The organism is Nocardia farcinica, assembly GCF_001182745.1.
Taxonomy (GTDB): domain Bacteria; phylum Actinomycetota; class Actinomycetes; order Mycobacteriales; family Mycobacteriaceae; genus Nocardia; species Nocardia farcinica.
Genome location: NZ_LN868938.1, coordinates 3498700 through 3614042 on the forward strand (window position 1 = coordinate 3498700; position 115343 = coordinate 3614042).

75 protein-coding genes, 1 tRNA gene and 2 pseudogenes (2 of these 78 only partly in view) are annotated in these 115343 nt (G+C 70.9%); 38 read left to right on the forward strand and 40 right to left on the reverse strand.

Annotation, left to right across the window (positions count from 1 at the left end):
- Positions 1 to 11 carry the start of a SidA/IucD/PvdA family monooxygenase gene (locus AMO33_RS16435; RefSeq protein WP_011207292.1) on the reverse strand. 1279 nt of this gene lie to the left of the window's left edge, so the window shows 11 of its 1290 coding nt (coding positions 1-11); its start codon is at positions 9 to 11; its stop codon lies off the left edge, out of view.
- Positions 12 to 176: 165 nt separating this feature from the next.
- Here AMO33_RS16435 and AMO33_RS16440 point away from each other — a divergent pair, with 165 nt between their 5' ends.
- The 6 genes from AMO33_RS16440 to AMO33_RS16465 all read left to right on the forward strand — a co-directional run bounded on the left by AMO33_RS16440 (position 177) and on the right by AMO33_RS16465 (position 5819).
- Complete coding sequence (locus tag AMO33_RS16440) at positions 177 to 647, forward strand: hypothetical protein (protein WP_011207291.1); 471 nt, start codon at positions 177 to 179, stop codon at positions 645 to 647.
- Positions 648 to 771: 124 nt separating this feature from the next.
- A complete protein-coding gene (locus AMO33_RS16445; protein ID WP_011207290.1) occupies positions 772 to 1479 on the forward strand; it encodes a siderophore-interacting protein in 708 nt (235 codons plus the stop codon).
- Positions 1480 to 1551: 72 nt separating this feature from the next.
- Positions 1552 to 2913, forward strand: coding sequence for an alpha/beta hydrolase family protein (locus AMO33_RS16450; RefSeq protein WP_060593145.1), 1362 nt, complete (start codon positions 1552 to 1554; stop codon positions 2911 to 2913).
- A gap of 133 nt (positions 2914 to 3046) precedes the next feature.
- Complete coding sequence (locus AMO33_RS16455; RefSeq protein WP_060593527.1) at positions 3047 to 3667, forward strand: AmiS/UreI family transporter; 621 nt, start codon at positions 3047 to 3049, stop codon at positions 3665 to 3667.
- Between the two features lie 58 nt (positions 3668 to 3725).
- Entirely contained in the window at positions 3726 to 4763 is a 1038-nt protein-coding gene (locus AMO33_RS16460) for an aliphatic amidase (RefSeq protein WP_060593146.1), read from the forward strand.
- A 12-nt stretch (positions 4764 to 4775) separates the two neighbouring features.
- The gene (locus AMO33_RS16465; protein WP_060593147.1) at positions 4776 to 5819 is read left to right on the forward strand and encodes an AAA family ATPase; all 1044 of its coding nucleotides are present in this window, start codon (positions 4776 to 4778) and stop codon (positions 5817 to 5819) included.
- On the opposite strand, the gene AMO33_RS16470 is transcribed toward AMO33_RS16465, so the two are convergent.
- Positions 5809 to 6882, reverse strand: coding sequence for a substrate-binding domain-containing protein (locus tag AMO33_RS16470; protein WP_170916134.1), 1074 nt, complete (start codon positions 6880 to 6882; stop codon positions 5809 to 5811). The two genes, AMO33_RS16465 and AMO33_RS16470, sit on opposite strands and share 11 nt — an antisense overlap.
- A gap of 114 nt (positions 6883 to 6996) precedes the next feature.
- Between AMO33_RS16470 and AMO33_RS16475 the strand changes: the two genes are divergently transcribed.
- Positions 6997 to 7371, forward strand: a complete 375-nt coding sequence (locus AMO33_RS16475; RefSeq protein ID WP_011207284.1) for a MarR family winged helix-turn-helix transcriptional regulator — start codon at positions 6997 to 6999, stop codon at positions 7369 to 7371.
- A 7-nt stretch (positions 7372 to 7378) separates the two neighbouring features.
- On the opposite strand, the gene AMO33_RS16480 is transcribed toward AMO33_RS16475, so the two are convergent.
- Positions 7379 to 9115 carry an ABC transporter ATP-binding protein gene (locus tag AMO33_RS16480; RefSeq protein WP_060593148.1) on the reverse strand — a complete coding sequence of 579 codons (1737 nt, stop codon included), beginning with the start codon at positions 9113 to 9115 and terminating at the stop codon, positions 7379 to 7381.
- Positions 9112 to 10962: an ABC transporter ATP-binding protein gene (locus tag AMO33_RS16485; RefSeq protein WP_060593149.1), complete on the reverse strand. Its 1851-nt coding sequence runs from the start codon at positions 10960 to 10962 to the stop codon at positions 9112 to 9114. Before AMO33_RS16485 ends, AMO33_RS16480 begins: the two co-directional genes overlap by 4 nt.
- Positions 10963 to 11131: 169 nt before the next feature.
- On the opposite strand from AMO33_RS16485, the gene AMO33_RS16490 reads away from it, so the two are divergent.
- Entirely contained in the window at positions 11132 to 11575 is a 444-nt protein-coding gene (locus tag AMO33_RS16490) for a TIGR03667 family PPOX class F420-dependent oxidoreductase (protein WP_060593150.1), read from the forward strand.
- 33 nt (positions 11576 to 11608) lie between these two features.
- Positions 11609 to 12538 (forward strand): RluA family pseudouridine synthase, encoded by a 930-nt coding sequence (locus AMO33_RS16495; RefSeq protein ID WP_060593151.1) that lies wholly within the window; start codon positions 11609 to 11611, stop codon positions 12536 to 12538.
- On the opposite strand, the gene AMO33_RS16500 is transcribed toward AMO33_RS16495, so the two are convergent.
- On the reverse strand, positions 12535 to 12939 hold the full coding sequence (locus tag AMO33_RS16500) for a hypothetical protein (protein ID WP_060593152.1): 405 nt from the start codon (positions 12937 to 12939) through the stop codon (positions 12535 to 12537). The two genes, AMO33_RS16495 and AMO33_RS16500, sit on opposite strands and share 4 nt — an antisense overlap.
- A 230-nt stretch (positions 12940 to 13169) precedes the next feature.
- Between AMO33_RS16500 and AMO33_RS16505 the strand changes: the two genes are divergently transcribed.
- The 5 genes from AMO33_RS16505 to AMO33_RS16525 all read left to right on the forward strand — a co-directional run bounded on the left by AMO33_RS16505 (position 13170) and on the right by AMO33_RS16525 (position 18114).
- Positions 13170 to 13913, forward strand: a complete 744-nt coding sequence (locus tag AMO33_RS16505) for a CPBP family intramembrane glutamic endopeptidase (RefSeq protein WP_229434876.1) — start codon at positions 13170 to 13172, stop codon at positions 13911 to 13913.
- Positions 13914 to 14041: 128 nt separating this feature from the next.
- The gene (locus AMO33_RS16510; protein ID WP_060593153.1) at positions 14042 to 15772 is read left to right on the forward strand and encodes a hypothetical protein; all 1731 of its coding nucleotides are present in this window, start codon (positions 14042 to 14044) and stop codon (positions 15770 to 15772) included.
- Between the two features lie 208 nt (positions 15773 to 15980).
- Positions 15981 to 16205, forward strand: coding sequence for a hypothetical protein (locus AMO33_RS16515; protein WP_060593154.1), 225 nt, complete (start codon positions 15981 to 15983; stop codon positions 16203 to 16205).
- 907 nt (positions 16206 to 17112) lie between these two features.
- Positions 17113 to 17661 carry an NAD-dependent epimerase/dehydratase family protein gene (locus AMO33_RS16520; RefSeq protein ID WP_060593155.1) on the forward strand — a complete coding sequence of 183 codons (549 nt, stop codon included), beginning with the start codon at positions 17113 to 17115 and terminating at the stop codon, positions 17659 to 17661.
- A gap of 213 nt (positions 17662 to 17874) precedes the next feature.
- Positions 17875 to 18114 carry a hypothetical protein gene (locus tag AMO33_RS16525; RefSeq protein ID WP_127516312.1) on the forward strand — a complete coding sequence of 80 codons (240 nt, stop codon included), beginning with the start codon at positions 17875 to 17877 and terminating at the stop codon, positions 18112 to 18114.
- An 84-nt stretch (positions 18115 to 18198) separates the two neighbouring features.
- On the opposite strand, the gene rpsQ is transcribed toward AMO33_RS16525, so the two are convergent.
- From rpsQ to rpsJ, 11 genes are read right to left on the reverse strand one after another with little or no spacing between them, the layout of a single operon-like run.
- Positions 18199 to 18468, reverse strand: a complete 270-nt coding sequence (gene rpsQ, locus AMO33_RS16530; protein ID WP_011207273.1) for a 30S ribosomal protein S17 — start codon at positions 18466 to 18468, stop codon at positions 18199 to 18201.
- A complete protein-coding gene (gene rpmC / locus AMO33_RS16535; protein ID WP_011207272.1) occupies positions 18465 to 18704 on the reverse strand; it encodes a 50S ribosomal protein L29 in 240 nt (79 codons plus the stop codon). Before rpmC ends, rpsQ begins: the two co-directional genes overlap by 4 nt.
- Positions 18704 to 19120 carry a 50S ribosomal protein L16 gene (gene rplP / locus AMO33_RS16540; protein WP_011207271.1) on the reverse strand — a complete coding sequence of 139 codons (417 nt, stop codon included), beginning with the start codon at positions 19118 to 19120 and terminating at the stop codon, positions 18704 to 18706. The genes rpmC and rplP overlap by 1 nt, the downstream gene beginning before the upstream one ends.
- Positions 19121 to 19123: 3 nt before the next feature.
- Positions 19124 to 19927 (reverse strand): 30S ribosomal protein S3, encoded by an 804-nt coding sequence (gene rpsC, locus AMO33_RS16545; RefSeq protein ID WP_011207270.1) that lies wholly within the window; start codon positions 19925 to 19927, stop codon positions 19124 to 19126.
- Positions 19928 to 20329, reverse strand: a complete 402-nt coding sequence (gene rplV, locus AMO33_RS16550; RefSeq protein WP_011207269.1) for a 50S ribosomal protein L22 — start codon at positions 20327 to 20329, stop codon at positions 19928 to 19930.
- Positions 20326 to 20607 (reverse strand): 30S ribosomal protein S19, encoded by a 282-nt coding sequence (rpsS, locus tag AMO33_RS16555; RefSeq protein ID WP_011207268.1) that lies wholly within the window; start codon positions 20605 to 20607, stop codon positions 20326 to 20328. The genes rplV and rpsS overlap by 4 nt, the downstream gene beginning before the upstream one ends.
- A 15-nt stretch (positions 20608 to 20622) precedes the next feature.
- On the reverse strand, positions 20623 to 21459 hold the full coding sequence (rplB, locus tag AMO33_RS16560) for a 50S ribosomal protein L2 (protein WP_060593157.1): 837 nt from the start codon (positions 21457 to 21459) through the stop codon (positions 20623 to 20625).
- 33 nt (positions 21460 to 21492) lie between these two features.
- Positions 21493 to 21798 carry a 50S ribosomal protein L23 gene (gene rplW, locus AMO33_RS16565; protein ID WP_011207266.1) on the reverse strand — a complete coding sequence of 102 codons (306 nt, stop codon included), beginning with the start codon at positions 21796 to 21798 and terminating at the stop codon, positions 21493 to 21495.
- Entirely contained in the window at positions 21795 to 22487 is a 693-nt protein-coding gene (gene rplD, locus AMO33_RS16570; protein ID WP_011207265.1) for a 50S ribosomal protein L4, read from the reverse strand. Before rplD ends, rplW begins: the two co-directional genes overlap by 4 nt.
- The gene (gene rplC, locus AMO33_RS16575) at positions 22484 to 23149 is read right to left on the reverse strand and encodes a 50S ribosomal protein L3 (RefSeq protein WP_011207264.1); all 666 of its coding nucleotides are present in this window, start codon (positions 23147 to 23149) and stop codon (positions 22484 to 22486) included. Before rplC ends, rplD begins: the two co-directional genes overlap by 4 nt.
- 14 nt (positions 23150 to 23163) lie before the next feature.
- Positions 23164 to 23469, reverse strand: coding sequence for a 30S ribosomal protein S10 (gene rpsJ, locus AMO33_RS16580; RefSeq protein WP_003938093.1), 306 nt, complete (start codon positions 23467 to 23469; stop codon positions 23164 to 23166).
- Between the two features lie 516 nt (positions 23470 to 23985).
- On the opposite strand from rpsJ, the gene AMO33_RS16585 reads away from it, so the two are divergent.
- From AMO33_RS16585 to AMO33_RS16595, 3 genes are all read left to right on the forward strand, one after another.
- On the forward strand, positions 23986 to 25026 hold the full coding sequence (locus AMO33_RS16585; RefSeq protein ID WP_060593158.1) for a DUF2804 domain-containing protein: 1041 nt from the start codon (positions 23986 to 23988) through the stop codon (positions 25024 to 25026).
- Between the two features lie 40 nt (positions 25027 to 25066).
- The gene (locus tag AMO33_RS16590) at positions 25067 to 25558 is read left to right on the forward strand and encodes a hotdog fold domain-containing protein (RefSeq protein WP_060593159.1); all 492 of its coding nucleotides are present in this window, start codon (positions 25067 to 25069) and stop codon (positions 25556 to 25558) included.
- A 104-nt stretch (positions 25559 to 25662) separates the two neighbouring features.
- On the forward strand, positions 25663 to 26556 hold the full coding sequence (locus AMO33_RS16595) for a sulfurtransferase (RefSeq protein WP_083717912.1): 894 nt from the start codon (positions 25663 to 25665) through the stop codon (positions 26554 to 26556).
- A 95-nt stretch (positions 26557 to 26651) separates the two neighbouring features.
- On the opposite strand, the gene AMO33_RS16600 is transcribed toward AMO33_RS16595, so the two are convergent.
- The 7 genes from AMO33_RS16600 to AMO33_RS16630 are packed head-to-tail and all read right to left on the reverse strand — an operon-like array spanning position 26652 to position 35714.
- Positions 26652 to 27704: an aldo/keto reductase gene (locus AMO33_RS16600; RefSeq protein ID WP_060593161.1), complete on the reverse strand. Its 1053-nt coding sequence runs from the start codon at positions 27702 to 27704 to the stop codon at positions 26652 to 26654.
- Positions 27704 to 29077 carry an NtaA/DmoA family FMN-dependent monooxygenase gene (locus AMO33_RS16605; protein WP_060593162.1) on the reverse strand — a complete coding sequence of 458 codons (1374 nt, stop codon included), beginning with the start codon at positions 29075 to 29077 and terminating at the stop codon, positions 27704 to 27706. The genes AMO33_RS16600 and AMO33_RS16605 overlap by 1 nt, the downstream gene beginning before the upstream one ends.
- Positions 29078 to 29091: 14 nt before the next feature.
- Positions 29092 to 30546, reverse strand: coding sequence for an NtaA/DmoA family FMN-dependent monooxygenase (locus AMO33_RS16610; protein ID WP_060593163.1), 1455 nt, complete (start codon positions 30544 to 30546; stop codon positions 29092 to 29094).
- A 20-nt stretch (positions 30547 to 30566) separates the two neighbouring features.
- Positions 30567 to 32249 carry a dipeptide ABC transporter ATP-binding protein gene (locus AMO33_RS16615; RefSeq protein WP_240327542.1) on the reverse strand — a complete coding sequence of 561 codons (1683 nt, stop codon included), beginning with the start codon at positions 32247 to 32249 and terminating at the stop codon, positions 30567 to 30569.
- Positions 32236 to 33153, reverse strand: a complete 918-nt coding sequence (locus AMO33_RS16620) for an ABC transporter permease (protein WP_076573639.1) — start codon at positions 33151 to 33153, stop codon at positions 32236 to 32238. Before AMO33_RS16620 ends, AMO33_RS16615 begins: the two co-directional genes overlap by 14 nt.
- Complete coding sequence (locus AMO33_RS16625) at positions 33150 to 34091, reverse strand: ABC transporter permease (protein ID WP_082668690.1); 942 nt, start codon at positions 34089 to 34091, stop codon at positions 33150 to 33152. The genes AMO33_RS16620 and AMO33_RS16625 overlap by 4 nt, the downstream gene beginning before the upstream one ends.
- A 24-nt stretch (positions 34092 to 34115) precedes the next feature.
- Positions 34116 to 35714 carry an ABC transporter substrate-binding protein gene (locus AMO33_RS16630; RefSeq protein ID WP_060593164.1) on the reverse strand — a complete coding sequence of 533 codons (1599 nt, stop codon included), beginning with the start codon at positions 35712 to 35714 and terminating at the stop codon, positions 34116 to 34118.
- A 374-nt stretch (positions 35715 to 36088) separates the two neighbouring features.
- On the opposite strand from AMO33_RS16630, the gene AMO33_RS16635 reads away from it, so the two are divergent.
- Positions 36089 to 37279, forward strand: a complete 1191-nt coding sequence (locus tag AMO33_RS16635) for a lycopene cyclase family protein (RefSeq protein WP_060593165.1) — start codon at positions 36089 to 36091, stop codon at positions 37277 to 37279.
- Between the two features lie 15 nt (positions 37280 to 37294).
- Here AMO33_RS16635 and AMO33_RS16640 read toward each other — a convergent pair whose 3' ends face one another.
- From AMO33_RS16640 to AMO33_RS16650, 3 genes are read right to left on the reverse strand one after another with little or no spacing between them, the layout of a single operon-like run.
- Positions 37295 to 38200: an ABC transporter permease gene (locus AMO33_RS16640; protein ID WP_060593533.1), complete on the reverse strand. Its 906-nt coding sequence runs from the start codon at positions 38198 to 38200 to the stop codon at positions 37295 to 37297.
- On the reverse strand, positions 38197 to 39009 hold the full coding sequence (locus AMO33_RS16645) for an ABC transporter permease (protein ID WP_060593166.1): 813 nt from the start codon (positions 39007 to 39009) through the stop codon (positions 38197 to 38199). Before AMO33_RS16645 ends, AMO33_RS16640 begins: the two co-directional genes overlap by 4 nt.
- Positions 39006 to 40013 (reverse strand): ATP-binding cassette domain-containing protein, encoded by a 1008-nt coding sequence (locus tag AMO33_RS16650; protein WP_098700363.1) that lies wholly within the window; start codon positions 40011 to 40013, stop codon positions 39006 to 39008. The genes AMO33_RS16645 and AMO33_RS16650 overlap by 4 nt, the downstream gene beginning before the upstream one ends.
- Before the next feature lie 394 nt (positions 40014 to 40407).
- Here AMO33_RS16650 and AMO33_RS16655 point away from each other — a divergent pair, with 394 nt between their 5' ends.
- Positions 40408 to 41934, forward strand: a complete 1527-nt coding sequence (locus AMO33_RS16655; RefSeq protein ID WP_082668692.1) for an aldehyde dehydrogenase family protein — start codon at positions 40408 to 40410, stop codon at positions 41932 to 41934.
- On the opposite strand, the gene AMO33_RS16660 is transcribed toward AMO33_RS16655, so the two are convergent.
- Complete coding sequence (locus AMO33_RS16660; protein ID WP_011207256.1) at positions 41935 to 43215, reverse strand: TetR/AcrR family transcriptional regulator; 1281 nt, start codon at positions 43213 to 43215, stop codon at positions 41935 to 41937.
- A gap of 135 nt (positions 43216 to 43350) precedes the next feature.
- Between AMO33_RS16660 and AMO33_RS16665 the strand changes: the two genes are divergently transcribed.
- Together AMO33_RS16665 and AMO33_RS16670 are read left to right on the forward strand one after the other, a co-directional pair.
- Entirely contained in the window at positions 43351 to 44163 is an 813-nt protein-coding gene (locus AMO33_RS16665) for an enoyl-CoA hydratase (protein WP_060593169.1), read from the forward strand.
- Between the two features lie 145 nt (positions 44164 to 44308).
- Positions 44309 to 45295, forward strand: a complete 987-nt coding sequence (locus tag AMO33_RS16670) for an SDR family oxidoreductase (protein WP_060593170.1) — start codon at positions 44309 to 44311, stop codon at positions 45293 to 45295.
- 66 nt (positions 45296 to 45361) lie between these two features.
- On the opposite strand, the gene AMO33_RS16675 is transcribed toward AMO33_RS16670, so the two are convergent.
- The 6 genes and pseudogenes from AMO33_RS16675 to AMO33_RS16700 form a co-directional block, all read right to left on the reverse strand.
- Positions 45362 to 46384 carry an alpha/beta hydrolase gene (locus AMO33_RS16675; protein ID WP_060593171.1) on the reverse strand — a complete coding sequence of 341 codons (1023 nt, stop codon included), beginning with the start codon at positions 46382 to 46384 and terminating at the stop codon, positions 45362 to 45364.
- Positions 46385 to 46583: 199 nt separating this feature from the next.
- A complete protein-coding gene (locus AMO33_RS16680) occupies positions 46584 to 63323 on the reverse strand; it encodes a non-ribosomal peptide synthetase (protein ID WP_060593172.1) in 16740 nt (5579 codons plus the stop codon).
- A 176-nt stretch (positions 63324 to 63499) separates the two neighbouring features.
- A pseudogene (locus tag AMO33_RS16685) lies at positions 63500 to 72571 on the reverse strand (amino acid adenylation domain-containing protein); the annotation flags it as partial.
- A gap of 252 nt (positions 72572 to 72823) precedes the next feature.
- A pseudogene (locus tag AMO33_RS16690) lies at positions 72824 to 78592 on the reverse strand (amino acid adenylation domain-containing protein); the annotation flags it as partial.
- A 221-nt stretch (positions 78593 to 78813) separates the two neighbouring features.
- Positions 78814 to 86142: a non-ribosomal peptide synthetase gene (locus tag AMO33_RS16695; protein ID WP_240327543.1), complete on the reverse strand. Its 7329-nt coding sequence runs from the start codon at positions 86140 to 86142 to the stop codon at positions 78814 to 78816.
- Positions 86143 to 86952: 810 nt separating this feature from the next.
- Positions 86953 to 87822 carry a M23 family metallopeptidase gene (locus AMO33_RS16700; RefSeq protein ID WP_060593175.1) on the reverse strand — a complete coding sequence of 290 codons (870 nt, stop codon included), beginning with the start codon at positions 87820 to 87822 and terminating at the stop codon, positions 86953 to 86955.
- Between the two features lie 221 nt (positions 87823 to 88043).
- Between AMO33_RS16700 and AMO33_RS16705 the strand changes: the two genes are divergently transcribed.
- Both AMO33_RS16705 and AMO33_RS16710 read left to right on the forward strand, forming a co-directional pair.
- Positions 88044 to 89090: a nitronate monooxygenase gene (locus AMO33_RS16705; RefSeq protein WP_240327544.1), complete on the forward strand. Its 1047-nt coding sequence runs from the start codon at positions 88044 to 88046 to the stop codon at positions 89088 to 89090.
- 69 nt (positions 89091 to 89159) lie between these two features.
- A complete protein-coding gene (locus tag AMO33_RS16710; RefSeq protein WP_011207246.1) occupies positions 89160 to 89552 on the forward strand; it encodes an SCO5389 family protein in 393 nt (130 codons plus the stop codon).
- A gap of 60 nt (positions 89553 to 89612) precedes the next feature.
- Here AMO33_RS16710 and AMO33_RS16715 read toward each other — a convergent pair whose 3' ends face one another.
- Positions 89613 to 91085 (reverse strand): flavin-containing monooxygenase, encoded by a 1473-nt coding sequence (locus AMO33_RS16715; RefSeq protein ID WP_060593176.1) that lies wholly within the window; start codon positions 91083 to 91085, stop codon positions 89613 to 89615.
- Positions 91086 to 91386: 301 nt separating this feature from the next.
- Here AMO33_RS16715 and AMO33_RS16720 point away from each other — a divergent pair, with 301 nt between their 5' ends.
- The 3 genes from AMO33_RS16720 (at position 91387) to AMO33_RS31510 (ending at position 94137) form a co-directional block, all read left to right on the forward strand.
- Complete coding sequence (locus tag AMO33_RS16720; RefSeq protein ID WP_060593177.1) at positions 91387 to 93024, forward strand: long-chain fatty acid--CoA ligase; 1638 nt, start codon at positions 91387 to 91389, stop codon at positions 93022 to 93024.
- Positions 93025 to 93123: 99 nt separating this feature from the next.
- Positions 93124 to 93199: transfer RNA gene (locus AMO33_RS16725), tRNA-Arg, on the forward strand.
- 377 nt (positions 93200 to 93576) lie between these two features.
- Positions 93577 to 94137: a TetR/AcrR family transcriptional regulator gene (locus tag AMO33_RS31510; protein WP_060593178.1), complete on the forward strand. Its 561-nt coding sequence runs from the start codon at positions 93577 to 93579 to the stop codon at positions 94135 to 94137.
- A gap of 42 nt (positions 94138 to 94179) precedes the next feature.
- Here AMO33_RS31510 and AMO33_RS16735 read toward each other — a convergent pair whose 3' ends face one another.
- The 3 genes from AMO33_RS16735 to AMO33_RS16750 form a co-directional block, all read right to left on the reverse strand.
- Positions 94180 to 95301 (reverse strand): alpha/beta hydrolase, encoded by a 1122-nt coding sequence (locus AMO33_RS16735; protein WP_060593179.1) that lies wholly within the window; start codon positions 95299 to 95301, stop codon positions 94180 to 94182.
- A gap of 493 nt (positions 95302 to 95794) precedes the next feature.
- Entirely contained in the window at positions 95795 to 97066 is a 1272-nt protein-coding gene (locus AMO33_RS33120; protein WP_425298883.1) for a sensor histidine kinase, read from the reverse strand.
- Between the two features lie 16 nt (positions 97067 to 97082).
- Positions 97083 to 97778, reverse strand: a complete 696-nt coding sequence (locus AMO33_RS16750) for a response regulator transcription factor (protein WP_060593182.1) — start codon at positions 97776 to 97778, stop codon at positions 97083 to 97085.
- A 194-nt stretch (positions 97779 to 97972) separates the two neighbouring features.
- Between AMO33_RS16750 and AMO33_RS16755 the strand changes: the two genes are divergently transcribed.
- The 4 genes from AMO33_RS16755 to AMO33_RS16770 all read left to right on the forward strand — a co-directional run bounded on the left by AMO33_RS16755 (position 97973) and on the right by AMO33_RS16770 (position 103395).
- Positions 97973 to 99337: a hypothetical protein gene (locus tag AMO33_RS16755; RefSeq protein WP_060593183.1), complete on the forward strand. Its 1365-nt coding sequence runs from the start codon at positions 97973 to 97975 to the stop codon at positions 99335 to 99337.
- A 300-nt stretch (positions 99338 to 99637) separates the two neighbouring features.
- Positions 99638 to 100651 (forward strand): hypothetical protein, encoded by a 1014-nt coding sequence (locus AMO33_RS16760; protein ID WP_060593536.1) that lies wholly within the window; start codon positions 99638 to 99640, stop codon positions 100649 to 100651.
- Positions 100635 to 102104 carry a hypothetical protein gene (locus AMO33_RS16765; protein WP_373457318.1) on the forward strand — a complete coding sequence of 490 codons (1470 nt, stop codon included), beginning with the start codon at positions 100635 to 100637 and terminating at the stop codon, positions 102102 to 102104. Before AMO33_RS16760 ends, AMO33_RS16765 begins: the two co-directional genes overlap by 17 nt.
- 85 nt (positions 102105 to 102189) lie before the next feature.
- Entirely contained in the window at positions 102190 to 103395 is a 1206-nt protein-coding gene (locus AMO33_RS16770; protein WP_060593537.1) for a metallophosphoesterase, read from the forward strand.
- Positions 103396 to 103718: 323 nt separating this feature from the next.
- Here the strand turns inward: AMO33_RS16770 and AMO33_RS30400 are convergent, their stop codons facing one another.
- Positions 103719 to 103910 (reverse strand): hypothetical protein, encoded by a 192-nt coding sequence (locus tag AMO33_RS30400; protein WP_174520485.1) that lies wholly within the window; start codon positions 103908 to 103910, stop codon positions 103719 to 103721.
- Positions 103911 to 104014: 104 nt separating this feature from the next.
- On the opposite strand from AMO33_RS30400, the gene AMO33_RS16780 reads away from it, so the two are divergent.
- From AMO33_RS16780 to AMO33_RS16815, 8 genes are all read left to right on the forward strand, one after another.
- Positions 104015 to 105475: an aminotransferase class I/II-fold pyridoxal phosphate-dependent enzyme gene (locus AMO33_RS16780; protein ID WP_060593186.1), complete on the forward strand. Its 1461-nt coding sequence runs from the start codon at positions 104015 to 104017 to the stop codon at positions 105473 to 105475.
- Positions 105476 to 105516: 41 nt separating this feature from the next.
- Positions 105517 to 106503, forward strand: coding sequence for an adenylate/guanylate cyclase domain-containing protein (locus tag AMO33_RS16785; protein ID WP_011207216.1), 987 nt, complete (start codon positions 105517 to 105519; stop codon positions 106501 to 106503).
- A 131-nt stretch (positions 106504 to 106634) separates the two neighbouring features.
- Positions 106635 to 107417 carry an RluA family pseudouridine synthase gene (locus AMO33_RS16790; protein ID WP_060593187.1) on the forward strand — a complete coding sequence of 261 codons (783 nt, stop codon included), beginning with the start codon at positions 106635 to 106637 and terminating at the stop codon, positions 107415 to 107417.
- Positions 107418 to 107510: 93 nt separating this feature from the next.
- Positions 107511 to 108290, forward strand: a complete 780-nt coding sequence (locus tag AMO33_RS16795) for a metallophosphoesterase (protein ID WP_060593188.1) — start codon at positions 107511 to 107513, stop codon at positions 108288 to 108290.
- 42 nt (positions 108291 to 108332) lie between these two features.
- The gene (locus AMO33_RS16800) at positions 108333 to 108998 is read left to right on the forward strand and encodes a hypothetical protein (RefSeq protein WP_060593189.1); all 666 of its coding nucleotides are present in this window, start codon (positions 108333 to 108335) and stop codon (positions 108996 to 108998) included.
- 57 nt (positions 108999 to 109055) lie between these two features.
- On the forward strand, positions 109056 to 111203 hold the full coding sequence (locus AMO33_RS16805; protein WP_060593190.1) for an ABC transporter ATP-binding protein: 2148 nt from the start codon (positions 109056 to 109058) through the stop codon (positions 111201 to 111203).
- A complete protein-coding gene (locus tag AMO33_RS16810) occupies positions 111200 to 111937 on the forward strand; it encodes an energy-coupling factor transporter transmembrane component T family protein (RefSeq protein ID WP_011207212.1) in 738 nt (245 codons plus the stop codon). The genes AMO33_RS16805 and AMO33_RS16810 overlap by 4 nt, the downstream gene beginning before the upstream one ends.
- Positions 111938 to 112397: 460 nt before the next feature.
- The gene (locus AMO33_RS16815) at positions 112398 to 113048 is read left to right on the forward strand and encodes a hypothetical protein (protein ID WP_060593191.1); all 651 of its coding nucleotides are present in this window, start codon (positions 112398 to 112400) and stop codon (positions 113046 to 113048) included.
- Between the two features lie 107 nt (positions 113049 to 113155).
- Here the strand turns inward: AMO33_RS16815 and AMO33_RS16820 are convergent, their stop codons facing one another.
- Complete coding sequence (locus tag AMO33_RS16820; protein ID WP_041559826.1) at positions 113156 to 113335, reverse strand: antitoxin; 180 nt, start codon at positions 113333 to 113335, stop codon at positions 113156 to 113158.
- A 105-nt stretch (positions 113336 to 113440) separates the two neighbouring features.
- Positions 113441 to 115343: the 3' portion of an ATP-dependent DNA ligase gene (locus AMO33_RS16825; protein WP_060593192.1), read on the reverse strand. It continues 521 nt past the right edge of the window; the window shows 1903 of its 2424 coding nt (coding positions 522-2424); its start codon lies beyond the right edge, outside the window — the gene reads right to left on this strand; its stop codon occupies positions 113441 to 113443.

A 115343-nucleotide genomic window follows, 5' to 3' on the forward strand; every position in this document is an offset into this window, starting at 1 on the left:
AGTGTCTCCACTCCGCTCTCCCACTCTCTCGCGAGCGCCGTCCGGCGTCCGTATCCGTCGTCGCGCCCGCTGTCGCGAACCCGCCGGTTCATATTTGCATAGGCTTACCTTATATTGCTTCCCGGGTGCCAGGCATCACCGGAGCACCCGCCCACGAAAGATTGGATGGAACACCCATGCTCAGCACCGCGCACAAGAAGGTCGCCACGCTCGCCGCCGCCGCTCTGATCGGCGCGTTCGGCGCCGCGACCGTGGCCGCCCCGGCCACCGCCGCCCCCGTCACCGCACCCCTGCGGGCCCAGGCCCCGAGCGCAGGCGAGCTGAAGGCCAAGCTGCAGACCGCGATCAACACCGGCGCCGCGCCCTCGGTCCGCGCCGCCGAACTGGAAGCCGGCGAAGCGGGCCTGCCGCTGATGGACCAGGTCGCCGCCGCGATGGCCGCCACCCCGCCCAGCTTCCGCTGGACCATCCTCGGCCCCACCAGCGTCAGCGGTGACACCCTCACCGCCCAGTTGCAGACCGCGGTCGACGGCTTCGACCCCTTCTACTTCGATCTGACCTGGGTGCAGATCGACGGCACCTGGAAGCTGACCCGGGAGTCGCAGTGCACCGTGGCCAGCGTCGCCTTCCTGCCCTGCACCGTCTAGCCGCGCCCGGCTCCGACGACGACATCGGCGAGGACCCCCGGCACACCCGGGGGTCCTCGTCGTTTCCGGATCGGATTTCCCGCGGGTGCGACAAATCAAGTGTCGTTAGGCTAACCTTAGTCGCATGGGTAAGGGATTCAACGGAGTTCTGGTCAAGGCCTGGGGCGGCGACGACTACACACTCACCGTCACCTCCAGCGAATACGTGACCGACAAGTACATCCGCCTCGGCTTCACCGGCGGCGGACTGCTCGCCAACCACCCGGTGCACCCGACCCAGTGGATCAGACTCTGGATCCCCGACGAACACAGCGACAAGCTGCACCATCGCGGCTACACGCTGGTCGACCAGGATCCGGAGGCCGACCGGTTCTTCATCGAATTCGCCCTGCACGGCGGGCCTGCCTGCCGGTGGGCCGAACGCGCGGCCGTCGGCGACACGCTGGACGCCACCGTGCTCGGCTCCAACTTCAGCCTCCCCGAGACCACGCCGAGCGAGTACGTCGTCTTCGGCGACACCGCCTCGCTGCCCGCGATCAACACCCTGCTCGACGCCATCGGCGACACCCCCGCCCGGGTGTGGCTGGAGTGGCAGTACGAGTCGGACCAGAAGCTGCCGCTGCGCAACAAGCCGCACCACCAGGTGACCTGGCTGCAGCGGGTGGACGACGGCAGGCTGCTGCGCGAGGCCGCACAGGAGATGAGCTGCCCGGCCGACGCGTTCGCCTGGGTGGCCTGCGACGGGCACACCACCCGCTCGATCGTCAAGACGCTCAAGCACGCCCACGGTCTGCCGAAGACGGCCATCAAGTACCAGGCGTACTGGAAGTAGGCCCCGCGATCGGCGAGGCTGATCCGGCGTGGGCGGCACCGGGCCGCCCGTGACCGGAATCGAGTGCGGACCATGTCGACCCTCGACGTCATCCTCGTCGTCCTCACCCTGATCTTCGCCGCTCTCGCGGTGGCAGCGCCGCGCATCGGGGTGCGCGCACTGCCCGTCGCGGTGCCGCTGCTGCTCGCGGGCTGGCTGGGCCAGTGGTTGCTCGAGGGCTTCTACTGGCAGTTCCTGCCGGCGCTGCTGCTCGCCGTCGCCGCGGCCGTTCTCGCGGTCCGCCAGGGCATCCGGCCCCGCACCGGGGTGATCGCGGTGTCGGCACGTGTCGTGGTCGGGATCTGGGCGGTGGTGGCGGTCCTCGCCCTCGCGCCCGCCCCGGTGCCCGAATTGCCCACGCCCACCGGTCCATACGCCGTCGGCTCGCAGATCTATCGCTGGGTCGACGAGCAGCGCGCGGAACCGACCGCACCCGGCGAGCGCCGCAATGTCGTTGTGCAGGCCTGGTATCCGGCGGATCAGCGGTCCGGCCGGCGATACGTCTACATCGACGGGTACGACCGGCTGCCCGGCAGCGTGTCCGGCATCCCCGGCGCGCTCATGCGCGGCTACGGACGGATCGACACCCACGCCACGACCGACGTGCCGGTCTCCGGCGCGCGCGAGCGGTGGCCGGTGGTGCTGTTCTCCCCCGGTTACGGTGCACCGCGGGCCTTCTACACCGGCCTGGTCGCCGATCTGGCCAGTCGCGGCTTCGTCGTGCTGGCCGTCGACCATCCCTTCGAGTCGGCGGTGACCGAACTGGCCGACGGCCGCCTCGCCACCACCGTCGCGACCGGCATCGACGACGACCTGACCGACGAGCAGCGCACCAGGGCGGCGGACCTGCGCTACGTCCTCGACCAGCTCGCCGGACCCGACCTCCTCGGCCCACTCGCCGACCGGATCGACACCGGACACATTGCGGCGGTGGGTCATTCGTTCGGCGGCGCGGCCGCGCTGGCGGTCCTGGCCGAGGACCCGCGCGTGGCCGCCGCGGCCAACATCGACGGCACGCTCTACGGCGATCTGCCCGGCCGCACCCTGACCCGCCCGGTCCTGCTGGTGGAGAGCGACCGCGCCGAAACCGGCCATTCCGATCGCTATCTCGACGGCAACGGCGCCCTCCTCGCCCGCCTGGCCGCGCCCGGTCACCGGTACACCGTCACCGGGGCCAACCATTTCGGCTTCACCGACGTCCCCTTCTTCCTCGTCCCGCCCGCGCAGGCGGTCCTCGGCCGGTTCGTCGGTGGCCCGCGCGACCCCGCCGACACCCACCGCACCACCGTCGCCCTGCTCGACGCCTTCCTCCGCGAGCCGCTCGGCGGCCCGGCGGTCGATATCGCCGCGACAGCCGCCGGACTCGACGGGGTCACCGGCGGCCGCGTTCGATAGCACCAGCGCATAACCCGCCGTCGCGCCGGCCGCCTCGACCAGCACCCGGGCCGCCGCCCACCCCTTGACACCGTGATCCGGCTCACGTACTTTCCGATGAAATCATTTCAGATGAAACTGATTGGAGCGCGAGATGGGCGCGGTCGGTCTGCTCTACGTCGGAGCCGTCCTGTTGGTCAACGGACTGATGTTGCTCGAGGTGGTGCCCGCCCGGTCGGCGGCGATCCTGAACCTGTTCGTCGGCGCGCTGCAGTGCGTGCTGCCGACGGCCCTGCTGATCCAGGCCGCGGGTGACCCCGCCGCGGTGCTCGCCGCCTCGGGGCTGTACCTGTTCGGGTTCACCTACCTCTACGTCGGCATCGGTACCTTCCTGGACAGTCCGCCCCAGGGGCTCGGCTGGTTCTCCGGTTTCGTCGCGGTGGCCGCGCTGGTCTACGCCGCGGTGGCGTTCACCCGCACCGACGATCCCGTCTCCGGGGTGATCTGGCTGGCCTGGGCGGTGCTGTGGAGCCTGTTCTTCCTGGTGCTCGCCCTGGGCCGGGAACAGCTGACCCGCGTCACCGGGTGGGCGCTGATCCTGCTCAGCCAGCCGACCTGTTCCCTGCCCGCCTTCCTCATGCTCACCGGCAACTTCCATCCCAGCGCCGGGCTGGCCCTGGTCTGGGCCGCCGGACTGGCCGCCGCGCTCGCGCTGGCCTGGCTGCTCGGCTCCCCCAGCCGCACGCATCGGGCGCCACAGCCCGCCTACCACTGAACCAGTCCGCCTACCACCGAACCCCGCGAAAACCCCACCCCTACAAAGGAGTAGAACCATGCGACACGGCGATATCTCGTCCAGCCCCGACACCGTCGGCGTGGCCGTCGTCAACTACAAGATGCCGCGGCTGCACACCAAGGCCGAGGTGCTCGACAACTGCCGCCGCATCGCCGACATGCTCGTCGGCATGAAATCCGGCCTGCCCGGCATGGATCTGGTGGTGTTCCCCGAGCACTCCACCCAGGGCATCATGTACGACGAGCAGGAGATGTACGACACGGCGGCGACCGTGCCCGGCGAGGAGACCGCGATCTTCTCCGCCGCCTGTCGCGAGGCCGGGGTGTGGGGCGTCTTCTCCATCACCGGCGAACAGCACGAGGACCATCCGCGCAAACCGCCCTACAACACCCTGGTGCTGATCGACGATCACGGCGAGATCGTGCAGAAGTACCGCAAGATCCTGCCGTGGTGCCCGATCGAGGGCTGGTACCCCGGCGACACCACCTACGTCACCGAGGGGCCGAAGGGCCTGAAGATCTCGCTCATCGTCTGCGACGACGGCAACTACCCGGAGATCTGGCGCGACTGCGCGATGAAGGGCGCCGAGCTGATCGTGCGCTGCCAGGGCTACATGTATCCGTCCAAGGATCAGCAGGTGCTGATGGCCAAGGCGATGGCGTGGGCCAACAACTGCTACGTCGCGGTCGCCAACGCGGCCGGATTCGACGGCGTCTACTCGTATTTCGGGCATTCGGCGCTGATCGGCTTCGACGGCCGGACCCTGGGCGAGACCGGCGAGGAGGAATACGGCATCCAGTACGCGCAGCTGTCGATCTCGGCCATCCGCGACGCCCGCGCCCACGACCAGTCCCAGAACCATCTGTTCAAGCTGCTGCACCGCGGCTACTCCGGCGTGCACGCCGCCGGTGACGGCGACCGCGGCGTGGCCGACTGCCCCTTCGAGTTCTACAAGCTGTGGGTGACCGACGCGCAGCAGGCGCGCGAGCGGGTGGAGGCGATCACCCGCGACACCGTCGGCGTGGCCGACTGCCGGGTCGGCTCGCTGCCGGTCGAGCAGACGCTGGAAGCCTGAGGGGCGCCGCGCATGCCGTACCTGACCGACATGTTCCACGACCAGAACGGGTCGCGTCGCCCGGCGCCCGACCCGGCCCCTGCGACGGGATTCGACCGGCAGGCGCTGGCTGCGCGGCTCGGCTCGGCGATTCTCGGCCAACCGGCCGCGGTCGAGGCCGTCGTGCGCGCGGTGACCCTCGCGCACGTCGGCGCGGCCGATCCGCACCGCCCGCGCGCGGCGATCCTGCTGGTCGGCCCCACCGGCGTCGGCAAGACCGAGCTGGTGCGCCAGACCGCGGCCGCACTGCGCTCGGGCCCGGACGACCTGTGCCGCATCGACATGAACGCCCTCGCCCAGGAGCATTACGCGGCCTCGTTCACCGGCGCGCCGCCCGGCTACGCGGGCAGCAAGGAATCACTGACGCTGTTCGACAAGGCGACCATCGAAGGCGACCCGTACACCCCCGGCCTGGTGCTCTTCGACGAGATCGAGAAGGCCGACGCCACCGTGATCCGCGCGTTGCTGCACGTGCTCGACACCGGGGAACTGCGGCTGGCCAACGGCAAGGAGCGGATCTCGTTCCGCAACAGCTTCGTGTTCCTGACCTCGAATCTGGGGTCGGCGCAGGTGGCGCGGCGGTTGCGCGGCGGGCCGTTGCGCCGGTGGCGCGGCACCGACCGCGCGAGCACGCACGCGATCGTCCGGCGGGCGGTGGAGAACTTCTTCGACCCGGAGTTCTTCAACCGCATCGACGAGACCATCGTGCTCGACCCGCTCGACACCGACACCGCCGTGCGGGTGGCCGCGCTCGAGATCGACCGGCTGGCGGCCCGCCTGGCCCGCCGCGGGGTGCGGTTGCGGTGCGACGCCACCGTCGCACCGGCGCTGGCCGCGTGCGGATTCGACCCGGTGTACGGCGCGCGTGGACTGCGCAGGCACCTGCGGGTGTTCCTGGCCGAGCCGGTCGCCGATGCCATCCTCTGCCACCGGACGCCCGGCAGCGAGGTGACGTTGTGCGCGCGGGTGGTGCAGGGGCGGGTGGTGGTGACCGCGGCCGGGGACGTCAGCGGGTGAACGTGGTCAGGATGTCGAAGTCGTAGCCGTTCGCCACGGCGAGGTGGATCCGCTGCCGGGCCTCCCGGCCGCGGAATTCCACCGTCCCGCGCGGGCCACGGTAGGCCAGCCCGTCGACGGGCCCACCCGCCGCGGCGTCACCGCGCGCGGCCAGCGTGGCGAGCAATTGCGCGCCTTCGTAACAGGATTCGGCGGCGGCGCCGATCACCGGGGCGAACCGGCCGTGCAGCGCGGTGTAGCGGGCGAGCAACTCCATCGAGTCGGCGTCGACCAGCGTGCGGAAGAACCCGGAGGCCACCACCAGTCCACGGGTCGCGGTCTCGCCGCTGGCCAGCAGCATGTTCTCCTCCATGAGCGGACTGAACCGCAACAGGTCCTCGTGCAGTCCGCGGCGGGCGAAGGCGCGATTGAAATCCACCGCGTCCTGCCCGACCAGCAGCATCAGCACCGCGTCGCAGGACGAGCGCGCGATCCGCTCCACCACCTCGCGCATGTTGCCGCCGCCCAGCCGCACGAACGCACCGCCCACCAGGTCCAGGTCGAGCTCCCGGGCGAAGTCCCTGATGTGGTGCAACGAGCGCTGCGGCCAGACGTAGTCGTCGCCGACCACGAACCAGCGGCGGGCGCCCGCGTTGTCGCGCAGCCAGCGCAGCGCGGGTTCGATCTGCTGATACGGCGTCTCCCCGGAGCAGAAGACGCCGGGGCGCGATTCACCGCCCTCGTAGAGCGAGCTGTAGGCGTAGGGCACGCGACCGGAGAGCACCGGGGCCAGCGCGTTGCGGACCGAGGAGATGTGCCAGCCGGTCACCGCGTCGATCCGGTTCGCGGCGACCAGCCGCGCCACCTCGGCGGCGACCGCGGCGGGCTCGGCGCCGCCGTCGACGATCTCGAGTTCGACCGCCCGGCCGCGGACACCGCCCGCCTCGTTGAGATCGCGGACCGCCAGCTCACCGACCGCCTCGCAGGACGGCCCGAACAACCCGGCCGGCCCCTGCAACGGCACCACCATCGCCAGCCGCCACACCGACGAGTCGGCGCGGCGCAGCGCCGGGCCGCCGGTCACGACGGACTCCGGCGAGCGGGGGAACGCGGCGGCGCCGCGAGCTCTGATACCATTTCAGATGAAAGTATCCACGGTGTCCGCGACGCCCGCAACGGTTTCGGAAAGGAGTGCCCGATGGCGCCCGAATCCCTGACCGCTCGCCTGGTCACCGCGTCGCGGCAGCTCACCGCCGCCGTCGAGGCGGTGCTCGCGGCCGAGCAGCTCACCGTGGACGACTGGCTGGTCGTCGAGGCACTCGCCGGTGTCGACGAACTCGCCATGACCGACCTGCGCGCCCGCACCCTCACCTCCGCCCCGACCCTGTCCCGTGTGGTCGACCGGCTCGCCACCCGTGCGCTGCTGTTCCGCGAGGTCGACGCGACCGACCGCCGCCGGGTCCGGCTGCACCTGAGCAAACGGGGCGAGGCCCTGCACCGCCGGGTCCGGCCGCTGGTCGCCGAGGCCGAGCAGGCGTGGTCGGCGGCGCGGCCCGCCGCCGAGCCGGTCTAGCGGCCGCTCACACCGCGGCGGGTTCGAGCCGCCAGCCCGCGGCCCGCGATCGCTCGTTCCAGAACCGCGCGTACCGACCGTCCAGCGCGAGCAGTTCCTCGTGCGTGCCGCGCTCGACGATGCGGCCGCCCTCGAGGAACAGGATCTGATCGGCGTGCGCGATGGTGGCCAGCCGGTGCGCGACCACGATGACGGTGGCCTCGCGGGTCAACTCGTGGATGCCGCGCACGACCGCCGCCTCGCTGTGCGGGTCGAGTGCGCTGGTGGCCTCGTCGAGCAGCACGATCGGCGCGTCCTTGAGCAGCGCGCGGGCGATCGAGACCCGTTGCCGCTCACCGCCGGACAGCGTCGCGCCGCCCTCGCCGACCCGGGTGTCGTAGCCCTCGGGCAGCCGTTCGACGATCTCGTCCACCCGGGCGGCCTCGGCCGCGCGGCGCACCTCCTCGTCGGTGGCGTCGGGTTTGCCGATGCGGATGTTGTCGGCCACCGAGCGGTCGAACAGGTAGACGTTCTGGAACACCAGCGACAGCTGATCCAGCAGGGTCGCCGAGGGCTGGTCGCGCACATCGTGTTCGCCGACGGCCACCCGGCCGGAGTCCACGTCGTAGAAACGCGCGGCCAACCGCAACAGCGTCGTCTTACCCGCGCCGCTGGGCCCGACGATCGCGGTCGTGGTGCCCGCGGGCACGCTGAAGGTGATCTCGGACAGCACCGGCTCACCGGGGCGGTAGCCGAAGGAGACGTTGTCGAAGACCACCGAGGGCGAGCCCGGCGTGACCGGCGCGGTGGCCTCGGGAAGCACCGGTTGGGCGAGCAGGTCGCCGATCCGCTCGGCCGCGGCGGCCGCCGAACGCAACGCGTTGCCCAGCTGCGCGGCCTGGTTCAGCGGCTCGATGAACCGCGAACTCACCGCGATCAGCGCGATCGCGGCCGCCGCCGACACCGCCCCGCCGGTGACCCGGCCGACGGCCACATACACCAGCACCAGGAACACCGCCTGCACGAACAGCGCGAACAGGATCAGTCCCGGCACGCTGGCCGCGATCATCTTCCGCCCGGCCGAGCGCTGCCCGCTCAGCGCCGCGTCCAAGGCCCGGTTGCTCGCGCCGACCGCGCCGAAGGCCCGCAGCACCGGCTGCGCCTGCGCGAATTCCACCACCCGGGAGTCGGCTTCGGCGGCGGCCTCGTGCATGCGCCGGTCGGCGCCGGTGTAGGCGCGGTTGGCCAGGCCGTTCACCGCGTAGAGCACCGGCGCCGCCAGCAGCATCGCCAGCGAGATCCGCCAGTCCACGAACAGCATGCCCACCGCGACCCCCAGCGGCACGATGACCCCGGTGAGCACCTTGGCCAGCAGGTAGGCGATCAGCCCCTGGACCTCGCGCACGTTCTCCACGATCAGCCGCGAGAGCGGCCCGGCGTCGCGGGTCTCGAACCAGCCCAGCGGCAGTGCGTTCAGGTGGTCGCCGATGCGGGTCTGCAGGCCGCGCTGCATGCCGATGCCGATGCGCAGCCCGATCGCGGCGCTCAGGTACCCGAACACCACCACACCGGCCACCGCGGCCAGCATGCCCAGCGCCCACAGCCAGGCGCGGCCGAGGTCGTCACCGAACAGCGCCTCGAGCACCGGCACCAGCAGCAGGTAGGCCAGCGCCTGGCACAGCGCCTGGGCGACGATGGCGGCGAACAGCTTCGGGGTCAGGTGCCGGAATTCGGCCGGGACCAGACCGAGCACGGTGCGGATCATCGAACGCCCTCTTTCGTCTCGACCAGCGCGAGGTCGCCCAGCGCCGCCTCGTTGATCTCCCACAGCCGCTGATACATCCCGCCCGCCGCGCGCAGGCTCTCGTGGTCGCCCTGCTCGACCAGCGTGCCGTTGTCCAGCACCACGATCCGGTCCACGCCGGTGATGGTGTGCAGCCGGTGCGCGATCACCAGCACGGTGCGACCCGCCACGAGCACGGCCAGCGCGTCCTGCACGGCCGCTTCCGATTCGGGGTCGGCGAAGGCGGTGGCCTCGTCCAGCACCAGCACCGGGGTGTCGGCCAGCAGCGCACGGGCGATCGAGAGTCGTTGCGCCTCACCGCCGGACAGGGTGGCGTCCACGCCGATCTCGGAGTCGTAGCCGCGGGGCAGCGCCATGATCCGGTCGTGGATCTGGGCGGCCCGGGCGGCGTGCTCCATCGCCGCCCGGTCGGCGTCCGGGCGGGCCAGACGCAGGTTGTCGGCGATGCTGCCGCGGATCAACCGCACGTCCTGGAAGACGAATCCCACCGTGCGGTAGAGCTCCTCGCTCGGGAAGTCGCGGATGTCGCGCCCGCCGATGGTGATCGACCCGGTGTCGACGTCGTAGAACCGCGGCAGCAGCTTGGCCAGCGTGGACTTGCCGGAGCCACTGGGGCCGACCAGCGCGGTGATGGTGCCCGGCGCGAGTTCCAGATCGATGTCGCGCAGCACCTGGCGGTCGGCCCGGTAGCCGAATCCGACACCGGAGAACCGCACCAGCCCCGCCGGATCGGAACCGGCCGCCGCGCTCGGCGCGCCCTCGGCCAGTTCCGGCTCGCTGCGCAACGCGTGCAGGCGCAACGCCGCCTCACCGCCCGCGCGTAGCGCCTGGGCGCCGTAACCGAGGCCGAGCAGCGAACTGCCGAGCCCGACCCCGATCAGCAGGAACGGCAGCACGTCCAGCGGCTGCACCCAGTCCAGTCCGACCGCGGCCAGGCCCGCGACCACGACGACGAGCATCACGAACACCGGGGTCACCACGATGTCGGAGGCCGACTGCACGCCGATGATCGGCGTCTTCATCCGGTCCACGCTGCGTGCCTGGTGCTCGACGGCGGCCTGGAAATCGCTGTGCGCCTTGCCCGCCCGGCCGAACGCGCGCACCACCTGGATGCCGTCGACGAACTCGATGGTGGCCTGCTTGGTGCGCTGCTCGGACCGGTTGTAGACGACGATCCGGTCGCGGCCGTCGCGGTCGACGATCCGGCCGTAGAGCACCGCGTAGGCCACCAGCGGCAGCAGCAGCACCAATGTCAACCGCCAGTCGACGGTGCACAGGTAGATCAGGGTGACCAGCGGGACGGTGACCGCGCCGACGAACTCCAGCCGCGCGTGCGCGACCAGGTAGTGCAGCGCCTCGACATCGTCCTGCAGGTACTTCTTGACCTCGCTCGAGGTGCGCTCGCCGAACCAGCCCAGCGGCACCCGCGACAGCTTCTCGGCCAGCGCCCGGCGCAACGTCAACTGGAAACCGCCGTCGACCAGGTGCGACCAGGTGAGGGCGACGGCCTGCAGCAAGGCGCGCACCACCAGGACCGCCACCGCCGTCGCCAGCAGCCGCCAGACCCGATCGGTGTCGACCGGCTCGGCCAGCAGTTCCCGGCACACCTCCACGATCAGCAGGAACGGCACCACCAGGCACACCGAGGCCAGGCCCATGAGAATGCTCGCGACCAGCAACGGCGTGCGCACCGGCGCGAGAATCTCCTTGCGCGCCGCCGCTTCCCGTTGTTTCTCGGCTTTGCGCACCTGTTTCGGCGGGGTGTTGCCCGCCTCCCCCGCCGCCAGCGGCGTGGCCTCCACCGTCATGTCCCCGCCTCTCGACTCTGCCGGCCCGCGCCGGATCGGTCCTCATCTTCACACACCGGACCGCAACAGGATAGGTAAGGCTAACTTATTCCACGCGAGCAGCTCCGCGCACGTCGACTCCTGTCGAACCGGCCGGAATCGGACGGGCGGGACCGGTGTTCCTTCCGGTATGACCGCACCCGACCTCACCACCCCGCTCCTGGACACCGGCACCGAGTTCGGCGCGAAGGTCGCCGAACGCCTCGAGCGCGAGCAGGTCGTCTGGCTCACCACCGTGGGTCCGACCGGCACGCCGCAGCCCAATCCCGTCTGGTTCCAATGGCGCGACGGCGAATTCCTGCTGTTCAGCCAGCCCGACACCCCGAAGATCCGCAACATCCGCCGCAACCCGCGGGTCTCGGTGCACTTCAACAGCACCGTCCACGGCGGTGACGTCGTGGTGTTCACCGGCACCGCCCGCATCGCCGAGGACCGGCCGACGGAGCAGGAGATCGCCGCCTTCACCGCCAAGTACACCGAGGGCCTGCGCGACATCCCGATGACCGCCGAGCAGTTCTACGCCGACTACTCGGTGCCGCTGCGCATCGCACCGGACCGGCTGCGCGGCTTCTGACCGGTACGGGCGTACCGGCTAGAGTGGGCGGCGATGAGACGCAGGCAGCAGCCACCGTTGCCGAAACGGCACGGCCTCGATCCCGCCCGGCTGCGGCTGCCGGAAGCGGGCGAGTGGGCGACCATCCGCGATCATCTGGTGCACCGGCTGCCCCGCGTCGCACCCGAGCGCATCGATGAACTGCTGCGGGCGGGCGCGATCGTCGATCTCGACGGTCCGATCGCCCCCGACGCACCGTATGTGCCCGGCGGCGCGGTGTGGTTCCATCGCGATCTGCCCGACGAGGTCGAGGTGCCGTTCGACCTGACCGTCGTGCACCGCGACGAGACCGTGCTGGTGGTCGACAAGCCGCATTTCCTCGCCACGATCCCGCGCGGTCAGCACATCCGCCAGACCGCGCTGGTGCGGTTGCGCGAACAGCTCGGCCTGCCCGATCTGGTGCCCGCGCACCGGCTGGACCGGGTGACGGCCGGGCTGATCCTGTTCGTCGTCGATCCGGCCCGCCGCGGCGCCTACCAGACGATGTTCCACCGGCGCACCGTGCGCAAGCAGTACGAAGCCATCGCGCCCTACGATCCGGAGCTCGCGCTGCCCCGTGTGGTGCGCAGCCGGATCGTGAAGGAGAAACACGTGCTCGCGGCCCGGGAAGTCGAGGGCGAGCCGAACGCCGAGACCCTGGTCGAACTGCTCGAGCACCGCGACGGGCTCGGTCGCTACCGGCTCACCCCACACACCGGCCGCACCCATCAACTGCGCCTGCACATGAACAGCCTCGGCGTGCCGATCCTCGGCGACGACTTCTATCCGGTGCTCACCGACAAGCCGGTCCACGAATTCACCCGGCCCCTGCAACTGCTGGCGGCGGTGCTCGAATTCACCGATCCGGTCACCGGCGAGCCGCGCCGCTTCGAGACCACCCGCTCGTTGCAGGCGTGGACCGACTACCCCGGCTGGGCGGGCTAGGACCCCATCCAGCCCAGCGGCCCGGCGCCGCAGGTGGCGCTGCCGGTGAGCGTCGGCTCCGCGACGTCCACCTTGATCTCGTAGGCCAGCCCCTGCAGGGCGGCCAGCGTGTGGGTGCCCGACCTGCCCGGCTTCCACTGGATGGTCGCCACCCCGTTGACCGGCTTGACCGGACTGCCCGCGATCACCAGGGCGTTGTCGTAGAACCAGACCTCGAACCAGTGGTTCACCTTCGCCGTCAGCTGGTAGACGCAGCCCGCCTGCGGGTTCCGGCTGTTGACCGTCAACTCGTCCACGGTGGCCGCCGCGTGGGGCGCCCCGACCACCACCGCACAGCTCACCACCGCCGCCGCGCCGAGCCCTGCGGTGAGACGACCGAACCGGTCGCGGGTCCTGCTCATCGAATCACTCCTTGTCTACCTCGCACGTGCGGTGCGGATGAGCGGACTGTATCGACCGTCCAGTTCAGCCGGGCCGAAATCGGGAAAATTCTGAAACGCGTTTCATTCACTCGGTGTTGCAGCCCGTACCACCAGCACGTGCGTTCCCCGGCGCGCCGGGTACCCGACCGGTGATGACCTCCCGCACAGCACCCCGAGAACCGGCCGATCCGCTCCGTACACTGGGCCGGGTGCGTGAATCCGACCCCGTGGCCGCGACCGAGCGCGGCCGCCCGCTGCATGCCTACATCGATGTGGCCGTGGTGGTGGTCGTCCTGGCCTGCACCAACCTCATCGCCCACTTCACCACGGCCTGGGCGAACATCGTCGCGGTTCCGGTGGCGGCCGGCATCCTGCTGGCCCTGGTCCGCAGACGCGGACTCGGCTGGGCCGAACTCGGCCTCTCCCCCCGGCACTGGCGCCGCGGCTCGGTCTACGCCCTCGCCGCCGTCGGCGTGGTGCTCGCCGCGGTCGCGATCGGCGCGCTGCTGCCGGTGACCCGCCCGTTCTTCCTCGCCGACCGCTACGCCACCGTCTCCGGCGCCCTCATCGCCTCGATGATCGTCATCCCGCTCCAGACCGTGATCCCCGAGGAACTCGCCTTCCGCGGCGTCCTGCACGGCACCCTGGACCGCGCCTGGGGCGCGCGCGGCGTGTTCGCGGCCGGGTCGCTGCTGTTCGGGCTCTGGCACGTCGCCTCCTCGTTCGGGCTCACCAGCGGCAACCGCGGGCTCAGCGGCATGCTGCCCGGCGGCCCGCTCGGCCAGGTCGTCGGCATCGCGCTGGCCGTGCTGGCGACCGCCGCCGCGGGCACGGTGTTCACCTGGCTGCGCCGGCGCAGCGGCAGCCTGCTCGCGCCGATCGCCCTGCACTGGTCGGTGAACGGGGCGGGTGCGCTCGCCGCCGCGATTGTCTGGCACACCACCCTCGCCTGACCCTTCCGCCGACCTGCCGGTCGTCGTCCTCGCGTTGACCAACCCCCGGCCCCGGTTTAGTCTCGTCGCGTTCACACATACGTTCGAGCAACCGTGCGGCACCGACCCGCGCCCGGGGAAGGTCTTCGATGTCCGAGCACCAGCCCGCCGACGCCGACCGGACCGGCGACGAGATCGCCGCGCTGGCCCGCCGGGTGCAGACCGCGCGCGGCAAACTCCCCCTGCAATACGACTCGGCCCTGGTCGAGGTGCTCTCCGACGCGGAGATCGCCGCCGAACGCGAACTCGCGGAATGGACAAGAGCCCGGCGCCGCGCCCAACGCCGCCGCGCCGTCCGCGCCGAACTGGCCGCCGAGAAGCGCGACCGCAGGGCGGCGGCGCGGATCCGCCGTGCCGAGGAGGCCGACGCCCGCTGGCATCGGCGCGCCCTGGCCGCCCGCAGGCGGGTCGCCAACCAGGACGCCCGCCTGGCCCAGCTCTACCGTCGCGCCGAATGGTCCTCGCGCGCCCTGATCGCCGTCGTCGTGCTCGGCATGGTGTGGGCGGGGGTCAACGTGCAACGCAACCTCGTGCCCAGCGGCGACATGTCCGACCCGCTGTACTGGCTCAGCTACGGCATCGAGGCGATGATCTCCATCCCGATCATCACCATCATGATCGTGGCGACCACCGCCGCCCGCTGGGGCCGCGAACTCCCGCGCGGCAAGGTGGTGTTCTTCGAGGTCGCTCTCCTGGGAACGACGATCGCGCTGAACACCGGACCGCACCTGGCCGCCGGGGATTTCGGGCGGGCCGCCGAATACGCCATCGCCCCCGCGATGGTGGGTGTGGTGATCTGGCTGCACGCGTGGGTGGCGGCGCGGTATGCCCAGCTCATCGACAGTGTGGAGGTGGACGAAGCGCCGGTTTCACAGCCGTTCCCGACCGGGCACGTCGATCCCACCGCGCACCCAGCGGACACCGATATGCCGCGGACCGCGACAGCATCCGTGACCGGCGATCGTCCGGCAGTCGCGCCGCCCACCGACGACGCCCTCCCCGCCGACCTCTACGCCGCCCCGTTGGCCCTGCTGACCGGCGGACTGACCGACACCGACGAACAACCCCGCCCCGCCCGCGTCCGCGCGGCGCGGCCACCCGCCCCCACCGTTCCCGCAACGCCCGCCCCGCGCCGCCGCAAGCCCACCGCCACCGACCGTGCACCACTGCTGTCGACCTGGGTCGACGGACAGACCTTGCGAACGGTCACCACGGCCCCCGCCCCCGTCATCGACAGGCCCGCCGAAGGCGATCCACCAGCGGATTCGCAACCGTCGCCCGCGCGCCGCCGCACGCGCGAATCCGCGGCGCGCCGCCGACCCGCCGAATCCCAGCCGGCCGCCCCTCACACTCCGGACGCTCCGATCCCACCGCCGGAACCGACGCCCCGCCGATACCCCGCGGTTCCCGAACCCGGGACGTCCGCCCAGAACCCGCACCAGCCGCAACCCGCGAACACCGCCCCCGCGCTGCCCCACCGCGCGCACGAACCCGCCGCCCCGCCGGAGCCCTCCCCCGAGCAGCTGGCCTTCATCACCGAGCCCGACCTCGCCCTCACCGAGCCGATCACCCCCGACCCCGACCCCATCGCAGTCGAGGCCGACGACGCCGACGCCCAGATCTGGGCCGTAGCCCGCGCCATCGCCGACCACGACCACTCCCCGCTCCCCGTCGACCAGATCGCCGAAATCCTCACCCTCGCCGACCGCTCCTGGAGCGCGTCCGCCATCGCCACCGAAGTAGGCGCGGACGCCGACGCTGTTCGGAAGGCACTGGACGCCGGTCGGAAGGTAGGCCGGCCCGTGGCACTCGACCTCTGAGGGACGGTCGTCGCGCCGCTCGGGCCGCGATACGGCACGTCCGCCGCGACGGAGAATGAACCCGGCCGTGGTGAACCGTGGGGCGTAGCCACCCTCGGCGGCTGTGGCCACTCCAGGAGTTGCTGTAAACACCGGCCGATCCCCCGTCGATCAGTAGTCACCACCGTGTGGACGGTGACCCAACGACCCGACCGAGGAGATCCAGCCCATGCAGTTCACCACCAAACACGCTCTCGGCGTATCGATCGGCGCCGCAACCGGTTACACCGCCTACGACCTGTTCGCCCGCAGCCACGGCGGTACCTGGCCGAACGACCTCACCGGTTGGCTCACCGTCGCCGTCACCGCCCTGCTGGTGGCCGTCGGCGCGGCCGTGGCCCTGCGCATCGTCGTCGCGATCAGCAACCGGAAATCCGCGAACCCGTCCGAATAGCCGGGTTGACCAGGCGCGGTTCAGTGCGGACTCAATCGAGCGACGCTTCCCCCACGAGCACTCCACGCTCCAGATACCGCGTCGCTCCCGCAACAGCGGCCGCATAAGCATGCCGAACCCGCCGCGCCAACCGATCGATCACCAACTCCCCCACCTCGCCCACCGGCACCCACCGCCACTCATCCAATTCCGCGGAACCCAAACGAATTTCCGCACCCCCGGCTATCTCGGTCTCGATGTCCTCGCCCGCTCACGCGGACGCACCGATCGCATAGAACAGGAGGACACTCCCACCGAACTGACCGCCTGACCACCCGGGATCACGCGGAGACCGTTCTCCTACACCACACATGTGGACTTGACCGGCGTTGGGGTAGCAGACGGTGAGCGGTCAAATGGGAGGCGGGGCCTGGGAAGCTTCCAGCAAGGCGATCAATCTCCTGTGGCTCCGAGGCGCGCTTGATCACGGGTGGTTGTGGACGGGATTACTCATCTCCGGTAGCTCGCAGGTCCGTGCCGGACACCGCTGGTGGTCCATCTTGGAGTTGGCTGTCGGAGGGCACTCCGGCCTGGGAGTCCTCGGCGAACTGTTCCCAGGTCGATGGTTTGCCGGAGTCGATGATCGGGTCCTCCGGATCGCGGTCGTCGTCGTGCTGGTCGGCTGGGTGGGGAGTGTTGTTCACTTGTGCCGTCTCCCGTCGTGTGGAGGGGTCCGTCGGAGTGCTTGTATCACCGGATCGGGTGAGACCGACTACGACGGCGCCTGCCAGGATCAGGGCGCCTGCTGCGAGCGCGCCGGCGAGCAGTGTTTTGCGCAGGCGACCTCCTCATCGGTTGGCGCTTTCAGTGTAGTGCGGGCGTTAGTGCCTCCACGGGCGCGATCTATGGAACAGCCGATCGCCAGCCGATGACCGAGGACCTGCCGGACTCGCCGCCACACCCGTACGCCGCGAGCAAGCTGGCTGCCGAGTTCGCGGTCCAGGCCCAAGCGCGCGCCGGTGCACTGTCGGCGACAATTCTGCGTTTCATGAACATCGCGGGTGGAGATGATCGCGATCCGACCCGCTTGATACCGCGGACAATCGCAGCCGCACAAGGGCGGGGCACCCTCGAGATCAACGGCGACGGCAGTGCGATGCGCGACTACCTGCACGTCAGCGACGCGGCACGCGCAATCCTCGCGTCGGTCGAGGATCCACCGCCGCGCGGTGAAAGCGTGCGTTACGTCGTCGGCAGCGGATGCGGGACCAGCATCGCCGAGGTGGTCGCCGCGGTCGAACGTCGCACCGGCCGCCCGGTCCCGGTGCGCCACGGTCCGACTGCTCCGGAACCACCCGAGCTCGTCAGCGACCCCACGAGGATTATGGCCGAGTTGGGCTGGCGCCCTGCCTGCTCCGATATCGACACGATCGTCAGCGATTCCTGGCGGCACGCTCGAGCGACCACCGAACCATGATTCGAGAATTCACCACGTCGCTCCCGTGACAAATCGTCACACCGCGCCCGGACATCCGTTGGGACGCTGTGCCTATGAGCGCCGAACTCCCACCCACTGACCACACCGTGCCGCCGGCAGGATTGAACGTCGGCGAAGCCCACAGGGTCATGCAGGCACAGATGGAACGAGCAGGACCAGATCGAAATCCGGGTCCTCCAGGAGGTGATCGATGTGACCGAGCGCTACCTCGGACGGCACGAACAGTCCGGCGGACAGGTGCTCACGTCACGCTCCCGGATCTACGCCGCTGTGGTGCATCTCGTCATCACAAGCGCCCGCGAACAGACCTTCCGGGCAACGCTCGACAGCGCCGACATCCTGGACACGTTGCTCGACGGAGCTGAAGACGCCGATGACCACCACGACTTCATGGGCGATGTCCTGCGCCCCTTTCTCCTGAGCGCGATTTAGACGCAGGGCGTGAAATACGGACGAAGGCCCGCTTTCCATTGGAAAGCGGGCCTTCTGGCTTTCGACCTCAGCCGAGGAGTCGACCTACTTGGCCTTCTCCAGGACCTCGACCAGACGCCAGCGCTTGGTGGCCGACAGCGGGCGGGTCTCCATCAGCTGCACGCGGTCGCCGACGCCGGCGATCTCGTTCTCGTCGTGCGCCTTCACCTTCGAGGTGGTGCGGATGATCTTGCCGTAGAGCGGGTGCTTCACCCGGTCCTCGAGCTCCACCACGATGGTCTTGTTCATCTTGTCGGACACGACGTAGCCGATCCGCACCTTGCGGCGGCCACGCTCCACAGTCTTCTCGCTCATGCCGCATCTCCCTTACCAGCGGGTCCGGTGGCCAGACCGAGCTCACGCTCACGCATGACCGTGTAGATGCGCGCAATCTCGTGACGAACGACGCGCAGGCGACGGTTGTTGTCCAGCTGACCCGTCGCCATCTGGAAGCGCAGGTTGAACAGCTCTTCCTTCGACTCACGCAGGCGGGAGACGAGTTCCTCTTCGGTGAGCTCGCGGAGCTCTGCGGCCGGTGTACCGGTTGCCATCAGAACTGCTCCTCCCTGGTCACGATCCTGCACTTCATCGGGAGCTTGTGCATCGCGCGGCGCAGGGCCTCACGAGCGGTCTCCTCGTTGGGGTAACTCATCTCGAACATCACGCGACCGGGCTTGACGTTCGCGACCCACCACTCCGGCGAACCCTTACCGGAACCCATGCGGGTCTCGGCGGGCTTCTTGGTCAGCGGGCGATCCGGGTAGATGTTGATCCAGATCTTGCCGCCACGGCGGATGTGGCGAGTCATCGCGATACGCGCGGACTCGATCTGCCGGTTGGTGACGTAGGCAGGCTCGAGCGCCTGGATGCCGTAGTCACCGAAGGCCACCGACGTGCCGCCCTTGGCCATACCGGTGCGGCTCGGGTGATGCTGCTTGCGGTGCTTGACCTTACGAGGCATCAGCATGCGTCAGCCCTCCTGATTCTCTGCCGGAGCTTCCACCACCGCGGTGGCGGCGCGCCCGGCCTCAGTGCTGGTCGCGGTGGTGCCGGTGGAACCGGACCGACGCGGACGGCTCGGCCGCTCGCGGCGCGGACGATCACGATCGCCGGCCGGAGCGCTCGCGGCGGTCAGCTCACGCTTGCCACCGACGATGTCGCCCTTGTAGATCCAGACCTTCACGCCGATGCGACCGAAGGTGGTCTTGGCCTCGTAGAGGCCGTAGTCGATGTCGGCGCGCAGCGTGTGCAGCGGCACCCGACCCTCACGGTAGAACTCCGAGCGCGACATTTCGGCGCCGCCGAGGCGGCCCGAGCACTGCACCCGGATGCCCTTGACGTTCGGCGAACGCATGGCCGACTGGATGGCCTTGCGCATCGCGCGACGGAACGCCACACGGTTGGACAGCTGCTCGGCCACACCCTGGGCGACGAGCTGGGCATCCGACTCGGGGTTCTTGACCTCGAGGATGTTCAGCTGCACCTGCTTGCCGGTGAGCTTCTCCAGCTCGGCGCGGATGCGGTCGGCCTCGGCGCCGCGACGGCCGATCACGATGCCCGGACGCGCGGTGTGGATGTCCACCCGCACGCGGTCACGGGTGCGCTCGATCTCGACCTTCGAGATGCCCGCGCGCTCCATGCCGGTGGCCAGGAGCTTGCGGATCGCGACGTCTTCCTTCACGTAGTCCGCGTACTGCTTGTCCGCGTACCAACGGGACTTCCAGTCGGTGGTGATACCGAGGCGGAAGCCGTGGGGATTGATCTTCTGTCCCATTTACTTTGCCCCTCCCTTCCGGCGGCCACGAGTGCCACCGGCGGTGGGGACGCTCTCGACCTCGATGGTGATGTGGCTGGTGCGCTTGCGGATCCGGAACGCGCGGCCCTGGGCCCGCGGCTGGAAACGCTTCAGGGTCGCGCCCTCGTCGACGTACGCGGTCGAGATGACCAGCGTGGCCGGATCGAGGCCGAGGTTGTTCTCGGCGTTGGCGGCGGCACTGGCGACGACCTTGGCGACCGGCTCGCTCGCGGCCTGCGGCGCGAACTTCAGGATCGCGAGGGCGTCCTCGACCCGCTTGCCGCGGACCAGGTCCACGACACGACGAGCCTTCATCGGGGTGACGCGCACATGCTTGGCGGTCGCCCGGGCGGTGGGGTTCTGAGTCTCGGTCGTGGTCATCGCCGCTTGCTCTTCCGGTCTTCCTTGACGTGGCTCTTGAACGTCCTGGTCGGCGCGAACTCACCGAGCTTGTGCCCGACCATGTTCTCGGACACGAACACCGGAACGTGCTTGCGGCCGTCGTGGACCGCGAAGGTGTGACCGATGAAATCCGGGGTGATGGTCGAACGACGCGACCAGGTCTTGATGACCTGCTTCGTGCCCTTCTCGTTCTGCACGTCCACCTTCGCCTGGAGGTGGTCGTCGACGAACGGGCCCTTCTTGAGGCTACGTGGCATTTCTTACCTCCTCCTTCAGCGCTTCTTGCCGGTCTTGCGGCGGCGGACGATGAGCTTGTCGCTCGGACGGTTGGGCTTGCGGGTGCGGCCTTCCGGCTGACCCCACGGCGAGACCGGGTGGCGACCACCGGAGGTCTTGCCCTCACCACCACCGTGCGGGTGGTCGACGGGGTTCATGACGACACCACGCACCGTGGGACGACGGCCCTTCCAGCGCATACGGCCGGCCTTGCCCCAGTTGATGTTCGACTGCTCGGCGTTGCCGACCTCGCCGACGGTGGCGCGGCAGCGCACGTCGACGCGACGGATCTCGCCGGAGGGCATACGCAGGGTGGCGTAGGGGCCTTCCTTGCCGAGCAGCTGGATGCTCATGCCGGCGGCACGGGCCAGCTTGGCGCCGCCGCCCGGACGCAGCTCCACGTTGTGGATGGTGGTACCGGTCGGGATGTTGCGCAGCGGCAGGTTGTTACCCGGCTTGATGTCGGCGGTGGGGCCGGACTCGATCGGGGTGCCCTGCGTGACGCCCTTGGGCGCCAGGATGTAGCGCTTCTCGCCGTCCACGTAGTGCAGCAGCGCGATGTTGGCGGTCCGGTTGGGGTCGTACTCGATGTGCGCGACCTTGGCCGGGATGCCGTCCTTGTCCAGGCGACGGAAGTCGATGATGCGGTAGGCGCGCTTGTGCCCGCCACCACGGTGGCGAGTGGTGATGCGGCCGTGGGCGTTACGACCACCGCTCTTGGTCAGCGGACGCAGCAGCGACTTCTCCGGGGTGGACCGGGTGATCTCGGCGAAGTCCGAGACGCTGGAGCCGCGGCGGCCCGGCGTTGTCGGCTTGTACTTGCGAATTGCCATGAGTTCTTCTCTGCTTTCTGGATTCCCGTCCGCTTACGCGACCGGGCCTCCGAAGATCTCGATGGGCTTGCTGTCGGCCGAGATGGTCACGAGCGCACGCTTGGTGTTCTTGCGCTTGCCGTAACCGAAGCGGGTCCGCTTGCGCTTGCCCTGACGGTTGGCGGTGTTGACGCTGGTGACCTTCACACCGAAGACCTTCTCGACGGCGATCTTGATCTGCGTCTTGTTGGAGTCCGGGTGCACCAGGAAGGTGTAGGTGCCTTCCTCGATCAGTCCGTAGGACTTCTCCGAGATGACCGGCGCCAGCAGGATGTCGCGGGGGTCGGCGATGGTGGTCACTTGCTCTCCTCCTGAGCCGCCTCGGTCGGGCCGTGAACGAAAGCGTTCAGAGCCTCGACGCTGAAGACCACGTCGTCGCTGTTCAGCACGTCGTAGGTGTTCAGCTGATCCGGGGCGATCGGCTGCACGTTCTGCAGGTTCGCCACGCTCTTCCACGCGGTGACGTCCTCGCGACCGACGACGACCAGGAACTTCTTGCGGTCCGACAGCTCGGCCAGGAAGTTCTTGGCGGTCTTGGTCGACGGGGTCTGCCCGGCCACCAGCTCGCTGACCACGTGGATGCGGTCGTTGCGGGCGCGGTCGGACAGCGCACCGTGGAGCGCGGCGCGAATCATCTTCTTGGGGGTGCGCTGGCTGTAGTCGCGCGGCTGCGGGCCGTGCACGGTGCCACCGCCGGTGAACTGCGGCGCGCGGGTCGAGCCCTGACGGGCGCGGCCGGTGCCCTTCTGCCGGTACGGCTTCTTGCCGCCGCCGGAGACCTCACCGCGGGTCTTGGTCGCGTGGGTGCCCTGCCGGGCCGCGGCCAGCTGCGCGGTGACGACCTGGTGCATCAGCGCGATGTTCGCGGTCACGTCGAAGATCTCCGCGGGGAGTTCGACGGTGCCGTTGCTCTTGCCACCGGCCTCCTTGACGGGGAGGACCAGGTTCGCCTTCTTCTCGGTGTCCTTCTGAGTGCTCACCGCGCTCATGCGTGCGCACCACCCTTCACGGCGCTCTTGACGATCACGACGCCGCCCTTGCGACCCGGGATCGCACCCTTGATCAGCAGCAGGCCGTTCTCGGCGTCGACCTTGTGAACCGACAGGTTCTGCGTGGTCACGCGGTCGTTACCCATGCGACCCGCCATGCGCATGCCCTTGAACACGCGACCGGGGGTGGCACAGCCACCGATGGAGCCCGGCCGGCGGTGCACGGCCTGCGCACCGTGCGAGGCGCCCTGACCACGGAAGCCGTGGCGCTTCATGGTGCCGGCGTAGCCCTTGCCCTTGCTGGTGCCGGTGACGTCGACGTAGCTGCCCTCTTCGAACACGTCGGCGTTGATCTCCTGGCCGACCTCGAAGCTCGAGGCGTCGGCGACGCGGATCTCGGCGATGTGACGGCGCGGGGTGACACCGGCCTTGGCGAACTGGCCGGCGACCGGCTTGTTCACCTTGCGGGGGTCGATCGCGCCGAAGGCGACCTGCACGGCGCTGTAGCCGTCGCGCTCCTCGGTGCGGATCTGGGTGACCACGTTCGGGCCGGCCTTGATCACGGTCACCGGGACGACGCGGTTCTTCTCGTCGAAGACCTGGGTCATGCCGAGCTTGGTGCCCAGGATTCCGGCGGCAGGCCGGTTCTTGTTGTCAGTCATATCTCGAGTCCCCGTCACTGAATGTTGACGTCGACGCTGGCCGGCAGGTCGATGCGCATGAGCGCGTCGACCGTCTTCGGCGTCGGGTCGAGGATGTCGATGAGACGCTTGTGCGTGCGCATCTCGAAGTGTTCGCGCGAGTCCTTGTACTTGTGCGGCGAACGGATGACGCAGTACACGTTCTTCTCGGTCGGCAACGGCACCGGGCCGACCACGCGGGCCCCGGTGCGGGTGACCGTCTCCACGATCTTGCGCGCAGACGCGTCGATCGCCTCGTGGTCGTAGGCCTTGAGCCTGATGCGGATCTTTTGTCCCGCCACGCTAAGTGTCCTTTTCTCCGCTTTCCTTCGTGGCCCGGAAACCGTCAGGCATCCGTACCACCCTCATTTGCTACAGCCCGAACACACGAAAGACGCCTCAGGGAGACCACCGACCGGGGCCATGCCCGATCTTCGCCGCTGTTCATCTGTCATGGTTCTCCGGTCCACGCGGTCGGGCGTGTCGCCTTTTCGCTCATTCTTCGGCCCGGATCGAAACTTCATCGCAGGCTTGCAGAACGTGTCCCGGACGTACTCGCGCCGGTCGCCCGGCGGAATACACATCGGTTACTGCTCTCGCCCTGCCGGATAGCGCTCGCGTCCAGCGGAACACACGGTTCCGGCCAGGAAACGACCACGACCCCGGGCAAGGCAACCCGAACAGTATGCATGACCCCCGTCGGCGACTTCAAATCGCCCCCCACGTGGGTCCGCCCACCCCCGGCGAGCCCGCCGGAAGGCCCCGCCCACACTACGGGAGGCGCTGTCCCGGCGGGCAGGCGAGGGCATGATCGGCGGATGAGCGAACGCGAACTGACCGCGCCGGTCGACCTGTGCGACGCGCGCGGACGTCTGAACCCCGAGGCCGTCGGCTGGTCGCGCAGGCCGCTGCACCGCGCCAACCTGTCCGGGGCGTGGGGCAGGAAGAAGAGATGGGACTACTGGGCCGTGACCGCGCCCGACCTCTATCTCGCGATCACCTGCGCCGATCTGGACTACCTCGGCAACGCCTCGGTCTGGCTGTGCGGACCGTCGAAGGGACTGTCGGTCGCGGTGGACCGCATCGTGCCGGCCGCCAGGGGCTTCGCCCTGCCCGACCAGCCGTGCACCGGGCTGATCGCGGTCGAGGCGGGCGGGCTGCGGATCGAGATCGACGAGCGCGCGAGCGGGTCGACCCGGCTGCGGGCCCGCTGCGACCGCACGCCGGAGGGGCCGCTCGACATCGAGGTGGAGGTGGCCGAGCCCGCCGGACACGAGTCGCTCAATGTGGTCATCCCGTGGTCGCCGGGGCGGTTCCAGTTCACCAGCAAGCAGAACACCCGTCCGGCCACCGGGACCGTGCGCCTGGGCGAGCACCGATGGGAACTGGGTGGAGCGGAACCCGGTGCGGGCGAGCTGCCCGCCTACGGCACGCTCGATCTCGGCCGGGGGGTGTGGAAATACCGGAACCGGTGGAACTGGGCCGCCGCCTCGGGCGTGTCGCGCGACGGCAGGACGGTCGGCCTGCAGTTCGGCGGCAAGTGGACCGAGGGCACCGGCTACACCGAGAACGGCCTGTGCGTGGACGGGCGGCTGACCAAGATCGGCGAGGAGCTGCGCTGGGACTACGACTGGGATCACCCGATGCGGCCGTGGCGGGTCCGCGACAGCGCCGGGCTGGTCGATGTGGAACTTGTTCCCGACCACGACCGCCACGCCCGCACCGATGCCGGGCTGATCTCCATGGAGGTCCACCAGTGTTTCGGCCGCTGGTCGGGGACGATCGTCACCGAGGCGGGCGAGCGGGTGGAGTTCGCGGATGTGATCGGCTTCGCCGAGGAGGCCCGCAACCGCTGGTGACCCCTTCCGCACCGAACTTACCGAGCAGTAAGATGCACGGATGACGACCGGCGCCTCGCCCGACCGCACCCCCACCTACCGCAGCTGGGCCAAGCTGCCCGACAACAGGCTCGGCCACGCGCTGTTCTCGCTGGGCATGGTGGCGAAGGTGCCGTACTTCGGCACCGTCCTGCCCACCGTGCGGCGGCTGGAACCGGGACTGTGCGAGGTGGGCGCGCCGTTCTGGTTCGGCGTGCACAACCACTTGAAGACCTTCCACGCCATCGCCGCCTGCAACCTGGCCGAGGTGGCGATGGGGATGCTGTGCGAGGCCACCGTCCCGGCCACCCACCGCTGGATTCCCAAGGCCATGAACGTGCGCTACCTGGCGAAGGCGGGCTCGCGGCTGCGCGCGGTGGCCCTGCTGCCCGAGATCCCCGACTTCACGGCGATCACCGAGGGCGCCGAACTGGTGGTGCCGGTGTCGATCTTCGACCGCGAAGGCACCGAGGTCGTGCACGCCGACATCACCACCTGGGTGACGCCCCGCTGACCCGCGCGGCGAGCTCGAATCCCGCCGAGCGCAACCGTTCTCGCCGTGGCCACCGGTCCGTAGCGTCGGCGGTGTCCACCACCCGGATCTGTTCGAGGATCGCCATGAGCTCTGTGTCCCCGGCGTCGCCCGCCGTCGCCGATTCGCCCCCGCCCGCCCAGGCCGCCCCGCCGGTCGTCACCGCCGACGAGCTGGCCGCCGCGCTCGACGCCGGCGCCGACGTGGTCGTGCTCGAGGTCCGTCGCGAGCGCGGCGACGGCCCGGCGGGGCCTGTTCCCGCCCCCGAGCCGCTCGACGGGCACCTGCCCGGCGCGCACGCGGTGGATTTCGCCGAGTTGATCGGCCCGAAGACCGAGACCTCCGGTAACAGCCCGCTGCCCACCGAGGAGCAGCTGACCGCGCTCGTGCGCCGGTGGGGAGTGCACGACGACAGCACGGTCGTCGTCTACAGCCCCGACCAGCCCTCCACCGCCAGCCGGGTGTGGTGGGTGCTGCGCTGGGCGGGTCTGGCCGACGTCCGCTATCTGGACGGCGGCGCGCACGCCTGGGTCGCGGCGGGGCGGGAGCTGAGCGCCGACCGCCCGGCCACCGGTGGCGGTACCGCGCGGCTGCGGCTCGGCGCGCTGCCGGTGCTCGACGCGGGCACCGCCGCGGGTCTGGCCCGCGCGGGGCACCTGCTCGACGCCAGGGCCGAGCAGGCATACCTCGGCTCGGCCGACGACCCGGCCACCGGCCACATCCCCGGCGCGCACCACCTGCCCGGCACCGCCAACCTGCGCGCGGGCCGCCTCGCCGACACCGAGACCCTGCGCTCGCTCTACGCGCCCTTCCTGACCGGCGCCCCGGTCGGCGCGTACTGCGGCGGCGGCGTGGCCGCGACCCTGGACGTGCTCGCCCTGAGCACTCTCGGTGTGACGGCCGCGCTGTACCCGGGCTCGTGGTCGCAGTGGATCACCGACCCGACCCGACCCGTCGCCCGCGGCGAGGAACGCGGCTGACGAGCGGCCCCGCCGACCGACGATGCCCGTGCGCGGAGGAGATCCGCACACGGGCATCGGTGGCTCCGGCACCGTGCGGTGCGGGCAGGCACAGCTCAGGCCTTCGCGTCCGGCCCTTCCCCGTCTCCCTCGTCGTCCCCCGTGTCGACCACGCCCGGCCCGCCGGACAGGTCGCCGGTGAAGAACCCGCGCAGCTCGCGTTCCTCCTCCGGCGTCGGCGTCCAGCGGCTGGCCGCAAGGTTCTCGTCGAGTTGCCCGGGCACGGTGACCCCGGCGATCACGCTGGTCACCGTCGGCTGGGCCAGCAGCCACCCCAGCGCCAGCGCGGTCGGCGTGACGCCCCGCTCGGCGGCGAACTTCTCGTAGCGGGCCAGCGCCTCCCATGGCGCGCTGCCGAGCAGGTAGCGCTTGAGGTTGGTGATCTTGGCCTCTGCGGGCGCATGCCCCTGCCGGTACTTGCCGGTGAGCAGGCCGTTCTGCAACGGGAAGTACGGGATGAAGCCGAGCCCGTAGTGCCGCAGCGCCGGGATCAGCTCCTCCTCGGGCTTGCGCCAGGTGAGGTTGTACTCGTCGGTCGTGGAGACGAACCGGGTGAAACCGTTGCGGGCGGCCACGTGCTCGGCGTCGGCGATCTGCCAGGCCTTGAAGTTCGAGGCGCCGATATAGCGGACCTTGCCCGAGGTCACCAGGTCGTCGAGCGCGGCCAGGGTCTCCTCGATCGGGGTGTGCGTGTCCGGGAAGTGGATCTGGTACAGGTCGATGTAGTCGGTGTTCAGCCGGCGCAGCGAGTCCTCCACCGAGGCCACGATGTATTTGCGCGATCCGGTCAGCGCGTAGGACGGGCCGCGGTCGGCCAGCAGCGAGCGGCCGAACTTGGTGCCGATGACCACGCTCTCCCGCCGGGAGCCGACCGCCCTGGCGAACAGTTCCTCGCTCAGGCCGGTGCGGTCGCCGTAGCCCTCGGCCAGGTCGAAGTAGGTCACCCCGAGGTCGATGGCCCGGTCGACGATCGCCTTGACGCGGTCGGGGTCGACGGCGCGCATCCCGGAGCGGCCGAAAGTGCTCGCGCCGATGCCCAGTTCCGACAGCACCAGGCCGGAACGGCCGAGCGCGCGATATCCGGCGGGGATCGCCGGCGCCCCCGCCATCAGCCGTTGTCCGTGTCGAGCAGGCCCTGCAGGGTGTCGGCCTCGTACTCGGTGCGGAACAGCCCGCGCCGCTGCAACTCCGGCACCAGCAGGTCGACGAGCAGGTCGGCCGGGCCGCGGTGGTACGGCGGGAAGAACTGCACGCCGTCGAGCACGCGTTCGACGAAGTTCTCCTCCACCCAGTCGGCGATGGTTTTCGCGTCGCCGACCAGCGCGGGCTGGCCGCCCTGGCGGGAGCGCTGCACGTGGTGGTACAGCTCGCGCAGGGTCAGGTCCTCGCCGAGGGCCTCGACCAGGCCGCGGATGATCTCGCGGTCGTCGCGGCCGCGCACGTGCCGCTTCTCCCGGCCGAGCGGGCGACGGAAGTCCTCGAGTGCGTCGGGGGCGACGGTGTCCAGGTCGACGACGTCGACGACGCGCTCGTTGTCGCGCACCCGCGACAGGTCGATGCCGAGCGCCAGCGAGAACTGCTCGGGGATCTGTTCGGTCAGCTGGAAGTTGGTGACCTGACGGTAGATGGCCTGGGCCTCGCGCCTGGTGCCCGCGAGGTAGAAGGTGGCGCCGGGGATGATCTTGAACTTCTCCGGGTCGCGCCCGGCGGCGGCCACCCGCTCCTTGAGCCTGCGGTACTCCTGCTTGCCCTGTTCGATGCCGAGATAGGGCGAGAACCGCACCTGGGCGAGGTCCGCGCCGTACCGCAGCGACTCCTCCGAGGTGCCAACGTGCACATTGGGAATGCGCCGCTGCACCGGTGGGGGCACGTTGAGCGGACCGCGCACCTCGAAGTGCTCGCCGGAATGCTCGATGCGCTGCCAGGAGCCCGGCTTGATCAGCACGCCCTTCTCGCGGTCGTCGAGCAGGAAGTCGGCGTCCCAGCTCTCGTACAGCAGCCGGTTCACCACCTGGGTGAACTCCCTGGCCCGGGTGTACTTGGTCTGCTCGTCGGGGATCGGGTTGCGGCCGTAGTTGCGGGCCGGATCGCCCTCCCGGTCGATGCCGAAGACCACGTTCAGCGCGGTCCTGCCCTTGGTGAAGTTGTCCAGGGTGGCGAGCTGGCGCGCGATGCCGTAGGGGTGCTCGAAGGAGGAGTTCACCGACACCAGGAAGCCGACGTTCCTCGTCACCGCGGCCGCGTAGCCCGCGTAGACGAAGTTGTCCCAGCGGTAGATGCGCTGCAGGTGGTCCGGCTCGCTGCCCAGCGCGCTGCCGGAGAAGACGTAGTCGAGCTTGCCGCGCTCGGCGGCGCGCGCCACGTCGACGATCACGCTCGGGTCGTGCAGGCCGGTGTTGGTGGCCTGGGGCAGCCGCCAGGCGTCGGCATCCCAGCCGGTGCCGTAGGCGGCGAGGCCGATACGAAGTTTTCTGTCGCTCATCGGTTTTCCTGATCTCACTGGGCGGCGGTGGCGAACTGGTTGGGCGGCACGGGCAGCCCGAAGTGGCCGCGGAAGGTGTCGCTGGTGTACTCGGTGCGGAACAGGCCCTTGTCCTGCAGGATCGGCACCACCCGGGAGGTGAAGCGCTCCAGCTGGTCCCACATGTAGGGCGAATTGATGTTGAAGCCGTCGGCCGCGCCGCGGTCGAACCACTCGATCAGCCGGTCGGCCACGTCCTCGGCGGTGCCGATCACCTGTGGGAAGCCGCCGCCGATGGCGTTGTGCAGCAGGTCGATCGCGCGCACGGTGCCCGCCTCGACGGTGCGATCGGTGCGGCCGCGCACGCCGTCGAGCAGTTTCCGGCCGAATTCGTTGAACCGCGAGGCGATCTCGGGGGTGACGGCCGCCTCCAGCCCGCCGGGGCGCAGGTCGACGCCGACGCGTTCGGACAGCGAGCGCAGGCTGCGCACGCCCAGCGGCAGCGGCCCGCGCGGGGCCCGCTGGATCGCCGCCCACTCCTCGCTGCGCCAGAACTCCTCGTCCTGGTCGCCCTCGACCGGGTCGTCGTCCAGTGGCAGCCCCGCGTTGAGGCGTTCGAAGATGTCCACCGCGTCGGCCCTGTTGTCGCCGATGATCGGCGAGATGCCGGGCAGGAAGAAGATCGGGACGTCGCGGCCGTGGATGCGCCGCGCCCTCGCCCGCACATCGGTGTTGAACTCGATGGAGTCCTCGATGCTCGCCGGGCCGGTGAAGTTGAGCTCGCAATGCCGGGCGGTCAGCTCGCGGGACAGTTCGGAGGCGCCCGCGTACAGCAGCGGAATCTGGCCCTGCGGCGGCCTCGCCATCGGCAGGGTGCCCGCGACCTGGAAGAACTCGCCCTTGTGCTCGAGCCGGTGGATCTTGGCCGGGTCGAGGTAGCGGCCCGACTTCTTGTCCTGCAGGTAGGCCCCGTCCTCGATGCTGTCCCACAGCCTGCGCACGACGCCGATGAACTCGTCGGCGCGCGCGTAGCGGCGTTCGCCGCCCAGGTCGGGCAGGCTGAAGTTGCGCGCGGCCAGGTCGTTGGCGCCGAGCACCACGTTCCACGACAACCTGCCCTTGCTGAGGTGGTCCAGCGAGGCGGTCAGGCGGGCCAGGATGTAGGGCTCGTAGTAGGTCGGGTGGGCGGTGACGACCAGGCCGATCCTGGAGGTCTGCAACGCCAGCTGCGAGGCCAGCGTGAACGGCTCCAGCCTGCCCGCGTTGTGGGTGGTGCCCCAGTGCTCCTTGTAGATGTCGCCGGGCAGGGTGTCGCCGAGGAAGAAGAAGTCGAACTTGGCGTCCTCCACCAGCTTCGCCGCGCGCGCGGCGTAGTCGAGCTCGAAGGCGTTGGCGGTGGGGGCCTCCGGCAGCCGCCAGCCGCCCCAGTGGGTGCCGTTGAGCCAGTACATGTAGCCCAGGTGCAGTTCGCGTTTCGCGGGGGTGCCCACGTGTGTTCCTTTCGACAGGGTCAGACGGAGACGGTCGCGGCGCTCGCGCCGGGAATGGAGGCGAGCAGTTCGCGGACGTAGTCGGTCTGCGGAGCGGTGAGGATGTCGGCGGCGTCGCCGTGCTCGACGACGTCGCCGTGATGCAGGACGAGGATCCGGTCCGACATCTCGGCGATCACCCCCAGATCGTGCGAGATGAAGACGTAGGTCAACGCCAGCTCGCGTTGCAGCGAGGTCAGCAGGTCGAGGATCTGGCGCTGGACGGTGACGTCGAGGGCGGAGACCGGCTCGTCCAGGATCACCAGGTCGGGATCGGGGGCCAGCGCGCGGGCGATGGCCACCCGCTGGCGCTGGCCGCCGGACAGCTCGGCGGTGTAGCGGTCGGCGACCCCGGCGGGCAGCCCGGTCACCGCGAGCAGCTCGTCCACGCGCTCGCGCCGCCGCGCCGCGTCGCCGATCCGGTGGCCGCGCAACGGTTCCTCGATGATGGCGCGCACGGTGGCGCGCGGGTTCAGTGAGGCGAACGGGTCCTGGTAGACCATCTGCACCGTGCGGTACAGCTCGGCCTGGCCGGCGCCGCGCCGGTGGTGCACCACCGGCCTGCCCGCCACCTCGATCGTGCCGGAGTCCGGCGCGGCCAGTCCGGCCAGCAGGCGCACGAGAGTGGTCTTGCCGGAACCGGATTCGCCGACGATGCCCAGCGTGCTGCCGCGGCGCACCTCGAAGGACGCGCCCGCGACCGCGGTCACGGTGTCGCGGCCGCGCTGGGCCGGGAAGGTCTTGCGCACGTCGACCGCGCGCACCACCACCGGCGCGTCCTCCTCGGCACGGCCCGCCTCGGCACGCCACCGCTGCCGTTCGGCCGCGGCGGCGGCCCCGGAGAAGCCGAACGAGGAGGAGTTCAGCAGAGCGGTGGTGTAGGCGTCGCCCGGTGCGGCGATGACCTCGGCGGCCCGGCCCGAGCGCACCAGGCGGCCGTCCTTCAGCACCGCGATCTCGTCGGCGCGTTCAGCGGCGACGCCCAGGTCGTGGGTGATGAGCAGGATCGCCAGCTCCTGCTCGGACACCAGTTCGCCGAGCAGGTCGAGGATGCGCTTCTGCACGGTCACGTCCAGCGCTGTGGTCGGCTCGTCGGCGACCAGCAGCTTCGGGCCGGTGGACATGGCCGCGGCGATGAGCACGCGCTGGCACATGCCGCCGGACAGCTCGTGCGGGTAGGAGCGGAAGATCTTGGCCGGATTGCGCAGGCCGACCTTGCCGAACAGCTCGATCACCCGTTCCCGGCGTTCGGCCTTGTCCGCCAGGCCGTGCGCGCGCAGCGGCTCCCCCGCCTGCACCCCCACCGGCAGCAGCGGGTTGAGCCCGAGCAGCGCGTCCTGCGGGATGTAGCCGATCTCGCGGCCGCGGATCGCGCGATACCGCTTGTCGGACAGGCCATCCAGGCGCCTGCCGCCGAACTCGACCCGGCCGCCCGCGACCCGGCCGTTCTCGGCGAGTGTGCCGGTGACGGTGCGGGCCAGCGTGGACTTGCCCGAGCCGGATTCACCGACGAGGGCGAGTACCCGGCCCGCGCTCAGGCTCAGGCTCACCCGGTCGACCACCCGCGCGGGCGGGCGGCCCGGCACGTCGAAATCGACGGTGACCTCGTGCAGGCTCAGCAGCGCGCCCGGTTCGGGCACGGTGAGCGGATCAGGCGACGACACTTGTCCTCCCGCGGTTGAGTGATCGGCCGATCCGATAGACCGCGACGACCGTGAGGGTGATGACCAGGCCGGGCAGCAGGCTCAGCCACCACTGGGTGGCGATGAAGGTCCTGCCCTCGGAGACGAGCAGACCCCATTCGGGCGTGGGCGGCGGGGCGCCGAGGCCGAGGAAGCTCAGCGCGGCGACGGTGAGGATGGCCGAGCCGATCTCCATCGTGGCCGCGGCGAGCACCGACCGGGAGGCGTTGGGCACCACGTGCCGCAGCAGCCGGTAGGCATAGCCGTGGCCGGCGAAGACCGAGGCCTCGACGTATTTGGAGCCCGCCACCTTCAGCACCTCCGAGCGCATCAACCGGGCGAAGCCCGCGGTGCTGTTGATGCCGATGGCGATGGCGATGTTGACCACGCCCTGCCCGAGGGCGGAGATGATGGCCAGCGAGACGATCAGGCTCGGCACCGCCAGCATGATGTCGACCACGCGCATGAGCACGCTGTCCACCCGGCCGCGCACCGACCCCGCGATCAGGCCGATCAGCGCGCCACCGACCAGGCCGATCAGCACCGCGATGACCGCGGCCTGCACCGACAGCGCGGTCCCGTGCACCATGCGGGTGAACTGGTCGCGGCCGAGGTCGTCGGTGCCGAAGGGGTGGTCGAGGCTGGGCGGCAACAGCAGCGCGTCGGCGTCCTGGGCCAGCGGGTCGCGGGAGGTGAACGCCCGCGGCGCGATCGCGGCAAGCAGCATCAGCGCCACCCAGAGGTAGGCCAGCAGCAGGCTCGGGGACGTGGCGATGTGCCGCAGCCACCTGGTGGCCCCGCCCGCCCGTTCGCGCCAGGCGGCGGCGGTGTCGGCGCGGTCGATCTCCTCGGCGGGCGAGGCGGGCCGGGCGTCGAGCAGACTCATCGGGCGTCCAATCGAATTCGCTTGTCGATGACCGGGTAGATCAGATCGACGACCAGGTTGACCGTGACGAAGATCAGCGCGCTGGCGGTCACGGCGATCAGCACGATGGGCATGTCCCTGCCCTCGACCGCGTTCACGATGAGCCTGCCGACGCCGAGGCGGGAGAAGACCGTCTCGGTGAGCACCGTGCCGCCGACCATCACGCCGATGGTGGTGCCCAGCGCGGTCACCACCGGCAGCGCCGCCGCGCGCAGGGCGTGCCGCACGACCAGGTCGAAACGGCTCAGCCCCCAGTTACGGGCGGTCTCGATGTAGGGCGAGGTCAGCGCAGCCCGCAGGTTGACGGTGAGCAGCTGGGAGATCTGCCCGCCGCCCGCCACCGCGATCGACAGCGAGGCGATGAGCAGGCCGGCCCAGGTCTTGTCGCCGAAGGCCTTGATCCACTGCAATTGGAAGGCGCAGACCTGCACCAGCACCAGGGCCACGATGAACGGCGGCAGCGAGACCGCCACCGGGGGCAGCGAGATCAGCAGCTCGCGCGCCCACCTCCAGTCGATCAGCTCGATCACCACCGACAGCGTCACACCGATGAGCACCGCGAGCAGCAGCCCGAGGAAGGCCAGTTGCAGTGTCTGACCGAAGGATTCGAAGAACACCTCGGTGGCCGGGCGGCGCTGGTAGATGCTCTCGCCGAAATCGCCGCGCAGGGCGCTGCCGAGCGCGTCGAAGTACTGCACGTACAGCGGACGGTCCAGCCCGAGCAGCGCGCGCTGCTCGGCGAGCAGCTTCTCCACGTCACCGCCGTCGGCGCCGAGGGTCAGGCCGCCCGCCGCGTCGCCCGGCACGATGTACAGCAGGAAAAACGCTCCTGTGAACGCGCCCCAGACGACGACCACCGCGTAGGCCAGCCGCCGCAGCGCGTACCTCACCATCTCCATCGCGTGACCATCCCCATCGCGCGCCTACTGCTCGAGCCAGGCGTTGTACAGGTACTGGTCGAGGCCGACCGCCTGGATGCCGTGCAGGGTGGGCTGGTAGGCCCAGATGTCCACGTCGTTGACGACCGGGATCACATACGCCTGCTCGACCAGCTCGCGGGCCGCCTTGTCGACGATCTCCTGGCGGGCCTGCTTGTCCAGGACGGTGTTCTGCTCCTGCAACAGGCGGTCCGCCTCGGTGCCGTCGGGCAGGAACGACCGGTTGGAGCCGGTGGTCTTGCCGTAGTTGGCGCGCAGCACGTCCGGGTCCGGCGTGGAGTGGTACCAGTAGGCGATGTCGTACTCGCCCGACAGCAGCTTCTGGTTGGCCTCGGCGGCCAGCGGCGGGTCGAGCACCAGTTCGACGCCGAGCTCGCGCCACTGGCTCTGCAGCACCTGCCAGCCCGCGGTGTCCTGCGGGCCGCGCAGGCTCAGCCGCTCACCGGCGGCGTCGACGCGGATGCCGTCGGGGCCGACGGTGCCCCAGCCCGCCTCCTCCAGCAGCTTCACCGCCCGGTCCGGGTCGTACTCCAGGAACTCGCTGACGTCGGAGAAGTAGGGGTTCGCCGGGCTCAGCGGGCCCTTGGCAGGCTCGTCGTGGCCGTGCGAGACGATCTTGACGTACTCCTCGCGGTCGACGCCGATCTGCAGCGCCTGCCGCACCCGCACGTCCCGCAGGAACTTCGAGGAGGTGTTCACCGGCAGCTCGGTGCCGGTGGCCGGGTTGAGGGTCTTGGCGATGGTGAGCCCGGCCGCCTCCAGCTGGTCGACGTACTTGCCGTTGACCCAGTAGATGAACTGCAGTTCCTCGCCGCCGATGACCGCGCCGTTGCGCACCGAGTCCTCGGGGATGATCTTGTAGACGACCTCGTCCAGGTAGGCCGCGCCGGTCCGGCCGAAATAAGCCGGGGCCCAGTTGTATTCGGGCCGCTTCTTCAGCACGATCTGCTGGTTGGGAACGTAGCTCTCCAGGTAGAACGGGCCGGAGCCGTCCACCCACTTCTGCCGCTCGTTCACCGGCAGCGCCGCGGTCTTCTCCGAGACGATCGCCGCGTGCGCCCGCGACAGGCTGGTCAGGAAGGCCGCGTTGGGCTCGTCGAACTCGACGATCACCTCGTACTTCGAGGGCACGGTGATCTGGCGGATGCCCTCCACGATCGTCTTGGCGCTGGAGTGGATGCCGGGGCGGGCCAGGCTCTCGAAGTTCTTCTTGACCACGTCGCCGGTCAGTTCGGTGCCGTCGTGGAAGGTCACGTCCTCACGCAGCGTGAAGTGGTAGATCCTGGCGTCGGTGACCTCCCACGAGGTGGCCAGCCAGGGCTCGAGCCCCTTGGTGTCGGGGTTGTAGAACACCAGCGAGTCCGACAGCGCGCGGGCCACGGTGCGCCACACCTGGTTGACCACGGCCGCGTCGACGCCGTTGTAGTCGGCGGACAGGCCGATGTTGAGGGTTCCCCCCGCCACCGGCTCCCCGGAGGCGTCGCCTCCCGAGGTTCCGCCACCTGCGCAGGCGGTCGCCACCAGCGCCACCAGCGTGGCGGCCGCCGCGACGCGCCAGCCCCCTCTCTTCCACCCGACTGCCACGTACCGACTCCTTTCGCGCACGACCCGCGGAGCACGTGCTGCTGCCACGGGCACGGTCGAGCACCCCCGGATGCCGCGCGCACCTGCGCTTTTCGACGGGGAACCGGGACTCGATCGCTGCATGGGAGGTTCCCAGCCGGGCGCTTCGATGCGAATGGTTTGCCTCAGTGGTGTTTTAATCACCAGTCGCTGGACCACTGATCCGGCGCGTGCGATGTGCCACGGCCGGACCGCCGGACGGCACGGTCGTGATGCCACGAACCCCTGCCCCGGCCCCTCCGCGCGCCCTGGCACGGCCCTCCGGGAGACGCCGGCCGTCCCGCTCGCGCGGTGACATGTTTGCGCTCGGACGGTATGTCCGATTTGATGCCCTCATGAGCAATGGCGCCAGAGAAGTCGACGTCTGCGTGGTGGGGCTCGGGCCGACCGGCCGGGCGCTGGCGCACCGGGCCGCCCGGGCCGGGATGAGCGTGACGGCCGTCGACCCGCGGCCGGAGCGGTTGTTCCCGCCCACCTTCTCCTGCTGGATCGACGAGCTGCCGGACTGGTTGCCACGCGAGGTGATCGCCAGCCGGATCGAGGCGCCGGTGGTGTGGACCCAGAGCGAGCATCGCATCCAGCGGCCGTACGCGGTGCTGTCCAAGCAGGGGCTGTTCGACGCGTTGTCGCTCGAGGACGCCACCGTGCTGGCCGGGCGGGCGCGCCGGGTCGACGCGCACGAGGTCGAGCTCGCGGACGGGACCGTGGTGCGGGCGGCGACGGTCTTCGACACCAGGGGCCTGCCCACCACCGGAGCGCGGCGGGCGGCCAGCGCGCACGGCATCTTCGTCGACGAGGAGACCGCGGCGCCGATGGTGCGCCCCGGCGAAGGTCTGCTGCTGGACTGGCGGCCGGAGAACGGCGCAGGGCCGGACGAGCCGCCGTCGTTCCTGTACGCGGTGCCGCTGGGCGACGGCACGGTGATCTTCGAGGAGACCAGCCTCGGCCTGCGCGGCGGCATGCCCCAGCACGTGCTGCGCAAACGCACCCTGGCCAGGCTCGCCGCGCACGGGATCAGGCTGACCGGCGAAGAGCCGACCGAGGCGGCGCACTACCCGCTGGACCAGCCGCCGCCGCGCAAGGGCACCGCGCGCGCCATCGAGTTCGGCTCACGCGGCGGCATGATGCACCCGTGCACCGGCTACAGCGTGGCCGACTCGCTGGCCCTGGTCGACACCGCGATCGACGCGCTGCGCGCGGGCCGCGACCCGGTGGCGGCGCTGTGGCCGTGGCAGGCCCGGCTGGTGTACTGGATGCGCATGCGCGGTCTCTACGGCCTCGGCCGGTTGACCACCGAACAGTCGATCGCCATGTTCGAGGCGTTCTTCACCGAGTCCGAGCGCGGGCAGCACGCGCTGCTGTCGGCGCACGCCGACTACACCGCGCTCGGGGCGGTGCTGTTCAACACCGTGGCCCACACCTGGCCGTTCCGCTGGCGCTACGACCTGGTGGGCTGGACCAACCGCAACCGCTGGGCCGGGTACGAGTTCGAACCCGCCCGCGAGAAGACACCCGAGCTGGACTGAGCCTGCCGGACCGGTCTAGCTGGTCTCGGCGGCCCGCCGGTAACCGCGCACCGCCGGCCAGGCGAACACGACGATCATGCCGACGGTCCAGGCCACGGTCTTCAGCAGCGGCTCGGCGACCGGGCCGCCATAGGACAACCCGCGCATGGCGTCGATCGCGGTGCTCATCGGCTGATTGGCCACCACGTCCTGCAGCCAGGTCGGGTAGGCGAAGACCGGCACGAAGCCGGTGTTGAAGAACATCAGCAGCGTGTTGATGATGCCGATGACGCTGACCAGCAGCACGCCCTCGGTCAGCGTGGCCAGCGCGGTCACCAGCACCGCGAAGCCGACGCCGAACAGGACGGGGATGCCGATCAACGCGATCGCCGCCAGCGGGCCCTGGCCGAACCGGAAGCCGAGCGCGAAACCGACGGCCAGCACGAACAGCGTCGTGATGAACACCCGGACCGCCTCGGCCAGCAGCCGACCGGTCAGGCCGGCGGCCCGGTTCATCGGCATGGTGTGGAAGCGGGCCAGCAGGCCGGTGGTCTTCTCCACCTTGAAGCCCAGCGCGCTGACCACCGCGCCGGACATGGCCGCCACCAGGCAGATCATCGGCACCTGGCCGTAGACCGACGGCATGCCGGTGGCGGTGGTGATGGAGTTGCCGAGCACGATCTTGAACATCAGCAACGTGGCCGCCGGGTAGACCAGCGTCTGGATGGTGGTGGCCGGGTCGCGCAGCCAGCCGATCAGCAGCCGCTTGCACTGGAGCACGCTGTGCCTGGCCCAGGTGAGCGGAGAGTTCTCCGAGCGGCCCCGCACCGCGGGCAGCTCGTGGAAGGTCGTGCCCGCCTCGGTGCCGGCCTGCTCGCTCGTGGCGCTCGCCTCCTCCGACGGGGTGGTCGTGACTGTCGCCGTGCTCTGCACCGAACTCATGCCCGCCTCACACTCGCCCACACCGCGAACGGGGTGAACACCACTGCCATTGCGATGACCCAGACCAACGGCACCCACAACACGCCCCAGCTCACCCCGTCGGAGGCCATGTCGCGCAACGCGAACGAGAACTGGGAGATCGGCTGGTTGCGCACGAACGGCTGGATCCATTCGGGGAAATTGCGTTCCGGCACGAAGCCGCAGGACAGCATGCCGAAGATCAGCGTCGGCAGGGTCAGCGCCTGGCTGAGCTGCTCGGGGCTCTTGGTCAGGCTGCCGAGGCCGTCGGCGCCGATGGCCAGCACGGTGCCGATCACCAGCGCGGACACGCAGAACAACACCGCCTGCCCGATGCCCGCCTCGAACCGGAAACCGATCATGTGACCGAACAGCAGGGCGCCCACCAGCGAGGTCAGCGAGCGGACGATGCCCGCGCTGATCCTGGACAGGAAGGGCACCAGGGTGCCGATCGGCATGGTCTGCAGCCGGGTGCTCAGGCCGGTCATGGCCTCGAAGGCGGCCAGCTGGGCGTTGGAGAGCATGGTGACCGACATGGTCTGCAACACGATGATCGGCATGACGAACTGCGCGTAGTCGATGCCGTGGAACTTCATGACGTACCGCAGCGGCAGGTAGAAGCCGAGGGTGAACACCAGCGGGGTGATGAAGGCGACGACCAGCTCGCCCTTGGTCGCCATCGTCCACACCACGCGGCCGGTCAGCGCGCGCCACTGCGCGAACGACGACGGCGCGGCCTGCGGCAGTTCGGCGAACAGGTCGGTGCGGGTCGGCTCGGCGACGGCGGTCACGCGCCACCGCCCGAGTGACCGGTGAGCGAGAGGAACACGTCGTCGAGGGAGGGCCTGCGCAGGGCGATGTCGGCCAGTTCGACACCGGCGGCGTCGAGCCTGCGCAGCGCCTCGGCGAGGGTGGCCGCGCCCTCTGGCGCGGGGATGGACAGCTGCTCGCCGCCCTTGCCCGCCTGGATCTCGGCCAGCACCGCGGCGGGCACCAGGTCGCCGAGGGCATAGGCGGCGATGTCGAGCTTGCTCGGGTCGAGCGGGACCACCTCGCAGTAGCTGCCGCCGGTGCGCTCCTTGAGCTCGTCGGCGGTGCCCTCGGCGATGACGGTGCCCTTGTCGATGACGATGATGTTGTCGCTGAGCACGTCGGCCTCCTCGAGGTACTGCGTGGTCAGCAGGACGGTGATGCCCTGGTCCTTGAGCACGGTGACCAGATCCCACACGCCCTGGCGGCTGCGCGGGTCGAGGCCGGTGGTCGGCTCGTCGAGGAAGACCACCTCGGGGCGCACCACCAGGCCGCAGGCGATGTCCACGCGCCTGCGCATGCCGCCGGAGAAGGTGCGCACCGGGCGCTTGCCCGCGCCGACCAGGTCGAACTCCTCGAGCAGGGTGTCGGCGCGCTTGCGGGCGGCGGACTTGCCCAGGCCCATCAGCCTGCCGAACAGCTCGAGGTTCTCCCGGCCGGAGAGGTTCTCGTCCAGGGCGGCGTACTGGCCGGTCATCATGATCGAACGGCGCACCCCCGCCGGGTCGGTGCGCACGTCGTGTCCGGCGACGATCGCGGTGCCCGAGTCCGGCCGCAGCAGGGTCGACAGCACCTTGACCGTGGTGGTCTTGCCCGCGCCGTTGGGTCCGAGGATGCCGAGCACCGACGCCTTGGCCGCGGTGAAGCTGATACCGCGCAGCGCGTGCACCTCGCCGAAGGACTTGTGGACGTCCTGGACGACGACGGCGGGCTCGACGCCCGCCGGCACGCCCGCGGGTGATTCGGCCTGGGGGGAACTCGGCATCAACTCTCCACTGTCTCTGGGCGGCGACTCGATCGCCGAACACCTGTCGAACACGTCCGGGGTGGTGATCCGTACCGCCCGGCGCGATGTTACCGGCATTCACTTCAAACGTCGGGTCGGCGTTCTGTACCCGCTCACAGTGCCGACCAAATGTGTCCTTGCTCACATTCGCCCGGCGTTCTCGCCGCTGCCCGGAATCGCCCCTGGTCGAAGTGATTTCGGGCAGCGCAAGGGCAGTGCGCGCGCCTTGTCGGCCGGACGCGGCCACCCATAGGGTGGTCCACGGGGGACCGAGAACTCACTCGTCCGGTGGGACGCGCCGGCAGTTCGGCCCGCGGGGTCGGCTCGATTCGGGTGGGACCACCAGCGGGTCGATACTGCGAAGAGGTGATCGATGGCCGAGTCTGCGCAGCCACGCCTGGCGGCGCATCCGGGAGGCACGGGCCGAACGAGTGTGTTGACGTCCTACGACCCGCGCACCGGGGAAGCGGTCGGCGAGTATCCGGTGCAGCGCACCGCCGAGGTGGCGCGCGCCGTCCGCGCGGCCCGCGCTGCCGAGAAGTGGTGGGGCGGGCTGGGTTTCGGCGGCCGCAAGCGCTGGCTGCTGGACTGGAAGCGCGCCATCGCCCGCCGGTCCGGCGAGCTGGTCGAGCTGATCTGCACCGAGACCGGCAAACCGGAGGCCGACGCGGCCATCGAGGTGGTGCTCGCCATCGAGAATCTCGACTGGGCCGCCCGCAACGCCGCCCGCGCGCTGGGCAGGCGCTCCCTCGGCCGCAACTGGCTCACCCGCAACCACAAGGCCACCGTCGGCTACCTGCCGCTGGGCGTGGTCGGCGTGCTCGGCCCGTGGAACAACCCCGTCTACACCCCGATGGGCTCGATCGCCTACGCGATGGCGGCCGGGAACGCGGTGGTGTTCAAACCGCACGAACTGACCACCGGGGTCGGAGTGTGGCTCGCCGAGAGCTGGCGGGCGCTGGCTCCCGACCAGCCGGTGTTGCAGGCGGTGACCGGCGACGACGCCACCGGGCTCGCATTGTGCCGCGCCGAGGTCGACAAGGTCGCCTACGCCGGGACGGAGGCGGGCGCGCGGGAAGTGATCGCCGGGTGCGCGGAGACGATGACCCCGGTCGTCGTCGAACGCGACGACAAGGGCGCGATGATCGTGCACGTCGACGCCAAACTCGACGACGCCGCCGAGGCCGCGGTGTACGGCGCGATGGCCAACGCGGGCCAGAATCCCAGCGGCGTGCAGTGCGCCTACGTCGCCGATTCGGTCTACGACTCCTTCCTGCACCTGGTGATCGCCCAGGCGCGCAGGCTGCGCCCGGGCGCCGACCGGCGCGCCTCCTACGGTCCGATGATCATGGAGGCGCAGGCGGACGTGGTGCGCAGACAGGTGCGCGACGCGCTGGCCCGCGGCGGGCGGGCGGTGGTCGGCGGCCTGGAGTCCATCCGCGAGCCCTATATCGAGCCGATCGTGCTGGCCGAGGTGCCCGAGGAGAGCCTGGCCGTCACCGGCGAGGCGATCGGTCCGGTGCTGGTGGTGAACCGGGTGGCGAGCATGGAGGAGGCGGCCGAACGGGTCAACGCGACCGGCAACGCGGTCGCGGTCTCGGTGTTCACCCGCGACGTGCACAGCATCGAGGCCTTCGCCGAGCGGCTGCGCGTGGGCGTGGTGACGATCAACTCGGCCACCGCCTACACCGGAATCCCCGCCCTGCCCTACGGCGGCGTCGGCGAGTACGGGCACGGCCACAGCCACGGCGACGAGGGATTGCGCGAGTTCAGCCGCACGCTGTCGATCGCGCGCAAGCGCTACCGCGGGACGGTGAACCTGACCACCTTCGATCGCCATCCCCGGCACCTGCGGGCGGCGACCGCGATCTTCCAGCTGCGCCACGCCCGGCGGCCCTGATCAGCCGAGCAGGACCGCCTCCATCAGCGCGGTGACGCGGGCGAGCTGGGCCGGGCGCGAGTCGAACCGGATCAGCCGCCCGACGTCGATGACCTGACCGATCGCGGCGTGCACGCGGAAGCGCGCCTCGATCGGGTCACCGTCGAGCAGGTTGGCCCACTCGAGCACGTTCTGGCGCTGGATGGCGCGCAGCTTGTGCTGTTCGGCCTGCGGCAGGTTGCTGAACTCGGCGTAGTACACCGGCATGATCTCCGGCATCGCGAAGGTCAGCTTGGCCTGCCGCGCGGCGATGCGGCGCACCGCGTCGGGGCGGCTGGTCGCCTCGGCCAGCGCTTCGGTGATCGCCACCGAGACGCGGTCGCCGGTGCGGTGGAAGGCCGCGGCGAGCAGGTCGGCCTTGCTGGAGAAGTAGCGGTACACGCTGGAGGCGTTGATGCCGACGGCGGCGCCGATCTCCTCGATGCTGGCCTCGTGGTAGCCCTGGCGGCCGAAGATGCGGATCGCCTCGGTGAGCAGTTGTTCGCGTTTCGAGGTGACCGGCAGGCCGCGCGGGGCGGGCTCGTCCTCGGTGTCCACCGGCGCGGGCGGCAACTCGGTCCGCAGGATCGCCCAGCACATGTCGCGCAGCAGCGGCAGCAGCCGGGCGCCGGAGAGCGCGGTGCGGTGCGCGGCGATGCTGGCGACCGCGCTCATCACCGCGGCCGACAGCATCCGCAGGTCCGCCGGGTCGGCGCCGGGCCGCAGCCGGGCGATCGGGGCGGCGATGGTGTCGTTGAGTTCGTCGTAGATGCGGCGGATGCGCAGCCGGTCCTCGCGCTCGAGGTAGCGGCGCTCCCAGCGGTACAGGCCGGCCTCGCGGCGGATGTCGATGGTGTGCTCGCTGATCGCCTTGATGACCGCGTCCAGGCGCGGCTCGGGGTCGAGCGCCGGGTCGTCGGCGGCCTGGGCCACCTGCAGCAGGTGCCGGGCGCCCTCCTCGGCGGCGGCCACGAGCAGCGCGTACTTGTTGGCGAAGTGCCGGTACAGGGCGGGGCCGGAGATGCCGACCTCGGCCGCGATCTCGTCGACGCCGACCGGGTAGTAGCCGCGTTCGCTGAACGCGCGCGCGGCCGCCCGCACGATCTGCGCCTTGCGGTCCTTGGGCCGACGCCGCACGCCGGCTTCGCCGCCCGAGCGGTTCGCCGTCGCACCCGAACCGTTCCCGGCCGGGGCCGCCGCCGCGGTCGGGCCCGAGTCGGGTCGCGCCGCCGCGAGATCGACCTCGCCGTGTTCCGCGACCATGCACCTCTCCCGTTCCGGACCGGCGCCGCGTGGTTGACAGCGCCGGACAAGTCACCTTAAGTTAACCACAATTCGCAAAGTTAACCACCATTCACGGTCCGGCGCCCGCCGAATCTCCGATCAGGAGCGCACCACATGAGCACTACCGAATCCGCGTCCGCAGCGCCGGCCACAGCCGGTTTCTCGGCGGTTCAGGACGGCAGGATCCTGCGCGTCACCATCACCAATCCCAAGCGGAAGAACGCCATCGACTACGACACGATGGTCGCGCTCGGCGACACGTTCCTGGCGGCGGCGCAGGACCGCGCCGTCCGGGCGATCGTACTCACCGGCGAGGGCGGGGATTTCTGCACCGGCGCCGACCTGTCCGCCTCGGCGGCCGAGAGCCAACGCGGCATCACCTCCGACATGGTGATGGACGCGGCCAACCGGCTGGTGCGCGCGATCGTGGACGCGCCGGTGCCGGTGATCGTCTCGATCAAGGGCGCCGCCGCGGGAGTGGGTGTGGGCATCGCGCTGGCCGCCGATCTCGTCTACGCGGCCGAGGATTCCTACCTGCTACTGGCGTTCATCAACATCGGCCTGATGCCCGACGGCGGCGCGGCCGCGCTCGTCGCCGCCGCGGCGGGCCGCCCGCTGGCCTCGCGGATGGCGCTGCTGGGCGAGCGGCTGCCCGCGACCGAGGCCGCGCGGGCCGGGCTGTTCACCGCGGTGCTGCCCGCGACCGAGCTCGACGCCGCCGTCGAAGCCGCCGCGCAGAAGATCGCCACCGGTCCGCGCCGGGCGCTCGAGCTGACCAAGCGGGCACTGAACCAGGCGACGCTGGCCGCGCTGGACGAGACCCTCGCCACCGAGAAGGCCGGGCAGACCGAACTGCTCCAGTCGCCGGACTTCGCGGAGGGCGCCACCGCGATGCTCACCAAGCGCAAGCCGGTCTTCGCCGACTGACGGCAGTCCCGAAGCCACCGCGCCGGTCGTGCCGGCGCGGTTCGGTGGTTCGCGGGTCGCCCACGGGTAGCTCGGGCCCGCGAACTCCCACCGGTTCGGTGACACCGGACACACAACCGCCCCCGGCCGACTATGTTCATCGGCTATGACTTCTCTGGTCACCGGGGCCACCGGATTCATCGGCCGATTCCTCGTGCCCGCGCTGCTGCGCCGTGGCGACACCGTGCACGTACTGGTTCCGCCGGACGAGCGCGGCCGGTACGACACCTGCGCGCGCGATTGGGCGGGCGGCGAACGGGTACGGCCGGTCGAGGCCGATCTCGACCGCGTCGACCCGGCCTGGGTGCGCGCGCACCGCGGGGACATCGAGCACGTCTTCCACCTCGACCCCGCCGCCGGCGCCGCCCAGCACGCGATCGCGCTCGCCGCCGGATTGGATGCGGCCCGCCTGCACCATGTTTCGACGGTGGAGATCTCCGGCGATCACCACGGGGCCTTCACCGAGGACATGTTCGACGTCGGGCAGACCCTGCGCCCGGCCCAGCGCGTCCACCTCGACGCCGAACGCGCCGTCCGCGCCAGCGGCCTGGACTGGCGGATCTACCGGCCCGCCATCGTGATCGGTCACTCCCGCACCGGGGAGATCGACCGGGCGGGCAGCGCCCAGCGGTTCTTCCGGATGCTGCGGATGGCGGCCCAGCTGCCACGGCTGCTGCCGGTGCTCGTGCCACGGCTCGGCGAAACCAACATGGTGCCGGTGGATTTCGTCGTCGCGGCGCTGGATCATCTCGCCCACGCCCCGGGCGGGCAGCACACCACCTTCCACCTGGTCGACCCGGTCCGCACCCGCGCGGTCGACGCGCTGAACCTCTTCGCCGACGAAGCCGGCGCCCCGCACCTGGTGGAGGTGATGCCCAAGGACACCCTGCGCGCGGTGCTGCGGCTGCCGGGCGCACAACGGATGCTGCCGAGCGTGGGCATCGACCCGCCGGTGCTCGAGCACAACGAATTCGGCTGCTGGTTCGACCGCGCCAACACCACGGCCGGGCTGGCGGGCACCGACATCACCGTGCCGCCACTGGCCGACTACGCGCCGCGCATCTGGAAGTACTGGACCGAGAACGGCGCGTGAGAAAGCGAACCGCCCCGCACACTCGGGGTGTGCGGGGCGGTCGAGCGAGGATCGCTCAGGTGGCACTCACAGGCCGAGGCCCTTGGCCAGCACCGGCCAGGACTTCGGGAACTCCTCGTTCCAGTAGCCCCACGAGTGGGTGCCGTTGGGACGGAAGTTGTAGGTGGCCGGGATGCCCAGCTCGTCGAGTCGGGTCTTGAGGTTGTTCGTGCAGTAGTTGGTGCCCGCCTCGATGACGCCGCCGATCAGGATCTGGTTGGCCAGACCGTAGGAACCGGGCAGCGCGTAGGGGCCGTTGAGGGTGTCGTACGGGCCGGGGATGCCGTTGCCGGTGGAGATGTAGAGCTCCAGCCCGCGCAGGCCCTCGGCGTTGACGTACGGATCGTTCTTGACCCACTCCTCCGAGCCCTGCGGACCCCACATGTTCTCGGTGTCGCCGCCGCCCCAGGTCTCGACGGTCAGCTTGACGAACTCCGAACCCACCGGGTCACTGGTCTGCGCGCAGCCGCTGTAGGCCGCGGCGGCCTTGTACAGGCCCGGCTTGGCGATCGGCAGTGCCAGCACGGTGGTGCCCGAGGTGGACAGGCCCGCGATGGCGTTGATGCCGTTGGTGCCCAGCGCGCCGTCGACCAGCGGCGGCAGCTCCTCGGTGAAGAAGGTCTTCCACTTGTTGCGACCCAGCGTCGGATCGTCCTTGATCCAGTCGGTGTAGTAGCTCCACTTGCCACCGATGGGCTGGATGACGTTGACGTTCTTGTCGCTGAGGAACTTCAGCGCGTCGGACTTGGCGACCCAGGAGGCGTCGTCCTCGCCGCCGCCCGCACCGTTGAGCAGATAGAGCGTGGGCCGCGGCACCGACGCGTCGGCGGGGCGCTGCACGTCGATGATGACGTTCTCGTCCATCGCGGCCGAGTACACGTACAGGCGCAGGTTGCGGTCGTCCTTGATCTCCGCCTTGGTGATCTTCGATCCGTCCGGGGCGGTGGGGTTGGCCAGCAGCGCCTTGGAGTCGATGATCGGGTCAGCCGTCGCCGAGGATGCGCCGAGTCCGGACATGAGTCCCGCGAACACCGCAGTAGTCGCGATCATCGCCGCGGCACGCGTGCCACGGCGCCGGGTGTGTCGACGTATCAATTTCGCACCTTCACTTCGTATCGGGATCACGGATGGGGCTTCCCCAGCCGGACGTCCGCAGGGTGCGCCACGCCCGACCATACGGCTTGTTAAGTCGTTACAACAGGTCGTTCCGTTACCTCACAAAAGGAGGTTCCGTCGCCTCGTCGTGACATCATGCCCGACCGGCCCCCGCGGGCAGGCCCGCACCCCCGGCGGCGAGTCGCGCCGCGAGCACGGGTCCGATCTGGGCGAGGGCGTGCGGCGCGGTCATCTCGTCGTGGGCGGCGTGCACCGGGTGATCGGCGACCTCGCCGTCGACGAAGGGACGCCACTTCGCGGCCGAGTTCTCCGGGTCGATACCGCGCACCAGGTTGGCGCCGAGGATGCGGGCGCTGAAGTAGTCGACCCGGCCGCGGAACACGCCGGGACGGTGCTCGCCGATCAGCTCCGCCGACCGGACGGCGCTGCGATAGACCCGGCCGAGCCGCTCGGGGGTCAGCGTCGACAACTCCGGCGGTATCGCCGCGTGCAGGGCGAGCAGCTCGTCCTCGCCCAGCGCGGGCGCCGGACTGTCGCCGAGCAGGTTGTCGGCCTGGATGCCGATCTCGGCGAGCGCGCCGCGCAGCGCGACCCGGAAATCGGCGGCGGCGATGTCGTGGTGGCTGTCCAGCAGCGCGAGCAGGGCGACCTGCTCCCCCGCCTCCTGCAAGGCGACCGCGACCGCGTGCGCCAGGATGCCGCCCAGCGACCAGCCGAGCAGGTGGTAGGGGCCGTACGGCTGGACCGAGCGGATCTCCGCCAGGCAGCGGGCGGCCATCTCGCCCAGCGACTCCGGCAGGTAGTCCGGTTCCGACAGCGCGGGCGATTGCAGACCGAGCACCGGCCGCCCCTGCTCCACGTAGGGCAACAGGCCCGCGTACCCCCACGACAGACCCGCCATCGGATACAGGCAGAACAGCGGTGGCAGTGTGCCCTCGCCGCGGATCGGCAGCAGCGGGCCGAGCGCGTCGGCGGTGCCCGCGTCGTAGTCCACGCCGTAGGCCTGTGCCTCGTCGATGCGGCGGGCCAGCGCGGCCACGGTGGAGTCGCTGAAGAACCACTGCACCCGGGTGTCCAGGTCGGCGTCCTGGCGCAGTCGGGCCACCACCCTGGTCGCGGCCAGTGAGTTGCCGCCGAGTTCGAAGAAGTCGTCGTCGGCGCCGACGCGGTCGATCTCGAGCACATCGGCGAACACGGTGGCCAGCAGCCGCTCGGTGTCGGTGGCCGGTGCGCGGTAGGGCCGCACGGGCAGTTCGGGGACCGGCAGTGCCAGCCGGTCGAGTTTGCCGCTGGCGTTGAGCGGCAGCTCCGGCAGGGCCACCACCGCCGCCGGGACCATGTACGGCGGCAGCGCGGCCCTGGCGTGGGCCAGCAGCGCGCGCGGGTCGGCGACCACACCCTCCTCGGCCACGACATAGGCGACCAGGCGTTCGCCCGCCGCCGCCGACACCACCGAGGCCGCCGCGTGCCGCACGGCCGGATGCGCGAGCAGCACCGCCTCGATCTCGCCGAGTTCGATCCGCTGGCCGCGCAGCTTCACCTGGAAGTCGGTGCGGCCCAGGTACTCGAGCACCGCGCGTCCGTCCGCGCCGGTGCGCCAGCGCACCAGGTCGCCGGTGCGGTACATGCGTTCGCCGCCGTTGCGGGCGACGAACCGCTCCGCGGTCAGGCCGGGCGCGCGATGGTAGCCGCGCGCCAATTGCACGCCGGCGACGTACAACTCACCGGCCGCGCCGTCGGGCACCGGCCGCAGCTGGCGGTCGAGCACGTGCACGCGGGTGTTGGCGACCGGGGTGCCGATCGGGACGCCGGCGCCGTCGGCGTCGGCCGAGGCGCGCTCCTCGGTGACCACGGTCGCCTCGGCGGGTCCGTACCAGTTCAACAGGTCGACGCCGGGCAGCCGCTCGGCGAACATCGCCGCGGTCTCGGTGGCGAGCACCTCACCCGCGGCGAACACCCGCCGCAGCGAGGTGCGCCGGCCGGGCCGCACGTCGGCCAGGAAGGCATCCAGCATCGATGGCACGAAATGCACGGTGGTGACCCGGTGTTCGGCGACGACGCGGGCCAGGTAGCCGGGGTCGCGGTGGCCGTCGGGTTCGGCGATCACCACGCTCGCGCCGGTCTGCAACGGCCAGAACAGCTCCCAGGTGGAGATGTCGAAGGTGATCGGGGTCTTGTGCAGCACCACGTCGCCGCGGTCGTGCGGGTGGGTGAGCTGGGCCCAGCGGAACTGGTTGGCCATCTGCCGGTGCGTGATCGCCACGCCCTTGGGACGTCCGGTGGAGCCGGAGGTGTAGATGACATAGGCCAGGTCGTCGGGCGCGACGGCCACGCCCCGGTAGGGCCGCGCGGCGCGCTCGAGGGTGTCGACGGCCACCACCGGCACGCCGGTGCGGGTGGTGAAACCGTCGGCGGTCCTGGTCAACACGCACACCGGGGCCGCGCCGGTGAGCACGTACTCGTTGCGCTCCTCCGGATGGTCCGGATCGACCGGCACGTAGGCACCGCCCGCGCGCAACACCGCGTACACAGCCACCACCAGGTCGATGCTGCGCCGCATCGCGACCGCGACCAGCTTCTCCGGCCCGACACCGCGCGCGGCCAGCTCGCCCGCCAGGACCCGGGAGCGCCGGTCCAGCTCGGCGTAGCTGATCGTGGTGTCGCGGTAGCGCAGCGCGGTGGCCCGTGGCGTGCGCGCCACCTGGGCGTCGAACAGGGTCAGCAGGGTGGCCTCGTCGAGCAGTTCCGGCACCACGGTCGCGTTGCGGGCGAACAAGGCCGCGCGTTCGTCGGCCAGCAGGGCGTCCACCTCGCCGACCCTGGCGTGCGGCACCGCCACGAACTTGCCGATCAGCGCGGACAGCCGGGCCGCCAGGGTGCGGGCCGCCTCGGGGTCGAACAGGTCGCGCAGGTACTTCACCTGCACGCGCAACTGGTCACCGAGCGCCACGATCACCGTGACCGGGTAGTGCGTGCCGTCGGTGACGTGCACCCCGCTCACCGTCATGCCGTCGATCTCGCTGACCCGGCGCAGCCCTTCGTGATCGACCGGGTAGGACTCGAACACCACCAGCGAGTCGAACAGCGACTCGAGTCCGACGGCCTCCTGGATCTCGGCCAGACCGAGGTGGTGGTGTTCGAGCAGGGCGGCCTGCTCGTCCTGCACGGTGCGCAGCAGCGACTCCAGGGTGCGGGTCGGTGCGAGGCGGACCCGCACCGGCACGGCGTTGAGGAACAGCCCGACCATGGTCTCCACGCCGTCGATGTCGGCGGGACGACCGGAGACGGTGGCGCCGAACACCACGTCGTCGCGGTCGGTGCTGCGCCCGACCAGCAGCGCCCAGGCGGCCTGCACGACGGTGTTGACGGTGACGCCGACGCGGGCGGCCAGATGGGTCAGCGCCTCGGTCTGCGCGGTGGACATCGCGAAGCCCGCTTCGCCGATGCCCGCGGAGATCTCGTGGGTGGGCCGCTGGGCCAGCAGGGTGGGTTCGGTGACACCGTCCAGCGCCGCCCGCCAGGCCGCGATCGCGGCGTCGCGGTCCTGCGCGGCCAGCCACACCAGATAGTCGCGGTAGGGCCGCACCTTGGGCAGGTGCCGCGACTGCGGTCCGAGCGCGTACACGGTGAGCAGCTCACGCATGAGCAGCGGTACCGACCAGCCGTCGAGCAGGATGTGGTGGCTGGTGACCACCAGGTGGTAGCGCTCGGGTGCGGTGCGCAGCAGGGAGAAACGCAGCAGCGGCGCCACCGCGGGATCGAAATGCTGGGCCAGTTCGGCGTTCTCGATGCGTTCGGCCTCGACCGGGATGACCTCGGGGTCGAGGTGGTCCAGCGCGATCTGCCGCCAGGGCGCCTGCACCCGGTCGGGCACCACCTGCACCGTGCTGCCGTCGGCGGTGTCGGCGAAGGCGACGCGCAGGTTGGCGTGCCGGTCCAGTACCGCTTGCGCGGCCGCGCGCAGGCGGCCGGGGTCGACCGCGCCGTCGAGGTCGAGCACGAACTGGATCATGTACGCGTCGATGGAGGCGTCGGCGAGCAGCGCGTGGAACAGCATGCCGGACTGCATCGCCGTCATCGGCCACACGTCGGCGAGCGCGGGCACGGTCTGGGTGAACCGGTCCAGGTCGGCCTGGCTCAGTCGCACCAGCGGGAAGTCCGAGGGCGTGTGCCCGCCCGACCCCGGCCGGGTGCCGTGCTCGGCCAGTCCGCCCAGTGCCCGCACCCAGTGCTCGGCGAAGGCACGCACCTGATCGGCGGTGAAGACCGCGGCCGCGAAATCGAACCGGGCCAGCAGGCCGGCGTCGGTGGCCTCGACGAGCAGATCGATCAGCAGATCGTCGGCCGGTGCGTCGGTGTGCACGCGGGCCGGGCGCAGGTCGCGGTAGCGCAGCCGGATCAGCCCCGGGCCGGGCAGCTCGATGCCGGGGTCGAGGTAGCGCAGCAGGCCGTAGCCGACACCCTCGCCGGGCACCGCGCGGCGCAGTTCCTTCACCCGGCCCAGCGCGGTACCCGCGGCCGGGCCGCCGACCAGCGCGTCGGCCGGATCCAGCTCGCCCAGGCGCAGCGCGAGCGGGTAGTCGGTGGTGAACGCGCCGACGGCGTCGGTGTGGTCGCTGTCGCGGGCGTCCGCGCCGAGGCGGACCACGGTGCCCGCGGTGCGCACGACCGGCTCGTCGGCGGCGGTCCGCAGGGCCAGGGCGAGCGCGGTGAGCAGGACTTCGTCGATCCCGGCGTGATAGGCCTGGGCGGTGGTGGCGACCGCGGCGGCGCCCTCGGGGGTCATGGTGAGCGACACCCGCGAGCGCACCGAGAGATCCGCACCGGGAGGTATCCGGCCGGAGTCGGCACCCATCGCGCGCCACCAGCCGAGTTCGGCGTGCACGGCCGGGTCGGCGGCGCGCGCGGCCAGCTCGCGCAGCAGGCCGGCCAGGCCCGTACCGGTGACGGCGGCGGCGTAGCGGCGCCGCGACCAGGCGGCGCCGAGCTGGTCGACGATCACCCGCCAGGAATGGTCGTCGAGCACCAGGCCGTTGGCGACCACCACCAGCTGGGCTCGGTCGTCGGGGCCGAGGTGCACGAAGCGGATGTTGCGCCCCGCCTCCGGATCGAGGGCGGCCGCCGCGGCGGCGACCACGTCGTCGAGCGGGACGGTGTCGGCGGAGGTGTCCAGCAGCCGGAAGTACGGCTGGTCGGTGGGCGAGGGCGCCTCGGGCAGCACGAAGGCCGGTGGACGTCCATCGGCGGCGGGCCGCAGCCGCGCCCACAGCATCGGGTTGCGGTCGAGCACGGTGTCGATGGCCTCGCGCACCGGCGGGTGCCCCGTCGGCAGGTCGAGGACGACGGCGCGGACCTCGACGCCGTCGGGGCGGGCGGCCAGCAGGCGCGCGGCGGCGGGGGTCAGCGGCAGTTCGCCGGTGCCCGCGGCGACGGGAGCGGGCTGCGGTGCGCCGGCGACGGCCAGTTCCGCGACCGTGCGCAGTTCGAACACCTGGCGCGGGGTGAAGGTGACGCCCCTGGCCCTGGCCCGGGCGACGACCTGGATGGCGGCGATGCTGTCACCGCCGATGGCGAAGAAATCGTCGTCGGCGCCGACGGTCTCGCGGCCGAGCACCTCCCCCACCACCTCGGCGACGACGCGCTCGGCCGGGGTCGCCGGGTCGCGGTGCGCGGTGGCGGTCGGCCGCGGGGCGGGCAGTGCGGCCCGGTCGACCTTGCCGACCGCGGTGAGCGGCAGTGCGTCGAGCACGACGATCGCCGCGGGCACCATATATTCCGGCAGCCGGCTGCGCAGCCCGGCCAGCAGGGTCGCCTGTTCGGGTCGCGCGCCGTCGGCGGCCACCACGTACGACACCAGCATGGGGGCGCGGCCGGGCTGCTCGCGCCCGATCGTCACGGCCTGCGCGACCCCGGGCTGGGCGGCCAGCGCCGCGTCGATGTCGCCCAGTTCGATCCGGAACCCGCGCACCTTCACCTGGAAGTCGGTGCGGCCCAGGTACTCCAGCTCGCCGTCGGCGGTCCGGACGACGAGATCGCCGGTGCGGTACATGCGCTCACCGGCGGTGCCGCCCGCCTCGGCGGCCAGCGGGTCGGCGACGAACCGTTCGGCGGTGGCCGCCGCGCGGCCGTGGTATCCGCGGGCCAGCTGCACCCCCGCGAGGTACAGCTCGCCCGGGACGCCGACCGGCACCGGCCGCAGCATCGCGTCGAGCACGTAGACCCGGCTGTTCCATTCCGGCGTGCCGATCGGCACGCTCGCGGTGTCGGCGTCGGTGACCTCGTGCGCGGTGATCGACACCGCGGCCTCGGTGGGCCCGTACAGGTTGTACAGCGTCGCGCCGCCCGCCCGGATCCGGGCGGCGAGCGCGGGTGGCAGTGTCTCGCCGATGGCCAGCACCTGCCGCACGGTGGCGGGCAGCGTGCCGCCCGCCTCGGTGGTCAGCGCGTCGAGCTGGGCGGGTACCGCGTGCAGGGTGGTGACGCCGGTGTCGCGGATCAGGGCGTTCAGATAGGACGGGTCGCGGTGGCCGTCGGCGTCGGCGACGATGAGCCTGCCACCGCCGACGGCGGCCGACCAGAACTCCCAGACCGACAGGTCGAAGGTGGCGGCGGTGTCGAGCAACACGACGGTGTCCCGGTCCAGGCCGAATTCCGCGGCCTCCCAGAGCAATTGATTGACGATCGCGGCGTGCGTCACGGCCACGCCCTTGGGCACGCCGGTCGAGCCGGAGGTGAAGATCACGTAGGCGGTGTTGGCGGCGACCAGCATCCCGTTGCGCTCGGACGGCGCGATCGAGGCGGTCGAGATCGCCGACAGGTCCAGGGTGTCCACCGACACGGTGAGTGCCACGCCGGTGTCGAACGCGTCGCGGGTCGTGGTGAGCACGCAGACCGGCGCGGCGGTGCGCAGGATGTGTTCGACCCGGTCGAGCGGCTGATCGGGATCGATGGGCACATAGGCCGCACCGGCTTTGGCGACGGCGTACATCGACACGACCAGGTCGACGCCGCGGCGCATGGCCAGCGCCACCCGGTCCTCCGGGCGCACGCCGCGCCGGATCAGGTGCCTGGCCAGGCGGTTGACCCGCTGGTCGAGGTCGGCGTAGCTGAGCCGGACGGTGCGGCCGCGCTCGTCGGCGAGCAGGGCGGGGGCGTCGGGGTCGCGGGCGACGGTGTCGTCGAGCAGCGACGCGAGGGTGGCGCGCGGGTCGATCCAGTGCTCGGTCTCGTTCCAGTCGCGCAGGATGGTCGCGCGCTCGGCGGGGGCGAGCACGTCGATCGCGGCGACGCGGGCCGCGGGGTCGGCCAGGACGGAATCGACGACACGCACGAACCGCTGGGCGATGGCGCGGACCGTGGCCTCGTCGAACAGGTCGGTGGCGTAGCTGAATTCGGTGACGATCTCGGCGGGCGCGCCGTCGGCGTCGTAGCGGTCGGTGACGGTGAGTTGCAGGTCGGTCTTGGCCAGGTGGGTGTCGAACTCCAACGGCCGCACCCGCAGTCCGGGCAGCTCGAAGGTGGTCTCGCGCAGGTTCTGGAACGACAGGCCCACCTGGAACAGCGGGTTGCGGGCGGTCGAGCGAGCCGGGTTGAGCACCTCCACCAGCCGCTCGAAGGGCACGTCGGCGTGGTCGAAGGCGGCCAGGTCGCCCTCGCGGACCTCGGCGAGCAGATCGGTGAACGAGTCGCCGGGGCGCACCTGCGTGCGGAAGACGACGGTGTTGACGAACATGCCGATCAGGTCGTCGAGTTCGCGTTCGCCCCGCCCGGCCAGCGGGGTGCCGACCGCGATGTCACCGGTGCCCGACAGCTTGGCCAGCAGCACCGCGAACGCGGCGTGCACGACCATGAACAGCGAGGCCCGGTGTTCGCGGGCCAGTGCCTGCAGTGCGGCGTGCCGGTCGGCGTCGAGCACCTCGCGCACCACCGCGCCGCGGAAGGACTGCACCGGCGGGCGCGGCCGGTCGGTGGGTAGTTCCAGCTGGTCGGGCAGCCCGGCCAGCCGCGCGCGCCAGTAGGCGATCTGGGTGGCGGCGAGCGAAGCCGGGTCGTCCTCGCTGCCCAGCACCGCGGCGTGCCAGAGCGCGTAGTCGGCGTACTGGATCGGCAGCGGCGTCCAGCGCGGCGCGGTGCCGTGCAGGCGGGCGGTGTAGGCGACCATCACGTCGCGGGCCAGCGGGGCCATCGAGGCGCCGTCGGCGCTGACGTGGTGCACCACGAACGCGAGCACGTGCTCGTCCGGGGCCGGGCGCAGCAGCGCGACGTGGAACGGTATCTCGCGGGTCACGTCGAAGGTGCGGCGCGCGAGGTCCACCACGGTGTCGAGCAGCGCGTCCTCGGGCACCTCGACCGGGGTGAGCGCGGCGGCCTCGGCGGACACCGGATGGATGAGCTGGCGGGGTTCCTCGTCGCCACCGGGGTAGGTGGTGCGCAGCACTTCGTGGCGTTCGAGCACGTCGGCCACGGCGCGGGCCAGGGCGGCCACGTCCAGCTCACCCGACATCCGCACGGCCATCGCGATGTTGTCGACGGCGGAGGCGGCGGTGTCGAACTGGTTGAGGAACCAGTAGCGGCGCTGGGCGGGCGAGAGCGGTATGCGCTCCGGGCGCGGCCCGGCGACCAGCGGCGGCCGCGCCGGGACGGGGGCGGCGGCTTCGACCCGGGCGGCGAGCCCGGCGACGGTCGGCGCGTCGAACAGTTCCCGCACCTCGATCCGGGTGCCGAGGGTGGCCGAGAGCCGGGCCACCACCTGGGTGGCGATCAGCGAGTTGCCGCCGAGGGCGAAGAAGTCGTCGTCGGCGCCGATCGGTTCGGCGCTGCCCAGCGCCTCGGCGAACAGCGAGGCGACCAGTTCCGCCACTCGCCCGCGGGGCGCGCGGAACTCGCCGGTGCGCAGCACGGGCGCGGGCAGGGCCTTCCGATCCAGTTTGCCCGCCGGCGTGAGCGGGAGGGTGTCGAGCACGGTGACCGAGGTGGGCACCATGTGCCGGGGCAGGGCGAGCGCGGCGGCGGCCAACAGGTCGTCCGGGTCGACGTGCGCGCCGGGCACGGGATGCACATAGGAGGCCAATACGGTGGCGCCGCTGTCGAGTTCGTGCCCGACGGTGACCGCGAAATCGACGTCGGCGTGCGCGCTCAGCACCGCGTCGATCTCACCGAGCTCGATCCGGAAGCCGCGGATCTTCACCTGGAAGTCGTTGCGGCCCAGGTATTCCAGGTCGCCGGAGACGGTGCGGCGCACCAGGTCGCCGGTGCGGTACATGCGGCTGCCGTCGGCGGCGAGCGGATCGGCGACGAAACGGTCTGCGGTGAGCGCGGGCCGGTGCAGGTAGCCGCGGGCCAGGGCGGCGCCCGCGACGTAGAGTTCGCCGGTCACCCCGGCGGGCACCGGCCGCAGCCGCCGGTCGAGCACGTAGGCGGCCAGCCCGCGGATGGGCGCGCCGATCGTGATGGGCCGGTCGGGGGTCATGGGGTCGGTGACCGAGGTCATGATGGTCGCCTCGGTCGGGCCGTAGGCGTTGAAGAACAGCAGTGTGCCCGCGTCGACGGGGGCCGCCCAGCGCCGCAGCAGCTCCGGCGGGCAGGCCTCGCCCGCGGTGATCAAGACCCGCAGCGCGTCCTGGCCCGCGGGGTCGAGTCCGGCGAGCGCGGCCGGGGTGATGACGGCGTGGGTGACCTGTTCGCGGTGCAGCACCTCGGCCAGGTCGCCCCCGCCGAACACACTGGGCGCGACCGCGATCAGGGTCGCCGCGCCACCGACGGCCAGCAGCAGCTCGAACACCGAGGCGTCGAAGGACGGCGAGGCGAAGTGCAGCACCCGCGCGTGCGGGGTCACCCGGAACCGTTCGCGCTGTTCCGCCACGAGCGCGGCGAGCCCGGCGTGGGTCACGGTGACGCCCTTGGGTGTTCCGGTGGAGCCGGAGGTGTAGATGACATAGGCCGGGTGGGCGGGCCGCAGCGGGCGCGCCCGGTCGGCGTCGGTGAGCGGCCGGGCGGAGAAGCGGGCCAGCCGGGCGACGAAGGCGATGTCGTCGAGCAGCAGCCAGCGCACGTCGCCGGGCAGTGCCGCGACCTCGTCACACACGGTCAGGCCGAGCACGGCGCCGGAGTCGGCGAGCATGTGCGCGATCCGCTCGGCCGGGTAGGCGGGGTCGACGGGCAGGAACGCGGCGCCGCTCTTGGCGACCGCCCAGACGGCGAGCACCGATTCCACCGAGCGCGGCGCGGCCACGGCGACCACGTCCTCGGGGCCGACACCGCGGTCGACGAGTTCGCGGGCCAGCAGGGTCGAGCGGGCATCGAGTTCGGCGTAGTCGAGCGCGCCGAGCCGCTCCACGGCGTCGGTGAACACCACGGCGCTGCCCCGCGGTGCGGCCGCGACGGCGTCGGCCAGCAGCTGCGGCAGGGTGCGGTCGGCGCGGACCGGGATGTCGGCGGGCCGCAGGTGCCGCAGGTCCAGGTCGTCGAGCAGGTCGATGTCGCCGATCGGTTGTTCGGGGTCGGCGGCCACGGCGGCGGCTAGCTGGGCGAACCGGCGGGCGAAGCCCTGCACGGTGAGGGTGTCGAAGATGTCGGTGGCGTAGGTGAACACACCGGCCAGCTCGGCGGGCTCGCCGTCGGCGGTCTGCCCGGCCTCGACGTGCAGCAGCAGGTCGAATTTGGCCGCCAGCGGGCCGGAGTCCATCGCGGTGACGGTGAGCCCGGGCAGTTCGAGCACCGGCTGGGTGAGGCTCTGGAAGCCGAGCACCACCTGGAACAACGGGTTCGCGGCGCCGACCCGGCCGGGGGCGACGGCCTCCACGACCCGCTCGAAGGGCAGGTCGGCGTGGGCGAAGGCGGCCAGGTCGGTTTCCCGGGCGGCGGTGAGGAGGTCGGTGAAACGCGCGTCGGGGTCGACCTCGGTGCGCAGGGTCAGGGTGTTGACGAACATGCCGACCAGGTCGTCGAGCGCGCGTTCGCCGCGGCCCGCCACCGGGGTGCCGACGGCGATGTCGGATTCGCCGCCGAGCCGGGCCAGCAGCGCGGCGAGCAGGGCGTGCACGACCATGAACAGCGAGGCGTGGTGGGCACGGGCCAGTTCGGCCAGTGCGGCGTGGATCTCGGCGGGCAGCGCGAACCGGACCGAGGCGCCGCGGGTGCCGGTGCTCGCGGTCCTGATCCGGTCCTGGGGCAGGATCGGGCCGGGGCGCAGGCTCGCCAGGCGGTCGCGCCAGTAGGCGAGTTGCCGGGCCGCGGGCGAGTCGGGGTCGTCCTCCTCCCCCAGTACCGCGCGCTGCCACAGCGCGTAGTCGGCGTACTGCACCGGCAGCGGCGCCCAGGCCGGTTCCTGTCCCTGGGATCGGGCCAGGTAGGCGGTCATCAGGTCGCGGGCCAGCGGGCCGAGCGAGGCGCCGTCGGCGCTGATGTGGTGGGCGACGAGCACCAGCAGGTGCTTGTCGGGGACGCCGCCGTTGAGCAGGGCGATGCGCACCGGGACCGCCTCGGTCACATCGAATCCCGAGGCGATGAGGTCGAGAACCCGGCCCATGATGTCGGCGGGCCGCTCGAGGCGCAGACCGCCGGGCAGCACCTCGTCGACGGCGAGGATCTCCTGGTAGGGCAGGTCGTCGGAGCCGATCGGGAAGCGGGTGCGCAGTGCCTCGTGCCGGTCGAGCACGTCGTCCACGGCGGCACGCAGCGCGTCGACGTCGAGGTCGCCGGCGATCTGCAGGGCGAAGGGAATGTTGTAGGTGGCCGAGGCCGGGTCCATCCGGTTGAGCACCCACATGCGCTGCTGGGCCAGCGACAGCGGCACCCGCTCCGGACGCGGGCGCGCCACCAGCGGTATCCGGGTCCCCGCGGCCGAGCCGGGCACGATCCGCGCGGCCAGCGCGCCGACGGTCGGCGCCTCGAACAGCTCGCGCACCTCGAGACCCACCTCGAGCGCCTCGTTGACACGGGCGATCACCCGGGTGGCCAGCAGCGAGTTGCCGCCGAGCGCGAAGAAGTCGTCGTCGAGGCCCACCTCGGCCCGGCCGAGCAGCTCGCCGAAGACCGCGGCCACGGTCTGCTCGATGGGGGTGGCGGGGGCGCGGAAGTCGTGCGCGCCGACGAAGACGGGGGCGGGGAGGGCCTTGCGGTCCAACTTGCCCGACGCATTCGTCGGGAACGCATCCAACACCACAATCGCCGCAGGCACCATGTACCCCGGCAACACCGCCGACAACCCAGCCCGCACCGCAGCCACATCCACCGACGCATCCGACCCCGCCACCACATAACCCACCAGCTGATCACCGGCATGCGGATCCGAACGCACCACCACCACCGACTGAGCAACACCCGGCTGCGCCAACAACGCCGCCTCGATCTCACCCAACTCGATCCGCAGACCACGCAACTTCACCTGGAAGTCCGTACGCCCCAAATACTCCAACTCACCGGACTTCGTCCACGCCACCAAATCACCAGTGCGATACAACCGCGAACCCACACCACCGAACGGATTCGCCACAAACCGATCCGCCGTCAAATCCGGCCGACCCAAATACCCCAACGCCAGCTGATCACCAGCCAGATACAACTCACCCGCAACACCCGGCGCCACCGGATGCCACCGCGCATCCAACACGAACACCCGCGTGTTCCACACCGGACGACCGATCGGCACCGACACCACATCCGCAGCCGTCACCTCGTGATAAGTGACATCCACCGCAGCCTCGGTCGGACCATACAAATTATGCAACCGCGCACCGGTCAACTCACACAACCGCCGCGCCGTCGCCGCAGGCAACGCCTCACCCGACGCGAACACCTGCCGCAACCGCGGCAGTGCCGTGTGGGCGTCGGATCCGTGCTCGGCCAGCGCCGCCACGAACACCGCCAGCATCGAGGGCACGAAATGCACGACCGTGACATCGAATTCGGCCATCACGCGCGCCAGGTACGCCGGATCGCGGTGTCCGTCCGGGGCGGCCAGCACCAGTCGCGCGCCGGTCTGCAACGGCCACAGGAACTCCCACACCGACACGTCGAAGGTCGCCGGGGTCTTCTGCAACACCGCGTCCTCGGCACCGATCGGGTACTGCGCCTGCATCCACAGCAGCCGGTTCACGATCGCGGCATGACCGACTGCCACACCCTTGGGCTGTCCGGTCGAACCGGAGGTGAAGATCACGTAGGCGATGTCGGCGGGCGTGATCGGCCGGGGTCGTTCCACGTCGGCGACCGGACCGTCGGGGACGCCGTCGAGGTCGAGTGCGTCGATCGCGATCGTGGGCGCGACGGCGCTGCTGTGCACGGCGTCGGCGCGGGTGGTGAGCACCAGGGCCGGTGCGGCGGTGCGCAGGATGTGCTCGGTGCGCTCGGCGGGCTGATCGGGATCGAGCGGCACATAGCCCGCGCCCGCCTCCAGCACCGCGTACAGGGCGACCACCAGGTCGACCGAGCGCCGCATGCCCAGCGCGACAAGGGTTCCCGGTCCGACACCGGAGAGCAGCAGGGCCCGGGTGAGCCGGTGCACCCGCGCCGCGAACTCGGCGTAGGTCAGCTCGATGCCCTCGGCCACCAGGGCGACAGCTTCGGGATCGCGTGCCACCCGCGCCTCGAACAGGTCGACGAGCGTGCGGGCCGGCACCGGATGCCCGGTGGCGTTCCAGTCCGCGAGCACCCGGTCGCGTTCCCCGTCGACGAGCAGGTCGAGATCACCGACGACCTGCCGGGTGTCCGACACCATCGCGGCCAGCACCCGCCGGAACCGCTCGGCGAACGCGCGCACCGTCGCCTCGTCGAACAGGTCGGTGGCATAGGTGATCTCGGCGGCGAGCCCCGCGGGGACGCCGTGCCGGTCGGTGGCCTCCGCCAGGGTGAGGTGCAGGTCGAACTTGGCCAGCGGGAGCGTGGCGTCGACGCCGGTCGCGGTCAGACCCGGCAGGTCGAGGCCGCCCAGGCGCAGGTTCTGGAAGGTGAGCATGACCTGGAACAGCGGATGGTGCGCGGCCGAGCGCGGCGGGTCGAGCAGTTCCACGAGCCGCTCGAACGGCAGTTCGGCGTGTTCGAAGGCCGCCGCGTCGACCGCCCTGGTCCGGGTGAGCAGCTCGTCGAAGGTGGCGGCGCCGTCGATGTCGGTGCGCAGCACCAGTGTGTTGACGAACATGCCGACCAGGTCGTCGAGGGCGGGCTCGCCGCGCCCGGCGACCGGGGTGCCCACCGCGATGTCGGTGCGCCCGGACAGCCGCGCCAGCAGCACGGCCAGCGCCACGTGCGCGACCATGAACAGCGTCGCGTTGTGCCTGCGTGCCAGCTCGGCCAGGGTGGCGTGGGTGTCGGCGTCGATGTCGAAGGTCACCGTGGCGCCGCGATACGAGGCGGTCTGCGGGCGCGGCCGATCGGTGGGCAGCGCGAGCAGTTCGGGAAGATCGGCCAGCCGCTGCCGCCAGTAGGCGACCTGGCGGGCCAGCACGGAGTCCGGATCGTCTTCGCCGCCGAGCACCTCGCGCTGCCACAGCGCGTAATCGGCGTACTGCACGGGCAGCGGTGCGAGTTCGGGGGTCTTGCCCTCGACCCGGGCGGCGTAGGCGGTCATCAGGTCCCGGGTCAGCGGCCGCATGGAGAAGCCGTCGCCCGCGATGTGGTGCACCACGCACACCAGCACGTATTCGCGGTCGTCGATCGCCAGCAGTCGCAGCCGGACCGGCGGCGCGACGGTCACGTCGAAGCCCTCGGTCACCGCGGCCGCGATCCGATCGGCCACGCTGTCCTCGGTCACCGAGATCAGCGACAGCTCGGGCAGGGCGCGCGGGTCGTCGATGGGCAGCACCACCTGCACGCCCGCACCGTCGACCTCCGGATAGACGGTGCGCAGCACCTCGTGCCGCTCGACCACGTCGGCGATCGCGGCGCGCAGCGCGGGTACGTCCAGCGTGCCCGACAACCGCACCGCCACCGGAATGTTGTTGACCCCGCTGCCCGGATCGAACCGGTTGAGGAACCACATCCGCTGCTGGGCATACGACAGCGGCACCCGCGCCGGGCGCGGCATCGGCCGTAACGGCGGGCGCGCGGGGGCGTCCATGCTCTCGATGAGCGCGGCCAGCCCGGCCACGGTCGACTTCTCGAACATCACCCGCACCGGCACCGCCAGCCCGACGGCGCTGCCGATCCGCGCGACGGCCTGGGTGGCCAGCAGCGAGTTGCCGCCGAGCTCGAAGAAGTCGTCGTCGGCGCCGATCCGCTCCTCCGGTCCGGCGTCGGGGCGCAGCAGCGCGGCGAAGACGTCGGCGATGATCTGCTCGAGCGGCGTGGCCGGCGGGCGATAGGCCTTGACGGCGAATTGCGGCGCGGGCAGCGCGTCCCGGTCCAGCTTGCCCACCGCGTTCAGCGGCAGCTCGTCGAGCACCACGATCGCGGCCGGAACCATGTAGGACGGCAACGATTTCCGGACGAACTCGAGCACCTCGGCGGTGTCCACGGCCGAGCCCGCCCGCGACAGCACATAGGACACCAGCGCGGGCGCACCCGAGGGCAGGGTGCGGCCGACGGTCGCGGCGAAATCGATGTCCGGGTGGGCGATCAGCGCGGTGTCGATCTCGCCGAGTTCGATCCGCAGCCCGCGGATCTTCACCTGGAAATCGGTGCGGCCCACGTACTCGAACGTGCCGTCTTCGTGGCGGCGCACCAGGTCGCCGGTGCGGTAGAGCCGGTTGCCGTCGCCGTCGAACGGGTCGGCCACGAACCGGGCGGCGGTCAGGCCCGGCCGCGCGTGATAGCCGTGCGCCAGCGACGGACCGGCCAGATACAGCTCACCGACCACGCCGGGCGGCACCGGCCGCAGCCGGGAGTCGAGCACGTAGGCGCCGACACCGGGCAGGGCCCCGCCGAGGGTGACCTCCTCGTCCGGGTGCAGCGGCGCCGAGGCGGTGACGATGACGGTGGTCTCGGTCGGCCCGTAGACGTTGTGGATGGTGCGGCCCGGCCGGTCCCAGCGGCTCACCAGGTCGGGGTTGAGCTTCTCGCCGCCGACGATGAGCGTGTGCACCGAGGCCAGCCCGAACGGGTCGACCGATTCCAGCGCCGCGGGCGTCATCAACAGGTGGGTGACCCCTTCGCGGCGGATCAGCTCGGCCAACTCCCGCCCGCCGTAGACCTCCGGCGGCGTGACCACCAGCGTGGCGCCCTGCGGGAAGGTGAACAGCATTTCCATCAGGGAGAAGTCGAAACTCGGCGAACTCAGGTGGGTCACCTTGTCGCCGATCCCGATGCCCAGTTGCGCGCCCACCCCGGCGACCGCGGACAGACCGCCGTGCGGCACCACCACGCCCTTGGGCAGGCCGGTGGAGCCGGAGGTGTAGATGACCCAGGCCGGATGCTGCGGGGTGAGCGTGCGCACCCGGTCGGCGTAGGAGATCGGGTGGCCGGGGTGCGCGGCGATGCGCTCGGCGCGCACCGGGTCGTCCAGCTCGATCCAGTAGGCGCTGGTGCCGAGCACCGCGCGGTGGCGGGCGGTGGTGAGGCCGTATTCGACGCCGGAATCGCGCAGGATGTGGGCGATCCGGTCGGGCGGGTACGTCGGGTCGATCGGGACATAGGTGGCGCCGGTCTTGGCGATCGCCCACAGCGCAAGCACCGAGCCGATGGAGCGGGAGATGCCCATGGCGACCATGTCGCCGGGACCGATTCCCCGCCCGATCAGTTCGCGGGCCACCCGGGAGGAGGCCTCGTCGAGTTCCCGGTAGGTGAGTTCGACCCGGTCGTCGGGATCACCGGTCGGGTCGAAGCACACGGCGATCGCGTCCGCCGCCGATTCCACCGCCGCGGTCAGCAATTGCGCGAGCAGCGGTGTTCCCGATCGGCGGCGGCGGCCTTCACGGCTGGAACGTCGGGCAGTGTCCATACGCGCCTGTTCACCTCTCGGGTCGAGCAACCACACCCGTGCACCGCGTGCTGCGGACTTCCACGGCGATCCCGGGCACGCAACAATAACTGCCCGCGATGCTCTGCACATCGGTCGGACAGCGCGCATCATTGCAGCCGCGGTCCCGGTAGGCTACTCCGATCACAAACCGGACATCAGGTTCGGTCTGTCGCCGCCTCGTGCGCCGCGTTCAGCTCGTCGAGCGTCCGTCCGATCACCGCGAGACCGGCCGCCGTGGTCATCCGCCAGTGCGTGGTGGGCACCGCGATGGTGCGGATGGGTCCGTCGACCGCCGTGGCCCAGGTGGCCGCGCCCACGCTGCCGGTCGGATCGTCCTCGGCGGCGGCGAAATAGACCAGTTCACCGGCGAACCGACGGGGTCGGTACCGCTCGGTGACAGTCGCCGATCGAACGGCGGCGTCGAGGACCCGGGCGATGCGGTCGGCACCGAAGGAGGCGAACGGTTCGGGCAACTCGGCCAACCGGCGCGCGAGGCCGGCGGGATCGGCCCCGTCCACACCGTCGCCGACGGCCAGGTCCACGCCGGGGGCGTCGTCGCCGAGCAGGCCGCCGAGCAGTTCGGCCAGCGGCGCCTCCCCGGCCGGGATCGCGGACTCGGCGATCTCCGAACGCAGGTAGCTGTCCATCATCGCCAGCAGTTCGACCTGCTCGCCCTCGGCTTGCAGTTGCACCGCGATGGCGTGCGCGAGCACACCGCCCAGCGACCAGCCCAGCAGGTGATACGGTCCGCGCGGCTGCACCGACCGGATCTCCTCCAGGTAGCGCAGCGCCCACTTCTCGGTGGAGTCGGGCAACGTCTCGTCCGACCCGAGGGCCGGGGACTGCAGGCCGTAGATCGGCCGGTCGCCGCCCAGATGCGCGGCGAGCCCGGCGAAGGACCAGGCGATGCCGCCGAACGGGTGGATGCAGAACAGCGGCGCGCCCGTCCCCGCCCGCAGCGGCAACAGCACGTCGAACGCCGCACCGGCATCGAACGCCGGCGCTCCATCGGCACGTTCCGCGGCACCAGCACCGAGCACCTGCCCGGCGATCCCGGCCGGGGTCGGCGTGGTGAACAGCCACACCACCGGCACCCGCAGCCCGAGTTCCTCGCCCAGCCGGGCCGCCGCCCGAGTGGCGACCAGCGAATTGCCGCCGAGTTCGAAGAAGCTGTCGTCCATGCCGACCGAGTCGAGACCGAGCACCTCGGCGAAGACCCCGGTGATGGTGCGTTCCACCGGCGTTCGGGCCTGCCGCTGCGAGCGGGCGGCGAATTCCGGCTCGGGCAACATCTTCCGGTCGAGCTTGCCGTTGGCGTTGAGCGGCAGCTCGGCGAGCAGCACGAAGGCGGCGGGCACCATGTAGGAGGGCACCAGCGCGGCCAGGTGTGCGCGCAACGCTTCGGCGTCGAGCTCGCCGCTTCCCGGCTCGGGCACGACATAGCCCACGAGCTGGTCGCCCAGCTGCGCGTCGGTGTGCACCACGACGACGGCCTGGCGGACCGCGTCGTGGCCGAGCAGCGCCGTCTCGATCTCGCCGAGCTCGATCCGCAGACCGCGCACCTTGACCTGGAAGTCGGTGCGGCCCAAGTATTCCACCTGTCCGTCGGTGGTCCAGCGCACCAGGTCGCCGGTGCGGTAGAGCCGCTCCCCGTCGCCGAAGGGGCTGGCCACGAACCGGGCGGCGGTGAGGTCCGGGCGACCGAAATAGCCGTGCGAGAGCTGGATACCGGCGTGGTAGAGCTCGCCGGCGACACCGACCGGGACCGGCCGCAGCCGGTCGTCGAGCACGTAGGCGCGCACGTTCCAGATGGGGGCGCCGATGGGCACGATGCCTGCGGCGTCGGCGGGCACCCGCGCGGTCATGGTGACGACCGCGGTTTCGGTCGGGCCGTAGAGGTTGTCCAGCCGGGCCCGCGAGACCCGGCGCGCGGCCGCGGCCGTCTCGGCGGACAGCGCCTCACCGGCCAGCCAGATCACCCGCAGCGTGTCCAACGCGGCACCGTCGAGGGTGTCGACGATGGCGCGCAGCATCGACGGCACGAACGGGATGACGGTCACCCGCTCGGCGGCGATCACCTCGGCGAGGTAGCGCGGATCGCGGTGCCCGTCGCGGCCGGCGATCACCACCCGGCCGCCGGTGACGAAGGGCACGAACACGTCCCACACCGACATGTCGAAGGTGATGGTGGTCTTGAACAGTGACACGTCGGCGGCGCCGATCCCGTACTCGGCGACGAACCAGCGCACATGGTTGGCGACCGCGCGGTGCGGCACGGCGACGCCCTTGGGCCGTCCGGTCGAGCCGGAGGTGAACAGGATGTAGGCGGTGTCCGCCGGGCGCAGCGGCGCGCGGCGGTCGGCGTCGGTCACCGGATCGGCCGGGTAGCCGGACAGGTCCAGCGCGTCCACGTGGAGCACCGGTGCCCGCTCGGTGCGGAAATCGGCGGCGGCGTGGGTGAGCACACAGCTCGGCTCGGACAGGTCGAGCACGTAGGCGGTGCGCTCGGCCGGGTGGTCGGGATCCACCGGCACGTACGCCGCGCCCGTGCGCAGCACCGCGTGGATCGCCACCAGCAGATCGACCGACCGGTGCAGTGCGACCACGACCCGGGAACCGGGTCCGACACCCAGCGAGATCAGATGCCGGGCAAGGCGATTCGCCCGGGCGTCGAACTCGGCGTAGCTGACTTCGCTGCGCTGATCGGTGAGTGCGCCGTCGACCAGCGCCACCGCGTCGGGGTCGATGCGGGTGCCGGTGGCGACCAGCGAGACCAGCGTGGCCGACTCGTCGAGCGGGTGCGCGGTGGCGTTGCGGGTGGTCAGTACCTCGGTGCGTTCGGCGTCGGTGAGCCAGTCGACGTCGCCGACCGGACGGCCGGGTTCCTCGGCGAGCGCGGCCAGGACGCGTTCGAACCGCCGCGCGAAGCCTTCGATGGTGGCCGCGTCGAACAGGCTGGTCGGGTAGACCACCTTGCCCGCGATACCGGTGGGTTCGCCGTGCTCGTCGTAGCCGTCGGCGACCATCAGCTGCAGGTCGTATTCGGTCTGCTCGGACTCGAACTCCATGGCCGAGACCGACAGGCCGGGCAGCTCGAGACCGGCGCGGGCCTGGTTCTGGAAGGCCAGCATCACCTGGAACACCGGGTGCCGGGCGGTGGAGCGCACCGGGTTGAGGACGTCGACCAGATGCTCGAACGGGACGTCGGCGTTGGCGTAGGCGGCCAGGTCGGTGTCGCGCTGGCGGGCGAGCAGCTCGGTGAACGGGGTGGCGGAGTCGACCCGGGTGCGCAGCACCAGGGTGTTGACGAACATGCCGACCAGATCGTCGAGTGCGGCGTCACCCCGGCCCGCCACGGGCGTGCCGATGGCGATGTCGTCGGCGCGCGACCAGCGGGCGAGCAGCACCGCCAGCGCCGTGTGCACGACCATGAACAGCGTCGCGTGCTGCGCGCGCGCCAGCTCCAGCAGCGCGCGGTGGGTCCGCGCGTCGATGTGCACGGCCACCGCGCGGGCCGCGGTCTCCTGGATGGCGGGCCGCGGCCGGTCGAACGGCAGGCTCAACGCGTCCGGCAGACCGGCCAGCGCGGTGCGCCAGTACGCCAGCTGACGGGCGGCCGGGGAGGCCGGGTCGTTCTCGTCGCCGAGCAGTTCGCGCTGCCACAGGCTGAAGTCGGCGTACTGCACCGGCAGCGGTTGCCACGACGGCGCCTCGCCGATCTCGCGGGCGGCGTAGGCGACCATCAGGTCGCGGGTGAAGGGGGCCATCGACCAGCCGTCGGCGGCGATGTGGTGCACGACCAGCACGAGCACGTGCTCGGCCGGATCTTCGGCCACGCGGAACAGCACGGCCCGCACCGGTACCTCGCGGGTGACGTCGAAGCCGGTCCCCAGCTCGGCCGCGATGTGCTCGCGCAGCGCGGCGGCCGGCACGACGCGCGGGGTGAGGTCGGGCACCACGTGGTCGACCGGCAGGACGACCTGGTGGGCGGTGCCGTCGTGCGCGGGGTAGACCGTCCGCAGCACCTCGTGCCTGGCCAGCACGTCGGCGACGGCCTGCTGGAGCGCGGGCACCGACAGGGTGCCGGTCAGCCGGACCGCGGCCGGGATGTTGTAGACGGCGGCGCCGCCGTCGATGCCGTTGAGCAGCCACATGCGCTGCTGGGCCGGCGACAGCGGAATGCGCTCCGGGCGCGGCCGCGGCGTGAGCGCCGGGCGCCGTCCGGCGCCCGCCTGTGCCTCCACCCGGACCGCCAGCGCGGCCACGGTGGCGGCCTCGAACAGCAGCCGGACCGGCACCTCGGTGTCGAGTGCGGCGCCGATCCGGGCAGCGGCCTGGGTCGCGATCAGCGAGTTGCCGCCGAGGGCGAAGAAGTCGTCGTCGGCGCCGACGCGCTCGACCCCGAGCACATCGGTGAAGATCTCGGCGACGATCTCCTCCACCGGAGTGGTGGGCGCGCGGAACTCACGGGGCTCGAACACCGGCTCCGGCAACGCCTTCCGGTCGAGTTTGCCGTTGACGTTGAGCGGCAGCGCGTCGAGCACCACGAACGCGCTCGGCACCATGTACGACGGCAGCTCGGTGGCCAGCGCGGTCTTGATCGCCGCGGTGTCGACCTCGGCCGCGGGATCGGCGGGCACCACGTACCCGACGAGCCGATCACCGGTGTGCGGGTCCGAGTGCGCGGCCACCGCGGCCGCCGCCACGCCCGGCTGCGCCTGCAACACGGCCTCGATCTCGCCGAGTTCGATGCGGAAACCGCGGATCTTCACCTGGAAGTCGGTGCGCCCCCGGTAGTCCAGCTCCCCCGCGGCGTTCCACGCCACCACGTCGCCGGTGCGGTACATCCGCGCACCGGGCGTGAACGGGTTCGCGACGAACCGCTCGGCGGTCAGCTCGGGCCGCCCGAAGTAGCCGCGCGCCAATTGCGCACCCGCCAGGTACAACTCACCGGACACGCCGACCGGCACCGGCCGCAGCCTGCCGTCGAGCACGTAGACGCGGCTGTTCCACTCCGGCGCGCCGATCGGCACCGTCGACCGGTCGGCCTCGGTGACGAGGTGGTTGGTGATGGAGACGGCCGCCTCGGTGGGACCGTACAGGTTGAACAGCGCGGTGCCGGTGCGCAGCGCGCGTTGCGCCGACGCCGCGGGCAGCGCCTCACCGATCGCGAGCACCCGCCGCAGCGAACCGGGCAGTGCGTCGCCGGAGGCGGTGAGCAGCGCGTCCAGCATGGACGGCACCAGGTGCAGGGTGGTCACGCCCTCGCGCGCCATCAGCTCGGTGAGATAGGCGGGGTCGCGGTGCCCGTCGGGGCTCGCGATCACCAACCGCCCGCCGCACGCCGCGGCCGACCAGAACTCCCACACCGACAGGTCGAAGGTGGCGGCCGTCTTGAGCAGCACCGCGTCGTCGGCGGTGAGCTCGAATTCGCTGATCTTCCACCGCAACTGGTTCACCACGGCGGCGTGCGGCACCGCCACACCCTTGGGCCGTCCGGTGGAACCGGACGTGAAGATGACGTAGGCGGTGTGGTCCGGGCGCAGCGGCGCACGACGGTCGGCGTCGGTGATCGGCGCGGCCGAGTCCGCAACCGCGCCGTCGACCGCCAGCACCGGGGCGATGTCGGAGGTGAAACCCGTCGCGCGGTCGGTGAGGACCAGCACCGGTGCGGCCGTGCGCAGGATGTAGTCGGTGCGCTCGGCCGCCTGATCCGGGTCCACCGGCACGTACGCACCACCCGCACGGGCGACCGCGTACATCGCCACCACCAGATCGACACCGCGCCGCAGTGCCAACGCCACCCGATCCTCCGGGCCGACGCCGCGCGAGATCAACACGCGCGCAACACTGTTGACCCGGGCGTCGAGTTCGGGCCAGGACACCCGGCCGCCGTCCGGGCCGACCAGCGCGACCGCGTGCCCGGAGGCGGCGGCCGCCGAGGCGTCCAGCAGATCGGCGAGCGTGCCCGGGGTGAGCGGATGGTCGGTGGCGTTGACGTCCACGAGCAGGCGCTGCCGCTCGGCGGGCTCGAGCAGGTCCAGGTCGCCCACGGCGGTGCGCGGCGCGGCCACGACCGCGCGCAGCAATCGCACGAAACGCTCCACGAACACCTCGGCGGTCGCCCGGTCGAACAGCGCGGTGGCGTAGGTCAGGGCACCGCCCATGCCCGCGGGCGCGCCGCTCTCGTCGTAACGGTCGCCCACGATCCAGTGCAGATCGAACTGCGAGACATGCACATCCACATCCAGACCCGACACGCGCAGCCCCGGCAACTCCAGGCTCGCCTCGGCCAGATTCTGGAACGACAGGCCCACCTGGAACAGCGGATGCCTGGCCGTGGAGCGCACCGGGTTGAGCACCTCGACCAGCCGCTCGAACGGCACATCCGCGTGCGCGAACGCTTGCAGATCCGTTTCGCGCTGGCGGGCCAGCAGCTCGGTGAAGGGTTCCGCGCCGTCGACGCGGCTGCGGAAGACCAGCGTGTTGACGAACATGCCGATCAGGTCGTCCAGCACCGCCTCACCACGACCGGCGATCGGCGTCCCCACCGCCACGTCGTCACCACCCGACAACCGGGCCAGCAACACCGCCAACGCCGTGTGCACGACCATGAACAACGTCGCACCCTCAGCCCGCGCCAACTCCACCAGCCCACGGTGCAACTCGGCATCGATGCGAATGTCGACCACGCTGCCCTGGAACGACTGCACGGCCGGGCGCGGCCGATCGGTCGGCAGATCCAGCTGATCGGGCAGACCGGCCAGCTGGTCACGCCAGTAGGCGATCTGCTTGGCGGCGGGCGATTCCGGATCGTCCTCGCTGCCCAGCACCTCGCGCTGCCAGATGCTGTAGTCGGCGTACTGCACCGGCAACGGCGCCCACTCCGGGGCGCGCCCGGCCGCCCGCGCCGCGTAGGCCGTCATCAGATCCCGCGTCAACGGCCCACCCGACGAGCCGTCACCCGAAATGTGGTGCACCGACATCGCGAGCACGAAGTCCTCGGCCGTCACCCGGAACAGCACCACCCGCAGCGGCACCTCCCGGGTGACGTCGAACCCGGCACCGAGCAGTTCCGCCACCGCGGCGCGCACCTGCTCGGGCGCGACATCGCGCACCTCCAGCTCCGGCGAGGCGTCCCCGGACGGGAGGATCACCTGCACCGGACCGTGCGCGGTTTCGGGGTAGACGGTGCGCAGCACCTCGTGCCGCGCCACCAGATCCGCGATCGCCTGCCCGAGCGCGGGCACGTCCAGCGCGCCGGACAACCGGATCGCGATCGGGATGTTGTAGGCGGCCGACTCGGGCTCGAACCGGTTGAGGAACCACATCCGCTGCTGTGCCAGCGACAGCGGGATCCGCTCGGGGCGCGGGCCCGAGCGCAGTTCGGTGCGTCCCCCCTGCCCGGACAGTTCGGCGATCCGCTCGGCCAGCCTGGCCACCGTCGGCGCTTCGAAGATGAGCCGGGTGGGCACCTTGGTCTCCAGCAGCGCACCCAGCCGGGCCGCCACCTGGGTGGCGATCAGCGAGTTGCCGCCCAGCTCGAAGAAGTCGTCGGCGGCGCCGATCGGGGAACCGTCGCCCACCACGTCGTCGAAGACCTGCGCCACCATCTCCTCGAACCGGCCTGCGGGCGCGCGGAACTCCTTGGTGTGCAAGGCCGGAGCAGGCAGCGCGCGGCGGTCCAGCTTCCCGACCGGGGTCAGCGGGATCTGGTCGAGCACGGTGATCGAGGTGGGCACCATGTGCGCGGGCAGCTGCTGCTCGGCCAGCGCGGTGAGTTCGGCGGTGTCGAGCGGGCTGCCGTCGGCGGCGTGCACGTACGCGGCGAGGATGGTGCTGCCGTTGTCGAGCCGGTGCCCGACGGTCACCGCGAAATCCACGTTCTCGTGCGATGCCAGCACCGCGTCGATCTCGCCCAGTTCGATCCGGAAGCCGCGGATCTTCACCTGGAAGTCGTTGCGGCCCAGGTACTCCAGCGCACCGGATGCGGTCCGGCGGACCAGGTCGCCGGTGCGGTACATGCGCGCGCCGTCCCCGGTGAACGGGTTGGCCACGAACCGCCCCGCCGTCATCCCCGGGCGGTTCCCGTAGCCGCGGGCGAGCTGCGCGCCGGACAGATACAGCTCACCCACCACACCGGTGGGCACCAGCCGCAGCCGCGAATCGAGCACGTAGGCGGCCACATTGCGGATCGGCGCGCCGATCGTCACCAGCTCCCCCGGCCGCAACGGTTCGCTGATGTTGGTCATGATGGTGGTCTCGGTGGGGCCGTAGCCGTTGTAGAACTCGCGCACCGAGCCACCGGCCAGCGGCACCGCCCAGCGGCGCACCAGCTCCGGCGGGCAGGCCTCGCCGCCGGCCACCACCACGCGCAGATCGTCGAGTCCGGTGGGGTCGATGGAGGCCAGCGCGGCCGGGGTGATGAACGCGTGCGTCACCCCGGTGCGACGCAGCAGCCCCGCCAGCTCGGCGCCGCCGTACACCGTGGGCGAGACCACGACCATCGTCGCCGCGCCACCGAGCGCCAGCAACAGTTCCAGCACCGAGGCGTCGAACGAGGGCGAGGCGAAGTGCAGCGTGCGCGACTCCTCGGTGACCCGGTACCGCTCGCGCTGTTCCTCGCAGAAGCTCGCCAGCCCGGCCTGGGTGACGACCACGCCCTTGGGCAGACCGGTCGAGCCGGAGGTGTAGATGACATAGGCCGGATGCTCGGCCAGCAGCGGACGCACCCGATCCACGCCGGTGACCGGCTCGCCGGACTGCGCGGCGAGCAGGTCGACGGTGGCCGGGTCGTCGAGCACCAGCCATTCCACGTCGCCGGGCAGGTCGTCGCGCACGTCGGCGACGGTGATGCCGACGACGGCGCCGGAGTCGCCGAGCATGTGCGCGACCCGGTCGGCGGGATAGTTCGGATCGACCGGCACGAAACCCGCGCCGGTCTTGGCCACCGCCCAGCAGGCCAGCACCGAGTCGACGGAGCGCGGGATGCCGAGCGCGACGAGATCCTCCGGGCCGATGCCGCGCGCGATGAGCGCCCGCGCCAGGCGGGTGGACCGCTCGTCCAGTTCGGCGTAGGTCAGCTGACCGAGGGTGTCGGTGGCGTCCGCGCACAGCACGGCGACGCCGGCCGGATTGGCCTCCACGGCCTTGGCCATCAGCTGCGGGAGGGCGGTGAGGCGGGGGCGGCGGGTCCGTGCGGGGCGCACGCGGGTGGGGCGGGTCATGCGCCCGCTCCGACGCTCACGACGCGCTGCGAGGTCGTCTGCCACATACCCAACCGATCAACCATCCGGAACTTCCTACCACTTCTGCCGAGCGTGCACCGCCCGTCGGAGACACGGCCTGCGGTGCGTCGCCATCTACCCTGTCACGTCATGGACAGCGGTGCGTGAGCAGGTCAGCGCCCGCTCGGGCCAAGCAGTTGCTTGGCCCGAGCGAGTTCACCCACAGCTCATCGGTAGGACACGCGTCCGGTGTTACGGCGTCGGATCGGTGCGCTCCGCGGCGGTGAAGAAGCGGTCGAGGACCCGGCCGATCGCGGAGAGCCCGGCGGTGGTGGTCATCCGCCAGTGGGTGGTGGGGACCGGGTGGGTGTCGATGCGGCCGCCGATCGCGCTCGTCCAGGTGTCGGCGCCGAGGCGTCCGGTGGGCTCGTCCTCGACCGCGCTGAAGTAGACGAGGTCGCCCTCGAATCGGTGCGGCCGGTAGCCCGCGGTCACCCGGAGCGAGTGGCGCGCCGCGGTGAGCACCCGTTCGATGCGGTCGGCGCCGAAGGAGGCGAACGGCTCGGGCAGCTGGGCCAGTCGCCGCGCGAGTTCGGCGGGTCCGGGCGCGCCGTCGTCGATGCCGAGATCGGTGACCTGCTGACCGAGCAGCCCGCCCAGCAGTTCGGTCATCGGCACCGGCTCGGCCGGGATCATGCTCGGGTCGATGGCCTCCGGCAGGTAGCTGTCCATCATGGCCAGCAACTCCACCCGTTCGCCTTCTTCCTGCAGTTGCACCGCGATGGCGTGCGCGAGCACACCGCCCAGCGACCAGCCCAGCAGGTGATACGGCCCCTGTGGCTGCACCGACCGGATCTCCTCCAGGTAGCGCAGCGCCCATTTCTCGGTGGTGTCGGGCAGCGATTCGCGCGAGCCGAGCGCCGGTGACTGGAGGCCGTAGATCGGCCGGTCCGTCTCCAGATGCGCGGCGAGCCCGGCGAAGGACCAGGCGATGCCGCCGAGCGGGTGGATGCAGAACAGCGGCGCGCCCGTCCCCGCCCGCAGCGGCAACAGCACGTCGAAGGCCGTCCGCGAGATCGACCCCACACCGGTGCGCTCCGCGATGACCTGGGCCACCACCCCGGCCGGGGTGGGCGTGGTGAACAGCCACATCACCGGCACCGGGATCCCCAGTTCCGCCCCGAGCCGCGCCGCGACCCGGGTGGCCACCAGGGAATTCCCGCCGCGCTCGAAGAAGTTGTCGTCCAATCCGACCGCGTCCACGCCGAGCGCTTCGGCGAACACCGCGGTGACGGTCTCCTCCAGCGGGGTCGTCGGCGCGCGGAATTCGCGGGCCTCGAACACCGGGTCGGGCAGGGCCTTGCGATCGAGTTTGCCGTTGACGTTGAGCGGCAGCGCGTCGAGCACCACGAACGCGCTCGGCACCATGTAGGAGGGCAGCCGTCCCGCCAGCCGGGACGGCAGTGTGGCGACGTCGACGCCCGCGACCGGGTCGGACGGCACCAGATACGCGACCAGACGCTCGCCGGTGGTGGCGTCGGATTTCGCCGCCACCGCCGCCGCGGCCACGCCCGGCTGCGCCTGCAACACGGCCTCGATCTCGCCGAGTTCGATGCGGAAACCGCGGATCTTCACCTGGAAATCGGCGCGTCCCCGGTACTCCAATTCCCCGCCGGAATTCCACGCCACCACATCGCCGGTGCGATACATTCGCTCGCCGGCGGCGAACGGGTTCGCGACGAACCGTTCCGCGGTCAGCTCCGGTTTGCCGAAATAGCCGCGCGCCAGCTGCGCGCCCGCCAGGTACAGCTCACCGGAGACCCCCACCGGCACCGGCCGCAAGCGGGCGTCGAGCACGTAGACCCGGCAGTTCCACTCCGGGCGGCCGATCGGCACCGAGATCTGATCGGCGTCCGTCACGTGGTGGCCGGTGATCGACACCGCCGCTTCGGTGGGACCGTAGAGGTTGAACAGCGCGACACCGGAGGCCAGCGTGCGCTGTGCCAGCGCGGCGGGCAGCGCCTCACCGATGGCGAGTACGCAGCGCAGCGAGCCCGGCAGGACCTCGCCGGAGGCGGTGAGCAGCGCGTCCAGCATCGAGGGCACGGTGTGCAGGACGGTGACGTTCTCCCGTTCCATCAGCTCGTGCAACCGGGCCGGGTCGCGGTGCCCGTCGGCCGCGGCGATCACCAACCGCCCGCCGCACGCCGCGGCCGACCAGAACTCCCACACCGACAGGTCGAAGGTGGCGGCCGTCTTGAGCAGCACCGCGTCGTCGGCGGTGAGCTCGAATTCGCTGATCTTCCACCGCAACTGGTTCACCACGGCGGCGTGCGGCACCGCCACACCCTTGGGCCGTCCGGTGGAACCGGACGTGAAGATGACGTAGGCGGTGTGGTCCGGGCGCAGCGGCGCACGACGGTCGGCGTCGGTGATCGGCGCGGCCGAGTCCGCAACCGCGCCGTCGACCGACAGGACCGGGGCGACCTCGGTGGTGAAACCCGTGGCCGCGTCGGTGAGGACCAGCACCGGTGCGGCCGTGCGCAGGATGTAGTCGGTGCGCTCGGCCGCCTGATCCGGATCCACCGGCACATACGCACCACCCGCACGGGCGACCGCATACATCGCCACCACCAGATCGACACCGCGCCGCAGCGCCAACGCCACCCGATCCTCGGGGCCGACGCCTCGCGCGATGAGGGTGCGGGCCAGGCGGTTGACCCGGGCGTCCAGCTCCGGCCAGGAGATCCGGCGGCGATCGGCGTCCACCAGGGCGACGGCGTGGGCGGAGGCCGCGGCCGCCGAGGCGTCCAGCAGATCGGCCAGGGTGCCCGGCGGGAGCGGATGGTCGGTGGCGTTGACGCCGCGCGTCAGTCGCTCCCGCTCGACCGGATCCAGCAGATCGATCTCGCCGACCGCGGTGCGCGGGGCGGCGACCACCTCGCGCAGCAACCGCTCGAACCGGTCCACGAAGCCGCGCACGGTGGCCGGGTCGAACAGCGCGGTGGCGTAGGTCAGGGCACCGCCCATGCCCGCGGGCGCGCCGCTCTCGTCGTAACGGTCGCCCACGATCCAGTGCAGATCGAACTGCGAGACATGCACATCCACATCCAGACCCGACACGCGCAGCCCCGGCAACTCCAGGCTCGCCTCGGCCAGATTCTGGAACGAGAAGCCGACCTGGAACAGCGGATGCCTGGCCGTGGAGCGCACCGGGTTGAGCACCTCGACCAGCCGCTCGAACGGCACACCGGCATGGGCGAACGCGCGCAGATCGGTTTCCCGCTGGCGGGCCAGCAGTTCGGTGAACGACTCACCGGGGTCGATGCGGCTGCGGAAGACCAGCGTGTTGACGAACATGCCGATCAGGTCGTCCAGCACTGCCTCACCACGACCGGCGATCGGCGTGCCCACCGCCACGTCGTCACCACCCGACAACCGGGCCAGCAACACCGCCAACGCCGTGTGCACAACCATGAACAACGTCGCACCCTCGGCCCGCGCCAACTCCACCAGCCCACGGTGCAACTCGGCATCGATGCGGATATCGACCACATCGCCGTCATAGGACTGCACGGCCGGGCGGGGTCGGTCGGTCGGCAGATCCAGCTGATCCGGCAGGCCCGCGAGTTCGGCCCGCCAGTAGGCGATCTGACGCGCGGCGGCGGTGTCCGGGTCGTCCTCGCTGCCCAGCACCTCGCGCTGCCAGATGCTGTAGTCGGCGTACTGCACCGGCAACGGCGCCCACTCCGGGGCGCGCCCGGCCGCCCGCGCCGCGTAGGCCGTCATCAGATCCCGCGTCAACGGCCCACCCGACGAGCCGTCACCCGAAATGTGGTGCACCGACATCGCGAGCACGAAGTCCTCCGGGGCGACCCGGAACAGCACGATGCGCAACGGCACCTCGGCGGTGACGTCGAATCCCGCGCCGAGCACGCCGGCGACGGCCGTGTGCAGCTGTTCCGGCACGACGTCGCGCACCTCCAGCTCCGGGGTCCGGTCGCCCGGCGGCAGGATCACCTGCGCGGGCCCCTCGGCGGTCTCCGGGTACACCGTCCGCAACACCTCGTGCCGGGCGACCAGGTCCCGCACGGCCGCGGCCAGCGCGGGCACGTCCAGCGCGCCGGTCATCCGCAGCGCGATCGGAATGGTGTAGGCCGCCGAGTCCGGCTCGAACCGGTTGAGGAACCACATCCGCTGCTGGGCCAGCGACAGCGGTATGCGCTCCGGACGCGGACCCGCCCGCAGGGCACGGCGGGTCTCGTGCCCGGTGGTGTCCGCGAGCCGGGCCGCCAGCCCGCTCACCGTCGGCGCCTCGAAGACCGCGCGCGCGTCCACCCGCACACCCAGTTCCGCCCCGAGCCGGGCGGCCACCCTGGTGGCGATCAGCGAATTGCCGCCGAGTTCGAAGAAATCGTCGTCGGCACCCACCCGCACGTCCCCGCCGAGCACCTGCGCGAACACGCCCGCGACCAGCTCCTCCAGCCGGCCGGACGGCGCCCGGAACTCGGTCGTGCGCAGGACCGGCGCGGGCAGCGCCCGGCGGTCCAGCTTGCCGACGGGGGTCAACGGGATCTCGTCGAGCACGGTGATCGCGGTCGGCACCATGTGCGCGGGCAGCGCGGCCGCGGCATGCGCGACCAGCGCCTCGATGTCGATCTCGGCGCCGTCGGCGGGCACCACGTAGGCGGCCAGCACCGTCGCGTCGTTGTCGAGCCGGTGCCCGACGGTGACCGCGAAGCTCACCGATTCGTGTCCGGCCAGCACGGCGTCGATCTCACCGAGCTCGATGCGGAAGCCGCGGATCTTCACCTGGAAGTCGTTGCGGCCCAGGTATTCCAGATCACCGTCGGCGAGCCTGCGCACCAGGTCGCCGGTGCGGTAGAGGCGGGTGCCCGCCTCGAACGGGTTCGCCACGAAACGGGACGCGGTGAGCGCGGGCCTGGCCCGGTAACCGCGCGCCAGCTGCGGGCCCGCGATGTACAGTTCGCCGACCGCGCCGACGGGCACCGGGACGAACCGCTCGTCGAGGACGTACTCGCGCACCGTGCGCAACGGCGGGCCGAGTGTCACCGGCCGGTCGGGGGCGAGCGCGTCGCTCAGGTTGGTCACGATGGTGGTCTCGGTGGGGCCGTAGCCGTTGAAGAACCGGCGGCTGCGGCCGTCGGGGAGCGGAATCGTCCAGCGCCGCACCAGCTCCGGCGGGCACGCCTCACCGGCCGCCACCACCACCCGCAGGTCGTCGAGTCCGGCGGGATCGAGCGAGGCCAGCACCGAGGGCGTCATCCCCACGTGTGTCACCCGCTCGCGCCGCAGCAGTTCGGCCAGCTCGGCGCCGCCGTACACGGTCGGCGGCACCACGACCAGCGTCGCGGCGCCCGCCAGCATCAACAGGTGCTCGAACACCGAGAGATCGAACGAAGGCGAGGCGAAGTGCAGCACCCGGGACGCGCCGTCCACCTCGTAGCGGGCGGCCTGCTCGGCGCGGATGCCCGCGATGCCCGCGTGGGAGACCACGACGCCCTTGGGCAGCCCGGTGGAACCGGAGGTGTAGATGACGTAGGCCGGGTGCTCGGCGCGCAACGGCCGCGTCCGGTCGGCGTTGGTGATCAGCTCGCTCGACTGCGCCGCGCACTCGGCGCGCACGCGCTCACCGTCGACGACCAGCCAGTCGACCTGCGCCGGAAGGCTATCCGCCACCTCGGCGACCGTCAGGCCGAGCACCGCGCCCGAATCGGCGAGCATGTGCGCGACCCGGTCGGCGGGATAGGCCGGGTCGACGGACAGGAAGCCGGCACCCGTCTTCGCCACCGCCCACATGCCGACCACCGACTCCAGCGACCGGGGCATCCCCAGCGCGACCAGATCCTCCGGCCCGACGCCGCGCGCGATCAACGCCCTGGCCAGGCGGGTGGAGCGCGCGTCGAGTTCGGCGTAGGTCAGCGACCCGAGCGTGCGCGTCGCATCGGCGAACACCACCGCGGTGCGGTCGGGGCTCGCTTCGACAGCGGCCGCCAACAGCTGGGGAAACACCGGGACGCGTGGCCGCCGGGATCGGACGGGGCGGCTACGCGCCCCGCTCACCGGGTGGCCCCCGCCAGGAGGTAGCTCCGGTCGCGTGTCGAAAGCTGGTACATCACACTCACTCCTGTCGGGCAACGGCTGCACTACACAGGCGCGATCAGGGGCTGCCTGACCACGTGCGATCTTTCGTTTTCGAGAATGCCGCGACCGGGCTCACTTCATCGGCGGGCGGTCCTCAGGAAGTCGGCGAGCGCGAAGACTGCGATGTCTTGCCCGGCTTCCGCCTCCCGATCATGGCCGTCGAACACCACCACGCGCAAATCGGGTAGTTCGGCCGTATCGAGTCCGGACAGCGCGCTGTCGTCGGCCAGCAAATGGGTGATCCACTCGTCCGCCAGCACTCCGGTCAGGTCGTAGCCCGGCCCCTCGGGGGCGAGCACCAGGGTGGCCCCCGCCGCGCCCGCCGCCACGATCTCGGCGACGAACGCCGCGGAGTCCAGGCCGCCGTGCCGGAAGGTCCGCGACTCGTAGGTCAGCTTGGCCCGCGTCTGCATGCGTTCGGCCGCGGTCGCCAACGCGTCGTAGGTCACGATCGCCCCGTCGGCGAGCACCAGCGCGGGATGCTCGCCGCGCAACACCGTCACGCGATTGGCGTAGGTGACCGGCCTGCTCGACTCGGCGGCGACGAGGTCACGCACCTCGGCCGAGTCCAGCCGCAGCCACTGTCCGTCCGGCGAACCCGCGGTGCCCGCGACCAGACCGAGGACCGCGCCCTCGGGCAGTTCCGCGCGTCCGACCGGCGCCACGGCGGCACCCGCCTTGAGCACCGCCCACACCGCGACCACCGAGCCGACGTCCCGCGCGGGCGCCACCGCCACGACGCTGCCCGGCCCGCAGCCGCGCGCGATGAGCACCCGCGCCAGCCGGGAGGACTCGGCGTCGAGCTCGCGGAAGCTGGTCTCGGTCTCGCCGGCGGCCAGCGCCGGGGCGTCCGGGTCGTCCTCGACGGCGGCGGTGAGCAGCTGCGGCAGCTCGGTGCCGCCCGCGACGACGAACTCGTCCTCGTCGAACTCCGGCTCCGGCGCCGCCACCGCACCGCGTTCCTCGGGGTCGAGGATGTCGATGTCGCCGACGATCGCGCCGGCGTCCGCGCGCACCGCCCGCAGGATGCGTTCGAAGCGGCGGGCCATCGCCGCCACGGTCGCCTCGTCGAACAGGTCGGTGGCGTAGGTGAACGAGATCGCCAGTTCACCGGGTGTGCCGTCGGCGTGCTGGGTCGGCTGCACCACCAACTGCAGGTCGAACTTGGCGCTGAGCTGGTCGGATTCCAGCAGCGAGATGGTGAGCCCGGGCAGTTCGGCGCGCGGCGGGGCGAAATCCTCGAAGGTGATGGCGACCTGGAACAGCGGGGTCTGCTCACGCGAGCCACCCGCGATCACCTCGGCCACCCGCTCGAACGGGATGTCGGCGTGCGCGAACGCGGCCAGGTCGGTCTCCCTGGTCGCCTCGAGCAGCGCCTGGAAGGAGGCGGCCCGGTCGACCTCGGTGCGCAGGGTCAGGGTGTTGACGAACATGCCGACCAGGTCGTCGAGCGCGCGCTCGCCGCGGCCGGCGACCGGGGTGCCGATCGCGATGTCCGAGCTGCCGGACAGCCGGGCGAGCAGTACCGCGAGCGCGGCGTGCACGACCATGAACAGCGACGCCCGGTGCTCGTGCGCCAACCGGACCAGCCCGGCGTGCACGTCGTCGTCGACGACGATGCCGACACTGGCGCCGCGCTCGGACGGCGCCGGGGGCCGCGGGCGGTCCAGCGGCAGTTCCAGCGCCCCGGGCAGCCCGGCCAGCTGCTGCCGCCAGTAGTCCAGCTGACGCGCGGCCGGGGAATCCGGGTCCTCGTCGGTACCGACGACAGCGCGCTGCCAGAGGGCGTAGTCGGCGTACTGCACCGGCAGCGGCGCCCAGCCGGGCGCCTCGCCCTCGGTGCGGGCCAGGTAGGCGGTCACCAGGTCGCGGGCCAGCGGGGCGAGTGAGACGCCGTCGGCGCAGATGTGGTGCACCACGACGACCAGCACGTGCTCCTCGGCGCCCGCGGCGAGCAGGGCGATGCGCACCGGCGCGGCCTCGGTCACGTCGAAGCCCGCCGACATCAGCTCGCCGATGCGGGCGCGCGGGTCGGCCGGGTGCTCCACCGCGAGACCGTGCGGCAGCACCGCGGTCACCGGCAGCACCTGCTGATAGGGCTGCCCGCCCGGTCCCGTGGTGGGGAACCGGGTGCGCAGCGCCTCGTGCCGCACCAGCACGTCCTCGACGGCCAGCCGCAGCGCGTCGGTGTCGAGCGCGCCCGCGAGCCGGATCGCGAACGGCAGGTTGTAGGCGGCCGAGGCGGGATCGAGCTGGTTGAGCACCCACATCCGCTGCTGGGCGAGCGAGAGCGGCACCTGCTCGGGCCGTTCGGCCCTGGTCAGCGGCGGGCGCGCGGCGGCGTGGCGGCCCACGCCGGGCACGATGCGGGCCGCCAGCGCCGCGACGGTGGGCGCCTCGAACAGATCGCGCACCGAGACGTTGGTCTCCAGCGTCTCGTTGATCCGGGCCACCGCCCGGGTCGCGAGCAGCGAGTTGCCGCCGAGTGCGAAGTAGTCGTCGTCGGCGCCCACGCGGTCCAGGCCGAGCAGTTCGGCGTAGACGGTGGCGACGATCTCCTCCACCTGGGTCACCGGCGCGCGGAACTCCCTGGCGCGGAAGGTGGGTTCGGGCAGCGCCTTGCGGTCCAGCTTGCCGCTGGTGTTGAGCGGGAAGGCGTCGAGCACGACCACCGCGGCCGGGACCATGTAGGCGGGCAGTGTCGTGCCGACGGCGGCGAGCAGGTCGTCGGTGTCGACGGTCTCGCCCGGGCGGGGCACCACGTAGCCGACGAGCTGGTCACCGGTGGCCGTCGGCACCACCAGCACCGCGGCCTGGCTGATCTGCGGCTGCACCAGCAGCGCGGTCTCGATCTCGCCCAGCTCGATGCGCTGGCCGCGGAACTTCACCTGGAAGTCGGTGCGGCCCAAGTACTCCAGCCGGTGCGGCTGATCGCGCCACACCACCAGGTCACCGGTGCGGTACATGCGCGCGCCCGGCTCGAACGGGTTGGCCACGAACCGGTCGGCGGTGAGATCGGGCCGCGACACATAGCCGCGGGCCAGCTGCGCACCGGCCAGGTACAGCTCGCCGACCACACCCTCGGGCACCGCGCGCAGGCGCGCGTCCAGCACGTACACCCGGGTGTTCCACTGCGGCAGGCCGATCGGCACCGTGGCGACGTCCGTCTCCCGGGCGGGCCAGTACGTCACCGACACCGCGGCCTCGGTGGGGCCGTACAGGTTGTGCACGGCGGCGTCGGACATCGCGCGGACGGCGGCGACGGTTTCCGGCGGCAGCGCCTCACCGATGACGAAGATGTCCCGCAGCGTGGGCACCGAGCCGGGCGCGGTGTGGGTGGCGAACACCGTCAACATCGAGGGCACGAAGTCGGTGACCGTGACACGCTGCGCGGCAATGGTTTCGGCGATGTACACCGGGTCGCGGTGGCCGTCGTGGGTGGCGACCACCAGTTTCGCGCCCGCCCGCAGCGGCATGAAGTAACCCCACAGCGAAACGTCGAACGTCGTCGCCGTCTTCTGCAGATACACATCCCCCGGACCCATCGGATACTCCGACAGCATCCACTCGATCTGATTGTCGATCGCCCCGTGCGAGACCGCCACACCCTTCGGACGACCCGTCGAACCCGACGTGAAGATCACATACGCCGGATTGTCCCGACGCACCGGACGCACCAACTCCGCCGCCTCCACCGGCGCGGCCGAGTAGCCCGCCAGATCGACGGTGTCGAGCAGCACCAGATCGGTACCCGCGGGCACCGGCACCGCATCCGCCGTGGTGGACAGCACGCAGGCCGGCTGCGCGGTGTCGAGGATGTGCGCGATGCGCTCGGCCGGATGATCCGGATCCAACGGCACATACGCGCCACCGGCCGCGACCACCGCATACATACCGACCACGAGATCCAGCGACCGCCGGATCGCCAGGCCGACCAGCGACTCCGCGCCGACACCGCGCGCGATGAGCAGCCGGGCCAGCCGGTTGACCCGCTCGTCGAACTCGCGGTAGGTCAGCTCGGCGCCCTCGTAGGACAGCGCCACCGCGTCGGCGTGCGCGGCCACCGCGCGACGGTAGCCGTCCAGCAGCAGCCGCGCGGGCAGCGGGTGCGCGGTGTCGTTCCAGTCCAGCAGGATCCGCTGCCGCTCCCCCGGCTCCAACAGATCGATCGCGCCGACGCTGCGCCGGGCGTCCTCGACCACCGCGGTCAGGACGCGGCGCAACCGCTCGGCGAAGGCTGCCATCGTCGACTCGTCGAACAGGTCGGTGGCGTAGATGAACGAGGCCGCCATGCCCGCCGGGGCGCCGTCGGTCTCACGCGGCACCAGGGTCAGTTCCAGATCGAACTTCGCCAGCGGCGCACCCAGTTCCAGCGCCGCCGCGGTGAGGCCGGGCAGCCGCAGTTCGGTGTGGGCCATGTTCTGGAAGGTCAGCATCACCTGGAACAGCGGGTGCCTGCCCATCGACCGGGCGGGGTCGAGCAGCTCGACCAGCCGCTCGAAGGGCAGATCGGCGTGCGCGAAGGCCGCCACATCGGTCTGGCGGACCTGGGCGAGCAGTTCGGCGAAGCTCGCGTCCGGGTCGACGTCGCTGCGCAGCACCAGCGTGTTGACGAACATGCCGACCAGATCGTCGAGCGCCTCGTCGCCACGACCGGCCACCGCGGTGCCGACGGCGATGTCGGTGGTCCCCGACAGCCGCGCCAGCAGCACCGAGAACGCGGCGTGCATGACGAAGAACAGCGTCGAATTGTGCTGCTGCGCCAGGCTGTCCAGTGCCGCGTGCAGTTCGGCGTCGAGCTCGAAGGAGTACGCGGCGGCCCGGTTGGACATCACCGCCGGACGCGGACGGTCCGCGGGCAGGTCCAGCTGCTCGGGCAGCCCGGCCAGCTGCTCCCGCCAGAACGCGATCTGCTGGGCCAGCAGCGAATCCGGGTCGTCCTCGGCGCCGAGCGTCTCGCGCTGCCACAGCGCGTAGTCGGCGTACTGCACCGCCAGCGGCGCCCACCGCGGACGGTCGCCGTTCACGCGCACCGAATAGGCCGACATCAGGTCGCGGGTCAGCGGGCCCATCGAGAAGCCGTCACCGGCGATGTGATGCACCACGCACAGCAGCACGTGCTCCTCGGGCCCGAGCGCGAACAGCCGCAGCCGCACCGGCGGCGCGACGGTGACGTCGAACCCGCCCAGTGCGACGGTGCCGACCTGAGCGAACAGCTCCTCCTCGGTCGCGGTGACCACATCCAGCGCGGGCACGGCGCGCGGGTCGTCGAGCGGCAGCACCTCCTGCACGCCGTCCCCGTCGACCTCCGGGTAGACCGTGCGCAGCACCTCGTGGCGCTCCACCAGGTCACGCACGGCGGCTCGCAGGGCGTCCACGTGCAGCGCGCCGGTGAGACGCACGGCGACCGGAATGTTGTTGACGCCGCTGTCGGGATCGAAGCGGTTGAGGAACCACATCCGCTGCTGGGCATACGACAGCGGCACCCGCGCCGGACGCGGCACGGCGCGCAGCGCGGGTCGCGACGGCGCACCGAGCTGCTGCTGGAGTTGCGCGGCGAGCCCGGACACGCTCGGCGATTCGAACAGCAGCGGCAGCGGCACCCGGATGTCGAGTTCGGCGCCGATGCGGGCCACCGCCTGGGTGGCCAGCAGCGAGTTGCCGCCGAGTTCGAAGAAGTCGTCGTCGGCGCCGACCCGCTCCTCGGAATCCGGCAGCAGCAGCGCCGCGAACACGTCGGCGACGATCTGCTCGTAGCGGTTCGACGGCGCACGGAACGCCTTGCCCGCGAACACCGGAGCGGGCAGCGCGGCCCGGTCCAGCTTGCCGACCGCGTTCAGCGGCAGCTCGTCGAGCACCGTGATCGACGCCGGAACCATGTACGCGGGCAACGTCTTCCCGACGAACTCGGCCACCTCGGCGGTGTCCGGTTCGGTGCCCGGCTTGGCCAGCACGTAGGCGGCCAGCGCGGTGGTGCCCGACGGCAACGTCACACCCAGGGTCGCGGCGTAATCGATGTCGGGATGGGCGATCAGCGCGTTGTCGATCTCCCCCAATTCGATACGCAGGCCGCGGATCTTGACCTGGAAGTCCGAGCGGCCCATGTACTCGAACGCACCGTCGGACTCGCGACGGCGCACCAGATCGCCGGTGCGGTACATCCGGGAACCGGCCGAATCGGTTTCGCCGCCCGAGGATTCGGAAGCCGACGATTTGGCAGCGAACGGATTGGCAACGAACCGTTCCGCGGTCAACTCCGGCCTACCCCAATACCCGTACGCCAGCGACGGGCCCGCCAGATACAGCTCACCCACCACCCCGGCGGGCACCGGCCGCAGACGCGGGTCGAGCACGTAGGCGCCCACACCGGGGAACGCGGTGCCGATGGTGACCGGCTCGTCGGCGCGCAATTCCGCCGAGGTCACGATGACGGTGGTCTCGGTGGGCCCGTACACGTTGTGCATCGCCCGATCCGGGCGCTGCCAGCGGGCCACCAGCTCCGGATTGACCTTCTCGCCACCCACCACGACGGTGCGCACCGAGTCCAGACCCGCCGGATCCACCGACTCCAGCGCACCCGGGGTCATCAGCAGATCGGTCACCTGCTCGCGCCGCACCAGCTCGGCCATCTCCGCGCCGCCGTACACCATCGGCGGCGCCACGATCAACGTCGCGCCCTGGGAGAAGGCGAACAGCATCTCCATCAGCGAGAAATCGAAACTCGGCGAAGTGACGTGGGTGGCCCGCGAACCGACACCGAAACCGAACCGGGCACCGACCGCGGCGACCATCGCCAGGCCGTGGTGGGAGACCAGCACGCCCTTGGGTTTGCCGGTGGAACCGGAGGTGTAGATGACCCAGGCCGGATGCGCGGCGGTGAGCGGGCGCACCCGGTCGGCGTAGGAGATCGGGTGCGCGGGGCGCGCGGCGATCCGGGCCAGCTGCTCCGGGTCGTCCAGATCGATCCAGTCGACATCGCCACCGAGCGCGCCGCGATGCGCCGACGTGGTCAGCCCCACACGGGCGCCGGAGTCACCGAGGATGTGCGCGATGCGGTCGGCCGGATACGCCGGATCGACCGGCACATAGGTCGCGCCGGTCTTCGCGATCGCCCACAGGGAGGTCACCGACTCCACCGAGCGGGCGATGCCCATCGCCACGAAGTCGCCGGGGCCCATGCCGCGGTCGATCAGCTCCCGCGCCAGCCGCGACGAGGACTCGTCCAATTCCCGGTAGGTCAGCTCGCGCTGATCGGCCGGCGCACCCGTCGGATTGAATCGCAGCGCCACCGCCTCGGGCGCGGACTCGACAGCCGCCGTCAGCAACTGCGGCAACAGCGCCGCACCGGATCGGCGGCGACGCCCACCCGCACCGCGTGTACCGGCAGAACGACGAGCGCTATCCATCCGACTGCACACCTCTCGCGTCACATATGGCCACACGGCCGGTTACCTCAGCCCCACCCGAGGCCGTGCTTTCTGCTGCGCCAGCGCAGTCCGGGCCCGCTCGACCTGGCGCCATTGCCCCCGACAACGTCGGCAACCCTGTTCTAATCGTCCCCCCACATCGACCCGTTGCCACCGAGTGGCGCAGCTCACACTATCCGGCGGTGTGGGCCGGATCGCAAGGGGGTAACGCCCTGCGGTTGCGGCTTGTGTTGACACCGGTTACAGGAAGTTTAGGCGTAGGCCGAGCGAAGGCCGAAACGGGCTGGTCGGGTGCGAAACGGCGACGTGAGACGGGCACGCTAGCAGGCCGAGGTCGCCGTCGCGAGACGGCCACGCCGCCTGCGGGCCGCGTCGCCGAAGGCGGCCACCCGAACCAGCCCGCGTCACCCTCGCGAGACCGCCGCGCGAACGGACCCCCGTCATCGAAGGCAGCCATCCGAACGAACCGACACCGCCGTCGCGAGACGGCCACGCCCGCGAACTCACGCCGTCGGGAGACGGCTGCGGAACGGACCCCCGTCACCGAGACGGCCAAACCGACATTGTCATCGTGAGGCGGCCACGCCTGCGGACCCACGTCCCTCGACAAAGCGGCTTGCACGAGGGACCGGCGCAGGGTCGGCCGCGTGAACGGACCGTACGACGTCCCCCGGGGCATGGGCGGGTGATCGGCCCCGCGTTGCACGGGATCGCCCTCGGTCCGGAAAGTATCGATCCGTTCGCCGGAGGACGCGGTCGGATCACGGTCTACGGCCGCGTTCCTTACCCTCAGTGGGCAGACGGGCCCCAGTGCATCGGGACGCCCTTGGCGGCCAGGTAGGGCATCGGGTCGATCTTGTTGCCGCCCTGGTCCCAGATCTCCAGGTGCAGGTGGGGGCCGGTGGACTGGCCGCGGTTGCCGACGGTGGCGATGACGTCGCCCGCGTTGACGCGCTGGCCCGCCTGTACATACATGTCGTTGACGTGGCCGTAGACGGCGGTGGTGCCGTCGTCCTGCAGCACGCGCACCCACAGGCCGAAGCCGGAGGCGGGACCGGCCTCGATGACGGTGCCGCTGCTGACCGAGCGGATCGGGGCGCCGAGCGCGTCGGCGAAGTCGAGCCCGTAGTGGAACTGGCCCCAGCGGGTGCCGTAGCCGGAGCTGATGGCGCCGGCGACCGGGCGAACCGCCACGGGCGGCGCCACGTGCTGCTGGACGTTCTTGAGCACGTCCTCGACCTGGGCCAGCGGGGCGGCGATCTCCGGCGGCAGGTTCGGGATACCGAACGGCTGCTGCGCGACGTTCTGCGCGACCGGCGCGGCGACCTGGGTGACCGGCGCGGGATCGGCGGCCGGGGCGGGCTCGGCGATCTGCTTCGCCTCGGCGGCCGGGATCTCGGCGGTGCCCTTGAACGCGATGGCCTCCTCGGCGGCCTCGGTGTTGCGCGCGGGGGCCAGCGGCGATGCGGCGGCGAGGGCCGGGGCGACCTGCGCGGCGACGCCGACCAGGGCACCCGCGGCGACGGCGGCGCTCGCGGCGGCCCGCACCCGCTCACCCTGGCTGGACTGGGCACGGTGACGCGTCGGACGACCCGTGGCGCCGTGGCCGAGCAGGCTCTCGACGGTGATGGAACTGGGGCCAAGCCGGTGCTGCGACAAGATTCGTCCTCGCGTCCGTCCTACAGTTGCCAACGAACGCCGCCGCGTCACCCGCTGACCCGGGCCGACCATGTCGTCGGGATCGGCCGTGGTCCGCGATTTGTAACGTTTCGGCATCCGTTGTGACGGGAACTCTACCCTGTCGTGACCATTCCGCAACCTTCGGTCACGAATCGACGGTGAGGTCCATGTCACAGCGGCCGCGGGCGCAGACTCGGACCGTGATCATCGACGAACTGCGCGTCCCGATCGTGCTCGCCCCGATGGCGGGCGGCCCCTCCACTCCCGAACTCGCGGCCGCGGTCTGCGCGGCGGGCGGCCTCGGCACCGTCGCCGCCGGCTACCTGAGCGCCGCCGACACCGCGGCCAGGATCGAGGCCACCAGAAGCCGCACCGACGCCCCCTTCGGCGTGAACCTCTTCGTGCCGGGGCCGGCCACTCCCCGCACCGAATTCGCCGGGTATCTCGCCGAACTCGGCGAGCGCTTCGCACTCGGCGAGCCCCGCCACGACACCGACGACTGGGCCGCGAAGCTCGACCTCCTGGTGGCCGCCCCGGTGCCCGTGGTCAGCTGCACCTTCGGCTGCCCCACCGCCGCCGAGATCGCACGCCTGCACGCCGTCGGCACCGAGGTGTGGGTCACCGTGACCTCGGTGGCGGAGGCGCGCATCGCCGTCGAGGCGGGTGCGGACGTGCTCGTCGCGCAGGGCGCCGAGGCGGGCGGGCACCGGGCGACGTTCGTCGACCGGGTCGCCGACGACGCGATCGACCCGCTCGGCCTACTCACCCTGCTCCAACTGCTCACCGCCGCCACCGACCGGCCGATCGTCGCGGCGGGCGGTATCGCCACCGGCGCGGGCATTGCCGCCGTCCTGGCCGCGGGTGCCGCCGCCGCGCAACTGGGCACCGCGTTCCTGCGCTGCCCGGAAGCGGGCACCAACCCGGTGCACCGCGCCGCCGTGCCGACCGAGACGCCCACCATGCTGACGCGCGCGTTCACCGGCAGGCTCGCGCGCGGGGTGCGCAACGACTTCATGGCGCGACACTCCGCGAGCGCCCCGGCGGCCTATCCCGAAATCCACTTCGCGACAGCGCCGTTGCGCGCCGAAGCGCGGTCGTCCGGCAACCCGGAGAATGTCAATCTGTGGGCGGGCCAAGCACATTCGCTCGCGTCCGAGTTACCGGCGGGCGAACTCGTGCGACAGCTGGCCGAAGAGACGAAAGCCGCTCTGGACTCGGCACTTTCGCGCCGAATCCAGCCTTGTTGACAACGAGTATCGTTTACACTCGGGAAGGCATCGCAACCGCCATCCACCCCATCCCAGGAGGAGAGCGCCATGTCCCTCGATGTTCCCGCCGCCCTGCTCGAACGCGCCGAACGCGGTGAGATCGACGACGCCGACTTCGTCGACTGCGTGAAGAACTCGCTGCCCTACGCCTGGGAGGTCGTGAGCCGGGTCGTCGGCGACCTGCAGTCGGGCACAGCCGAATTCGCCGACAACGTGGTTCCGCCGCCGGACGAGACCGCCCGCGGGCAGCTACTGCGCGCGATGGCCTCCGACGCGATCCGCGGCGGCCTGGAGCGGCACTTCGGCGTCAAGCTCGCCTTCCAGAACTGCCACCGGGTGGCGGCCTTCCCGCTCAGCGCCGTGGGCGGCGACACCTACTCGACGTTCATCAGCACCCGGGCGCAGCTGCTCAACCAGAGCCCGGAACTGCGGAACTGCTGATCCGGCAGCCGCTTTCCCGCCCGGCGCGACACCCCGCGCCGGGCGGGTCGCCGTTCTCCCTCAGCCCCGCCCCGCCACGGCCTGCCCCTCCACGTAGTCGAGCGGGTCGAACCGGCGTGTCTTCCACCGGTACAGCCAGGTGATTCCCGGCCAGTTGTTGGTGATCCGGCCCGAGGCGTTGCGGTACCAGCTGGAGCAGAAGTTCCAGGGCGTGTCCCGCAGCCGCCGTTGCAGCCAGTCGTCCCAATTCTGTTCGACATCGGCGCGCGCGGCCAGATGACGGCCCGGCCGCGCGGTCACGTAGTCGATCACCTGCCGGATGTAGCGGGCCTGGGACTCGAGCATGTAGATGATCGAGCCCGCACCGACATTGGTGTTCGGGCCGTACATCATGAACAGGTTCGGGAACTCCGGCACCGAGAGTCCCAGGTAGGCGCGAGCGCCCTCGTCCGCCCACACGTCGGCCAGCTTGCGGCCGCCGAGCCCGTAGATGTTCATCGGCGCCAGGAATTCGGTGCCCTTGAAGCCGGTGCCGTAGATGATCACGTCGGCCTCGTGCAGGATGCCGTCCGCGGTGCGCACGCCGGTGGGCGTGATCTCGGTGATGGCCGTGGTCTCCACCGTCACGTTCGGCTGGGCCAGGGCCGGGAAGTAGTCGTTGGAGAACAGCCCGCGCTTGCAGCCGGGCTCGTAGTCCGGCGTCAGCTTGGCGCGCAGGACCGGATCGGCGACCTGGCGCTCCCGGTGCCGTTCGGCCAGCGCCACCACCGGCCCTTTGATCCACGGCAGATCGGTCAGCCCGAGCGCGAGGAACTCGAAGATCGCCCAGATCGCGAACCGCTCGGCCAGCCGGGTCGGCGGCAGGTACCGGAACAGGGCGTGGTGCAGCGCGCGGTACTCGACATCGGGCTTGGGCAACACCCACGCGGCCGAGCGCTGGAACAGCGTGAGGTGGGCGACGTCGGGCTGGATGCGCGGGATGTACTGGATGGCGCTGGCGCCGGTGCCGATGCAGGCCACCCGCTTGCCGGTGAGATCGATGTCGTGGTCCCACCGCGCGGAGTGGAAGGCGGCCCCGGTGAAGGTGTCGATGCCGGGGATGCTCGGCATCGCCGGACGCGAGAGCTGCCCCACCGCGGACACCAGGATCGCGCACCGCAGCTGCTCGCCGTCGGCGGTGGACACCGTCCAGCCGCCGCGGCTCTCGTCGAACTCGGCGTCGGTGACTTCGGTGCCGAACCGGATGAACCGTTCCAGATCGTGCTTGCGCGCCACGCTGCGCATGTAGTCGTGGATGTCGCGCTGCTCCGAGAAGCGCCGGGGCCAGTCCGCTTTCGGCTCGTGGGAGAACGAGTACAGCGGCGAGGGCACGTCGCAGGCGGCGCCGGGATAGGTGTTCTCCCGCCACACGCCGCCGAGGTCGGCGGCCTTCTCGAGGATGCGGAAATCGTCGAACCCGGCGCGCCGCAGTTCCAGCGCGAGGCCGAGCCCGCCGAACCCGGCGCCGATGATCAGGACGGACGGCGATGTCATCTTTCGAGCGTAAGCGCCGCACGCGCCGCGGAGCAGAGATCCGCGGACAACCGATCAGCATTTCCGGCCACACCCGCGCCCCGGCTCCAGCGACCACGACGGCCGCGCGAGCCCGTGGCATCGTCGCAGCCAGGAGCCCATTTTCCGGGCTCGCGTGCTTGTTTTTGCTCCGGCAGCTACCGTGACCTGCGGAAAGTGAAGGCGGGTGCCCCGAGGCCGAGCGCCACCACCACGGCTGACCCTTCGGTAGCATCCGGTGTGACGTGGCTCATGCCGGCCACCGACGAGAAGGAGTTCTTCGATGTTGAGCACCATGCAGGACGAGCCGCTGTCGCTGGCGACACTGCTGAAATACGCCGCCACCTTCCAGGGTGAGAGCACGGTGTCCACCTGGACCGGCGACGGCGTCCGCACGATGACCTACCGTGAGCTCGGCGCCGAGGCCGCCCGGCTGGCGAACGCGCTGAGCGGGCTCGGCATCGGCGTCGGTGACCGGGTCGGCACCTTCATGTGGAACAACAACGAGCACATGGTCGCCTACATCGGCGTCCCCGCGATGGGCGCGGTGCTGCACGCGTTGAACATCCGCCTCTTCCCCGAACAGCTCGTCTACGTGGCCAACCACGCCGAAGACAAGGTCGTCATCGTCGACGGCTCGCTGGTGCCGATGTTCGCCCAGCTGCTGCCGAACATGAAGACCGTGCGGCACGTCATCGTCGCCAACGGTGACGCCGCCACCCTGCAGGCGCCCGAGGGCGTGCAGGTGCACTCCTACTCCGAGCTGCTCGCCGGCCAGTCCGACAGCTACGACTTCCCGGTCATCGACGAGCGCTCCGCCGCCGCCATGTGCTACACCTCCGGCACCACCGGCGACCCCAAGGGCGTCGTCTACTCGCACCGCTCCAACTGGCTGCACGCCATGCAGGTCGTCTCGCCCTCGGGCATGGGCTTCAGCGGCGCCGACAGCGTGCTCGCCATCGTGCCGCTCTTCCACGCCAACGCCTGGGGCATCCCCTACGCCGCGCTCATGTCCGGCGCGAATGTCGTGATGCCCGACCGCTTCCTGCAGCCCGGCCCGCTGCTCGAGATCCTGGCGAACCTGAAGCCCACCTTCGCCGCCGCCGTGCCCACCATCTGGGGCGGCGTGCTCGCCGCGCTGGCCGCCCAGCCGCAGGACATCTCGCACCTGCGCACCGTCGTGGTCGGCGGCGCCGCCGTGCCCCCGTCGATGATGCACGCCTTCCAGGAGCGCCACGGCGTGCGCGTGCTGCACGCCTGGGGCATGACCGAGACCTCGCCGCTCGGCTCGGTCGCCCACGCGCCCGCCGGCGTCACCGGCGAGGAGGAATGGGCCTACCGCTACACCCAGGGCCGCTTCCCCGCCTCCGTGCAGGCCCGCCTGGTCGACGACGCGGGCAACGTCGTGCCCAACGACGGCGAATCCCTCGGCGAACTGGAAGTCAAGGGCCCCTGGATCACCGGCTCCTACTACTCCCCCGACGGCTCCCCCGTCGACCCCGACAAGTTCGACAACGGCTGGCTGCGCACCGGCGACGTCGGCAAGATCAGCCCCGACGGCTACCTCACCCTCGTCGACCGCTCCAAGGACGTCATCAAGTCCGGCGGTGAATGGATCTCCTCGGTCGACCTGGAGAACGCCGTCATGGGCCACCCCGCCGTCGCCGAGGCCGCCGTCATCGGCGTGCCCGACGAGAAGTGGGACGAGCGCCCCCTGGTCGCCATCGTCCTGGCCGAGGGCGCCACCGCCGAACCCACCGAACTGCGCGACTTCCTCGCCGACAAGTTCGCCAAGTGGCAGCTCCCCGAACACTGGACCTTCATCTCCGAAGTGCCCAAGACCAGCGTCGGCAAGTTCGACAAGAAGCAGCTGCGCGCCCAGTACGCCAACGGCGAACTGGACGTCAAGACCCTCGCCTGACCCCCGTGCGCCCGGCGGCCCCTTTCGCCGCCGGGCGCACCCCGGGGACGATGCTGCCTCCGGCCCGTCCACCCGGTAGACTGCCCCACGTCCATACCAGCCTTCGTAGCTCAGGGGATAGAGCACCGCTCTCCTAAAGCGGGTGTCGCAGGTTCGAATCCTGCCGAGGGCACCATATTTCTGCAGGTCAGGGGCGGTTTCAAAGATCATCCGTTCGACGTCCGGCGCGGTCGGATTCAGCTCCAGCTGCGACACCGCTACCAACGCGCCCTGTCTCAGATCGTAGAGCCGCCAGCTCGTTCCGTCAGTCAGGATGCCGACATACCGCCTGCCAAGCTCGTTGTGACGCTGCTGCACTGTCTGGGGTCGGTTCATCGGCACCGGAGGCGTGACCGGGCCTGCGTCACTGCGCCCGCCCGAAGACGATGCGGGCACGCCGACGAGGACTATTTCGCGCCGGGGTGCACGGCGCGTCGTTACGTCTGCCGACTGCTTTCTCGAGGGACGACCAAGATAGGCTGGTTCGCAGGACGCGATGAGTCAGGACTGCCGGTGCCGAGAAACAGACGCCCCCGCGATCGGGAGGAGAAGCGCGCCGAGATCGTCGCTGCCGCGCGGCGGTTGTTCACCGAACAGGGGTACGACGCGGTCCCCGTGAGCAGAATCGCTCAGGACGCCGGGGTGGTGTCGAACACGCTGTACTGGTATTTCCGGGACAAGGACGCGGTGTTGACAGCGGTACTGGACGATGTCCTGGCCGACTCGATGGCCCGGTACGGGGAGGTCCTCGACAACGACATCGTCGACCGACTGGTATGGGTCGTCGCGGAGCTGGAGCAGGTGAGCCGGTTGGTGACCACCGTGCACGCTCGCGCGAAGGAGTCGGAGGCGGTTCGGGACTGGCACGAGCAGTTCCACGCGTTGGCCGAGGGCTTGTTCCGGGCAGATCTCGCCGTGATCGGAGTTCCCGCGGACGAGTTGGACGCGATGACCTCGATCGGGGTGTTCGTGGTCGAGGGACTCCTGATGCATCCGGTCGACGACGAGGGCAAACGCGCGGTGATGGAAACACTGATCCAGAGCGCCCGCGCAAGAGCGGTCGCCGCCCGCTGAGGTGATCACCGGACGGCTACGCGAGCCGCGTGTCGTGCGGGTTCAGGTCGCGGCGGGCACGGTGTCGGCGAATTGCTCTGCCAGGAAGTCGATCTGATCGCGGACGGCGTCTTCGAAGTAGGTGCCGAGGTAGATGTCGAAGTGGTCGCAGGGGTACGTCTTCACCCGGACATGTGCCAGGCCCCACGCGCGGCGCTTGGTGGTTTCGGCGGGTGCGGCGGCGTCGTTGTCGCAGACGCACAGCAGGGTCGGCACGCCGGAGCGGGCCATGGCACGGCCGGGGCGGTACAGCGGTAGCCGCAACACCAAGCGGGCGGCCAGCGCATTGGCGGCGTCGAAGTCGTTGCCCGGGCCTCGGAACACGCCCCAGATCGAGTCGCGGCCCACCTTCGTGACCGGCTCGCGGTCGTCGGCGATCGTCAGTTCGATGTTCTCCGACAGCCGCGCACGCACCGAGGGCAACCTCCGCAGGAGGGCGCTGGAGCGCCGGGAAAGCCGGGTGCCGGGCGGCAACAGCGCCGACGCGCCCGCGATGGCGTCGGGTGAGGCCACAAATGCGGGCATCCACGAGGTTCCGGCCATCGGCACGAGAATGGGCTTGCTACCGAGCCAGGAACGTGCGGTGTCGAGGATGCCCACCGCCATCAGCGCGACAGCGCTCAGCGGCCCGGTCCGCAGTCGTGAGATCAGCGAGGCCGGTCCGTCGGTGAAGGGACATTGCGCGACGATGGCCGCCACCTGCGGATTGCCGCTGCCGACCTGCAGGACATGTCCGCCACCGAATGAGGTGCCCCACAAGGCGATCCGGTCGACATCGACCTCGGGCAGGGTGCGCGCGAAGGCCACAGCGGCCCGCCAGTCCGCGAGTTGGCGACCGATGTCGAGAAGCTGTCGCGGCCGGCCGCCGCTGGCCCCGAGGTGGCGGTAGTCGAAGACCAGCACCGACCAGCCGTTCGCGGCGAACCGTTCGGCGAAGGCCGCCAGGCGCATCTCCCGCACCGCGCCCAGCCCGTGCCCCATGATCACGATCGGTCGAGGCCCGGGCGCGCCGGGCGTGGTGTACAACCACGCCGCACACGGCACGCCGTCGGAGAGGAACTCCACATCGCGCCGCTGAACCGCCGCGGTGGCCGCACCTCGATCGATCGACTCGTCGGTCGCCATCCTTGATCCTTCCGCTCAGCGAACCCAGCGCTCTTGAACGTTGTCCAAGAACCGCGTGGCGACCACGATAGGCACTTCTTGAACGCTAGTCAAGAACGTGTCGTTCGGCGACCCCCGATCCTCGCCAGACCGCATCGGCCTGGAAGTCAGCGAGCGAGGACGTCGCCGTCCGCCGGGAATACTCCGAGACCAAACCCGGCCAGTTGCTGGAAATGCGACCGAAGGCGGATTTGTACCGACTCACACAACCCGCCCACGCCGAGCCGGCGAGGCGTCGCCGCATCTCGTCGTCGTAGCGCTGTTCGACCTCCGCGCGGTTCTCCAGGACCCCACCCGGGTCTCGCGCCACCCACCAGCGAACAAAGGTCACGCAGCGTGCTCGTTGGAGATCCGCCCGTCGCGCACACCAACCAGGGGATCAGCGAGATCGCGCGAGCCGTCGAAAGCGGCGGCACCGAGCCGCCTCGTATACCGCGATACGAGCCCAAACCACTTATGGGACCCGCCGATCGATTGCCATGCGGCGCCACCCAACACGGCAGCCTGACAGATCAGCGGCGTGAACACCCAACCGCGGAGCTACTGAACGGAAGCCATGGGCTGTCGGTAGCCCCAGACCCGTTTCATCCGCACGGCGAGACCGGCACACAGCGCTGGCCTGCGCAACTGAGCGCAACCCTCCGGTCAGCCGTCGGTGTGTGACGGTGCCGCAGGTAGTTGCACGGTGACTCGGAGCCCTCCGGAGGGACGGGGAGTGAGGGTTAGGGTTCCGTTGTGAGCGCGCGTGATGCTCTGGACGATCGCCAGGCCCAGCCCGGCACCCGCGTGGTCGACGTGCACGCGTTCGGTGCCGCGGCGAAACGGTTCGACCAGCGTGGGAACCACGTGCGGCAACACCTTTTCGCCGGTGTTCTCGACAGTGATCGCGACCGTACCGGGATGCGCGCTGGTCCTGCGAGACGCTGCCACGATCGGGCACGTTGTAAATGATCGCGTTGTGCACGAGGTTGGTGATCAACTGCAGGAGGAGGGCGGGCGAGCCCATGGTCGGGGTTATGTCGCCGGAGGTCTCCATAGCGATACCGCGTTCTTCCGCGAGGGGGAGAAGTGTTTCCGCGGCTTCTTCCGCCATGAGGGACAGGTCGACGTGCGCTCGCGGGAAGGAACGCTGATCGGCGCGGCTGAGCAGGAGTAATGCCTCGGTCAGGTCGATCGCTCGGGTGTTGACGGTACGAAGTCGTCGGATGAGTTCACCGGTGTCGACGTCCGGGTCGTTGCGGGCCACGTCGAGAAGTGCCTGTGTGATCGCCAGCGGAGTGCGCAGTTCGTGGGAAGCGTTGGCGGCGAATCTCCGCTGTTCGGCTACGTGGGCTTCCAGCTGGGCGAGCATGGTGTCGAAACTGTCGGCGAGTTCACGGAACTCGTCGCTGCGCCCCGGCAGCCGGATCCGCAGGGACAACGATCCGGACGCGGCCGCCCGGGTGGCCTGCGTGATTCGAGTCAGGGGCGAGAGTACCCGACCGGCGAGAATCCACCCGCCTACGAGACCGAACACCAGCAGAAACCCCAGCACAAGGATTGCCGCCGGGACGAAGACGGCGGCGCCGAAGCTGCCTGGATCGAAGACGCGCCGGAAGTCGGACAGATCGGGAACGAATAGGGCGTTCGATCTTCCTCGCAGCAGGAATACCCACACGGCGGCGAGCAGCAAGGCACCGGCGAGCATGAGAAACCCGACGTAGCTGAGGGTCAGTTTCGCGCGCACGCTCAACCCTTGACGCCTAGCCACGCTCCGCTTTCCGGTCGTCGGTATCCGTTCCGGTATCGATGCGGTAGCCGACACCGGGCACGGTGGCGATGAGCCATGGTTCGCCGAGCCGTTTCCGCAGCGCGGAAACGGTGATACGCACGGCGTTGGTGAAGGGGTCGGCATTCTCATCCCATGCCCGTTCCAGTAGCTCTTCGGCGCTGACGACACCGCCTTCGGCAGCGACGAGAACTTCGAGCACGGCGAACTGCTTGCGGGTGAGCGCCACATAGCGCCCGTCCCTGTAGACCTCGCGACGGAACGGGTCCACTCGCAGGCCCGCGATCTCCCGCACGGGTGGTCTGCTGTGGGCGCGCCTCCGGTCGAGCGCCCGCAGCCTCAGCGCGAGTTCACGGAGCGCGAATGGCTTGGTGAGATAGTCGTCGGCGCCGAGCTCGAAGCCGGAGGCCTTGTCATCGAGCCGGTCGGCGGCGGTGAGCATCAGTATCGGCATGCCGGTACCGGACGCGACGATGTGTTGTGCGATCTTGTCACCCGAGGGCCCCGGGATGTCGCGGTCGAGGACCGCTATGTCGTATTTGTTGATGCTCAGCAACTCCATGGCTGTGTCACCGTCGCCCGCGATATCCGCCGCGATCGCTTCCAGCCGCAGCCCGTCACGGATGGCCTCCGCCAGGTAGGGCTCATCCTCTACGACCAGCACGCGCATGCTCTCGATCCTATGAGGCGCATCATTTCGCCAACGTATCGAAAATCGCATACAGGTCGGCAACACCGCTGCGCCTTGACTGGTGGCATGAACGACAACAGCCGCCGGCGGCATGACGAATTGCGCCCTGAGGCGATCGAGCACGGCTGCCCCGCCATGTATGCCGACCCCGCACACGATCAGAGGATGCAGCAGTGACGACGGCTGTAACCACGACCGCCGAACGACCGGAGCCGGCTGGACGAGCGCGGTGGAATCCACTCACGCGTATCGCGTTCCGGTTCTGTTTTCTGTATTTCGGCTTGTTCTGTCTTCTGACTCCGCCGTTCGTGTTCGTGCTGACCGGACTGCTCGGTCGCCGGCTCGGTTACGACGCACAGTTCTGGCACATCCGGAAGCTGCAGCCCCTCCTGAACTGGGTGGGCCGGAGCCTGTTCGGCGCCGACGTACAGCTGTATCCGACAGGGGTCGGTGATCAGGCGATCTTCTGGGTGCTGTTGTTCTGCATCCTGGTCGTGGCGGTCGCCGGCGTAGCGGTGTGGTCGGTGGTGGACCGACACCGCAGCGACCATCGCACACTGGCGGCCTGGTATCTACTCGGCATCCGGATAATGCTGGCTGGTCAGTTGCTGAGCTTCGGCTTCGCCAAGGCGATTCCGACGCAGATGCCGGAGCCGTCGCTGACCACGCTGTTGACCAAGTACGGCGACCTCACGCCGATGGCCGTGCTGTGGTCGCAGGTAGGTGTGTCGAGACCATACGAAATGCTGCTCGGCGCGGCAGAAATCACCGCGGCGATCCTGCTGTTGATTCCACGAACCGCGCTGCTCGGCGCGATGCTGGCGCTGATCGACACCCTGCAGATCGTAGTGCTGAACATGACGTTCGATGTGCCGGAGAAGATCTCGTCGGTACATCTTCTGCTCATGTCGGTGGTGCTGCTGGCACCGGAGGCACGGCGGCTCACACGAGTGCTGTTGCTCGACCGTGCGACCGGCCCGTCCGCCGTACCGTACCCGTTCCGCACCAGGACATCCCGCCGGATCGCGGCACTGATACAGGTCGCGCTCGGCATCTGGATGACGGTGGCTCTCGTGCTCGGCGGCCTGCACGCCTGGCGTTCCGGCGGCCCCGACCGCCCCAAACCGCCGCTGTACGGCATCTGGTCGGTGTCTCAGTACACCCGCGACGGACAGGTGGTGCCACCGCTGACCACGGACACAACCCGGTGGAAGACAGTGGTGTTCGACTATCCAGGCACCATCAGCTTTCAGCGTATGAACGACACCCTGGCGACCGTTCCCGCCGACGTGGACGCCGCGTCTCATCGGATCCGGCTGCTCCCGGGGGCACCGAAATCGAGGCCGATGGTGAGATCCGAGCAGGGTCAATATCCTCTGGGCACTCTCGATTTCCAGCAAACAACCTCGGAAACAGTCCTACTGACCGGCGAGCTCGACGGCCACCAGGTCACCATGACGCTCGACCGGATCGACCCGGACAGCTTCCCGCAGCGAAGCACACCGTTCCGCTGGGTACAGAACCGCCCGAACTTCTGACCGGGCACAGGGACAGTCCCGTCCGTTTCGATCCGGGTACACATCTCGTCATCGCGGGCCGCGGGCCGGGCTCCGTCGCCGGGCCGGCGGCCCCGGCCCGCTGCGACTGGGCGATCGGGAACCCGGCTCGACCAGCGTCGACGAGTGGTCGTCGACGAGGGCCAGAACCTTGTAAACCGACCGATCGCCCCAGGACGGCCCTGCCGGTTGCGGATCGCAAGTGTCCATCCCGTCCCATCTGTCACCGGTCGTCGATATTCTCCGTTGCGTAGTCGAGCCGCAATGGTCTGGGAGGGTGCGATGGTGGAACAGCTCGACGTGGGCAAGGCCAAGCTCAAGGTAGGCAACGCCAAGGAGGGCATCGGCAGAACCGTCGACGGTATCGGCAAGGCAGCGCGAACCGCGTCATCACAGTTCGCCGGTCAGATGGGCAGCGTCAAGGACGCCGCGAGGGGCAGGGTCGAGAAGCTGACCGCGAAAGGGCCGGACCCCTACGAAGTGGCCGTGGCGGAGTACAACGGCGCCTTCACGGCGATGGCCGACCGGGGCCTGTCTCTGTTGCGTCAACGAGAGCGTTCGACGGACCTGATCGAGCTCGTCGAGCAGTTGGTGAACAGCATCGCCAACACCCCGAAGTCCTTCGATACCGACTTCGACGAGATCGAGGTGCACCGGAAACGGTTCTTGAACGCAGAGGATTTCGCCCGAGCAGAGCTGGCGGCAGCGCGGCTGTCGGCCGCCGGCGCCGGCGCCGGGTTCGCGGCGGGCACGGCGGTAGCGGGCCTGGCACCGTCGGCGGCGATATGGGTCGCCACCACCTTCGGAACGGCGTCGACCGGGACCGCGATCTCGACCCTTTCCGGAGCGGCAGCCAGCCAGGCAGCATTGGCGTGGCTCGGGGGCGGCGCGCTGGCTGCCGGTGGCGGCGGCACCGCGGCAGGCACCACACTGCTCGCGCTTGCCGGCCCGATCGGCTGGACGATCGCCGGCGCAACCCTGCTCGCGTCCATCGCGCTGTTCGCGAAGAAGAAGTTCGAGAGCCGAGAAGCGAAGCACGAAGCGCTGGCTGCGATCAAACGCAACACCGCCCTCGTCGAAGGCATGGATGCGCAGATCGATGACCTTCTCCAGCGGACGACCTCCCTCCGCGAAGGGTTGGTGAAGAGTTACGGCGATGCCCTGGTGTACTTCCGCGCCGATTTCCGCGCGCTCGCCCCGGCGGAGCGGTCGGCACTCGCTACGTTGGTGAACAACACGAAATCGTGCGCGGCCCTGCTGAGCGTGCGCATCGAGCAGGATGGCGACAGTGCGTGACGCCGCCGAATTCGTCACCAGCATCCAGGAGCAGGCAGTTGCCTCCTGGGCGAGCTATCTCAACCAGCTCCGCCTGGACAATCTTCTGAGCGCGCTCAGCCGGCAGGACGAGCACCTTCGGGACGCGCTCACCAGCGTCGAGGAAGCCGTCAAGACGATCGACCTCGAGGTGGTCGCCGCCAACCGCGGCGGACAGTCCGGTATGCACGGCTTCATCGCCGAGGTCGCCGAGGTCGGTATCGGCAACGCCCGAAGGCAGATCCTCGGCCACGAGGCCATCTACCAGTGGGTCGACGACAACGGACCCGTCGACCTGATGCGCGGAAGTGTCGAGATCCAGCAGAAGTTCGTCGCAGCGGGTGGGCGCTTTTCCTTGGGCGCGATCGCCGAGCACTTCCAGAAGTACCCCGAGTACGTGCGCAACGGTGGGAAGTACCAGATCCCCCGTGATCATTTCGAGGTGATCCAGCGGCTACGTGCTATGTCCCCCGAGGAAGCGAGCAAGCTACTGTCGCGCAGCGGCGACGGACCTTCCCTCCGAGACTGGCAGCGGGTCCAGGCGTTCTTCCAAGACGGGTCGGTCGGCTTCGAATCGCTGGAACCCTCGATGCTCGAGTACGGCGACGTGCAGCGCGATGCTTACACCGCGACCATGGCGGCCGAAAGAGACTCGCTCCGCGCCATGGACCGGTCCTTGCGCGAGGATGCCCACCAGCGCAGCCTGCCGACGCCGGGAGAAGGAGGCCGGGCCACACTCATGGCCGCAGCGACCGCGGGCGGCACCGCATTCGTGCTGGCCGTGGTCGCCAAACGCCGGGAAGGCAAGCGGCTGAACGAGTTCAGCGCCACCGACTGGATGCAGCTCGCCGGCACGACCGGCGCGAGTTTCGGCAAGGGCGGCGTCCGAGGAATGAGCATCTACGCGCTCACGAATTTCACCGCGACCTCCGCTGCGGTCGCCGGCTCCATCGTCACCACGTCCTTCAATATCGCGGAACAAGCGAACAAGCTCCGGCGAGGCCAGATCGACGAACTCGAGTTCATCGAGAACTCCGAGCTCATCGCCTTGGAGGCCGCAGTACGTGCGCTGTCCTCGCTCGTCGGCCAGGCCACCATCCCCATCCCGATCCTCGGCGCTGTCATCGGCACCGCCGTCGGCACTGTCATGTACAAGGCCGCGGCATCGTCGCTGACGAAGCGAGAGGCGGCGCTGATCGAGCGCTACCTCGACGAGCAGCGCACGCTCGACAAGGAACTCGCCGCGGAGCACCAGGCCATCCTGGACAGCCTCGACCGGAGCATGTCGCGTTATCTCGGGTTGCTCGAACGAGCTTTCTCGCCTGACGTGCAGGTTGCGCTTGTCGGCTCGGTCGAGCTGGCGGTGGAAATCGGCGTGGCTTCGGACGAGATCCTGGATTCCGAGGAGAAGGTCGACGCCTTCTTCCTCGATTAGGGTGCCTCAGCCCATCCGCTACCAGCTGCGGCCTGCCGGAAACGCGTAGATTCGCGGGGGCAGGAGACCTTCGGAAGGTGTGGGTGTGGGCAGAGTTGTGGCGTTGCTGGTGATCGCCGTGTTGGTCGCGATCCTCGGCCTGGCGCACTGGTATGTGTGGCGGCGGCTGGTTCGGGACACCACGGCGGCGGGGTCGGTCGGGCGGCGGGTCGGCACCGGTGTGGTGGTGGTCGGCGGGGTGTTCCTGGTGGGCACGCTGGCGACGCGGGCGGACTTCGTGCCGTTCGCGGTGGTTCGGGTCGTGTCGACGGTCGGGTACCTGTGGGCGGCGGTGTTCGTGTACCTGTTGCTCGGGGTGCTCGTCGGGGAGGTCCTGCGGCCGGTGTTGGTGCGGTTGCCGTTCGGACGGGGCAGGGTCGAGCCTGCTGCACCCGCCCCTGAAGCGCCGAATCCATCCACAACCGTCCCCACCCTCTCCCGCCGCCTGTTCGTCAACCGCGCGCTGGCCGGTGCCACCGCGCTGGCGGCCGTCGCGACGGTGGCGGGCGGCACCCACAACGTCCTCAACGGCCCCGCCGTCAACCACGTGCGGATCCCCATCCGAAGGTTGTCGCCCGAAGCCGCCGGGTTCCGCATCACCCTGGTCAGTGACCTGCATCTGGGTCCGGTCCTCGACGCCGACTTCGCCCGCAAGGTGGTCGACACGGTCAACGGCACCGAACCGGATCTGATCGCCATCGCCGGTGACCTGGTCGACGGCACCGTGGCCGACCTGCGCACTTCCACCGCCCCGATCGCGGACCTGCGTGCCTCGCAGGGTGTGTTCTTCTGTATGGGCAATCACGAGTACTACTCCGCGCCGGACGAGTGGATCGAGCACCTGCCGAGTCTCGGCGTGCGGGTGCTGCTCAACGAGCGGGCCGAGTTGCCGTGGTTCGACATCGCCGGTGTCGACGACATCGAGGGCGAAGCGTACGACCGCGGGCCCGATTTCGACGCCACGCTCGGCGGACGTGACCCGGCGCGGCCGTGCGTGCTGCTCGCGCACCAGCCGGTGCTGGTGCACGACGCCGTGGACTACGACGTCGACCTGGTCCTGTCCGGTCATACGCACGGCGGCCAGATCTTCCCGGGCAATCTCCTTGCCCGGCTGGCCAATCCGACGGTCGCCGGGCTGGAGCGCTACGGCGACACCCAGCTCTACGTCACGCGGGGCGCGGGCGCGTGGGGGCCGCCGGTGCGCGTCGCCGCCCCGTCCGACATCACCGTGCTGGAACTCGTCCCGGCCTGACGGCACGCTCAGCGGGGGTCGTCGTAGTCGGACGGCCACATTGGCGTGGGATTCACCGTGAGCGTTCCCACATTGCCGGGCTGGACAGCGCCTGGAAACTCGGCGCGGTATTCCGGGTACGCGGTGGCAGACCCTGCCGGGAAGCTCCGAACCAGCGGACTGGAGTTCGGCAGGACCGTGTCCCCGTGCCGCCCGGTCCTGCCGTCGGCCATCGGCTGGATGAGCTGCCGAATCGCGCGCATGGATTTCGGTGGTGATCCCGCTACCTGCCATCCGAGGTTCGGCCTGCGTCACCGTCGTCGCGACCCTCCCGCCGACCGAGTTCACCAGATCGGATTCTGCCCGTAGATCTCCCGGTATTCCTTCCCGAACGCTCGACGCCCCAGCAACCGCCAGGCCAGCCGGGCGGGCAGCGGCATTTCGGCGAGGAACTTCATGCGTTCGGCAGCCCGCGGGAAGGCTGCCGAACTCTGCTTGCTGACCCCCCAGCAGGCGACGCGGCTGCTGGGCCGCATGGTCGACCGAGGAAAGCTCATACGGATCGGCGAGCGCAAGGCGACGGTGTACGACCTGCCGAACGCCGTCGGTTAGCGGGTGGGTCGCCGGGTAATTCCCGGGTATGGATCATTCGCGAGCTCCGCTGGTCGAGGCGTTGGAGGAATATCACCGGCTCGGGCGGTACGGGTTCACGCCGCCGGGGCATCGGCAGGGGCGGGGGGCCGATGAGCGGGTGTTGGAGGTGATCGGGGCCGACGCGTTCCGGGCGGACGTGCTGGCCTCGGCGGGGTTGGACGATCGGCTCTCGCGGGGTGGGTATCTGTCGGACGCGGAGAAGTTGATGGCCGACGCGGTGGGGGCGGATACGGCGTTCTTCTCCACCTGCGGCAGTTCGCTGTCGGTGAAGGCGGCGATGATGGCGGTCGCGGGCGGGCAGGACGGCGGGCTGCTGGTGCCGCGCGACAGTCACAAGTCGATCGTGGCGGGGTTGATCTTCGCGGGGGTGCAGCCGCGGTGGATCACGCCGAGATGGGATGAGCAGCGGCACTTTTCGCATCCACCGTCGCCGGAGCAGGTGCGTGAGGCGTGGGAGCGGCACCCGGACGCGGCGGGGGCGTTGATCGTGAGCCCGAGCCCGTACGGGACGTGCGCGGACATCGAGGGCATCGCGAAGGTGTGTCACGAGCGGGGCAAACCGCTGATCGTGGACGAGGCGTGGGGCGCGCATCTGCCGTTCCATCCCGACCTGCCGACGTGGGCGATGGATGTGGGCGCGGATCTGTGCGTGGTGAGTGTGCACAAGATGGGCGCGGGCTTCGAGCAGGGGTCGGTGTTCCACCTGCAGGGTGACCTGGTGGATCCGGCCCGGTTGAGCGCGTGCGCGGACCTGCTGATGACGACCAGCCCGAACGTGCTGGTCTACACGGCGCTGGACGGCTGGCGCAGGCAGATGGTCGAGCACGGGCGCGAACTGCTCGGCGAGGCGTTGCGGGTGGCGCGGCGGGCACGCACCGAGCTGGCGCAGATCCCGGGCATCGAGGTGATGGAGGACGAACTGCTCGGCGTGGAGGCCTCCCACGACCTGGACCGGTTGCAGGTGCTGATGGACATCTCCGGTACCGGCGCCACCGGCTACGAGGCCGCGGACTGGCTGCGCGAGAACCGCCGCATCGACGTCGGCCTCTCCGATCACCGGCGGATCCTCGCGACGCTGTCGTTGGCCGACGACGACGAGACGATCACCACGCTGGTGGACGCGGTGGCGGCCTGGCGGGAACAGCTGGCGGAGCCCGCGCGGCACCATATCCGGCTGCCCGAGCCGGACGAGCTGCAGCTGGAGTCGGTGATGCTGCCGCGGGACGCGTTCTTCGGCCGGGTCGACACGGTGCCGATCGAGGAGGCACCGGGACGGATCTGCGCCGAACAGATCACGCCGTATCCGCCGGGGATTCCGGCCGCGCTGCCCGGCGAGCTGCTGAACCGGCCGGTGGTGGAGTATCTGCGCTCGGCGCACGAAGCGGGGATGAACATCCCCGACGCCGCCGATTCGGAGCTGAAAACCCTGCGCGTCGTGGCGAACTGAAGACTCTCGCCGGGGGCGACGGCGGGCCGTAAGGTGGCGGCATGGCGTCGTCGCAACTGCCCGAATTGGTCGAATCGGTGATCGAGTCCCATCTGCTCGGGGGCGAACGCGCCTTCAGCAGAACCGAGGTCGCCGAGCGCTCCGGTGTTTCCGCGGAGGTGACGCGGCGGCTGTGGACGGCGCTCGGCTTCCCGGCCAGCCCGGACGAATCGGTCGACTTCACCGACGCCGACGTGCGGGCGGTGCGCGAGTTCCGCTCGCTGCGCGTGGTGACCGACGCCGATCTGCGCAGGCAGTCCTCGGCCGCACGCACCATCGGCCAGGCGATGGCGCGGTTGGCGGAATGGCAGGCCGACCTGGTGCTCGCCGAGATCGCGACCCGCATCGCCGAGTCCGACGAGGATCCGGCGGTCAGCGCCCGCCGCGCCACCGAGGAGACGATCTCGGCGGTCGAGGATTTGCAGAGCTACGCCTGGCGTAGGCACCTGGCCGCCGCGCTGGCCCGCTCGCTCGACGGCGCGGCGCCGGGTGAGGATTCGACGCGGGAGCTGGCGGTCGGATTCGCCGACATGGTCGGTTACACCCGGTTGACCAGGCATCTGCACCCGGACGAGCTGTCCACGCTGCTGGACGCCTTCGAGTCGACCACCACGGCCGCCATCACCGAGAACAACGGCTGGGTGATCAAGAACGTCGGTGACGAGGTGATGTTCGCCGCCGACACGGCCGCCGACGCCGCGCGCATCGCGCTGGCGATCCAGGAGTCGACGATGATGGTCGGCGGCAGCCCGGAGCTGCGGGTCGCCGTCGCCTACGGGCCGGTGTTGCAGCGGTTCGGGGATCTGTACGGGTCGGTGGTGAACATCGCTTCCCGGCTCACCGGCGTCGCCCGGCCCGGCACTGTGCTCATCGACGACGGCGCGGCCGCCGAACTCGCCGACGAGAAGGAATTCCGGGTGCGGCACCTGCGCAGCGTGCGGGTGCGCGGTTTCAACCGGCTACGCCCCCACCTCTTGCGCCGCGCCTGAGCGGGTCAGCGGCCGGAGGCGGCAGCGCAGCGTCACCACGCAGGCCGCCCCGCTCAGGCGAAATCCGACACCGCCTGAGCGGGTCAGCGGCCGGAGGCGGTAGTGCGCGGGGGCGGCCGTAAGGTCGTGGCGTGGATACGGACTGGTCACGGCTGCGGGAGCGCTGTCTGCTCGCCGAGGACGACGCGGTGTTGGCGTTGAACAAGCCCGCGGGTATCTCGGTGACCGGGGAACGCCACGACACCGACATCGTGGAGCTGGCCGCCGGGGCGGGCGAACGGCTCTTTCCGGTGCACCGCATCGACAAGGTCACCTCGGGGCTGGTGCTGCTGGCGAAGGATCTGGCCGCGCACGGCACGCTCACCCGCCAGTTCACCAAGCGCACCGCCGAGAAGGCGTATCTGGCGGTGGTGGCGGGCGGCGGGTTGCCCGATCGCGGCGTGATCGAACTGCCGTTGAGCGTGGGACGCAAGAACCGGGTGCGGATCGCGGCGCCGCGGGAGTCGATCCGCGCCGAGGACGGGCGCTGGTTCGTCGACGACGCCGATCTGCTCGCGGTGAAGAACTACCCCTCCCGCACCGAGTTCGTGACCCTGGCCCGCACGGCCGACCGGACGGTGCTCGCGCTACGGCCGGTGACCGGGCGCAGGCATCAGATCCGCGTGCATCTGGCCTGGATCGGGCACGCCATCGTCGGCGATCCGCTGTTCGACAAGAGCGCCGCCCACCCGCGCGCCCACCTGCACTCGTGGCGGCTGGTCCTCGACGCGCCGTGGCGCACCCCGCCGGAACTGGACCTCACCGCCCCGCCGGATGCCGGCTTCTGGACGCCGCTCGGTGCCGGCGCCGACCCCGGCGAACTGCTGGCGGGGGCCGCGGAGTCGCTGCGTGGCGAGCCTCATGCAGACGCCTGAGCGCGACCTGAATTAGCCTGGTGACGTGCACCTGCTCGCGTGCCAGTCACGCCATGCCGCAATGCCGCGACTCCGCAGAGAAAGCGAACGCCGATGATCCTGGTGGCCCAGGTCAGCGACACCCATTTCGATCTCGGGGCGCGCAACAACGAACGCGTGGAGCGCGTGATGGCCTTCCTCGCCGACCTCGCGCATCGGCCGGACGCGATCCTGGTGACCGGTGACGTCACCGAGTCGGGCAAGCCGGAGCAGTACGCCGAGGCCAGGGTGGCCCTGCAGGCCGACATCCCGGTGTGGGCGATCCCGGGCAACCACGACGAGCGCGCCGCCTTCCGCACCGAACTGCTCGGTGAGCAGCCCTCGGACTCGCCGATCAATCACGTGCACCGGGTCGGCGCGCTGACGGTGATCATGCTCGACACCACGATCCCCGGCGAGCCGGGTGGCCGGATCGAGGAGGACACCTACCGCTGGCTGCGCGAGGTGCTCGCCGACGCGCCCGCTGCGGGACCGATCGTGCTGGCCATGCACCATCCGCCCGCGCGGCTGCACAGCCCGATCGTCGACGACATCGCCTTGGCCGAACCCGACCGGCTGGCCGACGTGGTGGCCGCCGACCCGCGCATCCGCGCCGTGCTCACCGGTCACGCCCATTCGGCCGCGGCCACCACCTTCGCGGGCCGCCCGCTGCTCATCGCGCCGAGTACCGCCTCGGTGCTGGGCGGGGCCTGGGAGGTGGAGTTGCCGCACCGGGTGATGGACTACGCGCCCGACCCGGCGGTGGCGCTGCACGTCTTCGACGAATCCGGCTCCATGACAACGCATTTCCGCACGGTGCCGATGGGCGGTTTCCTCGGCGTGGCACCGGTCTGAGCGGTCGCGTTTGGCCCGGCGCCGACCGGGCACCCGGCCGACATGACCCAGCCCTTCCGTCAGATCTTCGCGGGAGCCGCACGCCTGCGGCACGCCCGCGTCTTCCACCCGAACGGGCTCCGGCTCTCCGGTCGCCTGCATGCCGAACCCGAGTTCGAGCCACTGTTCGGCACCGGGGAACGGGCCGTGCTGGCGCGGCTGTCCAAGGGTGTCGGCACGCCCGCGGGCCTGCCCGACGTGCTCGGCCTGGCCCTGCGGGTGCTCGACCGCGACGAGCAGCCGTTCGACCTGGCGCTGGCCACCACCGGCGGCGGTCGGCTCACCCGGTTCGTCGTCACCCCGGCGCGCGGGTGGCGCAGCGCCCGCTACGGCAGCCTGCTGCCCTACCGGTTCGGCTCCGACGCACCGGTGTGGCTGTTCGCCGAGCCGGACGCGGCCCAGCCCGAGTCGCCCGCGCTGGCCGATCTCGCGGCGCACCTGCGCGAGCGGCCCGCGACGTTCGTGCTCAGCGCCCGCGGTTTCACCGGCCCGCCGCGCCGGGTCGCGGAGGTGACCCTGCATCCGGCCGACGCGGGCGACTACCGCACGGACTTCTTCGACCCGATGGCCAATCACCCCGACGAGGTCCGCATGCTGCCCGAGGTGGTCGGCCGGGTCCGGGAACTCGCCTATTCCGGCAGCCGGGAGGGCCGCGGCGAACCGAGCTGAGCCCAGCGCGAGCGCGCGGCTGGGCCCCGACCGCCATCGTCCTGGCAGACTTGTCGCGTGAGTGATCTGCCGACCGACCCTCTCGCCGGTCCCCCCGAACGCGGGCCGCTGCGGCCGATCGAGCTGGCCGCGGGTGCGGTGCTGGGCGGCGTCACGGTCGGTTTGGTCACCGTGGGCTCGGTGGTGCCGTTCGCGGCGGCGCTGCAACTGGTGGCGGCGGTGCCGATGGGCATGCTCGCGCACCGGTACCGGGTGCGGGCGCTGGTCACCGCGACCGTGGCGGCCACCCTGGTCACGTTCGTGGCCGCCGGCGTGATGCCCGCGCTCGGCGTGGTCGGCACCGCCACGATCGGCGGCATCATCGGCGGGGTGAAGCGCAGCGGGCGCGGCCTGCTCACGGTGTGTGTGGCCGCGCTGGCGGCCGGTGTGCTGTGGGCGGCCTTCACCGTCGGCTCGCTGCTGGTGTTCGCCCAGACCCGCAATCTGCTGTTCGACACCATCCGCAACACGGCGGGCGGCGTGCGCAAACTGGCCGAGAGCCGGCCGGAACTGGAGCCACTGGGCCGTGGCGTCGACGCGGCCACCGACGCGGTGCTCACCTGGTGGTGGGCCTGGGTGGGCGGCGGGGTGCTGGTGGGCATCCTGGTCAGCGCGGTCTGTTCCTGGTTCGTGCTCGGTTCGGTGCTGGACCGGCTGGCCTGGCTGCCCAGCCGCGATCGCCTGGACGCTCCGGTCGACGACCGGCCCATCGGACCGCTGCCGGTGACGTTGCGCGCGGCCGGTTTCCGCTATCCTGGCGCGGCCGCCGACGCGCTGACCGGGATCGACCTGACCGTCGCGCCGGGCGAGTTCGTCGCCGTCGTCGGTCACAACGGCTCCGGCAAATCCACCCTCACCCGCCTGCTGGCCGGGCTGCCGCCCACGTCCGGGGAGGTGCGGCGGCCCGGCTCGGCGGGCCTGGGTCACCTCGGCGGCACCGCGCTCGTGCTGCAACGGCCGGAGAGCCAGACCCTGGGCGTGCTGGTCGCCGACGACGTGGTGTGGGGTCTGCCGACCGAACTCGCCGCCCAGGTCGACGTGGCCGCGCTGCTCCGGGAGGTCGGTCTGGACGGAATGGGCGACCGGGAGACCGCGACGCTGTCCGGCGGGCAGCAGCAGCGCTTGGCCGTGGCCGCCGCGATGGCCCGCAGACCCGCCCTGCTCATCGCCGACGAGGCCACCTCGATGATCGATCCGCAGGGCCGCCGCGAACTGGTGGCGCTGCTGCGCGAACTGCCGCGGCGGCACGGCATGGCCGTCGTGCTGGTCACCCACCACGAGGCCGACGCGGCCGCCGCCGACCGGGTGGTGCACCTGGCCGCGGGCCGCATGGTCGACCGGCTGCCGGTCTGGCCGCAGCCGCTGCGCGACACCCGCCGCCGGGCGATGGGCCCGCCGGTGCTGGAACTGCACGGCGTGCGCCACACCTACAACCGCGGCACGCCGTGGGAGGCGCCCGCCCTGCACGGCATCGACCTGGTCGTCCGGCGCGGTGAGGCACTGCTCGTGGTCGGCGGGAACGGCTCCGGCAAGTCGACGCTGGCCTGGATCATCGCCGGGCTGATCGAACCGACCGCGGGCCGCTGCGAGCTGGCCGGCCGTCCGGTGACCCGGCAGATCGGGCGGGTCGAGCTGGCCTTCCAGCATTCCCGCTTGCAGTTGCAGAAGCAGACGGTCGGCGCCGAGATCGCCGACTGGGGCGGGCGCGCCACCGGCTCGGGCGCGGTCGGGCGGGCACTCGACGCGGTCGGCCTGGATCGCGCGCTCGCGGCGCGCTCCATCGAGGAACTGAGCGGTGGGCAGGCCAGGCGGGTGGTGCTCGCCGCGATCGTGGCGAGTCGACCGCAGGTCGTGGTGCTCGACGAGCCACTGGCCGGGCTGGACCCCAAGGGCCGCGCCGACATCGTGGAACTGCTTGCCCGGCTGCGTGATTCCGGGCTCACGCTGATCGTCATCTCCCACGACGTCGAGGACATGTCCGCGGTCTGCGACCGCACCGTGCACCTGCGCGAGGGCCGTCTGGTCGCGGGGGAACCGGTCGGCGCGCCGGTGCGCACCGAGGAAGCCACGCCCGCCGAGGGCATCGCGATCACCGAGGATCCGCTGCGCCCGCGCGCCGCTCGACGGGGCAGGGCGTGGGGCTTCGAACACGGGAGTGGCCGATGAGCACGGTTCTGTTGCGTCAGGTGCCGGTGGACAGCCCCGTCCACCGGCTGTGGGCGGGCACCAAGATGGTCGGGGCGTTCCTGATCAGCCTGCTGCTGATGTTGTGGCCGAGTTGGCCGGTGCTCGGGGTGATGATCGCGTTCCTGATCGCGATCGGCGTGGTTGCCCGGCTGCCGCTGGGCACGCTGCCGCGGCTGCCGTGGTGGTTCTGGGGTCTGATCGCGGCGGGCGCGCTGGTCAACCTGCCGATGGGTGGCGCGGCGGTGCTGCGGTACGCGCAGGTGGTGGTGTTCGGTTTCGTGCTGGTGACCGCCTCGTTCCTGATCGCCTGGACCACCCCGATGGGTGAAGTCGCCCCGGCGCTGGCCCGATTGGGCGCCCCGCTGCGCAAACTCAAAGTGCCGGTGGACGAGTGGGCCGTGGTCGTCGCGCTGACCCTGCGCGGCCTGCCGCTGCTGCTCGAGGAGATCCGGGTGCTGCGCGCCGCGCGCAGGTTGCGCCCCAAGGAGCGGTTGCTCGACCGGGCCACCGACAGCCCGCTCATCGACATCCTCACCGCGGCCATGGCGGTGGCCTCACGCCGCGCCACCGAGCTGGGCGAGGCGATCACCGCGCGCGGCGGCACCGGTGAGTTGACCGCTCATCCGGCGACGCCGACCCGCCGCGACGCGGTGGCGCTGGCGGTCGTGCTGCTCGCCTGCGCGGGTGCCGTCGTGGTCGACCTGCTCGTCTGACCCGAGCCACCGCGCGCCTGTTTGCTGTTCGATAGCCAGCACAGACCGTCCAGGATGGCGCGGGTCGCGTGACACCCCAGCTTCACCCCCGGCGGGGCGATCAGCCGGAAACCGCCACCAGACCATTCGGTTCCGGCATGACTCGAGGTCGGCGGGCACAACGGACATGGGCCAGCGCTTTCGGCCTCGGCGACACGAGTTCGTCTGCGGTTCCCCGATATCGCGCTGAACTGTGTCTATAGTCTCCTGCGATGGATCGGCAGACCCGCCAGAACAAACCCGAAGGCGCCGACTGCCCCTATTGGTGGGGGTTTTCCCTCCGGATTCCGGAGCGGGCAGTAGGGTTACGAAGACTTAGCTGTCCCGTGGATCATCCGAGGTCCGCCGCGGCGTCGAGGGGAGCTTTACTCGCCGCGCGGGCCTTCGTCGCGCTCGACTTCGTCAAGATTGGATTCCTCGAATGCTCTTCCGCAAGCTCTCGGCGGTCGTCGTACCGCTGCTCGCCGCCGTCACCGTCGGTGCGAGCACCGCACAGGCCCAGCCCGCTCCGGCGCCCGTCCCGGACATCGGTTACGAGGCGAAACTCGTCGGCGACAAGATCGTCACCACCCTCACCGGCGGCACGTTCCAGGTGAACGGCGCCACCGTCGACATCCGGGACGCCGCGGGCAACGCCGTGGTCACCCTCCCGCTGGCCTTCCGCGAGGCGGGCCTCGAATACCCGCTCGGGCACCAGGTCCGCGAGGACGGCCGGGTGCTGGAGTTGACCGCCGTCAAGGACGCGTCGAAGGCGCGGCCGGTTCCGGTGACGCCGGTGGCGTCGCTGGAGGAGAACCAGCGGGCGATGGATACTTTCGGCTCGCAATTCGGGATCGCGACAGCCATCGGCGGATTCGTGGGCACGATTGTCGGGGCGATCGTCGGGGTCGTGTTGGCATTCGGAACGGCAGGCCTCGGGCTGCCCGCCATTCCCGCCGGTGCCGCCATCGGCGGCATCATCGGCACGATTGTCGTAGGCGGACCTACGCTGGTTATTGCGGGAATAGACCTGATCAACACCCTGACGGCACCGCCAGGCACCACGAAGTGGATGGATCAGACGGGCCGCTGACGACCAAACTCGCGTTGGGGGGACTACCTACCGAAGCAAGAACGCGGCGCGCGCCAACCCTTTTCGGTCGGCGCGCGCCGCGTCGTCGTATAGGCCGTGAGCCCCGCTCAGCCCTCTTTACGGATGGCGTTCTTCGCGGCGTCCTGGGCCGCGTCCACCTGGCCGGCGAACTTGCCGCCGGTCTTCTCGTCCACCAGATCGCCCGCCTTGTCGATGACCGCGTCCACCTTGTCGGCGTTCTGCGCCGCCAGGTCCATCGCCTTGCCGGCCAGGTTCTTGAAGTCCACCCTGTGCTCCTCGTATTCGGATCGAAAACAACGCGCGCTCACCATACCCAGCGGCCGTGAACGGTGGTCGGCAAACAGGTGGCGATCGGTGTCGGCGGGTCGCCGTCACTCGTCTTCGCCGAGCCAGGCGGGGTGCCAGAGCCGTCCGGTGTCGGTCCAGTTCATGAATCGCACCCGGCCGGTGATCGTCGGGCGCACCCACACCGCCTCCTTGCGTTCCTCGGCGGTGAGTGCGTTGGCGAAGGGGCTGGTCTTGCGTTCCAGGCCGCGCAGCCTGCGCGCCAGGGCGGTCATGTCCTGTTCGCCGAATCCGGTGCCGACCCGGCCGACATAGATGAGTTCGCCGTCGTGCGGGATGCCGACGAGCAGGGATTTGAAATCGCGGGCGCCGCTGCGCCGGTATCCGCCGACGACGACGGGCTGGATTCGCCAGTTGCGCTGTTTCACCCAGGAGTGGCCGCGCTTGCCGGGCAGATAGACCGAGTCCCAGCGTTTCGCGATGACGCCTTCGAGGCCGTGTTCCTCGCTGTAGCGCAGGGCCTCGGCGCCGGGGCCGTCGAGGGCGGGCGGCACCCGCAGCGACGGTGCGGCCGCGCCGAGCGCCTCCAGCACCCGCCGCCGGTCGGCGAAACGCTTGCGCAGCAGGGAGGTTCCGTCCAGGTAGAGCACATCGAAGGCGACGAACTCGGCGCGGGCCGGGTCGGCTTGCAGCAGGGCGACCTGCGCGACGCCGTGTTCGTCGAACACCACCGCCTCGCCGTCGAGCACCGCCCGGTGCCCGGCCAGTTCCTCGGCGAGCACCGCGGCGATCCGCGGGTACCGGTCGGTGACGACGTTGCCCGCCCGGCTGCGCAGCGTCACCGCGCCGGCGTCGATTTCGGCGATCAGCCGGAACCCGTCCCACTTCGTCTCGAAACACCACTGCTCGCCGTCGAGCGGCCCGACCTCACCGGAGACCGCCAGCATCGGCGAAAGACCGCGCGGCACCGGCGTAGCGCCGCGGCGGCCTGCCTCGGCACCGGCCGTCGTGCGCGATCGCCGCCCCCCGGCCGAGTCGGCGTCGCCTGCTTCGTCGCGCATCTCGGCGTCGACCGCCGGCCCGCCCGAACCCTCCGCGCCTACCGGTGTTTCCGCGCCCACCGGTGTTTCCGCGTCCGCCGGTTGCTCGCGCATCAGGTGCATCAACCACTGGTTGCCGTTGGTCTGGATGAGGGCGTAGCGGCCGGTGAGCTTGCTGCCGTGGAAGCGCACGATCACCTCGTCGTCGCGCCATTTCTCGGTCTCGTAGGTGCCGGTGTCCCAGATGGTCATCTCCCCCGCGCCGTATTCGCCCTTGGGGATGACTCCGTGGAAGTGCAGGTATTCGAGGGGATGGTCCTCGGTGTGCACGGCGAGACGGTTCTGTTTCGGGGTGGTGGGCGGCCCCTTGGGCACGGCCCAGGAGGCCAGCACGCCGTCGCGTTCGAGCCGCACATCCCAGTGCAGGCGGCGGGCGTGGTGTTCCTGGACGACGAAGCGGTTGTCGGCGCCGGGACTCGGCGGTTCGGCGGGCACCGGTTCGGGGGTGCGGGCCGGGTCGCGCATCGAGCGATACTTGGCGAGCGCGTCGGCCCCACCGGGCAGGGCGTCGGCACCGCGGCGCGACAGCGGCGGATCGAGGTCGGCGAGCAGGTCGCCGTCGTCGCGCCAGCGCGCGAGGACCTCGTCGAAGCGCAGGTGGCGCAGGGTGGCGGCGTCCTCGATCTCGGCCCAGGTGCGCGGGGCGGCGGCGTTGGGTTCGGCGCGGCCGCGCAACGAGTAGGGGGCGATGGTGGTCTTGGCCGGATTGTTCTGGCTCCAGTCGAGAAACACCTTGCCGCGGCGCACCGCCTTGGCCATCGTCGCCGTCACCAGGTCGGGCCGCAGCTTCTCCAGATTGGTCGCCACCTGTTTGGCGACCGTGGACGCGCCGCCCGGGCTCAGCACCCGGTCCAGCGGCACGTAGAGGTGAATGCCCTTGCTGCCGCTG

Coding starts and splice junctions, on each gene's coding strand:
- AMO33_RS16490 (WP_060593150.1), top strand. CDS start 11,132: ATGACCGCACCCGACCTCACCACCCCGCTCCTGGACACCGGCACCGAG.
- rplP (WP_011207271.1), bottom strand. CDS start 19,120: ATGCTGATGCCTCGTAAGGTCAAGCACCGCAAGCAGCATCACCCGAGC.
- AMO33_RS16485 (WP_060593149.1), bottom strand. CDS start 10,962: ATGACGGTGGAGGCCACGCCGCTGGCGGCGGGGGAGGCGGGCAACACC.
- AMO33_RS16670 (WP_060593170.1), top strand. CDS start 44,309: ATGACTTCTCTGGTCACCGGGGCCACCGGATTCATCGGCCGATTCCTC.
- AMO33_RS16590 (WP_060593159.1), top strand. CDS start 25,067: ATGACGACCGGCGCCTCGCCCGACCGCACCCCCACCTACCGCAGCTGG.
- AMO33_RS16465 (WP_060593147.1), top strand. CDS start 4,776: ATGCCGTACCTGACCGACATGTTCCACGACCAGAACGGGTCGCGTCGC.
- AMO33_RS16800 (WP_060593189.1), top strand. CDS start 108,333: ATGACCCAGCCCTTCCGTCAGATCTTCGCGGGAGCCGCACGCCTGCGG.
- AMO33_RS16600 (WP_060593161.1), bottom strand. CDS start 27,704: ATGGCGGGGGCGCCGGCGATCCCCGCCGGATATCGCGCGCTCGGCCGT.
- AMO33_RS16675 (WP_060593171.1), bottom strand. CDS start 46,384: ATGATCGCGACTACTGCGGTGTTCGCGGGACTCATGTCCGGACTCGGC.
- AMO33_RS16665 (WP_060593169.1), top strand. CDS start 43,351: ATGAGCACTACCGAATCCGCGTCCGCAGCGCCGGCCACAGCCGGTTTC.
- AMO33_RS16795 (WP_060593188.1), top strand. CDS start 107,511: ATGATCCTGGTGGCCCAGGTCAGCGACACCCATTTCGATCTCGGGGCG.
- AMO33_RS16735 (WP_060593179.1), bottom strand. CDS start 95,301: ATGGCGACCGACGAGTCGATCGATCGAGGTGCGGCCACCGCGGCGGTT.
- rpsS (WP_011207268.1), bottom strand. CDS start 20,607: ATGCCACGTAGCCTCAAGAAGGGCCCGTTCGTCGACGACCACCTCCAG.
- rplB (WP_060593157.1), bottom strand. CDS start 21,459: ATGGCAATTCGCAAGTACAAGCCGACAACGCCGGGCCGCCGCGGCTCC.
- rplC (WP_011207264.1), bottom strand. CDS start 23,149: ATGACTGACAACAAGAACCGGCCTGCCGCCGGAATCCTGGGCACCAAG.
- AMO33_RS16710 (WP_011207246.1), top strand. CDS start 89,160: ATGTCCCTCGATGTTCCCGCCGCCCTGCTCGAACGCGCCGAACGCGGT.
- AMO33_RS16680 (WP_060593172.1), bottom strand. CDS start 63,323: ATGGACACTGCCCGACGTTCCAGCCGTGAAGGCCGCCGCCGCCGATCG.
- AMO33_RS16520 (WP_060593155.1), top strand. CDS start 17,113: ATGACCGAGGACCTGCCGGACTCGCCGCCACACCCGTACGCCGCGAGC.
- AMO33_RS16720 (WP_060593177.1), top strand. CDS start 91,387: ATGTTGAGCACCATGCAGGACGAGCCGCTGTCGCTGGCGACACTGCTG.
- AMO33_RS16585 (WP_060593158.1), top strand. CDS start 23,986: ATGAGCGAACGCGAACTGACCGCGCCGGTCGACCTGTGCGACGCGCGC.
- rplD (WP_011207265.1), bottom strand. CDS start 22,487: ATGAGCGCGGTGAGCACTCAGAAGGACACCGAGAAGAAGGCGAACCTG.
- AMO33_RS16500 (WP_060593152.1), bottom strand. CDS start 12,939: ATGAGCAGGACCCGCGACCGGTTCGGTCGTCTCACCGCAGGGCTCGGC.
- AMO33_RS16510 (WP_060593153.1), top strand. CDS start 14,042: ATGTCCGAGCACCAGCCCGCCGACGCCGACCGGACCGGCGACGAGATC.
- AMO33_RS16460 (WP_060593146.1), top strand. CDS start 3,726: ATGCGACACGGCGATATCTCGTCCAGCCCCGACACCGTCGGCGTGGCC.
- AMO33_RS16650 (WP_098700363.1), bottom strand. CDS start 40,013: ATGCCGAGTTCCCCCCAGGCCGAATCACCCGCGGGCGTGCCGGCGGGC.
- AMO33_RS16785 (WP_011207216.1), top strand. CDS start 105,517: ATGGCGTCGTCGCAACTGCCCGAATTGGTCGAATCGGTGATCGAGTCC.
- AMO33_RS16640 (WP_060593533.1), bottom strand. CDS start 38,200: ATGAGTTCGGTGCAGAGCACGGCGACAGTCACGACCACCCCGTCGGAG.
- AMO33_RS16695 (WP_240327543.1), bottom strand. CDS start 86,142: ATGGATAGCGCTCGTCGTTCTGCCGGTACACGCGGTGCGGGTGGGCGT.
- AMO33_RS16635 (WP_060593165.1), top strand. CDS start 36,089: ATGAGCAATGGCGCCAGAGAAGTCGACGTCTGCGTGGTGGGGCTCGGG.
- AMO33_RS16760 (WP_060593536.1), top strand. CDS start 99,638: ATGGTGGAACAGCTCGACGTGGGCAAGGCCAAGCTCAAGGTAGGCAAC.
- AMO33_RS16440 (WP_011207291.1), top strand. CDS start 177: ATGCTCAGCACCGCGCACAAGAAGGTCGCCACGCTCGCCGCCGCCGCT.
- AMO33_RS16655 (WP_082668692.1), top strand. CDS start 40,408: ATGGCCGAGTCTGCGCAGCCACGCCTGGCGGCGCATCCGGGAGGCACG.
- rpmC (WP_011207272.1), bottom strand. CDS start 18,704: ATGGCAACCGGTACACCGGCCGCAGAGCTCCGCGAGCTCACCGAAGAG.
- rplV (WP_011207269.1), bottom strand. CDS start 20,329: ATGACCACGACCGAGACTCAGAACCCCACCGCCCGGGCGACCGCCAAG.
- AMO33_RS16495 (WP_060593151.1), top strand. CDS start 11,609: ATGAGACGCAGGCAGCAGCCACCGTTGCCGAAACGGCACGGCCTCGAT.
- AMO33_RS16750 (WP_060593182.1), bottom strand. CDS start 97,778: ATGCGCGTGCTGGTCGTAGAGGATGAGCCCTACCTGGCGGAGGCCATC.
- AMO33_RS16715 (WP_060593176.1), bottom strand. CDS start 91,085: ATGACATCGCCGTCCGTCCTGATCATCGGCGCCGGGTTCGGCGGGCTC.
- AMO33_RS16450 (WP_060593145.1), top strand. CDS start 1,552: ATGTCGACCCTCGACGTCATCCTCGTCGTCCTCACCCTGATCTTCGCC.
- AMO33_RS16780 (WP_060593186.1), top strand. CDS start 104,015: ATGGATCATTCGCGAGCTCCGCTGGTCGAGGCGTTGGAGGAATATCAC.
- AMO33_RS16815 (WP_060593191.1), top strand. CDS start 112,398: ATGCTCTTCCGCAAGCTCTCGGCGGTCGTCGTACCGCTGCTCGCCGCC.
- AMO33_RS16475 (WP_011207284.1), top strand. CDS start 6,997: ATGGCGCCCGAATCCCTGACCGCTCGCCTGGTCACCGCGTCGCGGCAG.
- rpsQ (WP_011207273.1), bottom strand. CDS start 18,468: ATGAGCGAGAAGACTGTGGAGCGTGGCCGCCGCAAGGTGCGGATCGGC.
- AMO33_RS16660 (WP_011207256.1), bottom strand. CDS start 43,215: ATGGTCGCGGAACACGGCGAGGTCGATCTCGCGGCGGCGCGACCCGAC.
- AMO33_RS16810 (WP_011207212.1), top strand. CDS start 111,200: ATGAGCACGGTTCTGTTGCGTCAGGTGCCGGTGGACAGCCCCGTCCAC.
- AMO33_RS16765 (WP_373457318.1), top strand. CDS start 100,635: ATGGCGACAGTGCGTGACGCCGCCGAATTCGTCACCAGCATCCAGGAG.
- AMO33_RS16625 (WP_082668690.1), bottom strand. CDS start 34,091: ATGGAGATGGTGAGGTACGCGCTGCGGCGGCTGGCCTACGCGGTGGTC.
- AMO33_RS16480 (WP_060593148.1), bottom strand. CDS start 9,115: ATGATCCGCACCGTGCTCGGTCTGGTCCCGGCCGAATTCCGGCACCTG.
- AMO33_RS30400 (WP_174520485.1), bottom strand. CDS start 103,910: ATGCGGCCCAGCAGCCGCGTCGCCTGCTGGGGGGTCAGCAAGCAGAGT.
- AMO33_RS16455 (WP_060593527.1), top strand. CDS start 3,047: ATGGGCGCGGTCGGTCTGCTCTACGTCGGAGCCGTCCTGTTGGTCAAC.
- AMO33_RS16595 (WP_083717912.1), top strand. CDS start 25,663: ATGAGCTCTGTGTCCCCGGCGTCGCCCGCCGTCGCCGATTCGCCCCCG.
- AMO33_RS16605 (WP_060593162.1), bottom strand. CDS start 29,077: ATGAGCGACAGAAAACTTCGTATCGGCCTCGCCGCCTACGGCACCGGC.
- AMO33_RS16620 (WP_076573639.1), bottom strand. CDS start 33,153: ATGAGTCTGCTCGACGCCCGGCCCGCCTCGCCCGCCGAGGAGATCGAC.
- rpsC (WP_011207270.1), bottom strand. CDS start 19,927: ATGGGACAGAAGATCAATCCCCACGGCTTCCGCCTCGGTATCACCACC.
- AMO33_RS16515 (WP_060593154.1), top strand. CDS start 15,981: ATGCAGTTCACCACCAAACACGCTCTCGGCGTATCGATCGGCGCCGCA.
- AMO33_RS16445 (WP_011207290.1), top strand. CDS start 772: ATGGGTAAGGGATTCAACGGAGTTCTGGTCAAGGCCTGGGGCGGCGAC.